General features: G+C 75.1%; 57 protein-coding genes and 1 pseudogene. 36 read left to right on the forward strand and 22 right to left on the reverse strand.

Translation table 11 applies throughout. From position 1 onward, the window contains the following. The 4 genes and pseudogenes from ACIQTO_RS29625 to ACIQTO_RS29640 form a co-directional block, all read right to left on the reverse strand. Positions 1–4,510, reverse strand: a 4,510-nt coding sequence (locus ACIQTO_RS29625; protein WP_402394505.1) for a type I polyketide synthase, incomplete at its 3' end; no start/stop codon positions are given. 27 nt (positions 4,511–4,537) lie between these two features. Continuing rightward, positions 4,538–7,279, reverse strand: a pseudogene (locus ACIQTO_RS29630) (type I polyketide synthase); the annotation flags it as partial. After that, complete coding sequence (locus tag ACIQTO_RS29635; RefSeq protein ID WP_402394300.1) at positions 7,188–33,134, reverse strand: SDR family NAD(P)-dependent oxidoreductase; 25,947 nt, start codon at positions 33,132–33,134, stop codon at positions 7,188–7,190. The pseudogene ACIQTO_RS29630 and the gene ACIQTO_RS29635, both read right to left, overlap by 92 nt. Before the next feature lie 626 nt (positions 33,135–33,760). Then, a complete protein-coding gene (locus tag ACIQTO_RS29640; RefSeq protein ID WP_402394302.1) occupies positions 33,761–35,401 on the reverse strand; it encodes an ATP-binding cassette domain-containing protein in 1,641 nt (546 codons plus the stop codon). A gap of 325 nt (positions 35,402–35,726) precedes the next feature. Here ACIQTO_RS29640 and ACIQTO_RS29645 point away from each other — a divergent pair, with 325 nt between their 5' ends. From ACIQTO_RS29645 to ACIQTO_RS29695, 11 genes are all read left to right on the forward strand, one after another. Beyond that, a complete protein-coding gene (locus ACIQTO_RS29645) occupies positions 35,727–36,983 on the forward strand; it encodes a hydroxymethylcytosylglucuronate/cytosylglucuronate synthase (RefSeq protein ID WP_402394304.1) in 1,257 nt (418 codons plus the stop codon). Between the two features lie 81 nt (positions 36,984–37,064). After that, positions 37,065–38,054: a cytosylglucuronate decarboxylase gene (gene blsE, locus ACIQTO_RS29650; protein ID WP_402394306.1), complete on the forward strand. Its 990-nt coding sequence runs from the start codon at positions 37,065–37,067 to the stop codon at positions 38,052–38,054. Between the two features lie 50 nt (positions 38,055–38,104). Beyond that, the gene (blsF, locus tag ACIQTO_RS29655; RefSeq protein ID WP_402394308.1) at positions 38,105–39,070 is read left to right on the forward strand and encodes a CGA synthase-related protein; all 966 of its coding nucleotides are present in this window, start codon (positions 38,105–38,107) and stop codon (positions 39,068–39,070) included. Between the two features lie 103 nt (positions 39,071–39,173). Next, positions 39,174–40,343 carry an arginine 2,3-aminomutase gene (blsG, locus tag ACIQTO_RS29660; protein WP_402394311.1) on the forward strand — a complete coding sequence of 390 codons (1,170 nt, stop codon included), beginning with the start codon at positions 39,174–39,176 and terminating at the stop codon, positions 40,341–40,343. Then, on the forward strand, positions 40,340–41,521 hold the full coding sequence (locus ACIQTO_RS29665; RefSeq protein WP_402394313.1) for a DegT/DnrJ/EryC1/StrS family aminotransferase: 1,182 nt from the start codon (positions 40,340–40,342) through the stop codon (positions 41,519–41,521). The genes blsG and ACIQTO_RS29665 overlap by 4 nt, the downstream gene beginning before the upstream one ends. Next, the gene (locus ACIQTO_RS29670) at positions 41,518–42,759 is read left to right on the forward strand and encodes an ATP-dependent carboxylate-amine ligase (RefSeq protein ID WP_402394316.1); all 1,242 of its coding nucleotides are present in this window, start codon (positions 41,518–41,520) and stop codon (positions 42,757–42,759) included. The genes ACIQTO_RS29665 and ACIQTO_RS29670 overlap by 4 nt, the downstream gene beginning before the upstream one ends. Positions 42,760–42,859: 100 nt before the next feature. Further along, complete coding sequence (locus tag ACIQTO_RS29675) at positions 42,860–44,191, forward strand: MFS transporter (protein WP_402394319.1); 1,332 nt, start codon at positions 42,860–42,862, stop codon at positions 44,189–44,191. A gap of 141 nt (positions 44,192–44,332) precedes the next feature. Next, positions 44,333–46,216, forward strand: a complete 1,884-nt coding sequence (locus ACIQTO_RS29680; protein ID WP_402394322.1) for a hypothetical protein — start codon at positions 44,333–44,335, stop codon at positions 46,214–46,216. Positions 46,217–46,241: 25 nt separating this feature from the next. After that, the gene (locus ACIQTO_RS29685) at positions 46,242–46,862 is read left to right on the forward strand and encodes a class I SAM-dependent methyltransferase (protein ID WP_402394325.1); all 621 of its coding nucleotides are present in this window, start codon (positions 46,242–46,244) and stop codon (positions 46,860–46,862) included. A 96-nt stretch (positions 46,863–46,958) separates the two neighbouring features. Further along, complete coding sequence (locus tag ACIQTO_RS29690) at positions 46,959–47,477, forward strand: nucleoside 2-deoxyribosyltransferase (RefSeq protein WP_402394328.1); 519 nt, start codon at positions 46,959–46,961, stop codon at positions 47,475–47,477. Between the two features lie 148 nt (positions 47,478–47,625). Continuing rightward, the gene (locus tag ACIQTO_RS29695) at positions 47,626–48,999 is read left to right on the forward strand and encodes a M1 family metallopeptidase (protein ID WP_402394331.1); all 1,374 of its coding nucleotides are present in this window, start codon (positions 47,626–47,628) and stop codon (positions 48,997–48,999) included. A 37-nt stretch (positions 49,000–49,036) separates the two neighbouring features. Here the strand turns inward: ACIQTO_RS29695 and ACIQTO_RS29700 are convergent, their stop codons facing one another. Beyond that, positions 49,037–50,665 (reverse strand): ADP-ribosyltransferase domain-containing protein, encoded by a 1,629-nt coding sequence (locus ACIQTO_RS29700; protein ID WP_402394334.1) that lies wholly within the window; start codon positions 50,663–50,665, stop codon positions 49,037–49,039. A 300-nt stretch (positions 50,666–50,965) separates the two neighbouring features. Between ACIQTO_RS29700 and ACIQTO_RS29705 the strand changes: the two genes are divergently transcribed. Then, entirely contained in the window at positions 50,966–51,640 is a 675-nt protein-coding gene (locus tag ACIQTO_RS29705) for a macro domain-containing protein (RefSeq protein WP_402394337.1), read from the forward strand. An 84-nt stretch (positions 51,641–51,724) separates the two neighbouring features. On the opposite strand, the gene ACIQTO_RS29710 is transcribed toward ACIQTO_RS29705, so the two are convergent. Beyond that, positions 51,725–52,963 carry a phosphatidylserine decarboxylase family protein gene (locus ACIQTO_RS29710; protein WP_402394340.1) on the reverse strand — a complete coding sequence of 413 codons (1,239 nt, stop codon included), beginning with the start codon at positions 52,961–52,963 and terminating at the stop codon, positions 51,725–51,727. A 112-nt stretch (positions 52,964–53,075) separates the two neighbouring features. Here ACIQTO_RS29710 and ACIQTO_RS29715 point away from each other — a divergent pair, with 112 nt between their 5' ends. Both ACIQTO_RS29715 and ACIQTO_RS29720 read left to right on the forward strand, forming a co-directional pair. Further along, a complete protein-coding gene (locus ACIQTO_RS29715) occupies positions 53,076–53,213 on the forward strand; it encodes a hypothetical protein (RefSeq protein ID WP_402394344.1) in 138 nt (45 codons plus the stop codon). 146 nt (positions 53,214–53,359) lie between these two features. Then, the gene (locus ACIQTO_RS29720) at positions 53,360–54,439 is read left to right on the forward strand and encodes a restriction endonuclease (protein WP_402394347.1); all 1,080 of its coding nucleotides are present in this window, start codon (positions 53,360–53,362) and stop codon (positions 54,437–54,439) included. Between the two features lie 425 nt (positions 54,440–54,864). Here the strand turns inward: ACIQTO_RS29720 and ACIQTO_RS29725 are convergent, their stop codons facing one another. Together ACIQTO_RS29725 and ACIQTO_RS29730 are read right to left on the reverse strand one after the other, a co-directional pair. Continuing rightward, a complete protein-coding gene (locus tag ACIQTO_RS29725; RefSeq protein WP_402394349.1) occupies positions 54,865–56,145 on the reverse strand; it encodes a cytochrome P450 in 1,281 nt (426 codons plus the stop codon). A gap of 110 nt (positions 56,146–56,255) precedes the next feature. Further along, a complete protein-coding gene (locus tag ACIQTO_RS29730; RefSeq protein ID WP_402394352.1) occupies positions 56,256–56,390 on the reverse strand; it encodes a hypothetical protein in 135 nt (44 codons plus the stop codon). Between the two features lie 248 nt (positions 56,391–56,638). Between ACIQTO_RS29730 and ACIQTO_RS29735 the strand changes: the two genes are divergently transcribed. The 5 genes from ACIQTO_RS29735 (at position 56,639) to ACIQTO_RS29755 (ending at position 60,910) form a co-directional block, all read left to right on the forward strand. Next, positions 56,639–56,767 carry a hypothetical protein gene (locus ACIQTO_RS29735; protein ID WP_360634607.1) on the forward strand — a complete coding sequence of 43 codons (129 nt, stop codon included), beginning with the start codon at positions 56,639–56,641 and terminating at the stop codon, positions 56,765–56,767. Positions 56,768–56,932: 165 nt separating this feature from the next. Then, a complete protein-coding gene (locus tag ACIQTO_RS29740; RefSeq protein WP_402394355.1) occupies positions 56,933–58,087 on the forward strand; it encodes a hypothetical protein in 1,155 nt (384 codons plus the stop codon). Beyond that, positions 58,084–58,932, forward strand: a complete 849-nt coding sequence (locus ACIQTO_RS29745) for a phytanoyl-CoA dioxygenase family protein (RefSeq protein ID WP_402394357.1) — start codon at positions 58,084–58,086, stop codon at positions 58,930–58,932. The genes ACIQTO_RS29740 and ACIQTO_RS29745 overlap by 4 nt, the downstream gene beginning before the upstream one ends. 13 nt (positions 58,933–58,945) lie before the next feature. Further along, a complete protein-coding gene (locus ACIQTO_RS29750) occupies positions 58,946–60,289 on the forward strand; it encodes an MFS transporter (RefSeq protein ID WP_402394360.1) in 1,344 nt (447 codons plus the stop codon). Between the two features lie 345 nt (positions 60,290–60,634). Then, the gene (locus ACIQTO_RS29755) at positions 60,635–60,910 is read left to right on the forward strand and encodes a hypothetical protein (RefSeq protein WP_402394362.1); all 276 of its coding nucleotides are present in this window, start codon (positions 60,635–60,637) and stop codon (positions 60,908–60,910) included. Positions 60,911–60,983: 73 nt separating this feature from the next. Here ACIQTO_RS29755 and ACIQTO_RS29760 read toward each other — a convergent pair whose 3' ends face one another. The 5 genes from ACIQTO_RS29760 to ACIQTO_RS29780 form a co-directional block, all read right to left on the reverse strand. Then, positions 60,984–61,985 carry a LuxR C-terminal-related transcriptional regulator gene (locus ACIQTO_RS29760; RefSeq protein WP_402394364.1) on the reverse strand — a complete coding sequence of 334 codons (1,002 nt, stop codon included), beginning with the start codon at positions 61,983–61,985 and terminating at the stop codon, positions 60,984–60,986. A 490-nt stretch (positions 61,986–62,475) separates the two neighbouring features. Then, the gene (locus ACIQTO_RS29765) at positions 62,476–63,285 is read right to left on the reverse strand and encodes a methyltransferase (protein WP_402394367.1); all 810 of its coding nucleotides are present in this window, start codon (positions 63,283–63,285) and stop codon (positions 62,476–62,478) included. 382 nt (positions 63,286–63,667) lie between these two features. Next, the gene (locus ACIQTO_RS29770) at positions 63,668–66,574 is read right to left on the reverse strand and encodes an AAA family ATPase (protein WP_402394369.1); all 2,907 of its coding nucleotides are present in this window, start codon (positions 66,572–66,574) and stop codon (positions 63,668–63,670) included. A 72-nt stretch (positions 66,575–66,646) separates the two neighbouring features. Next, entirely contained in the window at positions 66,647–66,850 is a 204-nt protein-coding gene (locus ACIQTO_RS29775; protein ID WP_402394372.1) for a hypothetical protein, read from the reverse strand. Between the two features lie 221 nt (positions 66,851–67,071). Beyond that, positions 67,072–70,269: a type 2 lanthipeptide synthetase LanM family protein gene (locus tag ACIQTO_RS29780; protein ID WP_402394375.1), complete on the reverse strand. Its 3,198-nt coding sequence runs from the start codon at positions 70,267–70,269 to the stop codon at positions 67,072–67,074. 372 nt (positions 70,270–70,641) lie between these two features. Between ACIQTO_RS29780 and ACIQTO_RS29785 the strand changes: the two genes are divergently transcribed. From ACIQTO_RS29785 to ACIQTO_RS29830, 10 genes are all read left to right on the forward strand, one after another. Next, entirely contained in the window at positions 70,642–71,265 is a 624-nt protein-coding gene (locus ACIQTO_RS29785; protein WP_402394377.1) for a LuxR C-terminal-related transcriptional regulator, read from the forward strand. Continuing rightward, positions 71,262–71,957, forward strand: coding sequence for a response regulator transcription factor (locus ACIQTO_RS29790; protein WP_402394380.1), 696 nt, complete (start codon positions 71,262–71,264; stop codon positions 71,955–71,957). The genes ACIQTO_RS29785 and ACIQTO_RS29790 overlap by 4 nt, the downstream gene beginning before the upstream one ends. Before the next feature lie 256 nt (positions 71,958–72,213). Next, complete coding sequence (locus ACIQTO_RS29795; protein ID WP_402394383.1) at positions 72,214–75,417, forward strand: amino acid adenylation domain-containing protein; 3,204 nt, start codon at positions 72,214–72,216, stop codon at positions 75,415–75,417. A 47-nt stretch (positions 75,418–75,464) separates the two neighbouring features. Continuing rightward, a complete protein-coding gene (locus ACIQTO_RS29800; protein ID WP_402394386.1) occupies positions 75,465–76,733 on the forward strand; it encodes an aspartate aminotransferase family protein in 1,269 nt (422 codons plus the stop codon). A 74-nt stretch (positions 76,734–76,807) separates the two neighbouring features. Then, positions 76,808–77,755, forward strand: a complete 948-nt coding sequence (locus ACIQTO_RS29805) for an ornithine carbamoyltransferase (protein WP_402394388.1) — start codon at positions 76,808–76,810, stop codon at positions 77,753–77,755. Between the two features lie 91 nt (positions 77,756–77,846). Next, entirely contained in the window at positions 77,847–80,180 is a 2,334-nt protein-coding gene (locus tag ACIQTO_RS29810) for a lantibiotic dehydratase (RefSeq protein WP_402394391.1), read from the forward strand. Then, on the forward strand, positions 80,177–81,703 hold the full coding sequence (locus tag ACIQTO_RS29815) for an amino acid adenylation domain-containing protein (RefSeq protein ID WP_402394393.1): 1,527 nt from the start codon (positions 80,177–80,179) through the stop codon (positions 81,701–81,703). The genes ACIQTO_RS29810 and ACIQTO_RS29815 overlap by 4 nt, the downstream gene beginning before the upstream one ends. Continuing rightward, positions 81,700–82,686 (forward strand): threonine/serine dehydratase, encoded by a 987-nt coding sequence (locus tag ACIQTO_RS29820; RefSeq protein ID WP_402394396.1) that lies wholly within the window; start codon positions 81,700–81,702, stop codon positions 82,684–82,686. The genes ACIQTO_RS29815 and ACIQTO_RS29820 overlap by 4 nt, the downstream gene beginning before the upstream one ends. A 60-nt stretch (positions 82,687–82,746) precedes the next feature. Then, complete coding sequence (locus ACIQTO_RS29825; protein WP_387879899.1) at positions 82,747–83,007, forward strand: phosphopantetheine-binding protein; 261 nt, start codon at positions 82,747–82,749, stop codon at positions 83,005–83,007. An 11-nt stretch (positions 83,008–83,018) separates the two neighbouring features. Next, on the forward strand, positions 83,019–85,316 hold the full coding sequence (locus tag ACIQTO_RS29830; protein ID WP_402394399.1) for a lantibiotic dehydratase: 2,298 nt from the start codon (positions 83,019–83,021) through the stop codon (positions 85,314–85,316). A 221-nt stretch (positions 85,317–85,537) separates the two neighbouring features. On the opposite strand, the gene ACIQTO_RS29835 is transcribed toward ACIQTO_RS29830, so the two are convergent. The 4 genes from ACIQTO_RS29835 to ACIQTO_RS29850 form a co-directional block, all read right to left on the reverse strand. Continuing rightward, positions 85,538–86,092 (reverse strand): GNAT family N-acetyltransferase, encoded by a 555-nt coding sequence (locus ACIQTO_RS29835; RefSeq protein ID WP_402394508.1) that lies wholly within the window; start codon positions 86,090–86,092, stop codon positions 85,538–85,540. 7 nt (positions 86,093–86,099) lie between these two features. Continuing rightward, on the reverse strand, positions 86,100–86,831 hold the full coding sequence (locus ACIQTO_RS29840; RefSeq protein ID WP_402394401.1) for a lasso peptide biosynthesis B2 protein: 732 nt from the start codon (positions 86,829–86,831) through the stop codon (positions 86,100–86,102). After that, positions 86,824–88,644 carry an albusnodin/ikarugamycin family macrolactam cyclase gene (locus ACIQTO_RS29845; RefSeq protein WP_402394403.1) on the reverse strand — a complete coding sequence of 607 codons (1,821 nt, stop codon included), beginning with the start codon at positions 88,642–88,644 and terminating at the stop codon, positions 86,824–86,826. Before ACIQTO_RS29845 ends, ACIQTO_RS29840 begins: the two co-directional genes overlap by 8 nt. A gap of 79 nt (positions 88,645–88,723) precedes the next feature. Further along, positions 88,724–88,855, reverse strand: coding sequence for an albusnodin family lasso peptide (locus tag ACIQTO_RS29850; RefSeq protein ID WP_402394405.1), 132 nt, complete (start codon positions 88,853–88,855; stop codon positions 88,724–88,726). A 190-nt stretch (positions 88,856–89,045) separates the two neighbouring features. On the opposite strand from ACIQTO_RS29850, the gene ACIQTO_RS29855 reads away from it, so the two are divergent. After that, positions 89,046–90,389, forward strand: a complete 1,344-nt coding sequence (locus ACIQTO_RS29855) for a tetratricopeptide repeat protein (protein WP_402394407.1) — start codon at positions 89,046–89,048, stop codon at positions 90,387–90,389. Between the two features lie 753 nt (positions 90,390–91,142). Here the strand turns inward: ACIQTO_RS29855 and ACIQTO_RS29860 are convergent. The 4 genes from ACIQTO_RS29860 to ACIQTO_RS29875 form a co-directional block, all read right to left on the reverse strand. Next, complete coding sequence (locus tag ACIQTO_RS29860; protein ID WP_402394409.1) at positions 91,143–91,490, reverse strand: hypothetical protein; 348 nt, start codon at positions 91,488–91,490, stop codon at positions 91,143–91,145. A 278-nt stretch (positions 91,491–91,768) separates the two neighbouring features. Then, complete coding sequence (locus tag ACIQTO_RS29865) at positions 91,769–98,989, reverse strand: amino acid adenylation domain-containing protein (protein WP_402394412.1); 7,221 nt, start codon at positions 98,987–98,989, stop codon at positions 91,769–91,771. Then, a complete protein-coding gene (locus tag ACIQTO_RS29870; protein WP_402394415.1) occupies positions 98,986–105,483 on the reverse strand; it encodes an amino acid adenylation domain-containing protein in 6,498 nt (2,165 codons plus the stop codon). The genes ACIQTO_RS29865 and ACIQTO_RS29870 overlap by 4 nt, the downstream gene beginning before the upstream one ends. Continuing rightward, entirely contained in the window at positions 105,470–106,501 is a 1,032-nt protein-coding gene (locus ACIQTO_RS29875; protein WP_402394418.1) for a TauD/TfdA family dioxygenase, read from the reverse strand. Before ACIQTO_RS29875 ends, ACIQTO_RS29870 begins: the two co-directional genes overlap by 14 nt. Positions 106,502–106,691: 190 nt before the next feature. On the opposite strand from ACIQTO_RS29875, the gene ACIQTO_RS29880 reads away from it, so the two are divergent. The 6 genes from ACIQTO_RS29880 to ACIQTO_RS29905 all read left to right on the forward strand — a co-directional run bounded on the left by ACIQTO_RS29880 (position 106,692) and on the right by ACIQTO_RS29905 (position 114,307). Then, positions 106,692–106,907 (forward strand): MbtH family protein, encoded by a 216-nt coding sequence (locus ACIQTO_RS29880; RefSeq protein ID WP_402394420.1) that lies wholly within the window; start codon positions 106,692–106,694, stop codon positions 106,905–106,907. Positions 106,908–106,939: 32 nt separating this feature from the next. Continuing rightward, positions 106,940–108,247 (forward strand): MFS transporter, encoded by a 1,308-nt coding sequence (locus tag ACIQTO_RS29885; protein WP_402394423.1) that lies wholly within the window; start codon positions 106,940–106,942, stop codon positions 108,245–108,247. 224 nt (positions 108,248–108,471) lie between these two features. Then, complete coding sequence (gene sbnA, locus ACIQTO_RS29890; RefSeq protein ID WP_402394425.1) at positions 108,472–109,491, forward strand: 2,3-diaminopropionate biosynthesis protein SbnA; 1,020 nt, start codon at positions 108,472–108,474, stop codon at positions 109,489–109,491. Continuing rightward, positions 109,485–110,498, forward strand: a complete 1,014-nt coding sequence (gene sbnB / locus ACIQTO_RS29895) for a 2,3-diaminopropionate biosynthesis protein SbnB (protein ID WP_402394427.1) — start codon at positions 109,485–109,487, stop codon at positions 110,496–110,498. Before sbnA ends, sbnB begins: the two co-directional genes overlap by 7 nt. Before the next feature lie 162 nt (positions 110,499–110,660). Further along, positions 110,661–112,931, forward strand: coding sequence for a helix-turn-helix domain-containing protein (locus tag ACIQTO_RS29900; RefSeq protein ID WP_402394429.1), 2,271 nt, complete (start codon positions 110,661–110,663; stop codon positions 112,929–112,931). 395 nt (positions 112,932–113,326) lie between these two features. Then, positions 113,327–114,307 carry an MMPL family transporter gene (locus ACIQTO_RS29905; protein WP_402394431.1) on the forward strand — a complete coding sequence of 327 codons (981 nt, stop codon included), beginning with the start codon at positions 113,327–113,329 and terminating at the stop codon, positions 114,305–114,307. Here the strand turns inward: ACIQTO_RS29905 and ACIQTO_RS29910 are convergent. After that, positions 114,223–115,233, reverse strand: a complete 1,011-nt coding sequence (locus tag ACIQTO_RS29910; protein ID WP_402394433.1) for a helix-turn-helix domain-containing protein — start codon at positions 115,231–115,233, stop codon at positions 114,223–114,225. The genes ACIQTO_RS29905 and ACIQTO_RS29910 overlap by 85 nt on opposite strands. Positions 115,234–115,343 lie beyond the last annotated feature (110 nt).

Below are 115,343 nucleotides of genomic sequence, written 5' to 3' on the forward strand. Positions count from 1 at the left end.
CCGCCGCGAACACCGGGAACGCCGCATACAACACACGACCGATCCCCCGCACCCGCCCACCCTGCCCCGCGAACACCACCGCGTACTTCACGGCGCCGCGCACCACCGCACCGGACACCGCGTCCGCCGGGTCCGGTCCGCCGTCCGCGACCGCCGCCAGGGCGGCCGTCAGCTCCGCGACGTCCCGGCCCAGCACCACCGCACGGTGCTCCATCGCCGCACGCCCCGAGGCCAGTTCGGCCACCGCGTCGGCCGGTCGGAGGTCCGGGTGGGCGAGGGCCCAGTCCCGCAGGCGGGCCGCCTGGGCCCGCAGCCCGGTCGCGGTGCGCGCCGAGACCACCCAGGGCAGCAGCCGGTCCTCGTCCGGTGCTGTCGGTGCCGTGTCCCCGCCGGTGGCGGCCGGCGCCTGTTCGAGGATGACGTGCGCGTTGGTGCCACTGATCCCGAACGAGGACACACCCGCCCGGCGCGGCCGGTCCAGCTCGGGCCAGGCCCGCGCCTCGGCGAGCAGCTCGACGGCTCCGCTCGCCCAGTCGACGTGCGGCGAGGGCGCGTCCACGTGCAGCGTCCTCGGCAGCACGCCGTGCCGCATGGCCATCACCATCTTGATGACGCCCGCGACACCCGCCGCGGCCTGGGTGTGACCGATGTTGGACTTCACCGACCCCAGCCACAACGGCCGGTCCTCGGCGCGGCCCTGCCCGTACGTCGCCAGCAGCGCCTGCGCCTCGATCGGGTCACCCAGCGTCGTCCCCGTCCCGTGCGCCTCGACCGCGTCCACCTCCGCCGGGACCAGGCCCGCGGTGGCCAGTGCCCGCCGGATCACCCGCTGCTGCGAGGGCCCGTTCGGGGCGGTGAGGCCGTTCGACGCGCCGTCCTGGTTGACGGCGGAGCCGCGCACCACGGCGAGCACCTGGTGTCCGTTGCGCACCGCGTCCGACAGCCGCTCGACCAGGACGAGGCCGACGCCCTCGCCCCACCCGGTGCCGTCGGCGGCGGCCGCGAACGACTTGCAGCGGCCGTCCGACGCCAGCCCGCGCTGACGCGAGAAGTCCACGAACACAGCCGGCGTCGACATCACGGTGACGCCGCCCGCGAGCGCGAGGTCGCACTCGCCGGCCCGCAGCGCCTGCACGGCGAGGTGCAGCGCGACCAGCGACGAGGAGCACGCCGTGTCGACGGTGACGGCCGGACCCTCCAGGCCCAGCGAGTACGCGACCCGGCCCGACGCGACGCTCCCCACGTTGCCGTTGCCGAGGTAGCCCTCCAACTCGTCCGGCACGTGGTTCAAACGGGTGGCGTAGTCGTAGTAGATCGCGCCCGCGAAGACCCCGGTCCGGCTGCCGCGCAGCGACTCCGGGTCGATGCCCGCGTGCTCGATCGTCTCCCAGGAGGTCTCCAGCAGCAGCCGCTGCTGCGGGTCCATCGCCAGCGCCTCACGCGGCGAGATCCCGAAGAACGCGGGGTCGAAGTCGGCCGCGTCGGGGACGAAGCCGCCGGTCCGCACATAGGTGCTGCCCGGCCGGGACGGGTCCAGGTCGAAGATCCGGTCGGTGTCCCAGCCGCGGTCGGTCGGGAAGTCGGTGAGCGCGTCGACACCGCCGGCCACCAGGTCCCACAGCTGCTGCGGGGAGGTGACGCCGCCCGGGAGGCGGCAGCCCATGCCGACGATCGCGATCGGCTCGTCGGTGGCCACCGGCACGGCCACGGCGGTGGTCCGGGCCGCCGGGGCTACGCCCGACACGGTCTCCGCGAGCCGCTCGTCCAGGTAGCCGGCGAGCAGCAGCGGGTTCGGGTAGTCGAAGACCAGCGTCGCGGGCAGGCGCAGGCCGGTGGCGGCGCTCAACCGGTTGCGCAGTTCGAGCCCGGTGAGCGAGTCGAAGCCGAGGTCCCGGAACGCACGGGTCTCCTCGATGCCGTCCGCTCCCGCGTGCCCGAGCACGGCGGCCGCGTGCGTGCACACCGTGCGCACGACCGTCAGCCGGCGCTCGGCGGCCGGGAGACCGGCCAACCGGCCGGCCAGTGCGCCCGGCCGCGTCCGCGCGTCGCCCGCCGCACCCCTGCGGCGCGGACCGCGGGCGAGGTCGCGCAGCAGCGCGGGCACCGTGTCGGCGCCGGCCCGGCGCAGCACGGCGAGGTCCATCCGCACGGCCGTGAGCATCGGCTCGGCCCGGTCGACCGCGGCGTCGAACAGGGCGCAGCCCTGCTCGGCCGAGAGCGGCAGGACGCCCAGCCGGGTCATCCGCTGCCGGTCGGCGGCGCCGAGCCCGGCGGTCATCTCGCTGCCCTCGGCCCACCAGCCCCAGGCGATCGAGGTCGCGGCCAGGCCGTGCGCCCGGCGGTGCCGGGCGAGCGCGTCGAGGAAGGCGTTGGCGGCGGCGTAGTTGCCCTGCCCGGGGTTGCCGATGACGCCGGCCGCCGACGAGAACAGCACGAACGCGTCCAGGTCGAGCCCGCGGGTGGCCTCGTGCAGGTTCCACGCGGCGTCGACCTTGGGGCGCAGCACGGCCGCCAGCCGGTCGGGGGTCAACGCCTGGACGACACCGTCGTCCAGGACACCGGCCGCGTGCACCACGGCGGTCAGCGGGTGCTCGGCGGGGATCGCGGCGAGCACCCGGGCGAGGGCCTCCCGGTCGGCGGCGTCGCAGGCCTCCACCCGCACCCGCGCACCGAGCACGGACAGCTCCGCGACCAGTTCGGCCGCCCCCGGGGCGGCCGCGCCGCGCCGGCTGAGCAGCACCAGCCGGCGGGCGCCGCGCGCGACGACCAGGTGGCGGGCCAGCAGGGCGCCGAGCGTCCCGGTGCCGCCGGTGATCAGTACCGTCCCGTCGGCGGCGGGCACGAGGCCGGTGCCGTCGGCGGGGCGGCCCGCCGCCGCGGCCCGCACCAGGCGCGGCAGCAGGGCGGCCCCGCGCCGGACGGCGAGCTGGGCGTCGCCCGAGACCGCGTGCGCGAGGATCGCGTGCTCGGACGACTCGGCGTCGGTGTCCACCAGCACGAAGCGGCCGGGGTGTTCGGCCTGCGCGGACCGCACCAGGCCCCAGACGGCGGCGGCCGCGAGGTCGTGGATCTCCTCGGTGTCGTCGGCCGCGACGGCGTGCGACGTCACGAGGACCAGCCGCGCGTCGGCGGTGCGCGGGTCGGCCAGCCAGCGCTGGACGAGGTCGAGGACGCGCGCCACGGTGTCGTGCACGCGGGTCTGCTCCGGCCCCTCGGCGGGCTCCACCCGGACGAGGACGGTGGCGGGGGGCGGGGTGGTGGTGTCGGTTTCCGCGTCAGCGGTGTGGGCGCCTTCGTCCAGGAGGGTGAGCGGGTCGGCCGCCTCGGGTGTCCCGAGGACGGCCCAGGCCGCCGTGGGTGTCACGGTCGCGTCCGGGTCCGCGCCCTGGTCCGGCTCGCCGGCGGTGTCCGCCGCGCCGTCCCGTTCCGCCCACCGCAGGTCGAACAGCGAGTCGCCGGACGAGGCCTCGGCCGACCGCAACTGATCGGCGGAGACCGGCCGGACCACCACCGAGCCGATGGACACGACCGGCCGACCGGCCTCGTCGTGGGCGCGCAGCGCGACCGCGCCGCCCTCGCCCGTCACCAGCCGCACGCGCAGGGCGCGGGCACCGCGGGTCTCCAGCCGCACGCCCGTCCAGCTGAACGGCAGACCGGCCGAGACCGGCCCGTCCGCGTCGTCCCGGATCAGCATCGGGTGCATCGCGGCGTCCAGCAGGGCCGGGTGCAGGCCGAAGCGGTCCGCGTCGGCGGCCGCCTCCTCGGGGAGCTCGACCTCGGCGAACAGCTCGGTGCCGCGCCGCCAGACCAGCCGCAGCCCCTGGAACAGCGGGCCGTAGTCGAAGCCGGCGGCCGCCGAGCGCTCGTAGACGTCGTCCGCGTCCACCGGCTCGGCGCCCGGCGGGGGCCACTGCTCGGTGCCGGCGGCCGGCGGCTCCACCGGCGCTCCGGCCTCATCGGCCGGGGTCGCCGTGAGCAGGCCCGAGGCGTGCCGGGTCCACGGCCGGTCGGCGGGGGCGTCCTCGGCACGCGAGTGGATGCCGATCACCCGGGCCCCGGTGTCGTCCGGGTCCTCGACGGTGACCTGGAGCCGGACCCCCTCGGTGTCGGACAGGACCAGCGGGGTGTGCAGGGTCAGTTCGTCCAGGACCGGGCAGTCGACCTCGCCGCCCGCCCGCAGGGCGAGTTCGAGGAACGCCGTGCCCGGGACGATCACCGTGCCGAGGACGGCGTGGTCGGCGAGCCACGGGTGGGTGGGCACGGAGAGGCGCCCGGTGAAGACCGTCCCGGACGCGCCGGCGAGGTCGACGGCGGCGCCCAGCACGGCGTGGTCCACCGCGGACTGGCCCCAGCCGACGCCCGCCCCGGCGGAGGGCTCGGCCTCGGCCCAGTAGCGCTGACGTTGGAAGGCGTAGGTGGGCAGGTCGAGGGGGCGGCCGGCACCGGCCGGCAGCAGCGCGGGCCAGTCCACGGGAAGCCCCTGGACGAAGGCGGCGGACAGCGCCGTCACCAGCCGCTCCGGGCCGCCCTCGCCGCGGCGCAGTGTCTCCAGGACCGTGCCGTGGTCCTCCACGAGGTCACCGACCGGGACGACCAGTCCGGGGTGCGGGCTGCACTCGACGAACACCGTGTGCCCGTCGGCCAGCGCCGCCCGCACCGCCGTGTCCAGCCGCACCGTGCCGCGCAGATTGTCGAACCAGTACGAACCCGCGAGCGTCCCATGGTCGTTGACCGCCTCGCCGGTCACCGTCGAGTACATCGCCACCCGGCCCGGCAGCGCCTCGACCGCCACCGACAACGCCTCCACCTCACCCCGCACCGCGTCCATGTGCGCCGAATGCGAGGCGTAGTCGACGGGGATCCAGCGCGCCCGCACCCCCTCCGCCTCGCACCCCGCGACGACCTCCGACAACGCCGCCACATCACCCGACAGCACCACACTCGACGGCCCGTTCACCGCCGCCAACGACAACCTGCCGTCCCCCGCGACGAGTTCGGCCGCCCGATCGGCGCCGACCCCCACCGACAGCATCCCGCCACCGACCGAGGACACCCGCCGCAACGCACGACTGCGCAACACCACCACCCGCGCCGCGTCCGCCAACGACACGAAGCCCGCCACATACGCCGCCGCGATCTCCCCCTGCGAATGCCCGATCACAGCCGCCGGACGCACCCCACACGACTCCCACCACCGCGCCAGACCCACCATCACCGCGAACAGCGCCGGCTGCACCACATCCACCCGGTCCAGCAACCCGCCCGACGGATCCCGCAACACCTCCTGGAGCGACCAATCCGTCAACGGATCCATCACCGCCGCACACTCGGCGATCGCGGCCGCGAACACCGGTACGGACTCCAGCAGTTCGGCCGCCATCCCCGCCCACTGCGACCCCTGCCCCGGGAACACGAACACCGGACCGACACCCGGAACCCGCACACCCGCCGAATCCGCGACCGCCACCTCGGCCAGACCGGCAGCGAGCTCACCCAGATCCCGCCCACGCACCACCGCACGGTGATCGAGCACCGCCCGGCCCACCGCCAACTCCCGCCCCACCGCCACCGGATCCGCGTCCGGACGCGCCAGCGCCCACGCCCCCAACCGCCCCGCCTGCGCCCGCAACGCCGCACCCGACCGCGCCGACACCACCCACGGCACCACACCACCCACACCCGCGAGCCCACCGACGACCACGCCGCCCGACTCGGGCTCGGACTCGGGCTCGGGCTCGGGCTCGGGTGCCTCCTCCAGCACGACATGCGCGTTGGTCCCGCTCGCGCCGAACGAGGAGACGCCGAAACGGCGCGGGCGCTCGGCGCGCGGCCACGCCACCGGCTCGGTCAGCAGCCGGACGTCCCCGGAGTCCCAGTCGATCTGTGACGAGGGCGCGTCGACGTGCAGGGTCCTGGGCAGCAGGTCGTGCCGCAGCGCCATGACCATCTTCATGATGCCCGCCACACCGGCCGCGGCCTGGGTGTGACCGATGTTCGACTTCACCGACCCCAACCACAACGGCCGGTCCGCCGAACGCCCCTGCCCATAGGTGGCCAGCAGCGCGTGCGCCTCGATCGGGTCACCCAGCGGCGTCCCGGTGCCGTGCGCCTCGACCGCGTCGACATCGGTCGTCGCCAGGCCGGCGCTCGCCAGTGCCTGCCGGATCACCCGCTCCTGGGAGGGCCCGTTCGGCGCGGTGATCCCGTTGGACGCGCCGTCCTGGTTGACCGCGCTGCCCCGGACCACGGCGAGCACGGGGTGACCGTTGCGCCGGGCGTCCGACAGCCGCTCGACCACGAACAGGCCCGCGCCGTCGGCCGGGCCGAAGCCGTCGGCCGCCGCGGCGAACGGCTTGCAGCGACCGTCCGGCGGGAGCCCGCGCTGGCGGCTGAAGTTAACGAACGTCTCCGGGGTGGACATCACGGTCGCCCCGCCCGCCAGCGCCAGGTCGCACTCACCCGACCGCAGCGCGTTGACCGCGAGGTGCAGCGCGACCAGCGCCGAGGAGCAGGCCGTGTCCACGGTCACCGCCGGCCCCTCCAGGCCGAGGGTGTAGGCGATGCGGCCGGCCAGCAGGCTGGCGGCGTTGGCCATCCCGAGCGTGCCGTCACGCCCCTTGGCCGTCCTGGCCAGGACGGTGGTGTAGTCGAGCCAGTTGATCCCGGTGTAGACGCCGGTGCGGGTGCCGCGCAGCGAGGTCGGGTCGATGCCGCCGTACTCGAACGCCTCCCACGAGGTCTCCAGCAGCAGTCGTTGCTGGGGGTCCATCGCGGTGGCCTCGCGGGGTGAGATCCCGAAGAACCCGGCGTCGAAGTCGGCGGCGTCGTAGAGGAATCCGCCCTCGCGGACGTACGCCGTGCCGGGGTTGTCGGGGTCCGGGTGGTAGAGCGCGTCGAGGTCCCAGCCGCGATCCGCCGGGAAGGGCCCGACCGCGTCGCCGCCGGCCTCGACGAAGCGCCACAGCTGCTCCGGTGTCGCCAGCCCGCCGGGGAAGCGGCAGGCCATGCCGACGATCGCGATGGGTTCGCGGCCCTTGTCCTCCAGCTCCCGTACGCGGCGATGCGCGTCGCGCGCGTCGGCGACCGCTCGCTTGAGATACGCCCGGAGCTTCTCTTCCGACTCGGCCACGTCTACTTCGACTCCTCGATCGAACGGTCGCTGTCGCTGGGCTGGCGGTGCTGTCTCATCACTCGAACCCCTGGTCGACGAGCGAGAACAGCTCGTCGTCGCTGGCGGAGTCGAGGTCGTCCGGGCTGTCCTCGTCGTCCGAGCGCGCATCGTCCGTCTCCTCGCACAACGCCAGGAGCGCGCGCAGGCGTTCGGCGATCCGGTCGCGGACACCGTCCTCGGCCAGGGCCGTGGGGAGGGTCTCGTGCAGGCGGTCCAGGTCCGCCAGCATCGGGGTTGCCGCCGAGGACGCCTGCGCGATGCGGTCCAGGACGTGACGGGCGAGGCTCAGCGGGTTCGGGTAGTCGAAGACGAGCGTCGAGCGAAGCTGCACGCCCGTTCCGCGCATCAGGCGGTTTCGCAGTTCGACCGCCATCAGGGAGTCGAACCCGACGTCCTTGAACGCCCGCTCGGGGCCGAGCTCGTCGGTCCCCGGGTGGCCGAGGACCGACGCCGCCTGGGTCCGCACGAGCGCGAGCAGTTCACGCTCGCGCTCCTCCTCGGACAGCGCGGCCAGTCGGCGCAGGAGCGCCTCGGCCCCCTGGGCGTCCGGGGCTTCGGCCCCGCTCGCGCCCGCGCCCGCGGCCCCTTCGCGGACCAGGTCGCGGAGCGGTCCGCGCGCCGCGTCCGGGTTCGCCCGCAGGGCCGCCCGGTCGATCCGGGCCAGGACGGGCGCCGGGGCGGTGAGGCCCAGCGCCGCGTCGAACAGCGCGAGCGCCTCCGACTCCGGCAACTCCACCAGGCCGGGCGGGAGTTCGCCGTCCGGGCCGGACCGGCCGACGGCCGGCCCCCAGCCGAGCGAGACGGCCGGGAGCCCGAGCGTGTGCCGGTGGGCGGCCAGGGCGTCGACGAACGCGTCGGCCGCGGCGGTACCGGCATGGCCGGCGGCACCCGGGAGGTCGCCCGCCGAGGAGAAGGTCACGAAGAACGCCAACTCATGCTCGGCGGTGAACTCGTGGAGCGCCCAGGCGGTGCCGGCCTTCACCTCCAGTGCGTGCCGGAGGAGTTCCCGGCTCGTCGGCGTCGGCGGTTCCGGACTCGCGGCCGGGCCATCACCGGCCCGGTCCTCGTCGTCGGCTTCGGCTTCGGCTTCGGGGCCGGCTCCGAGGGCGACCGCGTCGGCCGCGTCGGCCGCGTGCAGGACGCCGGCCAACGGGTGCTCGGCGGTGATCGCGTCGAGCAGCTCGCGCAGCCCCTCCCGGTCCCCCGCCGTCCATGCGGCCACCTCGACCTCGGCACCCGCTTCGGTCAGCCGGCCCGCCAGCTTCCCCGCGGCTCCGGTGTCCCGGCCGCCGCCGGGCAGCAGGACGAGCCGCCGGACTCCGTGGGCGGCGACCAGGTGCCCGGCCACCACCCCGGCGAGCGCCCCGTCGGCACCGGTGACCAGCACCGTGCCGTGGGCCGCCGACCGGAGACCGGCCGCGCCCGCCGCCGACCGGTCGGCCGGTCCCACCCTGACCAGGGTTGGGACGAGGGCCCGCCCGGCACGCACGGCCAGGCACGGCTCCCCGGCCGAGGACAGCGCCGGCAGGAGGGCCGCCGAGGCCCCGTCCTCGTCGAGGTCGGCATCCACCAGGACGACCCGGTTCGGGAGTTCGTTCTGGAAGGCGCGCACCGCGCCCCACACCGCGGCCCGGGCCGGATCAGGCGCGTGGTCGTCGCCGTCGACGGCCACCGACCGCCCGGTGATCACCACCAGTCGGGCCGAGGCGAGCCGGGGCTCCTCCACCCAGGCCGCGACCTGCGCCAGCACCTCGGCCGTCGCCCGGACCGTCCGGCGCAGCAGGTCCGCACCGAAGGGGTCCGCACCGGAGGGGTCGGGAGCGGCCGGGGCCGGATCGGTGTCGGCCGCGTAGAGCACGGCGAGGTCGGGCACCGGTTCACCCGCCGCGACGGCGGCCCCCAGCGCCTCCGCGCTCGCGTACCGGCCGGCGAACTCCAGCCCGGCCGGGGCCCGCTCGCCGAGCAGGACCAGGCGCCCGGCGCCCGTGGCGGGGGCGGAGACGGGGGCAGGGGGTTCGAAGGGGCTCCACCGCGTCCGGAAGAGCGAGTCGCGGTGCACCCCGCCGGCCGCGCGCAGCTGCTCCGCCGAGACCGGACGCACGGTGAGCGCGTCGACGACCGCCACCGTCCGGCCCGCGCCGTCCGCGACCCGCAGCGACACCGCGTCCTCGCCGGCCGGAGCGATGCGCACCCGCAGGCCGGTCGGGCCGGCGTCGGCCGAGAACCGGACGCCCTGCCACGCGAAGGCCACCCGCACGTCCTCGGCGCCCGCCGCGACCGCGTCCACCCGCAGGGTCTGGATCGCGGCGTCGAGCAGGGCCGGGTGCACGGCGAAGCGGGCCGCCGCGCGCTCGTGGCCGGCGTCGAGGGCCACCTCGGCGAACAGTTCGTCGCCGCGCCGCCACGCCGCGCGCATACCCCGGAAGGCCGGGCCGTAGTCGACACCGGAGGCGACCAGCCGCTCGTAGAAGCCGTCCACCTCCAGGGGCACCGCCCCTGCCGGCGGCCAGCTCGCCCACTCCGGATCGACCTCGCCCATCCGGGCGTCCAGGGCGTCCGGGGTGAGTGAGCCGGTGGCGTGCCGAGTCCACGGCTCGTCGGCGTCGGCCGCCTCGGGCCGCGAATGGACGCTCACCTCCCGGGCCCCGGCCGCGTCGGGGGCGCCCACCACGACCTGAAGGCGGACGGCGTCCGTGGCCGGCAGGACCAAGGGGGTGTGCAGGGTCAGTTCCCCGACCGTCGGCGTCCCGGCCTCGCCACCGGCCCACCCGACCAGCTCGGCGAAGACCGTCCCCGGCAGGATCACCGCGCCCAGCACGACGTGATCGGCGAGCCAGGTGTGCGTCGCGGCCGACAGCCGGCCCGTGAACAGCACGCTGCCGTCGTGCGCCGACGTCACCGCCGCGCCCAGCAGGGGGTGGCCGGCGGACGTCAGGCCGAGGCCGACCGGGTCGCCCGTCCGCACGCCCTGGTCGAGCCAGTACCGGCGGTGCTGGAAGGCGTAGGTGGGCAGGTCGAAGTGGCGGCGACCGCCGGCCTCGGGCAGCAGCGCGGGCCAGTCCACGGGAAGCCCCTGGACGAAGGCGGCGGACAGCGCCGTCACCAGCCGCTCCGGGCCGCCCTCGCCGCGACGCAGTGTCTCCAGGACCGTGCCGTGGTCCTCCACGAGGTCACCGACCGGGACGACCAGTCCGGGGTGCGGGCTGCACTCCACGAACACCGTGTGCCCGTCCGCGACCGCCGCCCGCACCGCCGTGTCCAGCCGCACCGTACCGCGCAGATTGTCGAACCAGTACGAACCGGCCAACACCCCATGGTCGTTGACCGCCCCACCGGTCACCGTCGAGTACATCGCCACCCGGCCCGGCAGCGCCTCGACCGCCGCCGACAGCGCCTCCACCTCACCCCGCACCGCGTCCATGTGCGCCGAATGCGAGGCGTAGTCGACGGGGATCCAGCGCGCCCGCACTCCCTCCGCCTCGCACCCGGCGACGACCTCCGACAACGCCGCCACATCACCCGACAGCACGACGCTGGTGGGCCCGTTCACCGCCGCCAGTGACAACCTGGCGTCCCCCGCGACGAGTTCGGCCGCCCGCTCGGCGCCGACCCCGACGGAGAGCATCCCGCCACCGACCGAGGACACCCGCCGCAACGCACGGCTGCGCAGCACCACCACCCGCGCCGCGTCCGCCAACGACACGAAGCCCGCCACATGCGCCGCCGCGATCTCCCCCTGCGAATGCCCGATCACAGCCGCCGGACGCACCCCACAGGACTCCCACCAGCGGGCCAGGCCCACCATCACCGCGAACAGCGCCGGCTGCACCACATCCACCCGGTCCAGCAACCCGCCCGACGGATCCCGCAACACCTCCAGGAGGGACCAATCCGTCAACGGATCCATCACCGCCGCGCACTCCGCCACCACCGCCGCGAACACCGGTACGGACTCCAGCAGTTCGGCCGCCATCCCCGCCCACTGCGACCCCTGCCCCGGGAACACGAACACCGGACCACCGACCGCACCGACGGGCACCGACTCCCCCGCCGCCACCTCGTCCAGCCCGGCCACCAGCTCACCGATGTCCCGCCCCCGCACCACCGCACGGTGGTCGAAGAGCGTCCGGCCGACCACCAACTCCCGGCCCACCTCGGCCGGTTCGATGCCGGGGTGGGCCAGCGCCCACGCCCGCAGCCGCCCGGCCTGCTCCCGCAGCGCCGGACCCGACCGCGCCGACAGCGGCCACGGCACCACCCCGCCCACACCATCGGGCGCGGGAACAGGCTCGGACGCGGACCCGGGCACGGGCGCCTCCTCCAGCACGACGTGCACATTGGTCCCGCTGATCCCGAACGACGACACACCCGCCCGCCGCACCCGGTCGCCCGCGGACCACGGCACATCGGTCGTCAGCAACTCGACCTGCCCCGTGGACCAGTCGACGTGCGGCGAGGGCGCGTCCACGTGCAGCGTCCTCGGCAGCACGCCCTTGCGCATGGCCATCACCATCTTGATCACGCCCGCGACACCCGCCGCCGCCTGGGCATGGCCGATGTTCGACTTCACCGACCCCAGCCACAACGGCCGGCCCTCGGAGCGCCCCTGCCCGTACGTCGCCAGCAACGCCTGCGCCTCGATCGGGTCACCCAGCGTCGTGCCCGTCCCGTGCGCCTCGACCGCGTCCACGTCGACCGCCGACACACCCGCGTTCGCCAGCGCCTGCCGGATCACCCGCTGCTGCGCCGGGCCGTTAGGGGCCGACAGGCCGTTCGACGCGCCGTCCTGGTTCATCGCGGAGCCGCGCACCATGGCGAGCACGTGGTGCCCGTTGCGGCGCGCGTCCGAGAGCCGCTCCAGCAGCAGCAGCCCGACGCCCTCGCCGGCGCCCATACCGTCGGCGGCGGCCGAGAACGCCTTGCAGCGGCCGTCGCGCGAGAGCCCGCGCTGGCGCGAGAACTCGACGAAGAACTCGGGTGTCGACATCACCGTCACCCCGCCGGCCAGCGCCAGGTCGCACTCCCCCGACCGCAGCGCGTTCGCCGCCAGGTGCAGCGCGACCAGCGAGGACGAGCACGCCGTGTCGATGCTGACCGCCGGCCCCTCCAGACCCAGCGCGTAGGCGACCCGACCGGACGCGATGCTGTTGGCACTGCCGTAGCCGACGTACCCCTCGACCTCGTCCGGCACGTGGTCGAGCCGGGATCCGTAGTCGTTGTCGATCACGCCGGCGAAGATCCCGGTCCGGCTGCCGCGCAGCGAGACCGGGTCGATCCCGGCGCGCTCGATCGCCTCCCAGGAGGTCTCCAGGAGCAGCCGCTGCTGCGGGTCCATCGCCAGCGCCTCGCGCGGCGAGATCCCGAAGAACTCCGCGTCGAACCCGGCCACCCCGGCCAGGAATCCGCCGGTGCGGGCGTAGCTCTTCCCGGGCCGGTCCGGATCGGGGTCGAACAGCGAGGCCACGTCCCAGCCCCGGTCCTGCGGGAACGCGCCGACGGCGTCGCCGCCGGCGGCCACCAGGTCCCAGAGTTCCTGCGGCGACCCGACCCCGCCGGGGAACCGGCAGCCCATCCCGACGATCACGACCGGGTCCTCGCCGGTGACCGCGGCGGACGCCCCGCGGGCGGCGGGCAGCGCCACCGCGTCGGCCGGCGGAGCGGCCCCGTCCACCAGCAGGCCCAGGAGGTGGCCCGCGAGCCGGACCGGGGTGGGGTAGTCGAAGACCAGGGTCGACGGCAGCCGCAGGCCCGTGACGGCGTTGAGCCGGTTGCGCAGTTCGACGCCGGTCAGCGAGTCGAAGCCGATCTCCTTGAACGCGCGGGTCGCGTGCACCGGGTCGGCGTTGCGGTGCCCGAGCGCTCCCGCGGCCTCGGCCCGGACGAGGTCGAGCACCGCCTGCTCGCGCTCGGCCGCCGGCATCGCGGTGAGCCGGCCGGCCAGGGAGGGCGGCCCCGGGACCGGACGGCGCGTCGTCGCGCCCAGCAGATCGCCGAACAGCGCGGGCAGCACGGCCGCCCGGGAGCGCAGCGCCGCGAGATCGAGGTGCGCGGGGACGAGCGTCGCGTCGGGCGCGCCGAGCGCGAGGTCGAACAGGCCCAGCGCCTCCTCCGGCGGCATCGCCACGGCGCCGGTCCGCGCCCAGCGGGCGAGGTCGGCCTCGCCCAGACGGCCGCCCATGCCCCGCGCGCCCGCCCACAGACCCCAGGCGAGCGAGATCGCCGGCAGCCCGTGGGCGCGGCGGTGCTGGGCGAGGCCGTCGAGGAAGGCGTTGGCGGCGGCGTAGTTGCCCTGCCCCGGCCCACCGAAGGTGGTGGCGCCCGAGGAGAAGAGCACGAAGGCGGCGAGACCGGCCTCCCGGGTGAGCTCGTGCAGGTGGAACGCTCCGTCGGCCTTCGGGCGCAGCGACCGGTCCAGTTGTCCGGCCGTCAGGGTCTCGATGACGCCGTCGTCGACGATCCCGGCGGTGTGGATCACGGCGGTCAGCGGGTGCGCCTGCGGAACGCGGGCCAGGGCGGCGGCCAGCGCCGCCCGGTCGGCGAGGTCGCAGGCCACCAGCGTGGCCTCGGCGCCCAGGTCGGCGAGTTCGCCGAGCAGCCCGGCCGCGTCGGGCGCGTCGCTTCCGCGACGTGAGAGCAGCAGGAGTCGGCGGACGCCGTGGGCCGTCACCAGGTGCCGCGCGACCAGGGCGCCCAGACCGCCGGTGGCCCCGGTGACCAGGACGGTGCCGGCCGGGTCGAGCGAGGTCGCGCCGACCGTCGGCGGGGTGGCCCGGACCAGCCTGGGCGCGAGCACCACCCCCTCCCGGACGGCCAGTTGAGCCTCGGACGAGGCCAGCACCGACACCCAGCGGGTGAGCGAGGAGTCCTGCCCGTCGATGTCGACGAGCGCGAAGCGGCCGGGGTGCTCCGACTGTGCCGAGCGCACCAGGCCCCAGACGGCGGCCGCCGCGAGGTCCGGGACGGGCTCACCGGGGTGGGCGGCCGTCGCACCGGTCGTGACCACCGTCAGCCGGGCCCCGTCGGACCGGTCGTCCCGGAGCCACCCCTGGAGCAGGGCGAGCACCGACTCCAGCACCCGGCGGGTCCGCGCGGGGACATCCTCCCCGTTCACCGGCTCCGCGTCGACGCACACCACGACCGTCCCCGGTGCGGGATCCGCGACCGTGTCGGACAGCTCCCCGTACCGGGCGGCCGGCCGGTGGGCCCGCGGCAGACGGTCTGCCAGCGCCGCGGCGCCCGCGCCGAGCGCGGCCCAGACCGGCGGCGGGCCGGACGCGGCCGCCACCTCCCGCCAGTCCACCCGGAACAGCGCGTCACGGTGCGGCGCGCCGGCCGGCCGCAGCTGCTGCGCCGTGACCGGGCGGACCGTCAGGGCGGCGACCGAGGCCACCCCGCTCCCGGTCTCGTCCGCCAGGTGCAGCGACACCGTGTCCTCGCCGACCGGTGCCAGCCGGACGCGCAGCCGGGAGGCCCCGGTGGCGGTCAGCCGGACCCCGCGCCAGGCGAACGCGACCCGGGCCTCGCCGGCCGTGCCGGTGGGCGTCTCCTCGATCCCGAGCGCGTGGACGGCGGCGTCGAGCAGGGCCGGGTGCAGGTCGAAGCGGTCGGCGTCGGTGAGCGCCCCGGCGGGGGGCTCGACCTCGGCGAACAGTTCGGTGCCGCGCCGCCAGACCTGCCGCAGGCCCTGGAACGCCGGACCGTAGTCGAACCCGGCCGCGCCCAGCCGCTGGTAGCCGCCGTCGATCGCGACCGGGGTGCTCCCGGGCGGCGGCCAGGCGGTGAGGTCCGGCGCGTCCGGGGCGGCGCCCGCGTCGGCATCGGCGCCCGGCACGGCGAGCGTGCCGGTGGCGTGCCGGGTCCACGGCTCGTCGGCGGGGGCGTCCTCGGGCCGCGAGTGCACGGCCACCGTCCGCGCCCCGGCGTCGTCGGGCGGGCCCGCCGTGACCTGGACCAGGACGCCGGCCGGGTCGGCCCCGTCCACGGTGTCGGCCCGGTCGGGCAGCAGGAGCGGGGCGTGCAGGGTCAGTTCCTCGATCTCGGTGTGCCCGAGCCGGGCGCCGGCCCGCAGGGCGAGATCGACGAACACCGTGCCCGGCACGATCACCGACCCGAGGACGGCATGGTCGGCGAGCCACGGGTGCGCGGATGCCGAGAGGCGCCCGGTGAAGACCGTCCCGGCCGCGCCGGCGAGGTCGACGGCGGCACCCAGCACGGGGTGATCGATCGCGGACTGGCCCCAGCCGGCCCCGGCCGAGGCGGTGTCGGCGGCCGTCACCCAGTAGCGCTGACGTTGGAAGGCGTAGGTGGGCAGGTCGAGCCGTCGGCCGGTACCGGCCGGCAGCAGCGCGGGCCAGTCCACGGGCAGGCCCTGGACGAAGGCGGCGGACAGCGCCGTCACCAGCCGTTCCGGGCCGCCCTCGCCGCGGCGCAGTGTCTCCAGGACGGCCCCGTCGGGCGCGTCGAGCGATTCGAGCAGGTCACCGACGGGGACGACCAGTCCGGGGTGCGGGCTGCACTCGACGAACACCGTGTGCCCGTCCGCCAGCGCCGCCCGCACCGCCGTGTCCAGCCGCACCGTACCGCGCAGATTGTCGAACCAGTACGAACCCGCGAGCGTCCCATGGTCGTTGACCGCCTCACCGGTCACCGTCGAGTACATCGCCACCCGACCCGGCAGCGCCTCGACCGCCGCCGACAACGCCTCCACCTCGCCGCGCACCGCGTCCATGTGCGCCGAATGCGAGGCGTAGTCGACGGGGATCAGGCGCGCCCGCACCCCCTCCGCCTCGCACCCCGCGACGACCTCCGACAACGCCGCCACATCACCCGACAGCACGACGCTGGTGGGGCCGTTCACCGCCGCCAGTGACAACCTGGCGTCCCCCGCGACGAGTTCGGCCGCCCGATCGGCGCCGACCCCGACGGAGAGCATCCCGCCACCGACCGAGGACACCCGCCGCAACGCACGGCTGCGCAGCACCACCACCCGCGCCGCGTCCGCCAACGACAGGAACCCCGCCACATACGCCGCCGCGATCTCCCCCTGCGAATGCCCGATCACAGCCGCCGGACGCACCCCACACGACTCCCACCACCGCGCCAGACCCACCATCACCGCGAACAGCGCCGGCTGCACCACATCCACCCGGTCCAGCGACGCACCCGACGGATCCCGCAACACCTCCTGGAGCGACCAATCCGTCAACGGATCCATCACCGCCGCACACTCCGCCACCACCGCCGCGAACACCGGCACGGAGTCCAGCAGTTCGGCCGCCATCCCCGCCCACTGCGACCCCTGCCCCGGGAACACGAACACCGGACCACCGACCGCACCGACGGGCACCGACTCCCCCACCGCCACCTCGGCCAGCCCGGCCACCAGCTCACCCAGATCCCGCCCCCGCACCACCGCACGGTGATCCAGCACCGCCCGGCCCACCGCCAACTCCCGCCCCAGGTCGGCCGGGTCGGTCTCGGGGTGCTCCGTCAGCCAGGCCCGCAGCCGGTCCGCCTGCGCGCGCAGCGCGCTCCCGGACCCGGCCGAGAGCACCCACGGCAGCACGCCGAGCGCGACCGGGGCATCGCCGTCGGTCACACCATCGGGATCGGGCTCCGGCTCCGGCGCCTCCTCCAGGATCACGTGCGCATTGGTGCCGCTGATCCCGAACGACGACACGCCCGCCCGCCGGGCCCGGTCGCCGGCCGGCCAGGGCACGTCACCGGTCAGCAGCTCGACGGCGCCGCTCGTCCAGTCGACGTGCCGGGTCGGCTCGTCGACGTGCAGCGTCCTCGGAAGCAGGCCGTGCCGCATGGCCATCACCATCTTGATGACGCCCGCGACACCCGCCGCCGCCTGGGTGTGACCGATGTTCGACTTCACCGACCCCAGCCACAACGGCCGGTCCTCGGAGCGCCCCTGCCCATAGGTGGCCAGCAGTGCCTGCGCCTCGATCGGGTCGCCGAGCGGCGTCCCGGTGCCGTGCGCCTCGACCGCGTCCACGTCGGTCGTCGCCAGGCCGGCGTTCACCAGCGCCTGCCGGATCACCCGCTGCTGCGCCGGCCCGTTCGGCGCGGTGAGCCCGTTGGACGCGCCGTCCTGGTTGACCGCGCTGCCCCGCACGACCGCCAGCACCCGGTGACCGTTGCGCCGGGCGTCCGACAGCCGCTCGACCAGCAGCAGCCCGACGCCCTCGGCCGCGCCCATACCGTCGGCGGCGGCGGCGAAGGCCTTGCTGCGGCCGTCGGGGGCGAGCCCGCGCTGGCGGGAGAACTCCACGAAGAAGTCCGGTGTCGACATCGCCGTCACCCCGCCGGCCAGCGCCAGGTCGCACTCCCCCGAGCGCAGCGCGTTCGCCGCCAGGTGCAGCGCGACCAGCGAGGACGAGCATGCCGTGTCGACCGTCAGGGCCGGCCCTTCCAGACCGAAGGTGTAGGCGACCCGGCCCGACGCGACGCTGGTCGCGTTACCGGTGAGGACATGCCCCTCCACGCTGGCCGGCATCCCGGCCGTCGCGTAGTCGTGCCCGGCCATGCCCGCGAACACGCCGGTCCGGCTGCCCTTGAGCGTCGCGGGGTCGATGCCCGCACGCTCGAAGACCTCCCACGCGGTCTCCAGCAGCAGGCGCTGCTGCGGGTCCATGGCCAGCGCCTCGCGCGGTGAGATCCCGAAGAACTCCGCGTCGAAGTCGGCGACGCCGGCCAGGAATCCGCCGGTGCTCGCGTAGCTCTTGCCCGACCGCTCGGGGTCGGGGTCGAACAGCGACCCGGTGTCCCACCCGCGGTCCCGGGGGAACTCGCCGATCGCGTCACCGCCGGCGGCGACCAGGCGCCACAGCTCCTCGGGTGAGGCCACGCCGCCGGGGAACCGGCAGCCCATCGCGACGATCACGATCGGGTCCTCGCCGGTGACCGCACGGGGGCCGGGAGCAGCGGCGGCGGGGGCCGCGTCCTCGCCCAGCGACGCGGCGACCAGGGAGCCCGCGAGCCGGACCGGGGTCGGGTGGTCGAAGACCAAGGTCGACGGCAGCCGCAGGCCGGTCGCGCCGCTGAGGCGGTTGCGCAGTTCGACGCCGGTCAGCGAGTCGAACCCGAGGTCACGGAAGGTCGACTCGGGGCGCACGCTCTCCACCGTGTCGTGGCCGAGCACGACGGCCGCCTCCGTCCGCACCAGGCGCAGCGCGATCTCGGCGCGCTCCTCCCCGGCGGCGTTCGCCAGCCGCCGGGACCATGCCACCGCCCCGGTGGCGTCCGTGCCCGCCGTCCGGCGCGGCGCCTCCGGGCCCGCCAGGTCGCGCAGCAGCGGCTGGACGGGGGCCGAGGGCGCCCGCAGCGCGGCGAGGTCGACCCGCGCCGGGACCAGCACCGCGTCCGGGCGCTCCCGGGCGGTGTCGAACAGGGCCAGCCCCTGCGGTGTGGAGAACGGCACGAGCCCGCCCCGGGCCAGCCGCTTCAGGTCGCCGCGGCCGAGGTGTTCGGTCATCGCGCTGCGCTCGGCCCACAGGCCCCAGGCCAGGGCCGAGGCCGGCAGGCCCCGGGCCCGGCGGTGGTGTGCCAGGGCGTCGAGGTAGGCGTTGGCGGCCGCGTAGCCGGCCTGGCCGGCGGTGCCGAGGGTGCCCGCGACCGAGGAGAACATCACGAACGCGGCCAGGTCGGCGTCCCGGGTGAGCGCGTGCAGGTTGGCCGCGATGTCGACCTTGGCGCGCAGGACGCGATCCACCTGCTCCGGCGTCAGCGCCTCGACCGGACCGTCGTCGAGCACGCCGGCCGCGTGGACGACGGCGGTGAGCGGGTGCCCGGCCGGCACGTCGGCCAGGACGCGGGCCAGCGCGGCCCGGTCCGCCGCGTCGCAGGCCGCGACGGTGACGGTCGTGCCCACCGCGGCCAGCTCGGCCACGAGGTCGGCCACACCCGGCGTGTCGGCTCCGGAGCGTCCGACCAGCAGCAGGTGCCGGACGCCGTGCCGGGTGGCCAGGTGGTGGGCGAGGCGGCGGCCGAGCGTCCCGGTGCCGCCGGTGACCAGCACGGTCCCGCCGTCCGCGAGCGGCTGCGGGAGGGTGAGGGCGACCTTGCCGGTGTGCCGGGCCCGGCTCACGAAGCGGAGCGCCTCACGGGCGTGGCGGATGTCGAAGGTGCGGACCGGCAGCGGGCGCAGCGCGCCGGACTCGAAGAGGCCGACGAGCTCGGCGAACAGCTCGGCGATCCGGTCCGGGCCGGCGTCGATCAGGTCGAACGCGCGGTAGCGCACGTCCGGCCGCCCGGCCGCGACGGCGTCCGCCTCCCGGACATCGGTCTTGCCCATCTCGACGAACCGGCCGCCGTCGGCCAGCAGGCGCAGTGACGCGTCCACGAACTCCCCGGCGAGCGAGTTGAGGACGACGTCGACGCCGCGGCCGCCGGTGGCCCCGGTGAAGCGCTGCTCGAAGCCGGTGTCGCGCGAGGACGCGATCCGCGTACCGGGGATGCCGAGGCCGCGCACGGTCCCCCACTTCCCGGGGCTCGCGGTGGCGAAGACCTCGGCGCCCCAGTGCGCGGCGAGCTGCGTCGCGGCCATCCCGACCCCGCCGGCCGCCGCGTGCACGAGCACCGACTCGCCGGAGCGCAGGCCGGCGAGGTCGCGCAGTCCGTACAGCGCGGTCAGGAACACCACCGGCACCGAGGCGGCCTGGGCGAACGACCAGCCCGCCGGGACGCGGGCCAGTAGGCGGTGGTCGGCGACGGCGAGCGGGCCGAAGGAGCCGTCGAACAGCCCCATCACCCGGTCGCCCGGAGCTGTCGTCGTGACACCCGGGCCGACCTCGACGACGACGCCCGCCGCCTCGGCGCCGACGACGGCCCGGCCCGGGTACATACCGAGCGTGATCAGCGCGTCCCGGAAGTTCACCCCGGCCGCGCGCACCGCGACCCGGACCTGTCCCTCGGTCAACGGCGCGGCCGCGTCCGGGTGTTCGACGATGTCGAGCGAGTCGAGGGTGTGTCGCGGGCCCGACTCGACGCGCCACGGCGCGGGCCCACCGGGCGGCACGAGCGCCGCGTCGGCGGCGGCCCGCACCAGGCGCGGCGTCAGGACGGCGCCGTCCCGGACGACCGCCTGGGCCTCTGCGGCGGCCACGACCGCGCGCAGCATCCCGATCGGCAGGTCGGCGTACTCCCGGGCCGGGCCGTCGGCGGGACGGTCACCGACCGGCGGGGCGGCCGGGTCGGCACCGTGCGGGTCGAGGTCGACCAGGACGAAGCGGCCCGGGTGCTCGGTCTGCGCGGACCGCACCAGGCCCCAGACCGCCGCGTGGGCCGGGCAGGGGACGTCCTCGGACGGGTCGGCGCCGATCGCGCCGCGGGTGACGACGACCAGGCGCGCCGCGGCGAGGCGCTCGTCGGCGAGCCAGCCGCGCACGGCCGCCAGGGCCGCGTGGACGGCCGCCGCGACCACGCCGGGCGCGACGCCGTCGGCGGGCGGGCAGGGCAGGACGGCGACGTCGACGCCCGCCCCGGCGGCCGAGGCCGGGTCCGCGAGGACCGGGAGGGCCGGCTCGGCCGCGTCGTCCGTCTCCGGTGCCGTTCCGGGGGCGCCGAGCAGCGCCCACCGGCCGGTGTCGGGCGCGGCCTCCGGCAGCGCCGCCGGGCTCCACTCCACCCGGTGCAGCCAGGCCGGGTCGGCGGCGACCGACCCCGCGAGTTGCTCGGCGGCCAGCGGCCGCAGCGCCAGCGCCCCGGCCCGGGCCACCGGCGCGCCCGCCCCGTCGGCGACCAGGACCGAGACGGTGTCGGTGCCGGTCCGCCGGAGCCGGACCCGCAGCGCGGTGACGGGCCCGGCGGCCTCCCGGGTCACCCGGGACCAGGCGAACGGCAGCAGGGTCGCGCCGGAGGTCTCCACCGCGTCCAGCGCGGCGAGGTGCAGCGCCGCGTCGAGGAGGGCGGGGTGCAGGTCGAAGCCGTGGTCGGCCTGCGCGGCCGGCTCCGGCAGGGCGACCTCGGCGAACAGCTCGTCGCCGCGCCGCCAGGCGTCCCGCAGACCTCGGAAGACCGGACCGTAGTGGTACCCGAACTCGGCGAGTCGCTCGTACGCCGCCGTGGTGTCGACGGCCTCGGCGTCCGCGGGCGGCCAGGCGAGGAGCGCGTCGGCCTCCGCCGGACCGGCGGTCGGCGCGGTGGCGGTCAACGTCCCGGTGGCGTGCCGCGTCCACGGCGCGTCCTCGGCGCCGTCCTCGGCCTGTGAGTGCACGGTGATCGCCCGTGCCCCGGTGGCGTCGGGCGCGGCGACGATGAGGTGCAGCCGGACGCCGGACCGCTCGGGCACCACCAGCGGGGTATGCAGGGCGAGTTCGTCCACCACCGGGCATCCGGCCTCGGCCCCGGCCCACGCCGCCAGGTCGAGCAGCGCGGTACCCGGGACGATCACCGTGCCGAGCACCGCGTGGTCGGCGAGCCACGGGTGCGACCCGAGGGACAGCCGACCGGTGAACAACAACCCGTCCTCACCCGGCGAGCGCACGGCCGCGCCCAGCAGCGGGTGACCGACCGCCGTCAGGCCCAGGTCACGCGCGGCACCGGGGATCGCCGGCGCGTCGAGCCAGTGGCGGCGGCGCTGGAAGGCGTAGGTGGGCAGGTCGAGGGGGCGGCCGGCACCCGCCGGCACCAGCGCGGGCCAGTCCACCGGCAGGCCCTGGACGAAGGCGGCGGACAGCGCCGTCACCAGCCGCTCCGGGCCGCCCTCGCCGCGGCGCAGTGTCTCCAGGACGGCCCCGTCGGGCGCGTCGAGCGATTCGAGCAGGTCACCGACCGGGACGACCAGTCCGGGGTGCGGGCTGCACTCCACGAACACCGTGTGCCCGTCCGCGACCGCCGCCCGCACCGCCGTGTCCAGCCGCACCGTACCGCGCAGATTGTCGAACCAGTACGAACCCGCGAGCGTCCCATGGTCGTTGACCGCCTCACCGGTCACCGTCGAGTACATCGCCACCCGACCCGGCAGCGCCTCGACCGCCGCCGACAACGCCTCCACCTCGCCGCGCACCGCGTCCATGTGCGCCGAATGCGAGGCGTAGTCGACGGGGATCAGGCGCGCCCGCACCCCCTCCGCCTCGCACCCCGCGACGACCTCCGACAACGCCGCCACATCACCCGACAACACGACGCTGGTGGGCCCGTTCACCGCCGCCAACGACAACCTGCCGTCCCCCGCCACCAGTTCAGCCGCCCGATCGGCGCCGACCCCGACGGAGAGCATCCCGCCACCGACCGAGGACACCCGCCGCAACGCACGACTGCGCAACACCACCACCCGCGCCGCGTCCGCCAACGACAGGAACCCCGCCACATGCGCCGCCGCGATCTCCCCCTGCGAATGCCCGATCACAGCCGCCGGACGCACCCCACACGACTCCCACCACCGCGCCAGACCCACCATCACCGCGAACAACGCCGGCTGCACCACATCCACCCGGTCCAGCAACCCGCCCGACGGATCCCGCAACACCTCCACCAGCGACCAATCCGTCAACGGATCCATCACCGCCGCACACTCCGCCACCACCGCCGCGAACACCGGTACGGACTCCAGCAGTTCGGCCGCCATCCCCGCCCACTGCGACCCCTGCCCCGGGAACACGAACACCGGACCGACACCCGGAACCCGCACACCCGCCGAATCCGCGACCGCCACCTCGGCCAGACCAGCGGCCAGCTCACCCAGATCCCGCCCACGCACCACCGCACGGTGATCCAGCACCGCCCGGCCCACCGCCAACTCCCGCCCCACCGCCACCGGATCCGCGTCCGGACGCGCCAGCGCCCACGCCCCCAACCGCCCCGCCTGCGCCCGCAACGCCGCACCCGACCGCGCCGACACCACCCACGGCACCACACCACCCACACCCGCGAGCCCACCGACGACCACGCCGCCCGACTCGGGCTCGGGTCGCTCGATGATCACGTGCGCGTTGGTCCCGCTGATGCCGAACGAGGACACCGCCGCGCGGCGCGGCCGGTCCAGCTCGGGCCACGGGGCGGAGCGGGCCAGCAGCTCGACGCCGCCACCCGTCCAGTCGACGTGCGGCGAGGGCGCGTCCACGTGCAGCGTCCTGGGCAGCACGCCGTGCCGCATCGCCATCACCATCTTGATCACGCCCGCGACACCCGCCGCCGCCTGGGTGTGACCGATGTTCGACTTCACCGAACCCAGCCACAACGGCCGGTCCGCCGAACGCCCCTGCCCGTAGGTGGCCAGCAATGCCTGCGCCTCGATCGGGTCACCCAGCGTCGTGCCCGTCCCGTGCGCCTCGACCGCGTCCACGTCCACGGGAGCCAGTGCGGCCCCGGCCAACGCCTGCCGGATCACCCGCTCCTGCGACGGACCGTTCGGCGCGGTGAGGCCGTTCGACGCGCCGTCCTGGTTGACCGCGCTGCCCCGCAGCACCGCCAGCACCCGGTGACCGTTGCGCCGGGCGTCCGACAGCCGCTCGACGACGAGCAGGCCGACGCCCTCGCCCCACCCGGTGCCGTCGGCGGCCGCCGCGAACGGCTTGCACCGCCCGTCGGCGGACAGGCCGCGCTGGCGGGAGAACTCCACGAACACCCGCGGTGTCGACATCACCGTCACCCCGCCGGCCAGCGCCAGGTCGCACTCCCCCGAGCGCAGCGCGTTCGCCGCCAGGTGCAGCGCGACCAGCGAGGACGAGCACGCCGTGTCGATGCTGACCGCCGGCCCCTCCAGACCCAGCGCATACGCGACGCGGCCGGAGACCACGCTCCCGACGCTGCCGGCCAGCAGCATCCCCTCGTAGCCGTCCGGTGCCCGGTGCAGGCGGGCGGCGTAGTCGTGGTGCATGACCCCCGCGAAGACGCCGGTCCGGCTGCCGCGCAGGGAGGCCGGGTCGATGCCCGCGTGTTCGAGCGCCTCCCACGAGGTCTCCAGCAGCAGCCGTTGCTGCGGGTCGATCGCGTTGGCCTCGCGCGGCGAGATGCCGAAGAACTCGGCGTCGAAGTCCCCGGCCTCGTGCAGGAAGGCGCCGTGGCGCGTGTACACCTTGCCCGTGCTGGACGGATCCGGGTCGTACAGGCCGTCCACGTCCCAGCCCCGGTCCTGCGGGAAGTCGCCGACGGCGTCGGTCTCCTCGGCCACCAGGCGCCACAGGTCGTCGGGGCCCGCGACGCCGCCCGGGTAGCGGCAGCCCATGCCGACGATGACGATCGGGTCCTCGTCGACCGGGGTCGTGCTCCCGGGCCGTCCGCCGGTCCGGTCCTGCGCCCCGGCGCCGTCGCCGGCCACCTCGCGGGCCAGTCGCGCCGCCAGCGCGGCGGCGCTGGGGTGGTCGAACACGACGGTGGCGGGCAGCCGCAGCCCGGTGGCGGCGTTGACCCGGTTGCGCAGTTCGAGCGCGGTGAGCGAGTCGAAGCCCAGCTCGCGGAACGCGCGCTCGACGTCGATGCCCGCCGCCTCGCCGTGCCCGAGGACGGCGGCCGTCTGGGTCCGGACGAGGTCGAGGACCGCGCGCGCCCGCCGGTCCTCGGGCAGTTCGGCCATCCGGGCGGACCAGGAGGAGCCGTCGGCCCCGGCCGCCGCGTTGGCGGCGCGCTGCAACGGCGCGCGGACCAGCCCCTTCAGCACGGCGGGCACCGTGCCGGCCGCGGCGAGGGCGCCCAGGGCCGCCCGGTCGAGCCGCGCGGTGACCGTGTACGGCAGGTCGCGCCGCAACGCGGCGTCGAACAGGGCCAGTCCGGCCTCGGTGGACAGCGTTCCGATGCCACCGCGGGCCATCCGGGCGAGGTCCGCCCGGTCCAGGTGGCGGGTCATGCCGCTGCCTTCGGCCCACAGGCCCCAGGCGAGCGCGTTGCCGGGGAGCCCGGCCGCGCGGCGGTGCTCGGCCAGGGCGTCGAGGAAGGCGTTCGCCGCCGTGTAGGCGCCCTGACCGGCGTTGCCGGTGACGGAGGTGACGGAGGAGAACAGCACGAACGCGTCGAGGTCCTGCTCGCGGGTCAGCTCGTGCAGGTGCCACGCCGCGTCGGTCTTGGGCCGCAGGACGGCGTCGAGGCGGTCCGGGGTGAGCGTCTGCAGCGTGCCGTCGTCCAGGACGCCGGCGGTGTGGACGACGACGCCCAGGGGACGGCCGGCCGGGATGTCGGCGAGCACCGCCGCCAGGTCCGCACGGCGGGAGACGTCGCACGCGGTGATCGTCACCTGCGCGCCGAGGCCGGTCAGTTCGGCCAGTAGCTGCTCGCTGCCCGCGGCCTCGCGGCCGGCCCGGCTGAGCAGGACGAGGTGGCGCACTCCGTAGCCGCTCACCAGACGGCGGGCGACCAGCGCGCCGAGCGTGCCGGTGCCGCCCGTGATCAGGGCCGTGCGCTCCGGGTCCAGCGGGCGGTGGGCGGCCGGGGCGAGCGTCGGGCTTCCGGCCGGGGCCGGGGTCGCGGCGGTCAGGCGCGGCCGGTACGCGACCCCGTCGCGCAGCGCCAGCTGGGGCTCGCCGGACTCCAAGGCCGCGCGCAGGGCCGGGCCGGAGCGCGCGGCGTCGTCGAGGTCCACCAGGGCGAAGCGGCCCGGGTGTTCGGACTGCGCGGTGCGCAGCAGACCCCAGACCGGAGCCGCGCGCAGGCCGTCGACGAGGTCGCCGGGCCGGGCCGCGACCGCGCCCCGGGTGAGGACGACGAGCCTCGACCCCTCCGGGCGGTCGGCGGCCAGCCAGGCGCGGACGGTGTCCAGGGCCCAGCGGGCGCTCGCGTGCGCGCCGTCGGCGACGGACCCGCCGTCGCCGGCCGGGGTAGCGGTGGGCACGGTGGCGAGCACGACGGCCGGAGCCGGGTCGCCCGCCTCGGTGCGGGCGTCGAGATCGGCGAGGCGGGCACAGGTCACCGGCCGCTCGCCGGCCGGACCCGCGATACCGAGGTCGACGGCACCCGGGTCGCCGACGACCGCGTAGCCGGCGGCCGACCCGCTCGGGGCGGACCCGACCGTGGCAGAGGGCAGTTCCGTCCAGCTGAGCTCGAACATCGCGTCGCGGGGCGTCGCCCCGGCCGGGGCGAGCCGGTCGGCGGCCAGCTCGCGCAGGGTGAGCCCGCCGACGGACAGCACCGGCGCGCCGGCGGCGTCCTCGGCCACGAGCGTCCGGGTGCCGTCGCCCGCGCCCGACAGCCGCACCCGCAGCACGGCGGCGCCGGTGGCGTGCAGCCGGACGTCGGTGAAGGAGAACGGGATCCGCGGCGCCGGCCCGGCGGCCGGGGCGAGCAGCAGCGGGTGCAGCGCGGCGTCCAGGAGCGCGGGGTGCACGCCGAAGGCGGTGTCGCCGTCGGCCGGTTCGCCGGGCAGGCGGACCTCCGCGTACAGGTCGTCGCCGGCGCGCCAGGCGGCCGTCAGGCCCCGGAACCAGGGGCCGTAGCCGTACCCCAGGCCGTCGAGGCGGTCGTAGGCGTCGGCCAGGTCGAGGGCCTCGGCACCCGGCGGCGGCCAGGCCCCGGAGCCGGCCGGCCGGGCGGTGACCGGCGGCGCGGTGTCCGGCAGGGCGGTGAGCGTCCCCGAGGCGTGCCTGGTCCACGGCCGCCCGTCGACGTCCCCGGCGCCTCCCGGGTCACCGCCGTTCCCGGCGCCGTCGGACTCGCCGGCGCCCCCGGCCTGGTACGCGGCGGGCCGGGAGTGCACGGTGACGGCCTGCCGCCCGGACGGGTCCGCCGGGGCGACGGCGACGCGGATGTGCACGTCACCGGAGTCGGGCAGGACGAGCGGGGTCTCCAGGGCGAGTTCCTCGACCCGGGCGCAGCCCGCGAGCCGGCCCGTCCGGAGGACCAGGTCGAGGAAGGCCGTGCCGGGCAGCACGACGGTCCCGACCACCGCGTGGTCGGCGAGCCACCGCCGGGTGTCCAGGGAGATCCGGCCGGTGGCCAGCGTGGTGCCGTCCGGGGCCGTGGTGACGGCGCCGAGGAGCGGGTGGTCGACGGCGTCCAGGCCGAGGTCGGCGGGGTGGGCGCGGTGCCCGGTCGTCCCGGTCAGCCAGTAACGGCTCTGCTGGAAGGCGTAGGTGGGCAGGTCGACGGGCCGGCCCCGGACCGGGCCGAACAGCGCGTCCGGATCGGGGGCGGCGCCGTGCACGATCGCCTCCGCGACGGAGGAGAGGAACTGCGCGCGGCCGCCGTGGTCCCGCCGCAGCGTGCCGATCGCCGTACCGCCGCTGCCGGTGCTGCCACTACCGGTGCCGGCGGTGCTGGTCGGACCGGCGAGGGTGCGGGCGTCGAGCGTCTCCTGCGTCCCGATCTTGAGCACGGGGTGCGGGCTCGCCTCGACGAAGAGCCGGTAGCCGTCCTCGTTCAGCGCGTGGACCGCGGGCTCGAACCGGACGGTCTGCCGCAGGTTCCGGTACCAGTACTCGGCGTCGAGGACCGAGGTGTCCGCCAGCAGCGCGCCGGTGACGGTCGAGTAAAACGGGATGCGCGCGGCGCGCGGGGTGAGGCCCGCGAGGGCCGCGAGCAGCGGCTCGCGGAGGGACTCCATGTGCGCCGAGTGCGAGGCGTAGTCGACGGGGATGCGCCGGGCCCGCAGGCCGTCCCGCTCGCAGCGGCCGAGGAAGGCGTCGAGCGCGTCGGTGTCCCCGGAGACGACGGTGCTGGCCGGGCCGTTGCGCGCGGCGATGCCGAGACGGCCGCCCCACGGCGCGAGGAGCGGGACGACCTCGTCGGCGGGCAGCGGGACGGAGGCCATTCCGCCGCTGCCCGCCGTGGCGAGCAGGGCGCGGCTGCGCAGGGCGACCACCTTCGCGGCGTCGTCGAGCGACAGCGCTCCCGCGACGCACGCGGCGGCGATCTCGCCCTGTGAATGGCCGACGACGGCCCCCGGTTCGATGCCGACGGACCGCCACAGCTCTGCCAGCGCGACCATGACCGCGAAGAGCACCGGCTGGACGACGTCCACCCGGGCCGGGTCGGGCGTGCCCGGCAGGCCGCGCAGGACATCGAGCGGCGACCAGTCGACGTGTGGGGCCAGCGCCTCGGCACACGCCTCCAGGGCGGCCGCGAACTCCGGTGAACTGTCGAGGAGTTCGAGGGCCATACCGGTCCACTGGGAGCCCTGGCCGGGGAAGACGAAGGCGGTCGCACCGGTGACCGTCGACTGGGCGCGGACCACGCTGTCGACGGTCTCGCCGGCGGCGAGGGCGGTCAGCCCGCGCAGGGCGTCGGCGGGCGTGCGGGAGAGCACGACGGCGGTGTGGGCGAACCTGGTGCGGGAGCGCAGCAACGCGTGGCCGACCGCGCGGCGATCGGCGGCGTCCCCGGCCGCGAGGTGCCGGGCCAGCCGGTCGGCCTGGGCGCGCAGCGCGGCCTCGGTGCGGCCGGAGACGGTCAGCGGCACGAGGTCGGCGGGTGCGGCCTCGGCGGGCCGGGCCTCGGCGTCGACGACCTGGGTGTCGGCGGGCCCGGCGTCGACGACCTGGGCGTCGACGGACCCGGCCGCCGCGGCCACCGTCTCGGCCGGCGCCTGCTCGACGACGAGGTGCGCGTTGGTGCCGCTGATGCCGAACGACGAGACGCCCGCGCGTCGTGGCCGCCCGGCCTCGGGCCACGGCGTCGCGGTGGTCGGCACGGTGATCGCGCCGTCCTCCCAGCGCACCCGCGGCGAGGGCTCCCGCAGGTGCAGGGTGCCCGGCACGACGCCGGTCCGCATCGCGAGGACGGTCTTGATGAGACCGGCGACCCCCGCCGCGGCCTGGGTGTGGCCGATGTTGGACTTGAGCGAGCCGAGCAGCAGCGGGCGCCCGGGATCGCGGTCGCGGCCGTAGACCGCGAGCAGGGCGTGCGCCTCGACGGGGTCGCCGAGGGCGGTGCCCGTGCCGTGCGCCTCGACCACGTCGATGTCGGCCGGGGTCAGCCCGGCGGAGCCGAGCGCCTGGCGGATCACCCGCTGCTGGGCCGTGCCGTTCGGCGCGCTGAGGCCGTTGCTGGCGCCGTCCTGGTTGACCGCCGAACCGACCACCAGGCCCAGTACGGGGTGGCCGTTGCGGCGGGCGTCCGAGAGCCGTTCGAGCAGCACGACGCCGACGCCCTCGGCCCACGCCGTGCCGTCGGCGTCGGCGGAGAACGGCTTGCAGCGGCCGTCCGGGGCCAGGCCGCGCTGGCGCGCGAACTCGACGAACATGCCGGGCTCGGCCATGACGGTCGCGCCGCCGGCGAGCGCCAGTGTGCAGTCCCCGCTGCGCAGGGCCTGGGCGGCCAGGTGCACGGCGACCAGCGAGGACGAGCACGCGGTGTCGACGGTGACGGCCGGCCCTTCGAGGCCCAGCGTGTAGGCGATCCGCCCGGAGGCCACGCTCGGGGTGTTCCCGGTGAGCAGGTATCCGTCGAAGCCCCCGGCCGGCCGGTGCATGCGCGGACCGTAGTCCTGCGCGGTCGCGCCGACGAACACGCCGACGCGGTCGCCGCGCAGCCCGGCCGGGTCCAGGCCGGCCCGTTCCAGGGTCTCCCAGGAGGTCGCGAGCAGGAGGCGCTGCTGCGGGTCCATGGCCAGCGCCTCGCGCGGGCTGATGCCGAAGAACTCGGCGTCGAACTCCCCGGCGCCGGACAGGAACCCGCCCTCGCGCACATAGGTGGTGCCGGGGTGGTCCGGGTCCGGGTGGTGCAGCCGGCCGAGGTCCCAGCCCCGGTCCTCGGGGAAGGGGCCGACGGCGTCCACACCCTCGGCGGCCAGGCGCCACAGCGCCTCGGGCGAGTCGGCCGCACCGGGGTAGCGGCAGCCCATCGCGACGATGGCGATCGGGTCGTCGTCGACCGGGGCGGCCGCCGGGGCGCCGGTCCCGGCGAGGTCCGCCGGGGGCAGGTCCAGGACCCGGGCGCGCAGGTGGCGCGCGAGGTCGGCGGGCGTCGGATGGTCGTAGACGACGGTCGCGGGCAGGTCGAGACCGGCCGCGGCGGCGAGGCGCTGAACCAGCTCGACGGCGGCGAGCGAGTCCAGACCCGACTCCCGGTAGGCGAGTTCGGCGTGGACGGCGTCCTTCGCGGCGTGGCCGAGCACGGCGGCCGCGTGCGAGCGGACCAGCTCCAGGAGTACCCGGTCCTGCTCGGTTCCGGGCAGGCCGGCGAGCCGGCCGGCGAGCGGCGAAGCGGCCCGGGGCGCCGCCCCGGCGGCGGACGCGGTGTCGTCGGACGCAGTGTCGTCGGCGGACACGGGGCGGTCAGCGGGCGCGACCCCACCCGGCGCGACCTCGTCGGGCGCGGCGGAGTGCAGCCAGTGGCGGGTGCGCCGGAAGGCGTAGGTGGGCAGGTCCAGGCGGCGGACCGCGCGGCCGGCGAACAGGGCGGACCAGTCGAGGTCGGCGCCCAGGGTGTGCAGCCGCGCGGCGGTGGCGTCGAGCGCGGCCGCCTCGGGCCGGCCGGCGCGCAGGGTGGCGACCGTCGCGACGGTGTCGCGGTCGGCCGGCGGCAGGCACTCGCGGGCGAGGGCGGAGAGGCTGGCGTCCGGGCCGAGTTCGACCAGCACGGTCGCGCCGGCCGCGCGCAGCCGGTCGACGCCGTCGCCGAAGCGGACGGCCTCGCGGACGTGGCGCACCCAGTAGTCCGGCGAGCACATCCGGTCGTCGGTCACCAGCTCACCGGTCAGGTTCGACACGACGGGCGTCGTCGGCGGCCGGTAGGACAGTCCGCGCGCGACCTCGCCGAACGCGTCGAGCATCGCGTCCATCCGCGGCGAGTGGAAGGCGTGCCCGACGCGCAGCCGGCGGACCTTGCGCCCCTGTGCGCGCCAGGTGTCCGCGAGGGCGAGGACGGCGTCCTCGTCGCCCGAGACCACGGTGGCCGTCGGACCGTTCACGGCCGCGATCGAGACCCGGTCGCGGACCGGGGCGAGTGCGGCGGCCACCTCGTCCTCGGTCGCGCGGACCGCCACCATCGCACCGCCCCGGGGCAGTTGCTGCATCAGCCGGCCCCGGGCGGCCACCAGCGCCGACGCGTCGGCCGACGAGAGGACGCCGGCCACGTGGGCGGCCGCCAGCTCGCCGACCGAGTGGCCGAGCAGCAGGTCGGGCGTGACGCCCCAGCTCGCCAGCAGGCGGTGGAGCGCGACCCCGACCGCGAACAGTGCGGGCTGGGTGAACTCGGTGCGGTGCACCAGCTCCGCCTCCGGGCTGCCCTCGGGGGCGAACAGCACCTCGCGCAGCGGCCGGGCGAGCCACGGGTCGAGGTGCTCGCAGACCTCGTCGAACGCCGACGCGAACACCGGGAAACGCCGGTGGAGTTCACGGCCCATCCCGGGGCGCTGGCTGCCCTGCCCGGTGAACAGGAAGGCGGTCCGGCCGGAGCGCGCCTCGCCGGTCACCAGACCGGGGGCGGCCCCCGCCTCGCTCAACGCCGCCAGACCGGTGAGGAGTTCACCGCGGTCCCGGGCGATCACGACGGCGCGCGAGGCCAGGTGACTGCGGGTGGTCGCGGCGGACCAGCCGACCTCCGACGCCGTCGCGTCGGGGCGCTCCCGCAGATACGCCCGCAGCCGGGCCGCCTGGGCGCGCACCGCCTCCGGTGTGGCGCCGGAGACCGGCACCAGGACCGGCGCCGGGGCCTCGCCCGCCTCGCCCTCCGCCGCAACCGCCTCGCCCGTCTGGCCTGCCCGGCCCACCGCCGCAGCCGCCTCGCCCGCCGGACGCGCGGTACCGGCCGGCGCGGGTGCCCACTCCGCCAGCACCACATGGCAGTTGGTGCCGCCCATGCCGAACGAGCTCACCCCCGCGACCAGCGGCCGGTCCGGGCGCGGCCAGGCGGTCGTCCCGTCCTGGACCCGCAGCCCCAGCCGGTCCAGCGGGATGCGCGGGTTGGGCGTCTCGTAGTTGAGGCTGCGCGGGAGCTCCCGGTGGCGGATGCCCAGCACGGTCTTGACCAGCCCGACGATCCCCGCCGCGCCCTCCAGGTGGCCGATGTTGGTCTTCACCGAACCGACCCGCAGCGGCTCGGCGGGCGGACGCTCCGCACCGAGCGCGGCGCCGAGGGCCGCCGCCTCGACCGGGTCCCCGACCGGTGTCCCGGTGCCGTGGAGTTCGACGTACTGCACGGCACCCGCCGGGAGCGCGGCCCGCCGGTGGGCCGCGCGGATCACCTGCTCCTGTGCCTCGGGGTCGGGCGAGGTCAGTGCCTCGCCGCCGCCGTCGTGGTTCATGGCGCTGCCGGCCACCACGCAGTACACGGTGTCGCCGTCGGCGAGCGCGCGGGACAGCGGCTTGAGCACCACGACCGCACCGCCCTCGCCCCGGACGTAGCCGTTGGCGCGCGCGTCGAAGGTGAAGCACCGGCCGTCCGGGGAGAGGCCGCCCAGCTTGGTCGCGTCGCCGGCCTCGTCGGGCACCAGGTCGAGGTTGACACCGCCGACCAGGGCAAGATCGGACTCGCCGCGGCGCAGGCTCTCGCACGCCGTGTGGACGGCGACGAGGGAGGAGGCCTGGGCGGCGTCGATCGTCATGCTGGGCCCGCGCAGGCCGAGGGTGTAGGAGACCCGGTTGGCGATCATGCTGCGGTGCAGGCCGGTCACCTGCCGGGCGCCGGAGGCGACTCCCGCGCGGCGCAGCAGTTCGGCGTAGTCGTCCCAGATCGCGCCCGCGAAGACTCCGGTGGCGCTGCCCCTCAGCCGCTGCGCGGGGATGCCCGCGTTCTCCAGGGCCTCCCAGCAGAGTTCGAGCATCAGGCGCTGCTGCGGGTCCATCAGCACGGCCTCGCGCGGTCCGATGCCGAAGAAGGCCGGATCGAAGCGGTCGACCTCGTCGAGGTAGCCGCCGCGTCGCGGGCGGTGCGGGCGGTGCGCCGGGACCGCGCCGGCCGGGCCGTCCTGCCGGGCCGCCTCACGCCGCCGCTCCGGGAGTTCCGTGACGGCGTCGACACCCGTGCGGAGGAGCTCCCAGAACTCGTCCGGGGTGCCGGCTCCCGGTACACGACAGGCGAGACCGATGATCGCGATCGCATCGTCACGGTCGGGTTCGACTGTGTGCGCAACAGTGTTCGACTCGGCCATACCGTTCCATCACGTCCATACGTCGATTGCACCGGGATCGAGCACCAGAACTCTGGACTGGGTCGCAATTGGCCGCAACCATCAGGTTTCGGCCCTGGTCAGCACCGAAATGACAGAAGAAAATCGCCCTAAATCACTAGATCATCAGATATACCAAGCCGCTGATCGATTGGATCAAGCCACCGCGCGGCACCATGAGATCCAGATCTCATCGACCGCCCGAATCCGCAAACGAACAGGTGGCACCGGAACGGTCCGGCAAGGTGACCGAATCCCGCGCCGCGGTGGCCGATTTCGCCATGCACAGGACGCCCGGACAAGGTCCGGGGCCCCTGACAGCGACACTGTCCACCCCGCGAATACCGGCGAAGGGGCCGCCGCCAGCGACTCCGTGGACGAATGATCTTGGCGATCACAAACCGGCGGACCGGAACGCGACGAAGTGGAATTCGGCCCACCGGAATGCGACGCACCGGAAATTCACCCGCCGGAAACGAACGCCGACAACGAACGCCGGGACGCCCGTCCGGGGGCGGCCACCCGGACCGGCCGGGCGGTGCGGCCGAGCAGTGCGGTCGAGCGGTGCGGCGGGCCATTCCCACCGACCGCCCCCGGGTGCGCGCTGGTCAGCTCCGCACGCGGCTGACCCGTCCCTCGTCCCAGACCGGCTCGTCCGCCTCCACCACCCGGCCGTCCGCCCGGAAGACCAGGAAGCGGCTGAACACCCGGGCGAACCAGCGGTCGTGGGTGACCGCCACCACCGTCCCGGTGAACGCCGCCAGGGCCTCCTCCAGGGCCTCGGCCGAGATGAGGTCGAGGTTGTCGGTCGGCTCGTCCAGCAACAGCAGGGTCGCCCCGGCCAGCTCCAGCAACAGGATCTGGAAGCGCGCCTGCTGACCGCCCGACAGCGTCCCGAAGTCCTGGCGGCCCGCGCCGGCCAGCCCGTAGCGGCTCAGCGCCGACATCGCGCGCTCCAGGTCCAGCCCGGCCCGGTCGCCCTCGCCGGCACCGAGGATCTCGGCCGGCGTCCGGCCCGCCCACTCCGGATGCCGGTGCGTCTGGGCGAACAACCCTGGCCGGACGCGGGCGCCCAGCCGGCACTCGCCGGTGTGTGCCACCGTCCCGGCCGCGTCGGCGCCGGCCTCGTCCAGCAGGCGCAGGAAGTGGCTCTTGCCGGACCCGTTCGAACCGAGCACGCAGACCCGGTCGCCGAAGAACACCTCCAGGTCGAACGGCCGCATCAACCCGCTGAGTTCGAGGTTCCGGCAGGTGACCGCCCGGACGCCCGTCCGGCCGCCGCGCAGATCCGGCGCGACCCGCTGGCGGCGCGGCGGCGCGGGCGGCGGCCCGACCTCCTCGAACTTCGCCAGCCGGGTCTGGGCCGCGTGGTAGCGGGACGCCATCTCGTCGCTGATGGAGGCCTGCTGACGCAGCGTCCGGACCAGTTCCTTGAGCTGCTCGTGCTTCTCGCTCCAGCGCTGCCGAACCTCCGCCGCCCGCTGCCAGCGGGCCTCACGGGCCTCGGCCCAGGTGGCGAACCCGCCGCCGTGGGTCCAGGTGGTGCCGCCCTCCAGCGTCACGACCTGGCCGGCCGTGCGGCTCAGCACCTCCCGGTCGTGGGTGATCAGCAGCACGCCCTGCCGGGTCTGGGCGAGCTGCTCCTCCAGCCAGCGCTTGCCGGGCACGTCGAGGTAGTTGTCCGGCTCGTCCAGCAGCAGCAGTTCGGCCGGGCCCCGGAGCAGCGCCTCCAGGACGAGCCGCTTCTGCTCGCCGCCGGACAGCGTCGCCACCTCCCGGTACTGAGCGACCTGGAACGGGGTGCCGAGCGCGGCGACCGTCACGGTGTCCCAGAGCACCTCGTAGTCGTAGCCGCCGGCCTCGCCCCAGTCCACCAGCGCCTGGGCGTAGCGGAGTTGGGTGGGCTCGTCGTCGACCTCCGTCATGGCGAGCTCGGCCGCGTCCAGGGCGGCGGCCGAGACCCGCAGCGGCGGCGGCGCGACGGTGAGCAGGAGGTCGCGGACCGTACGGTCGTCGCGCAGGCTGCCGATGAACTGCGGCATCACCGCGACGGCGCCCTGGCTGCGGAACACCCCCCGCTGCGCGGGCAGTTCGCCCGCGAGTATGCGCAGCAGCGTGGTCTTGCCGGCACCGTTGTCACCGATGAGCGCGACCGTCTCACCCGCCGGCACCCGGAAGGAGACGTCGCGGAAGAGCTCACGACCGTCGGCAAGCACATGACCGAGCCCGGTGGCTTCGAGGTAGCCCATGGACGCGGATTCTAGCGGCCGGATGATCGGTGGGCGATCGAGTTTCGACGGCGCATCCGGAGGAAATCCCGGCCGGCCGGTAGGGCATCAACTCTCGTTCATCAGATGATAGTTAGTCGCTCGATCGCGCTATTCACTCGCAAGTCGGAATGCCGGAGAAAAGCCTTGTGCCGCCCCGACATCTGCGGAACGGTTGTACCCGAAGGAAGCGTGGCCACAGGGGCAGCGGCGTGATCTCCGCTGCCGGAGGTCCCGCGTCCGTCCGCACGGCTGTGCCCGTCCGATCCCGACCCTGCCGGCCCGCCAGGAAGGCGAGAGATATCCGATGTCGTCCGATCTCACTGCGCACTCCGACCAGCGCACCTCGCGGTCCGGTCCCACCACTGTCGCCCTCGTCGGAGCGGAATTCGGCTGGGGCAGCTCGGGCAAGCTCAGTGCCGTGCTCTCCGCCCTGCGGGACCGGCCGGTCCCTCCCCTGCGGTTCGTCGGGCTGGCCTCGGGGCTGGGCCGGCCGTTGCTCGCCGAGCACGCGGTGGACGCCTGGCACGACCTGCCCGCCGATCCCGACCGGCTCGCCCCGGCCGTCCGGGAGCTCGTGCGCTCCCAGGGGGTGCGGGCCGCCGTGGTCGTCCTGGACGGCGCGGTCGCGACGGCCCTGCTGGCGGCCGGTGTACCCACGGTCTTCGTCGACAGCCTGCCCTTCCTCTGGTCCGAGGGGGACCGCGCCGCGCTGCCGCTGGACGCGACGGTGTACTGCGCCCAGCAGAGCGTCGAGCTGCCACCCGAGTGCCTGGCCCTCCTGGCCGACGCCCGGGCGCTGCGCTGGGTCGAGGCCGTCATCGCGAGGCCCCGCACCCCGGAGCCGACGCCCGACGGGGCCGGGCGGAGCACCCGACGCCCGTACCGTAGGGCGCTCATCAGCCTGGGTGGCCTGCGCGCGCCGAGGCTGGGCGATCCGGGGCACTACCCGCGCCTGGTCGTCCCGGCCGCCCTGGAGGCCCTCGTCGCCCACGGGGTCGACGAGGTGCACATCGCCGGCAATCTGCCCGCCGATCTGGCGGGCCGGCTGGTCGACGCGTCGATCGCCCCGCCCCGGACGACCACCGGCCCGCTCGGTCACGGGGCGTTCCTGGAACGCCTGGCCGACAGCGACGTCCTGCTCACCTCACCCGGTCTGACCACCCTGCTGGAGGCGGGCGGCCTGGGCGTCCCCACCGTCTGCCTGCCACCGCAGAACCTCAGCCAGATCTTCAACGGCCGCTATCACAGCCAGGCGCTCGGGGCCCCCGTCCGGGTGCGCTGGCCCAAGGACGTGCTCGTCGAGGACGACGCGCTGGCGCTCCGCGCCGAGGGCGAGGACCACGCACTCGCCCACATCTACGACTCGATCGGGCGGGCGGCGGTCGACGACGACCACCGAGGCGTCCGCCACGCCCTGCGCGACGAGGTCCTGGAGGCGCTGCGCCGGGCCACCGCGGTCGACGACTGGGGCGCGCTCACCACCGCGATCGGCACCGGCGGAGCGGCCCAGGTGGCCGACGCCCTGCTCGACGTCCTGAGCACACCGGGCCGGCCCGCCTGACCCGCCCGACCCGGCGCACCACCCCTCCCCCGCCCCTCCGCCCCCACCCGTCCCGTGAGTCGTCTGGAAGGTCTCCCCTCCGTGCGTGCACGTGATCGCTACCTCTTCATCCGCATCCTGGAAGCCTGCAACGCCGACTGCTTCATGTGCGAGTTCGCCCTCTCCCGCGACACCTTCCGCTTCTCCCGGGAGGACTTCGACGACCTGCTGCCCAAGGCCCGGGAGGCCGGCGTGGGCTATGTCCGGTTCACCGGCGGCGAGCCGCTGATGCACCCGGACGTGGTGGAGCTGGTGCGCTCGGGCACCGCCGGCGGGATGAAGATGTCCCTCATCACCAACGGCTCACTGCTGCCCCGGATGGCGGCCCCGTTGGCCGCGGCCGGCCTGGCCCAGGTGATCGTCAGCCTGGACGGCTCCTCGGGCGCCACCCACGACGTCTACCGGCGGTCCCCCGGCATGTTCGACAGCGGGCTGGCCGGCCTGCGCTCCGCCGCCGAACTCGGCGTCCTGCCCAGGGTGAACACCGTGGTCGGGCCGCACAACTACACCGAGATGCCGGAGCTGCAGGAGGTGCTGACCGCGGCGGGGGTACGCCAGTGGGAGCTGTCCGCCCTCAAGCTCGACCGCACGATCACCTACCCCGACGCCGACCACGTCCGCAGCGTCTGCGAGCCGATCTACGCCGCCGACCCGGCCGCGCTGCTGGTCCCGATGGGCAAGCGCTTCTACGGCGACACCCCGCAGGAGCAGGAGCGCTACTTCGCCGAGTCCGTCACCCCGCGCGCCGCCGAACCGCTCTGCCACGTCGCGGACGACGTCATCTACGTCGACGGCAAGTACGGGCGGATGTTCGCGTGCAGCTGCATCCCCCACCGCGAGGGGGACGACGGGCCCGGTGGGGCGCCGCTGCGGGAGCAGGGGGTGATCCAGCTGGACACCCCGGTCTTCCGGGCCCACGCCGACTGGTTCCGCGAGCGCGGCCCCGCGGTGTGCAACGGGTGTTCCACCACCGCCGCCGGATACAGCGACGACGTGGCCCGGCTCGGGGCGGTGGGTCCATGGCACTACTGAGCTCCGGTCGGCCGGCCTCGGCACCCGCACACACGGCGGCCCCCGAGTCTGTGACGGCCCCCGCATACGTGACGGCCCCCGGCCGGCCGGGGGCCGCGGGCGGCGCCGCGCACGGCCCGCGGGTCCTGCTGACCGCCCGGGCGGACCAGTTGGACTCGACACTCGCCCTGCGCCGAGTGGCCGCCCACCTCGATGACCTCCGTCCGGTCGGCCCCGCCGAGCTCGACCCGCCGCCGGTCGCCGCGCTCGTCTGCGACGACGTGGCGGCCACCGAGCGGCTGCTGGGCCTGGGCGTGCCGGTGGTACACCTTGGTTCGGGCCACCCGGGGCCCCCGCCCGGAGCCGACACCCCGCCGGAGCGGGCGCTCGGACGGGCCCACCGGCCCGGGTGGCTGCCGCGGTCCGGGCCCGCCGCCCGGGGCTCCCGTCCCACCGGGGTCCTCGCACCACAGCGCACCGGCCGGAGCCGGCGGCACTCCGGCACCCTCCTGCTGCTCTCCCTCTGGCGGGTGCCCGACGCCGAGGCGGAGGCCTTCGCCACCGGCGCGCTGCCGGCGCTGGCCGACGCCGCCCTGCACCGCACCGGGAGCTGCGCCGTGGTCGCCGATACCGGGCTCGAACTCCTGCGGTCCGCCCTGGGCGGCCTCGCCGCGCACCCGGGCCTGCGGGTGCTCCGGGCCGCCGAGGCCGATCCGGACGCGCTCCATGCCGATGCCGCCGTGTTCCTCGCCTCGCCGGTGCTCGGGGCGCTCGCCCTCGCCCAGGCGCGGCGGGCACCGCTGGCCCTGCTGCCACCGCTCGGGCCCGCCCAGCGGGACTTGGCCGTCCGGGTCGCCGAGGTCCTGCCGCTGCCCTCGGCGGAGGACCCGGGTGATCCGGCCCTGTGGGCGCCGCCCGGAGCCGACGGGACGGCCGCGGCCGGTCCCTGGCACCTGCTCGACCCGGCCCTGGACGACCTGCGCGGCGCGCAGCGGGTCGCCCGCACCCTTCGCCAACTCGCGCTCGCCCCGCTGTGAGCCGGGTACCCCGGTCCCTTCCCCCACCCCGTCAGCCCGCCGGTCCGGCCCTGCCCGTTCCGGCCCACCCCACCCCTGTCGACCGCGTCGTGCTGGAGCCGCCATGTCCGACACCCTCCGCGAACCCACGGCTGTCACCCGCCCCGAACTGATCCGTCCCAGGGTCCCGGAGACCGACTGGGACGACTGGCGCTGGCACATGCGTCGGCGCATCACCACCGTCGACAAGGCCCGGCAGTGGCTCAACCTCAGTACCGACGAGGAGCAGGCCATCGCCGGGGTGGCGGGCAAGTACCGCTGGAGCGTCACCCCGTACTACGCCTCGCTGATGGACCCGGACGACCCCGGCTGTCCGGTCCGGCAGCAGGCGGTGCCGGCCCTCGGCGAACTGATGGAGTTCCCCGGGGCCGAGGTCGACCCGGTCGGGGACACCTACTACCGCAAGACCAACCGGGTGGTGCACAAGTACCCGGACCGGGTGATCATGCTGGTCACCGAGGCCTGCCCGGTCTACTGCCGCCACTGCACGCGCAAGTTCCACACCACCGACGTCGACGGCACCTACTTCCGCGACGACGAGGGCGGCTCCTACGACGAGGACCTGCGCTACATCGCCGACCACCCCGAGATCCGGGACGTCCTGCTGACCGGCGGCGACCCGCTGTCCTACCAGGACGGCAAGCTGGAGGAGATCATCGCCGGGCTCCGGGCGATCCCCAGTGTGGAGATCATCCGGATCGGCAGCCGGTTCCCCGTGCTGCTGCCGCAGCGCATCACCGACGACCTCTGCTCGATGCTCTCCCGCTACCACCCGGTCTGGCTGAACACCCACTTCAACCACCCGAAGGAGATCACCCCGGAGGCCGCGGCGGCCGTCGACCGCCTGCTGCGGCACGGGATCCCGGTCGGGAACCAGACGGTGCTGCTGCGCGGGATCAACGACGACGTCGCCACCATGCGCACCCTGATGACCGAGCTGCTGCGGATCCGGGTCCGGCCGTACTACCTCTACCACTGCGACAACGTCACCGGGGTCTCGCACTTCATGACGTCCGTGGAGAAGGGCTGGGAGATCATGGCCGGCCTGCAGGGCCACATCACCGGGTTCGGCGTCCCCCAGTACGTCCTGACCACGAAGATCGGCAAGATCCCCATCGCGCAGCCCTCCTACACCCAGATCCCCGAAGGCCTGCTGCTCCGCAACCACCGAGGCCAGGAGATGGTCGTCAACGGTTCCGCGCAGCCGATCACGGAGCCGGACACCACCGCATGAGCTCACTCGACAAGCGGCTCGGGCAGCGCTTCCTGCCCTACGGAGCGAACTACCTCGACTGGTCCGACATGTCGGAGCTGCGCAAGGTGATCGAGCACCAGGTCCTCTTCCGCTACCAGACCGAGACCGAGAGCATGGCCTCCCGGCTGGAGCGGACGGTGGCCGAACGGCTGGGCGCGCACCACGCGCTGGCCGTCCACAACTGCACCGAGGCGCTGCGGCTCGCGCTGATCTCCACCCGCCCGTCGATCGGCGATCTGGTGTACATCCCGGCGGTCACGTTCGTCGCGGTGGCCGGCGCGGTGCTGTCCAGCGGCCTGATCCCGGTGCTGGTCGACGCCGACGACTCACTCTCGATGGACCCGACGCTGGTGCCGCCCGACGCGCAGCGGGTGATCGTGGCCCACATGGAGGGCACCGTGGCCCCGCTGCCGACCGGCGTGCCGTACCTGATCGAGGACTGCGCGCAGTCCCTCGGCGCCCGGTTCCCCGACGGCCGGCGGGTCGGGACGGCCGGGTACGCCGGGACGTTCAGCTTCCACCACAACAAGGTGCTCACCTCGGGCGAGGGCGGGCTGCTCGTCACCAACGACGAGAGCGCCTGGTCCACCATGCGCTGCTACCACGACCACGGCTCGGCGCGCGTGCCGGGCCACTACCCGACGTGGAACCAGGACGCCCACTTCGGGGAGAACTTCGTCACCAGCGAGCAGGTCGCGGCCGTCCAGTGCCAGCAGTTCCGGCACCTCGACGAGCTGCTCGCCGGCCTGGAGCGGATGTACGCCATCGCGATGGGCGAGCTGCCGGACCGGCCCGATCTGGAGGTCCGGCCCCGGGCCGCCGGCGATGTGAAGGTCAGCCTGCGGTTCCGCTGCGAGAGCAGGCAGCTGCGGGACGCGGCGGTGGCCGCGCTCACCGCGGCCGGCATCGCCAACTGGACGCTCGGGAAGTACCTGCTGCCCGACCACCCGGTGCTCACCGGCCGCCGTTCGCTCTACCGCGACGGCTTCCCGTGGAACCACGCCCCCGACGCCCCGTCGGCCCTCAGCCACGACGGCTTCGCCCGGACCAGGGACCTCCTGGACCGCACCCTGTGCGTGCCGCTCTCCCCGGAACTGCCCGAGGAGGAGCAGGTCGTCGCGGCCAAGGCCGTCCGCCAGGTGCTGGAGGCGGTGTGAGCGACGCCGAGGTGCTGTTGATGGTGGACGACCGGCCGTCGTCCTTCAGCCGCTACGCGGCCCGGGAGCTGCCCGACCGGCTGGTCCTGCTGCGGTTCGCGGAGGCGCGCGCGGACCTGCCGGAGGACTATCTCCTCGCCACCGCGCACCTGCCCGCCTTCTGGGTGCGCGAGGGCGCGCCGACCGCCCAGGAGGCGCGGCGGTACCGCGCCTGGGCGGCCGGGCTGCCGGTCCCGCCGACCCGGTTCTGCAACCCGTCGGAGCCCCGGCAGGCCGTCGCCCAGCGGTTCGCGGCGCTCGCCGGCCTGCCGCACCTGACCGAGCAGCAGGTCACCCTGGTGCGGGACAAGGCCGCCATGAAGGCCCGGTTCCGCGAACTGGGCCTGCGGACGGCGGAGTTCGCCCGGGTGCGGTCGGCCTCCGAGATCGAGCGGTTCGCCGGCCGGCACGGCTGGCCGGTGGTGCTCAAACCGGTGGACTCGTTCGCCTGCGTGGACACCTACCGGCTCGCCGGGCCGGGCGACCTCGCCGGGATCGACCTCGCCGCGCGGCGCTGGATGGTGGAGGAGCACCTCGGCGGCACCGAGTGGGAGGTGTGCGCGGTCATCCTCGGCGGCGAGGTCCTGGACGCGTGGCCGAGCGCGATGCCCTGCCGTCCGCTGGACATCGTCGACGGCGCGATGAACGCCAACATCAGTGTCGGCACCGGCGACGGGCCGCCGGTCGACGTGCGGGCCCTGGTCCAGCTCATCGTCACCGGGATGGGCATCGACCACGGGTACGCCCACATGGAGTTCTTCCTGATCGACGGCGAGGTGTACGCGGGCGAGATCGGCGTCCGGCTGGCGGGCTGCGAGATCCCCGCCAACCACGGCCACGCGTACGGCTTCGACGTGTTCGGCGCCACCCTGGCGGTCTACCTCGGCCGCCGCCCGGAGCTGGACTACCGCGAGCGCCGCTGCGCGGGCGACCTGCTGCTGCCGCTGCCCGGCTCCGGGACGATCCGGCGGATCACCTCCCGGGAGGAGCTGCTGGGGATGCCCGGGGTCGTCGACGCCGTCCTCAAGGTCGGCACCGGTGACCGGGTGACGGCCCGCCGGGCCTCGCACAACGCCTCGGGGTACGCCCATGTCGTGGGAGGTTCGGTGGAGGAGGTGGAGATCCGTATGCGCGAGGTGCTCGACCGGTTCACGATCGAGGTGGTACCGGCGCGGGAGGCCGACGCCGTGCCCAGCTGATCCCGCCGTGCCGGCCGCGCGCACAGCGGCCGGCACCCGACCGTGCCGCCCCGTGCGGCCCCGTGCCGCCCGGCGCGGCCACCGAACGGAGACCGACCACGTGACCAGCGGCCTGCCCCGTCGCTTCCTCGATCTGCTCACACGCCCCCGGGTGGCCGGGGCGGCCTGGTGGAGCGTCGTCTCCAGGCTGCCGGTCTATCTGATGTCGCTGGCACTCGTTCTGACGGTCCGTGAGCAGGGCGGCAGCTACGCCCAGGCCGGTCTGGTCGCCGCGCTGTACACCCTGGGGATGGCCCTCGGCAGCCCGCTGATCGCCCGTCGGCTCGACCGGCGGGGCCGGGCGGCGGTCCTGACGGCGACCGCCGTCGCCTACCCGGCGGCGCTCGCCGTCCTCGTGTGGTTCACCCGCCCCGGCGGCTGGGCGCAGCCCGGGGCGGCGGTCCTGGCCGGGGCGGTGCTGCCGCCCGCGAACGCCTGCATGCGCTCGCTCTGGGCGCGGCTGCCGCTCCGGGAGGAGGAGCGCGAGACGGCCTACCTCTGGGAGGCCCTGCTCACGGAGGTCCTGGTGATCGGTGCGCCGCTGATGCTGGCGGCGCTGATGCTGGTCGGCTCGGCCGGCCTGGCGCTCACCACGATCGCGGTGGTGGGCGGCCTGGGCACGCTGGGGCTCGCGCACACCCGGCTGCCGGCCGGTACCGCCGGCACCGACCGCTCCGACGACACTGGCAACACCGGCCAACCCGACGGTCCCGGCCACACCGACCACAGCGCCGACCACAGCGCCGACTCCAGCGGTGCGGACGGCGTCGGGCTCCCGGCCCGGCCGGAATCCCGTCATCCGCTGGGCCCCCTGCGGGAGCCGGCCCTGCTGGCGCTGACCGGCATCATGGCCCTCTCCGCGGTCCCCATCGGCCTGCTGACCCTGGCCATCCCGGCGTTCGTCGACCGGCACGGCGCTCCGGGTGGCGCCGGCCCGGTCTACGCCTGCTGGGGCGTCGGCAGCGCCCTGGGCGCGCTCTGGCTCGGCCGCTCGCAGTCCCGGGTGGCCCCCCAGGTGCGCTTCCCCCGGCTGCTGCTGGCCTACGCCCTCGGGACGGCGCTGACGCTGCTCGCCGGCTCCCCGCTGGGCCTCGCGCTGGCCCTCGCGGTGGGCAGCGCGCCGATCGCCCTGGTCTCCGCCAGCGAGATGACCCTGGTGAGCGGCATCGCCGACGGCCGGTCGCTGGCCGAGGCGTTCACCTGGGCCTCCCTGGCCACCGTCCTGGGTGACGCGCTCGGCCAGCAGGCCGGCGGGCTGCTGATGGACCCGCTCGGGCCGCGCGCGGTGTTCGCCGTGGCGACCGGCACCGCCCTGGCGGCCGCCGGACTCGCCTTCGCCTGCCGGGGGCTGCTGACCCGGCGGGCGGCGCCGCTGGTGGAGTACGCGGTATGACGGCCCGGCCCGCCACCCGGGACCCTCCGGCCCCGCCGACCCGCCGACCCGCCGACCGTCATCGGCGCGCACCGACCCGCCCGCTGCCCTGTTCCCCCCTTCCGCCGCCCTCCCGGCCCGGACACCCCGAGGTGGTCCCCCGTGAACGCTGCCCCCACCGATCAGCGGCCCGACCTGCCGTCCGATCGGGCCCCACTGTTCCGCCCGGTCACCCGCCACCAGTTACCGCAGGCCGTGGCGGAGTTCCTGGCCTCCCCCCATCTCCTGCCGGTACCGGTCCCGACCGAGGACCGCGCCGACCTGGCGCAGAGCGTCGAACTCGCGGGCCGGCTCTACGGCGGCCTGCGGCCCCCGCACCCGCTGGACGTCGGGATCGTCCTCGGCGCCGCCCAGCTGCCCGAGGGGCTCGCGGAGCTGGCCCGGCCGCTCGCCCGGACGTGGGTGCCCGAGGAGGAGCTGGCGGACCTCCCGGCGTTCCAGAACCGGCACAGCGGCTCGCTGCTGCTCGTCGGCCGCTACGACCGGCTCACCCTGGACCCCGTCCGGGCCCTGCTGCTGGCCACCTACCGCGGCCGGCGGCACGGGCTGACGCTGCTGAGCGGCCGGGACGACGCCTCGGTCGGCTGGAACGTGGCCAAGCAGTACGCGGAGCCGGCCCTCGACATCGACGCGCTGGGCCTGTTCACCGACACCGACCGCCCGCCCCGGCTGCCCGGCGTCCAGGTCTTCGACGACCGCGACTTCGAGCGCGAGGACATCCAGGCCCGGATCCTGGGCACCCGCTGGCGGCGGGTGGCCTTCCAGGGGCACGGCAAGGACGACAGCGTCAACCTCGGCGAGTTCACCATCTGCGGCCTCAACGGCTCGGCGCCGGCCGTGCCCGGGCTGCTCGGCCCGCGCTGCGCCTACGGGCTGCCCTGCTACAAGCCCGAGGACAAGCTGGTCCCGCTCAACCGGGTGGAGGCCGTGGAGCTGGTGCTCAGCGCGTGCAACAGCGGACCGCTCGCGGACCTCGCCCTGTACGACCCGAAGTACCAACTGCTGCTCAACGCGCTCGACGGCCCGGCCCGCACGGTGGTCTCGGCCGTGTCGGTGCACGACTCCGACCGGCCGGAGAACGTCGCCTGGATGCACGGCGCCCTGGTCGGCGCGGACTCCGTCGACACGCTCAACAGCAGTCTGGCCGGCTCGCACCCCTACCCGGCGTTCATGCGCTTCGGGCTGCCGGGCGCACCGGAGGACACCCCCCCGCCCCCGGCCCCGGCGGACCACCGGCCCGACCCGTTGCTGCTCACCGTGGGCGCCCGGCTCACCGCCTACCTCGCCTCGGAGCTGCTGCCGCACAACCACCCGCTGCGGCCCCGGCTGACCAAGCTGGCCCGGAAGGTCGACCTCTGGGTCGCCAGGCCGACCCATCTCGCCGACCAGTCGCCCGACCAGATCCGGGCCTCGCTGACGGCGGACCTGCAGTCCCTCGACCACGTGATCACCGAACAGGTCGCGGCCAACCCCGAGCACGAGCTGATGAACTACCCGGCGCACTTCGGCGACCGCAGCAGCCTGGACCCGCGGGTCCGCGAGGTGACCTGCCACTGCGGCCGCCCCGCGCAGGAGTTCACCCGGCGGGGCCTGCTCCCGCACATCCTGGACACCACCTGCGCCGTCTGCATGCGCTGCGGCGACGTCACCTTCCAGCTCCCGGACGCCCCCGCACTGCTCGCCCACGCCGCGGACGAGGTCGGCCAGGGCGGGGTGCTGGAGGTCCGGGCCCTGGTCACCGCGGTCCGGACCGGTCCGGTCCGGCTGGGTCTCTTCGTCCCGAGCTACCTGCGCGAGGACACCGCGGTGGAGCCGGCCACCACGAGGCTCCGACTCACCGGCGGGCAGCAGGAGGAGGTCGCGTTCCGCGTGCGGTTCGACCCCGAGACCGCCCCGCAGGCCTACTACTTCACGGTGTTCGCCGTGCAGGACCTCGCCGTCTCGACGGCCCGGCGCCACTTCGGGGTCGTCCCCCGGAGCGCCTGACCCACCCGCAACCCTAGGGAGAACCATGGAGAGCCAGACCAAACCGGCGATCGAACTGATCGAGCAGAACGGCGAGGTGACCCTCAGCATCGGCGGCGAGCAGGCCATGCAGGCCTGGGAGCGGGACTTGATGTGGGCCAGCGCCGACATGCTCTGCGAGTACGGCCAGGACTTCTACGAGGTGGGGCTCGGCCTCGGCCTGTCCGCGCTGCGGATCGCCGGCAACCCGGCGACCCGCCGGCACACCGTGCTGGAGCTCTTCGACGAGGTCGAGGAGCTCTTCCGGGCCCGGCACCCGCAGCTGCCCGACAACCTCGCCATCGAGCGCGGCGACTTCTTCCAGCGGATCTTCGAGCTGCCGTCCGAGAGCATCGACGGGATGTTCTTCGACCCGGCCCTCGACATGGAGGTCTGGACGGACGCCGAGCTGTGGGCCCGGACCATGCCCGAGGTGGTCCGGGTGCTGCGCCCCGGCGGGGTGTTCCTCCCGTTCTTCAGCACCAAGCCGGAGCTGCGCTGGCAGTACCTGCCGCACTTCCGCTCGATCCGGGTCGAGCGGCACCCGTTCGTCGCCTACGACACCACCGAGTACACCCACGGCGGGACCACCGGCGACGCCTTCATCCAGTGCTTCCGCAAGGACTGACCCGGCGCACCGCTCCACCGGCCGGCCCGGCCCACGACCGTGCCGGCCCACCCCCACCCGACACCGCGCACCGGCGCCGTTTCCGGAGGTATCCCGATGACCGTCACCCTGACCAACGGCTCCCGCCCCGACCTGGGGATCCGCTCGGTCTTCCTCGCCGGCCCGTTCATCCAGCTCCTGGACCCGGAGACCGGCGAGATGCCGGCCGAGGCCCGGGCCCCGTTCGACGTCCTGATCAAGCACTTCGAGTCGCAGGGGCTCTCCGTGCACAACGCCCACCGCCGCGAGGCGTGGGGGGCGGAGCTGATGCGGCCGGAGCAGTGCACCAAGCTCGACCAGGACGAGATCCGCAAGGCCGACGTCTTCGTCGCCCTGCCGGGCCACCCGGCCTCCCCGGGCACCCACATCGAGATCGGGTGGGCGAGCGCCTTCGACAAGCCGATCGTGCTGCTGCTGGAGCGCGACCGGGAGTACACCTTCCTCGTCCAGGGTCTGCACACGGTGGCCTCGGTGGAGTACGTGGTCCACACGGACCTCGCCGCCTGCCTGCCGGCCGTCGACCGCGCGGTGGACGCGGCGGTGCAGCGGCAGCGGGAGGGCCACGGCACCCGGTGACCGACGAGCACCCCGTCACCGACCGGCGCCCGGTCACCGACGAGCGCGGGGCCGCCCGCCCCGGCCCCGCGCACCACCGGGCCGGGGCCCGGCCCGCCCGGCCGTCCCGGTCCGCGGCCCGACCGCCGACCACTCCCGGGGAACGCCCATGAGCAGCCCACCACCCGCCCGGCTCGTGGCGGCCCTCCTCGCCTGCCTGGCGCTGATCGCCACCGCGACGGGCTTCACACCGCCGGGCAGCGGGCGGCGCGCCGGGCCGGCCGCCACGCCGGCGGCGGCCTCCTACACGGTCGAGCTGACCGGTGACTCCTCGGGAGGGCGGTGGACCGGGCACGAGCGGGTCAGCTTCACCAACGTCTCGGCGCAGCCGCTCCCCGAGATCCACCTGCGGCTGTGGGGCAACGCCCGCGGGGGCTGTACGGCGCCGCCCGTCACCGTGACGCACCTGGTCGGGGCGGCCGCGGCCACCCTGTCGGCCGGGTGCACCGTGCTGCGGATCGCTCTGCCGGCCCCGCTGCGCCCCGGCGGGCGCCACACGATCGGCTTCGACCTCGACCTGAGGGCACCCGAACTCCCCGACCGTGCCGGGCGGTTCGGCCGGCACGGGACAGCCGCCCACTTCGGCAACGCGCTGCCGGTACTCGCGGTACGGGACGCCGCCGGCTGGCACCTCGACCCGTTCACCGACACCGGGGAGTCCTTCTACACCCTGGCCGCCGACTTCACCGTGCGGCTCGACCATCCGGCGGGCCTGGAGGTGCCGGCCACCGGTGACCCGGTCGACACCCCGGGCGCCGCCGGGCGGACCGTGACCACGACGACGGCCCGGCAGGTCCGCGACTTCGCCTGGTCCGCGGGCCCGTTCGAGCGTCTCTCCGGAGTCTCCGCCGGCGGGGTCACGGTCACCGTGCACACCGTCGCCGGTGTCCGTGCCGCCGATGCCGCGGCCATACTGGCCACCGCCGAGTCCGCGCTGGACGCGCAGGCGCGCGCCTTCGGCGCCTACCCGTACACCGAGCTGGACGTCGTGCTGGACAACGAGCTCTGGTTCAGCGGCATGGAGTACCCGGGGTTCGTGCTGGACCGGGTCAGCACGAGCGCGCTCGTCCACGAGATCGCGCACCAGTGGTGGTACGGCATCGTCGGCGACGACCAGTACCACCAGCCCTGGCTGGACGAGTCCTTCGCCGAGTACGCCACCGACCTCGCCCTCGGCCGGGACGGCGCCGGCTGCTGGTCCGCCGTCACCTGGTCGGCTCCGCAGGAGATGATCACCAACGGCATGGCGTACTGGGACGACCATCCCGGCCGCTACGGGGTCGTCGTGTACGACTACGGCGCCTGCGCGCTGCACGACCTGCGGCGGTTGATCGGCCCGGACGCGATGGCCCGGCTGCTCCGCGGCTACGCCCGCACGCACTGGTACGGCGTGAGCAGCACCGCCGCGTTCCTGGCCGCGGCCCGGGCCGCCACCACCGAGGACCTGAGCCCGTTCTGGGCCGACCACCGGATCAGCGCCTGACCGGTCCGGGCCGGCCCCGCCCGGCGGCCCGCTCCGGTCAGGAGACCAGACCCTGCTCCGCCAGCTCGGTCAGCGTCACCGTGCACAGCCCGCCGCGCTCGGTCTTCACGTCCGTCACCTTCAGCTGGGTGCCCGGCAGCAGGATGAACTCCTCCTCGCCGGTGAACGCGGAGTAGCGCTGGATGCCCGCGGCCCGGACCGGGATCACCTCGAAGAGAGTGCGCTTGCCGCGGCTGCCGAGGAACCCCCGGGCGACGCCCAGCTCGGAGGTGCAGGAGGACACGCCCCACCAGGTCACCGTCCGCCCGAGCGGGTACTGCGCGCGCAGGTCCAGCGACACCCCGCGCCAGAGCGGCTCCGTGCGGGCGGGCAGCTGCGACACCGCCGAGAACAGCAGCCGCAGATACGGGAGGTACGGCACGATCCGGCTGCGGTCGGGCGAGCGCAGGATGGCGTTGATCTCCCGGTAGAACGCGGACTCGCAGGTGTAGAGGTAGAGGGCGGCGATCGCCTCGGCGGACAGCCCGCCGGCCGCTTCGTCCGCCCGCTGCCGGCCGAACGCGTGCGACCGCTCGACATGCCGCTCCAGGCCGGCCAGCAGCCCGGCCACCGGGGCGACGGCGTCGCGGAACTCCATCAGCGGGGTGTCGAACACCCCGGTGATCGCGGGGAGGACGAGCCCCTCGTCCTTGACGCTCGCGAGCCGTTCGAGGTACAGCTGGTGCAGCTCCATGGTGGAGGCGATGAACGCGCCCATGCGTTCGGCGGTGTCGCCGCCCGCCCCACCGCTCGCCGCGGCACGCTCGTTCCACCCCTTGGCCGGGAGCCAGTCGATCGTGTCGGCGCCCAGCGACGCGAGGGCCGCGTTCACCAGGGCGAAGTGGTCGCCGTCGCAGAAGATGTCGCCCTGCGCCGCGGGGTTGGCGTGGTCGATGTGCCGGACCTCGACCTCGGGGTACTTCTCCTGGAGCTGGAGGACGACCTTCTTCAGGCTGCGCGCGTGCGCTCCCCACCACGCGAAGACGACGCCGCGGTCCTCCTCGTCGGCGTTCTGCTTGGCCCGGAGGATCTCCTCGACGATCCGCTCGGCGACCGGCCGCCAGAACGCCGTGTGCCGGTCGGTCGCCGTCGACCCGTCGCTGCTCGCGGTGAGCGCGGCGTTCAGCAGCAGCACACCCTGGGTGAGCATCGCCTGGAACCACTCCGGCGGCTGGACGGTGTCCCGCTCCTTCAGCAGCGCGCGTATGTCGGCGATCGGGGTCTTCTTCGGGATGCCGTGCTTCCACATCGCCGCCGCCTTGATGATGCAGCGGATGCTGACCACCCGGCCGAACTGGCTGTCCTTCCAGTCGTGGAAGGTGTTGTCGAACATGGCGATGCCGGTGGCGCTCTCCGGCCTCGGGTAGGGGTTCTGGCCGAAGACGACGACCTTCCACTTGTGCGGCGCGTTGGGCTTGAGCGCCTGGAAGGTCAGCTCGCGGACGGGGACGACCTCGGGGCCGCGGCCTGGTCCGATGAACGCGGCGGCGCCCGGCTGGGCCTCGATGACCGGCTTCAGCAGCGGGAGCCACGGTTCTCCGCCGCCCTGGAAGAGTTCGGCGAGCGCCAGCGGGTCGTTCGGGTCGGACGGGGCCGGGGTGGTGGCGGGGGTGGTGGCATCGCTCATGGTGGTGCGGCTCCGATTCACCGGTGTTTCGACGGACATGACGGGACGGCGGCGCACGGGCCCGCGACGCGCGGGGCCTGCCGTGCGCGGGGCCGTGCGCGGACCCCGGCTCCCTCCGGGAGTTCCTGAGGGCCCGTCACCTCCGCGGCGGACTCCACTGTTGTACCGGCCGGGTGTGACAGCCGACGGCCCGGCCGGCACCGGTCCGGACACCGGCCGCCGGCGTCGTGACCGGCCTGTCAGTGGCGAGCGCTAGCGTCGTGACCAGTAGAGGAACCGTGTCCCGAAGGGGAGTGGACCATGACCACAGACCGCGTGCAGTCGCCGCTCAAGGTGGTGCTGACCGACACCAACGCGCCGGTGGTGGCGGCCTGGCGGGCGGCGTTCGCCGACCTGCCGGAGATCGAGATCCGGCAGGGATCGATCCTCGACCAGACGGTCGACGCCTGGGTCAGCCCCACCAACTCCCGCGGCCGGATGGACGGCGGGGTCGACGCGGTCGTCAAGCGGCACCTGGGCGCGGGCATCCAGCTGCGCGTGCAGCGCGCGATACGCGACCGCTTCGCGGGGACGCTCCCGGTGGGGAGCGCGGTCTGCGTGCCGTCCGGGGCAACCAACCCGAGGTTCCTGATCTCGGCTCCGACGATGCAGGAGTCCGCACAGAACGTGAGCGCGACCTTGAACGTGGCGCTGGCGTGCGCCGCCGCGTTCCAGGCGGTCCACCGGCAGAACAGGGAGGCCCCGGGCAGCATCGGCTCGGTGGCCCTGGTCGGTATGGGCGCCCGGACCGGCCGGGTCCCGGCCCGGGTCTGCGCCAACCTGATGTGGACGGGCTACACGCTGTTCAACGACCACGTCTTCGAGGACGACGACGACCTGCGCGGCACCATCCTCGCGCAGCTCGACGACCTGGAGAGCGCCCCCGTCACCGAGCGGGTCCGCATCGCCCCGCCCGCCCGCCGCACGCGCCGCTGACCGGGGGCCACTCCCACGCGTCCGCCCGGCCGGTCTCCCGACACCCCCGCCGCGGGCCGGGCTCCGCGAGCCCGGCCCGCCCGGTCAGTGACCGACGGTCGCGATCCTCGCGCTCACCCGGATCTTGCGGTCCGGCTTCAGGTCGTCGAGGAACCGCACCTTCCCCGGCTCGAACACCAGGCACATGCTGGACCCCCCGTAGCTGAACCAGCCCAGCTCGTCGCCCTTCTTGACCGGCTGGCCGGGCTTCACCCCGATGGTCACCGAGGAGATCTCGGTGATCCCGATGGGAATGACGCAGACCATGCCGATCCTCGCGTCCGGGCTCTCGATGAACAGCAGTCCCCGGGTGTTGACCGAGGCCTGGTACCCCTGCGAGTAGGTCCCGGCCGTCGGGTCCTCGCCGGCGGACTCGGCGTTGCTGAACATCAGGCCGTCGACGACCTCGGCACTGCGTACGACACCGTCGATCGGCGAGCGCCAGCGATGGTAGTCCGAGCCCGCGAGGAACGACTGGAAGACGTCCCCGTTGAGGAACCTGCTGGTGTACGGGCTGCCGTTCAGCATGTCGACCAGCGAGTAGGGCTGCCCCTTGAGCCAGAAGTCGTCCGTCTCCCGGACGTCGCGCGCGATCCTGAACACGGCACCGTCGTTGGCCGAGACGACGGCCGCCGGATCCGTGTCGACCGGCCGCTTCCCCGGGAGGAGTTCCCGGTGGAAGAACGCGTTGAACGACGTGTAGCCCCAGTGCGGCTTCTTCTTGTCCGCTTCGGTGACGTACTCGTCGAGGTCGAACTCGTTGACGGCGGGGGCGGACAGCCAGCCGTCCTCCCCCTCCGTGAGGACGCCGGCGCTCCGGTCGCTGTCCAGGTAGTCGCACCACTCCTTCAGGATCTTCTGGATCGCCCGGTTGAACTTCTCGTTGCGGAACAGCGCTTCCCCCGCCGGTGTCATCATCATGTAGACGAAGAGCGCCGACATCGGGAAGAACACCCGCTTCTCGCGGTCCGGGTTGTACTGCGGCGCGGTCGTCCTGATGAGGTCGAGGGCCGCGAGCAACTCGTCGACGCCCTTGATGTGCTGGTGCGGCGGCGGGACCTCCTGGATCATCTGGGACACATACATCCGGACGATCCCGTCCCGCTTGATCAGCGCTTCCAGCTCCCGCACTCCGGGGCTGAACTCGCCTCCCCCGTCGCCCAGTCGCAGCACGAAGTCCGCCTGCCACTCGTCGATGGCCGCCCGGCTGTCCGGCAGATAGCCGGCCGCGCGCGCGAACAGGTTGTCGTACTGCCCATCGAGAACAGCCTCTTGGTCACCCATGGATCTCTCCATCCCGAAGTGTCCGAATCACACGTCCTCGACCAGTGGTACCACCGGAAATGTCAATCGTGTACGAAGACATGCGAAGGGGCCGGAAAGCTCGCCCGTCGCAATGCGCGACCACACCCGGAGCCGGCCGCGCGCCGACGCGCGGCTACCGGCCACGGAGGCCGGCGCCGATACCGATACCGATACCGGCATCGAGGCCGACAACGCCGAGGCCTTTGCAATTCTCCATACACACCAGTGAATTGACGGGGCGACAGTCATGCTCATGCCCGCCGGAACTGTCCGGCGCAGGGCCTACTATCAGTTGCGACACACGACTGACGCCGCATCGGCGGGTCGTCTACCGTGGCGCCTGCCCAACCAGTCACCCCTGCAAGGGAGCACCGTATGGCCCGGAGCCGGAAGCTCCATCGCCTCAGCAACCCCGACACCAGCGAGCGCCACGCGCAGCGCATGCTGTTCCGCCACCTCCGCGACGACACCAACGCGAATCGCGGCCGGATGGCGAAGCGGGTGCGTGAACTCCAGCTCCTGTTGGCGATGGACCCGGTCGAGTTCGAGCAGCTCATAGCCCGGTTGATGGAGGCCATGGGCATGAAGGTCGAGCTCACGGCCCGCTCGCGGGACGGCGGGGTGGACGTGCGCGGAATCGACACCGACCCCTTCCGCGGCGGGAACGTGATCGTGCAGGTGAAACGGTATCGGGACACGGTGACACCGTCCGCCGTGCGGGACCTCTTCGGCACCCTGCAGCACGATCGGGCCGCGACCAAGGCCGTCCTCGTCACGACCAGCCGGTTCGGCCCGAGCTCGCACCAGTTCGTGGCGGGTAAGCCCATCACCCTGATCAACGGCTCCGAACTGGTCGGCCTGCTCAAGCACCACGGCTTCCACGAGGTGTTCGCCGCCGCGCACCACGTCGCCGCCGAGGCCGGCGACCAGGGCGGCGACGGCCTGCCCGGAATCGAGCTGGCCGCCGAGCCCGCCCGGCTCCTCCTCCACTGGACCGGCGAGGAGGAGTACGACATCGCCGCCCTGGTGTGCCAAGCGAACAAGGCGCTGTCGGACGAGCACCTGGTGTTCTACAACAACGCTTCCACGCCCGACGGTTCGGTCCGGCTGGTGACCGGCTACGGCGACGCGAACGCCTGCCTGATGGTGGACTTCGACGCGCTCCCCGCCGACGCGGACCGGCTCGTCATCGTCGCCGCGGCCGACACCGAGAACCGGCCGGCGGCCACCATGGCCGGGTTCGCCGGACCGGCACTGATCCTCGAAGCCGGCGCCGACCAGGCCCCGGCCGTGGTGCACCTGGCCGACGGCGCCGCCACCAACACCGCGATGCGTCTCGGCCGCTTCGATCGCGACGCCGCCGGGGACTGGGACTTCACCCCCGCCCTGGCCGGCTACCCGGGGGGACTGCACCAGGCCGTCATCGCCTACGGCCTGGAGGTCGAGGACACGTAGGCCGGTCGTCGCGCTCACTGACGGCACTTCACTCCCCTCCGTGGGTGCCACGGAGGGGAGTGGCACTCTGCGGGCGCCGGAGGTGGACGACCGGTTCCACCGGCCCGGTGACGTCGAAGCCGAAGTCCGCGACTTCGTCCCACGCTCGACGACTGACACCGACTCCCACAGCTCCGTGCTCGGGAGTCCGGCCGGGCGGGATCATGGACGGATCTCCCGGGAGGGGGCAGACGGGGGCGGGCATCATTTCCCTGCGCTCAACGGTCATGCGGATACCCGCCCCCGCACCGAGGCGCGTTCGCATCCTCGGCGTCATCGCCCGGTTCGTCAGTCTGATGAGCTTCGGCCGGCAGGCCTCGACCGCCGAACCCCCGCCGCCCGCCCTCACGTCGGGGTCGGCACCACAGGAGGCGGGCGGGCGGGGGTCAGGGCCGGATCGCGGACCAGGTCGCGGGCAGCGGGTCGAACCAGCCGATGACGCGGCCCTCGCCGTCATGGGCCGAGCCGGCGACGGCGGCGGGCGCGACGTGCAGGTCGTCGACCCGGCGGGCCAGCGCGGCGATGGCCACGTGGAGCTGCATCCGGGCCAGGGCCGCGCCCGGGCAGTGGTGGGCGCCCATACCGAAGCCGAGGTGGGCGTTGTCGCCGCGCCCGATGTCGAAGGTGTCCGGCCGGGCGAACGCGCGCTCGTCCCGGTTGGCCGCGCAGAGCGCTCCCACCGTGACCTCGCCGCGCCGGATCAGCGTGCCGCCGATCTCGACGTCCTCCGAGGCGTAGCGGGGGAAGGTCGAGGTGCTGTGGAACGGGGTGAAGCGGATCAGCTCCTCGACGGCGGAGGGCACGAAGTCCGGGTTCCGGCGCAGCCGTTCCAGCTCCGACCGGTGATGCATCAGGGCCCGCACGAAGTTGGCCAGCATCAGTACGGTGTTCTGGAGCCCGGGCAGGAGCAGCCGGAGCGCGGCGGTCACGAGTTGACGATCCGTCAGGGACGCCAGGGTCAGGTCGTCACCGGCTTCGGCGCGGGCCCGGATCATGGTGCTCAGCAGGTCGTCGGCGGGGGCGCCGGCGGCGGTGCGTGCCGCGATGAGCCCGCCCAGGTGGTGGGCGAGGGCGCGCCGGTCCTGCTTCTCGGCCTCGGACGGGGGTGACGCGGTGGAGGCTCCCCCGAGCAGACGGGCCCGCACCTCGGGCCGGTCGTCGGCGGGCACGTCGAGCAGCTCGCAGAGGACTTCGGCGGCGAGCGGTTTGACGAATCCGGCCATCAGATCGGTCTCCGTCCGGTCACCCGACGGACGCCCGCCGAGGTCCAGCCGGCCGAGCCGGTCCAGCAGGTCGTCGGCGATCGTCGCCGTGACCCCGCGCAGCCGCTCGATCCGCCGGGGCTTGAGCCCGCCCCTGGTGAGCCGGTTGACCTGGTCGGAGGTCAACGCCGGTGCGCCGCCCGGCTTTTCGGGCGCGGACTCCTCCGACGACGCGCACGCGGCCGGGGCCGGGGCCGGCGGGGTCAGCCCGAACCGGCTGTCGGTCAGGAGCCGGCGGACGTCCGCGTACCGGGAGCACAGCCACGCCTCGCCGAGTCCCCCGACCTCGACCCGGCGCAGGCCCGCGGTGTCGCGCAGGCCGGCGTAGCGGTGGTCGAGGTCGAGGAGGTGGGGCTCCCCGAAGGGGTAGCGCAGCACATCCGGTGCGGGCTCGGGGTGAGTCACCGTGCGTTCCTCTCTGCGACTGCGACTGCGACGACGGCTGCGACGACGACGGCTGCGGCTACAGCTACGGCTACGGCTACGGCGTGCGACGCGGGTGGGACCGGAGACGCTCAGGAGCGCGGCGCGAGCTGCCAGCCGAAGCCGTCGTCGTCGCCCGAGGCGCGTACCGTCACGGCCACGGCGGCGCGGCGGACGAGCGAGCGGCGCGGGTCCGAACCAACCGTGGTACCGGGGAAGTTGCTCATGGTCCTGCCTCCGGGGGGCTGCGGGGTGGTTGTCAGGAAACCTGTATACAGCGGGGATCCGGGCAGGTCAGCAGATTGCACCGGCCTCGGGCCGACATGGCAGGGACAGTCCGTTCCGGTGCCGGGAGGCCGGTTCAGGCCACGCCCGCCGGGGTGCAGGAAGTGACCACTACCGCCCGCTCCGCCCCGGGCCACAGCATGGGACCAGTCAGCAGCCCGCTGACGACCACCAGCCGAAGGAGACTGCGATGTCTGCGTTCGAGGAGCTCGAGGAACTGGTCAACACGATGGCTGCCGCCGAGCCGGCCGAGGTCGACGAGGACGGCATCGGCGACGTGGCGTGGAAGGTCTCGTACTCGACCTTCTACAACAACTAGTCGTTGCCGGCAGGGGCACCCGCCGTACCGCGCCGCAGGGGCCTCCCCTCCGGCCGGGCGACGGGTGCCCCTGCCGCGTCCGCCGCGCCGTTCCCCTACCGTCCGGGCGCGTTGCGCGCCTGCGGATCCGCCCGGCGGGTCCCCGTCGATCCGAGGAGCTCGACCATGAACTTCGTCATTCCGGACAAGAAGGTCCAGCAGGGCATCAAGGTCCTGCTGGACGACTACGTCCTCATCGAGAGCACCGACACCTTCGTCATCACCTACACCCCGGACAGCCGCGACCCGGCGGCCTGGCTGGCGCTCGCGCTGCGGCACCGGGGCTTCGCGACGCCGATCGTCCCGATGCGCAAGCTGGAGGACCCGGAGTTCGCCGGGCGCCTGGAGGCGGTGCTCCCCGATCCGGAGACCCTGCCCGGCCGCCTGGTCGTCCTCACCCTCGAACGCGACACCATGTCGCACTTCAACGTGTTCGAGAACGCGCTGAAGAGGTTCGGCGGTGACCGCACGATGATCCTGCGGATCATCAGCGCCTCCACCGCGTTCTTCACCAAGTCCCTCAACCTGGCCCCCGCGCAGCTGACCCGCTTCAACGCGACGCTGCTGGAGCGGGTGAAGCCGGCCCGCAAGGTGCGGGTCACCAGCCGCGGCGGCACCGACCTGACGATCGAGCTCGACGCGGACAAGTACCACTGGATCAGCAACCGGGGCGTCTGGCGGCCCGGCGGTTTCACCATCCTGCCGGCCGGCGAGGTCGCGACCTACCCGGTCTCGGTCGACGGCGTGCTGGTGGCGGACGGGGCGTTCAACGCCAACATCATCACGCCGCTGAACGCCAGCCTGGCCGCCAACCCGGTCCGGGTGGAGATCGAGAACGGCAAGGCGGTCTCCCTCAGCTGTGCCGACCCGCAGCTCGACGCGATGTTCCAGCTCTGCCTGAACAGCCCGTTCGGCCGCAACGTCGGGGAGTTCGGCCTGGGCACCAACCGCGGCATCGACGAGTTCATCACCGCCAACTCGCACATCAACGAGCGGCGTTGCGGTGTCCACCTCGGGTTCGGCCAGCACAACCAGCGGGTGAGCAAGGTCCCGTACATCGCCGACGTCCACCTCGACCTGATCACCGCCGGCGCGCTGGTCTGGGTCGACGACGACCCGGAGCCGATCGATCTGGAGACCTTCGCCGCCACCGACGCGGAGCACCCGGCGGACGCCCTGGACGAGGACATCACCGGCGACTGCTGCGGCCTGGGATACGGCCAACTCGAAGGCCTGGCCGCCTGCGTCGTCCCCGGCAGCCCGGTGCAGGTCCAGCGATGACGGCGGCGGCGAACGGCACCGTGACGGCCGCTCCCGCGGCCCAGGTCTCGGCCGAGGAGTTCGCCCGGCGCGGCTATGTGATCCTGCGCGGGATCCTGGACGCCGAGGAGGTGGAGCGGGCCCGGGCCCTGTGCTCCGGCTACCTCACCGGCACCGGCTCGCAGGAGATGCTCACCAGCGACTTCCTGGCCGACGACTTCCTGGCCGGCATCGTGCTGCGCGAGCGCGTGGTGCGCGCCGTCAAGGAGTTGCTGGGCGAGGACCACCCCGTGCTGTACCCGAACTCCACCGCGCGCAAGAACGTGTACGTCCCCTGGCACGTCGACGCCACGTTCGTCGGACCGACCGCCGCGTACGTCTGGGAGCCCGGGTTCGCACACGTCCAATGCGGGCTGTACCTCCAGGACAACGACCCGGTCGGCGGGGGCGGCATCGACGTGGTGCGCGCCTCGCACCTGATGTCCTTCGACGGATACGGCACGATGGAACCGGAGTTCGACATCCCGGCGCGGACGGTGGGCGAATCCGACCTCCGCGAACGGGTCGATACCCGGGCGGGCGACGTCGTGGTGTGGAACGCTCGTCTGATGCACACCAGCACGACGGTCCTGGAGGATCCGGGCCGGGAGAAGTTCGGCGTCTTCTTCAGCTACGCCCGCCCGCACGTGCGCGACAACCACCGGTTCCTGAGCCAGATCGCCGTGGACTCGATGCGCACGATGAACGGCGTCTCCCGGCTGATCCCCCGGCTGGCCGAGATCGCCCGGATGCGGTACCCGGAGAGCTTCCCGGCCTGGTTCGCCCAGGAGGCCGCCGACTCGGGCATCCGCATCGTCACCCTGTGAAAGGACGAGCGACGTGACAACGACGGCACTGACCGGCGGGGGTGAGCAGACCTCGGAGTCGCCGGTGTTCCCCGACCACCGGTTCCGGGCCCTGTGGGCCGCGACCGGCCTCTCCCAGGTCGGTTCGGCGGTCAGCAACGTCACGATCCCGATGTGCGCGGCGGTCACACTGGGCGCCTCGGCCCTGGAGATGACCGCGCTGGCGGTGGTCGAGGTGGTGCCGTCCCTGCTGATCCGGCTCCCGGCGGCCGCGTGGTCCGACGGGCTGCGTCGCCCGCGCGCACCGATGATGGCGGCCTGCAACCTGGTGCAGGCCGCCATCATGGGGGCCGTCCCGTTGCTCTGGTGGTTCGGGGCGCTGCACATCGTGCTGCTGATGGTGCTGGCCGCGGTCGCCTCGGCGGCGCTCGGGGTGTACTCCGCGCTGTCCAGCCCGCTGCTGGTGCAGATCGTCCCGAAGGCGCACCTGGTGGAGGCCAACGGGAAGATCTCGGCGACCCGCAGCATCGCGGACATCAGCGGGCCGGCGCTCGGCGGGGCACTGCTCGCCCGGATCGCGGCGCCCTACGTGGTCCTGGTCGACGCGCTGTCGTTCCTGGCGTCCGCCGCGCTGCTCACCCGGGTCCGGACCGGGACGACCGAGGCGGCGGCCGACCGGGAGACGGCCGGGCAGGAGACGGCCGGGCGGGACGCCGAGGGCACCGCCGGCGCCGCCTCGAAGCCCGCGAAGCAGCGGCTCGGTGCCGCCGCCAACCTCCGGCTGGCCCGCGCGATGGCGCGGCAGTCCGGCGTCCGGGCCGTGGTCACGGTGGCCTTCGTCAACGGCGTCACCCAGCCCGTCCTGGTGCTCTTCCTCGTGCACGCGGTGGACATGCGGCCCTCGCTGATCGGCACGCTGCTCGCGCTCGGCGCGGTCGGCGGCGTGACCGGGGGCATGCTGGTCGGCCGGGCGCAGAAGCGGCTCGGGTCGGGCCGCACGCTCGCCCTGGGCACCGGTGTCAGCCTGCTGTCGCTGGCACTGCTGCCGTTCGCGTCGGCCGGGCCGAGCGCGATGGCCGGGCTGGTGCTGCTGGAACTCGCGGGCAGCTTCGGGGGAACCCTGCTGGTCGCCACCGTCTTCGGGAGCCTGCAGGCCGCGGCGCCGAAGGACCGGATCGCGCAGGTGATGGCGATGGCCTTCGTGCTGTTGCAGGCCGCCAGCCTGATCGGGGTACCGGTCGGCGGAGCGCTGGCCGTCGCGTTCGGGACGCGGTGGGCGCTGGTCGCCGCGTTCGCGGTGATGGCCGCCGCGCTGGGCCCGCAACTCGTCCGCTGGGCCCTGACCCGGTGGGCCCCGGACCCGCCGATCACCGTCTGACCGGCCTCCCGGGCGCCGGGCCCTGATCACCGGCACCCGGACACACCGGCACCCGGACACCGGCTTCGGACACCGGTGCCCGGACATCAGCTCCCGACAGCTCCCGGCACCGGCCCCTGCGTGCCGGTCGGGCCGTCCGCGCACCGCGGCTCCCGCACCCGTCGGAGCCGCGGCGGCCGGGCGGCGGCCCCGGCCCGGGACCGGCTCGGAACGATGCGAGCGAAAGGTTCAGCGTGAATGCGCCACCGGTGAAGCCGGACCAGCCGGCCGGGCCGGGAGGCGGGCGCGACGGCGCCCGCGCCCGCCGGACCGGACCGCACGCCCCGGCCGGGAGCGGGTCGACCCATGTACCTGACCAAGACCACGGTTGACACCCCCGGCGGCGCGCCGCAGTCCGCGCGGGAGCTGCACCGCCACCTGCTGTGCAGCCGGGCGGGCACCGACAGCCTCCAGCACGCGCGGATCGAGGTCCACGAAGGGTTCGTGGTGTTCAACCTCTACGTGCAGGCCCGCGACCTGCTGGACGCCGCGCGGGTGGCCGTCCAGCTCTGCCGCCGCACCATGGCGGGTGCCGGCACCTGCCCCGGCTGGGCCGTCCGCTCCACCGAGGTGGGGCCCTGAGGCGGCGGCCCGAACGCGGGGGCCCTGAGGCGGCGGGCCCGGCAGGGCCCCGGGGGGCGGCGGCCCGAACGTCCTACTCCAGGTCGTCCGGGGTGATCCAGGCCCGCGAGACGGCCTGGGCCCCGGCCTGGAACCTGCTACGCGCGCCGAGCCTGGTGTGCAGGTCGGAGGCGACCCGGCGGGCGGTGCGGACCGAGACACCCAGCTGACGGGCGATGGCCTCGTCGGTCAGACCCGCCGCCAGCAGCCTGAGCACCTGCCGTTCCTGGCCCGACAGTCCGTCGTCGTCGCGCCGGCGGGCGGCGCCGAGCACCGTCGCGGACCGCCAGACCGAGTTGAACAGCGCGGTCAGGGCCGTGATGATGCCGACGCTGGAGATCACCACCGCCGCGGTGCCCTGCTCGTCGGCCGTGTCCAGCGGCACCACGGCCACCCGCCGGTCGACGATCAGCATCCGCAGCGGCAGCGACGCGGTGGTGCGCACCTCGCTGCCGAGCCCGCTGAGCCACTGCGCGTACTCCAGGGTCGGCCGGTGGTTGCGGACACTGTCCTGGTAGACCGTGCGCAGCCGCACCCCGCGGTCGATGGCCTCGGCGTCCAGCTCCCGGCTCGCGTTGATGTTCTCCTCCGACTGGGCACCGCCCGGCATGAAGGAGCTGGCCTCCCACTCGCAGCCGCGCGCGAGTTCGCTCAACCGGTCGCGGATCGCTTCGATGCCGGAGAGCCGCTCGATGCCCTGCTCGGTCTCGGCCGGCCGGCTCTCGGCACGCTCGGCCAACAGGGTGGACAGCGCGGCGGTGCCCTCCTCGATCTGCTGGTGCCGGCGGGCCATCTCGGCCTGCTGACGGGCCACCAGCGCCGACAGTCCGACCTCCGGCCGGACGGCTCTCGGCGCGGGGCGGCCCGGGAACACCTGGAGCAGCGAGATACCGGTGAGCTCGTCGAGCGCGACCCGGATCTGGGCGTGGTCCACGTCGAGCCGGCGGGCGAGGACGTCGAGGCTCTCGTCCGGGTGCTGGAGCATCGCGAGATAGACGGACTCGGCGAGGCTGCTCAGCCCAAGCCCTTCGAACATTGACCACTCCCCCTGACTCTGTCCGGCGACCGGCGTCGGCGCACATCTCCTGCCCGTTTTCGCCATGCCCTCAGTGGATCCGGCAACTGAGTTTCACAGATTGGCACTTGACGTGCCCACCCACAAGCGGGCCTACCGGGGCAGGGTGACGGCAATGGGGGTGCCGGGATTCGGGCGGCGGCGGTCCCTTCCCCGGCCCCGGCGGCCCCGGAACGGCCCGGCCACCGTGGTCACACGGCATCCCCGCGGACCCCGGCGGCGTCCGGGCCCGCCCCCGGCACGCACGCGGACGGGCTCGCGGGGGCCGCCGGACGCCCGGTGGCAGGTTCCGGCCGGACGGCGGCGCACCGGGACGGTCACGGCGCGTTCGCCCGGGCTGGGGCGCACAACAGTGCTACCGGCGCACATCCGCGCGCCGCCCGGCGCGGCCTCCGGTACCCGTCGGCGGGCGGCGGCACCGACGCCGGGCGGGCGTCAACGGCAGCCGGTCCTACCGGGGCTCGTCCCCGCGCCGGGCGAGGAGGTGGAAGAGCCGGGCGAGCCCTCGGTAGGGGTCGCGCAGTCCGGCCTGCCACTCCAGCTCGCACAGGTCCGCGAACTCCTCCGGCGACGGCTCGCCGGAGCGGTGGTCGGAGAAGACCCGCACCCCGAACCAGTCCACGGTCGCCGCCCCGAGCCCGGCCAGCCGCCGGCCCAGGTCCTGCGGGGTGTCCGGCCGGGTCGGCAGGTACTGGTCGCCCTGCTCCGCGGCCTCCAGCAGGGTCGCCAGCGCGCCGCGCCAGTCGCCCTGCAACCCGTCACGCATGGCCTGGGAGTCACGGTTGACGGTGAGCAGCGAGAGCAGCCCGCCGGGCGCGGCCAGCCGCACCAGCGCGTCCAGCATGGGGCCGGGGTCGGCGAGGTACAGCAGGACGCTGTGGCAGCACACCAGGTCGAACCCCGTCCCGACCAGTTCGGGGGCGTCCTCGCCGAGCCCCCGGACCAGGCGTACCCGGCGGCCGACCTCGGGGGGCTCGGCGGCGACGAGGTCGGCGGCGGCCCGCAGCAGCGTGGCGTCGCCGTCCACCACGGTCACCTCGTGCCCGGCCCGCGCCAGGAGGACCGCCTGGCGGCCGAAGCCGCCGCCGATGTCGACGACCCGGCAGGGGCGCGGCGGCAGGTGCCGGGCCAGCGCGCGGGTGACGAGTTCGAACCGGACCTCGCCGCGGATGCCCCGGGCGTGGTCGAGGTAGGCCTGGGCCCGCGCCGGCGCGGAGTCCGTCCACAGGTTCCGCTCCGGCCATGCGGCGGGTTTCGTCATCTGCGTCGGTCCCTTCCTGAAGGCCGTCGTGGTGCGGGCGCCGCGGGACCTCGGCGGGCGGGCCCCGGTGGGCGGGTCCCGGTGGGCGGGTCCCGGTGGGAGTCGCCCCGCGGCCAGTGTCCCGCTCCGGAGGGGCCGCTGTCCCGGGCGGCCGGTGGCCGAAAGCTGCACCGGCATGAACCGGCCCCCGCCGGCCGGTCCGGCCGCTTCCGCCCCGGCGGGAGCCGCCGGGACCCGCCGAATCCGGTGGCAGCAACCGACCGCTTGCGGCCCGCGGCCCCGTCGGGGTAGCCGGGACGTACGGGCGCGCGGCCGACCGGTGGCGCGGGGCACCCGCACCCGCCCGTCCCGTCCCCCGTCGCCGTCCCCCGTCGCCGGACCGTCAGGACTGCTGCGCCGCCAGCGCGCAGAGCTGCGCCCGGTTCGGCAGGCCCGTCTTGGCGATCAGACTGGCCACGTGCTTCTCGACGGTGCGCGGCGAGATGTAGAGCCGGGCGGCGATGTCCTTGTTGCTGAGCCGGTCGGCCAGGAGCTGGAATATCTCGTACTCGCGGACCGTCATGCCCTTGAGCCGCAGCTGCGCCGGGATCCGGTTGGTACCGGTCCGGTGCTGGCGGACGGGTGCGCCGATCGCGCGGAGCAGGGTGCGGCAGGCGCCGACGACGGCGGTGGCGGAGGTCGCGCGGAAGTGGTGCTCGGCCTCCCGCAGCCACCCCTCCGGGTCGCCCCAGCCCAGGGCGTGGGCCTCGTCGGCGATCAGCCGCTGCCCGAGGTGCCGGGCGGTGGGGTAGGGCGCGCCGACCTCCTGGGCGAGCAGCGCCGCCCGGCCGGCCGCCTCGGGCTCCCCCTCCCGGCCGAGCAGCACGGCCTCGGCGAGCAGCACGAAGTGGCGGTTCCAGCGCATCCGGCCGGCCGAGCTGGCGGCCACCCGGTCGAGGCGCTCGCGGTCGGCCCGGCCGTCCAGCAGGTCGAGCAGCAGGCCGAGGCCGTGCCGGCCGCCGAGGTGGAAGGTGCTCGGGTTCTCGGCCTCCAGGGCCTGGAGGCCGGCCATGTCCCGGGCGGCCCGGTCCCGGTCCTCCTCCAGGAGGGCGCAGAACACCCGGGCCAGGCCGAGCGCCAGCGGCTCCTCGGGCGAGCCGCTGCCGCCCCAGCGGCCGAACTCGGTCAGCGCCTCCTCCATGGCGGCCCGGTCGCCCTGATGGGCCGCCAGCACCGAGCGGGTCATCAGCAGGTAGCGGGCCACCGGTGTCAGCCGCAGCCGGGCCGCCATGGTCAGGGCCTCGTCGCCCAGTACGCGGGCCTCGGCGAAGCGGCCGCACAGGACGTCGTGCAGGGCGAGGATCCCGTCGAGGGTGTAGACGACGGTGACGGCGCCCAGGCGGCGGGCCTCGGTGCGGGCCTCCTCCAGGGTGGCGGTGCCGCCGTCGGCCAGCCAGCGGCTGCCGCCGAGGCGGGTGAGCGCGTACATCCGCTGGAGCGGCAGGCTGTGCCGCTCGGCGGTGCTCATCGCCCGCTCCAGGTAGGTGATCGCCTCCGCCAGGTCGCGTTCGCGGGCGACGATGCCCAGCAACTCCCAGGCCTGGCAGGCGGCCAGGGGCTGGTCGTGCCGTTCGGCGGTGTCGATCGCGGCGCGGGCCAGCCGCTCGGCCCGCTGGGTGCGGTCCTGGCCGGGGGTGTCGAGGCACAGGTAGGCCTCGACCACGTCGGTGAGGGCGGTGTGGGCCTCGTCCGGGTCCGGTCCGAGCAGGGCGCGGGCCCGCTCGATCTGGTTGTTGCCGTCGGCCCAGCGCCCCGCCATGTAGGCCACCTGGGCGAGACGGGTGTGCAGGGCCGCCAGCCGGGGCGCGCCCAGGCCCGCGCCGACGAGCTCGCGCAGGCTGCCGGCCAGGCTGAGCGCGCGGGTCAGCTCGCCGGTCTCGGCGAGGGCGGACAGCAGGGCCTCCAGCGCCTCGGCGCGGGCGGCGGAGTCGGTGCCCGCCGCCAGCAGGCGCTCGGCCCGGTCGAGCAGGGCGACCGCGGAGCCGACCGTGCCGTTGGCGAGGGCGCGGCGGCCGGCCTCGGTGAACAGCCGGCCGGCCCGGACCTGGTCGCCCGCGTCGGCGCGCAGGGTCGCGGCCAACGGGCACCAGTCGCCCTGGAGGTCGGGGTGGAGCGCCTCGATCGCGTCGGCGGCCTGGTGGGAGAGGGCGGCCCGGGCCGTCGGGGTGAGCTGGGCGAGCAGGGCCTCGGCGGTCAGCGGGTGCTGGAAGGCGTACCAGTCGGGGGCGGGCTCGTCGGCCGCGACCAGGCGGGCCGTCACGCTCGCGTGCAGGTGGCTCAGCAGGCTCCGGTCGTCGGCACCGGTCATCAGCTGGAGCACCGACAGGGGGAAGCGCCGGCCGAGCACGGCGGCGGCGGAGAGCAGCGTCTGCCCCTGCGGGCCGAGTTCGTCGATGCGGTGGATGGCGCCTTCGAGGAGCGCCCTCGGCACATTGCGGCGGAGGTTGCCGGCCACCCGCCAGACGTTGTTCTCGCGGACCAGCGCGCCGCCGGTGACCGCGCCCTGGAGGAGTTCCTCGACCAGGAACGGGATGCCCGCGCTGTCCTCCCGGATCTGCGTCAGCACCTCGGCGGGCACCAGGCCGGGTTCGGTGTCCAGGCAGGAGGCGATCAGGCGGTCCACCTCGCCGCCGTCCAGCGGGGCCAGCCGGAAGACCGTGCCGCTGCGGCGGCGCCCGGCGGACTCGGCGAGCAGGAGGGCCTCGCCCGGCTCCGACCGGACGGTCGCCACCAGCATGGCCGGCTGCTGTTCGAGGTTGTCGACCAGGTACTCCACGACGGCCAGCGTCTCGGTGTCGGCGTCGTGCAGGTCCTCCAGCACCAGCAGGCAGCCCTGTTCGCGGCCGGCGGAGGCGAGCAGCCGCAGCACGGCCTCGGCGAGCACCACCGTCGATCCCTGCTCCGGGGTGCCGGTGCCCCAGTCCGGGATGAGCCGGCCGAGCACCGGGCGGTACGGGCCGAGGCTCGCCTCGTCCGGTGTCTCCCCGCCGCGCGAGAGCGGCATCAGCGCCTCGGTGAGCGGCCGGAGCGGCACCATCGGTCCGATGGTGCTGCTCCGGCCGCGCAGGACGCGGACCCCGGCGTCGACGGCCGCGCCGATCACCTCGGCGACCAGCCGCGACTTGCCGATGCCGCCCTCGCCGACCAGGAACGTGGTACAGCCGTAGGAGCTGCGGAGATCCCGCAGTGAGTCGCCCAGTTTGGCGACTTCGGCATCACGGCCGATGAGATGGGCTGCCCGCACACGCATAGCCCCGGATAGTAGTCGCTCGGGCCACGGAGCGTCGCGCTCCTGTTCGGGCGGGCTCTATGTGAGCGCAGGTCAGAAGGGCACCGAGACACTGGTGGTGATGGAGCCGAGGCCCACCACCACGCCACTGCCGAGGTTCATTCCGGCCAGTGCGCGGGTCCGGGCGCAGGCGCCGTTCCAGCGCACCAGCCGGATCTCGCCGGCCGGATCCGGGACGGTCGCGGCCTGGTTCGTGGCCTCGCTGCGGACAGCACCGTTGTACAGGGAGTGGGACATGGGGCTTTCCTTTCCATTCGGGAAGCGATGCGTGGTGATAAGTCGCGCTGTTCTCTGCTGTTCTCTGGTGTTCTGGTGCTTTTCAGGTGGTTCTGTTCTCGGCGGTTCTGTATCTCTTCGGTGCTGTATCTCTTCGGTGCTGTTCGGGGGGGTCTGAGGGGGGTGGACGTCCAGGGGCCCAGTGGCGCTGGGCCCCGCGGGTCCGGGCGGCCGGGGGGCCGTCAGGACCGGCCCGCACTGCGGGCATCGGGCCGGACGGCCGCCGCGCGGTTCGCGGGCTCCGCCCGCCCGCCGCCCGGGGCCGGGTCCAGCAGCAGGACGGAGGGCACGGTGTCGGCGAAGCCCAGCCGGAGCAGGGCGTAGCCGATCCCGGAGAGCCCGGTGAGCAGGCCGGGCGTCGGCACCTGGCCGGGTGTCCCGCAGCGCGGACCCCAGTCGTGGAGCTGCCCGAGGACCATCCCGGCCCGGCCGGTCAGGCTGTTCCGCGCGCCGCCGTGGCCGCGCTCGGCGAGCGCCGCCAGGGCCTCCACGGTGCCCAACTCGCCGTGGCAGAGGCTGAGGTCCGCCAGCGGCGGCTGCCCGGTGAGCCGGCGGACGGCGTCCCGCAGCGGGCTGTCGGCCGGCTCGGCGGGCAGGCCCGCGTCAGCCGCCGCCAGCACGGTGCCGGCCATTCCCGAGCACCAGCCGGCGGTGGGCCGGTCCGCCGCCGCGGCGGTCAGCCGGGCCCGGCCGGCGGCGGCGAACCGCGCGCCCTCCGGGCCGCCGGTGAACCGGGCGTGCCGGGCGAGCGCCCAGCCGATGCCGGCCTCCCCGAAGGCGAAGCCGGCCCGCTCCGGGGCCGCGCCGCCGAGCGGACCGGGCGGCGGCAGCCGGAGCAGCCGTTCGGCGATCCGGTCCGCGAGTTCGGCGGCCTGCGGCAGGCCGCGCTCGCGGTGCACCGCGTGCAGGGCCGCGAGCGCACCGGCCAGGCCGGCCGACACGCCGGCCGGGACGTCGTCGTCGAGCGCCGCCAGGGCCAGCGCGTCCAACGCGGCCGGCAGGCAGTCGGCGAGGCCGTCGTCGACCAGGCCGGCCAGCCGGGCGAGGGCGTAACAGAGGCCGCCGAGGCCGTCGAAGCCGCCCGGGCCCACGGCCCGGCTCAGCGCCGGGTCGGCGGCCATCGCGGCGACGAGTTCGGGCAGCGGGGCGATCGCCGACCGGGCCAGCCCGGTGTGCCGGGCGGAGCCGGTGAGGGCCCCGAGCTGGGCCAGGAACAGGGCCACTCCGCAGTAGCCCTGAGCCAGCCCGGCGCCCATCGGGAGCACCGTCCAGTGCTCGTCGACCGCCTCCAGGCCGATCCAGTTGGCCCGGCCGTGCCCCCGGACGGAGCGGCCGGCGATCTCGTCGGCGATCCCGGAGGCGGCGGCGAGCAGCGCGGACGGCTCCGGGACGGCGGCGGGCGAGGGGCGGGTGCGGCCGCCGGACCGGTGCCGGGGGCCCGCGGCGTCCGGTCCGACGGAGGCCAGCGTGGCCGAGATGACCCACTCCTGGTCGAGGCGGTCGACGGTGTTCATCCCGTCGAGCTTCGCCCGGGCGGAGGCCAGGCCGGAGGTCTCCAGGACACCGGGCACCGGGCTCCCGTCCGAGGCGAACACCTCGGGGGTTCCCGGCCGGTGGAAGAAGACGGGGATGTCGCCGTCCCACAGGTCGGCGATCTCGAACTCGATCAGGGCCTGCCGGGCCGGGTCGCTCTGGGATTCGGCCCAGAGCACCGCGAACATGGCGTCCCGGTCGAGCCCGTCGCCGAGCAGCTGCGGGTGGGTCGCCTCCTCCAGCAGGGTGGCGTAGAGCATCGTCGGGCGGATCACCAGCCGGCCGACGGCCTGCGCCCCGGCGGCCAGCAGCCCGGCCGGGCCGGACAGTTCCGCCCGGTGCCGGACGACGGCGTCGTACCCGGCGCGGAACCCGGCCAGGGTCGCGGACAGCCGGTCCGCGCTCGCGGCCCCCGGCACGGTGCCGTACGGCCGGTTCCGGGCGCCGGTGAACGGCACCGGGCGGCGCACCAGGCGCATCTCGTCCGTCCCGGCGTCCTCCCAGACCATCCGGGTGTTGGGGAAGTCCCCGCCCGGCGCGGCGCCGAGGGCGGAGACGTCGACCGCGCCGAGCTCGCCGACCAGCAGCTGCGGCAGCAGGCAGGTGCGGTGCACCGAGGCGGCGTGCGCGGCGGCCGCCGGGTCCGGCAGGGTGGTGGCGCCCTCGCCCAGGACGGGGTGCAGCAGCGTCTCGACGTCGACCAGCACCGGCTGGTCGCCGTGCGCGAGGAGGTTCTCGCAGTGCAGGTCGACCCCTTCGAGGGTGTACGCCAGGGCGAGCAGCGCGCCCTGGCGCCGGTGGAACCGGTCGATCTCGGTCAGCGAGCGGCAGGCCCGGTGGTCGATGTACTCCAGCCAGCCGTAGCCGTCCCCGGCCACCCAGCGCGGGGTGCGCAGCCCCAGGCCCGGCGCCTTGGCGTCCAGCCAGCCGGCCATGTCGTCCAGGAGCGCGTGCTGGCCGATCGGCCTCGGCTTGTAGACCACGCCGACGCCGCCCGCGAACCGCAGCACCGCCACCGCCCGGCCCTGCTGGTGAAGGTCGCCGTGGCCCAGTTCGACGGCGGCCAGCGGGCCCTGGTCCCGCCCGTCGAACAGCCCGGCGGTCAGCGCGGACCGGTCGGCGGCGAGCCGGGTCAGCAGCTCCGCGCCGGACCGGGCGGTGTGCCGGCACATCCGGGCCAGCAGCCGGGCGAGCACCGGGTACCGGGTGAACAGCCGGGCCAGCCCGGCCCGGGTGCCCGTCCGGGCGGCGAAGTCGGCGAACCGGGCCACGCCGGTGGCGCCGGCCAGACCGCCCGCGGCCCGGGCGGCGGCGAGTTCCACGACCAGGGTCCGGGCCGCCTCGCCGGCGAGGCGCTCCGCCAGCCAGCGGGCGTAGGCCGGGGCGAACACCGCCAGGTCGTCCGGTGCGGCGCCGCCCGACCGGGCCAGCTCCGTCAGCTCGCCGACGGCGGCCGCCACCAGCGGGCGCAGCAGCGGCGCGAACACCGCCGCCCCCTCGGCCCCCTCAGCCGCTTCGACCCCGACCTCGCCGGTCCGCTCCGGCGCCGCCTCGACGGCCCGCTCCGCGAACTCCGCCCAGGACGGCTTGGCCAGCCGGCCGGCCAGCCGCTCCGGCGGCTCGGCGGCGAGCGCCGCGGCCTGCCCGGCGGCGACGCCCAGCCGGGTCAGCCGGACGGACTCGCAGGCCCGCTCGACCGCCGAACGGGTGCGCGCCCCGGTGGTCGGGCCCGCCGCCGGCGCCGGCGGCGGGTGCGGGGCCGACAGCCGTTCGCGCAGCGTCGCGGCGGGCGCCCACCAGGAGGGCGACGGCCCTGAGGCGTGGGGGGCGGTGTCGGTTGTGGTCACGTCCGCCACCCTTCCAGCGGCACGACCCGTCCGTACAGGGGAGCACCACCCGTAGATTTCCTCGCGGACTACCCAGACGCCGTACCCGCCGTGCCCCACCTTTGCCCGACCGGGCGGTCCGACGGGCGGCGGGGGTCGGCGCCCGGTCGGCTCCGGGGGCCCGCGCAGCGGCGCGGAGCTGCGGCGGAGCCGGTCCAGGGCCCCCGGGACCGGTGTCCGGATCCGGTCACGCCGCAAACGGGGACGGGCGCAGGACCCGGTACCCCCCGCCGCGGCGGGGAAAGCGGGTGATCGCGCCCCATGCGGCGCGGCGCACCGGAAGCGAAGACTCCTCACCGAGAGGTTCACCCCCACGTTGACCGAGGAGTGCACATGGGCAACCCCCTGCCGCTTTGCGTCGTGGCCCTGGACCCGGTGCTCGAAGCCGGCGCCGTCAGCGCGCTGTCCGGCAACCCGGACATCGCCCTGGTCCAGCCCGAGGAGAAGGCCGACGTCGCCGTCGTGCTGGTCGACCGGGTGGACCGCCAGGAGCTCGACCTGGTGAACGCGACGCGGACCGGCCCGCACCGGCCCGCCATCGTCGTGATCGCCGCCGACCTGTCCCCGGCCGAGGCCGCGGACGCCATCAACGCCGGGGCCCGCGGCCTGCTGCGGCGGCGCGAGGTGAACGCCGACCGGCTGGCCCGCACCGTGCTCACCGTGGCCGGCGGCGACTGCACGGTGCCGCCCGACCTGATCGACGGTCTCCTCGACCACGGCACGGACCTCGACCCGCACCCCGGCGCCCGGGGCCACGGGCCCGGCTGGGGCCTGGACGAACGGGAGCGCGCCGTGCTGCGGCTGGTGGCCGACGGCCACGAGACGGACGAGATCGCCCGGGAGCTGTGCTACTCCGCACGGACCGTCACCACCGTGGTCCGCGACATCACCCAGCGGTTCCGGCTGCGCAACCGCGCCCACGCGGTGGCCTACGCCCTGCGGGCGGGTCTGCTGTGAGCGCCCTCGCCCTCGACACCAGGCCCGGCACCACCGCCCCCGACACCTGGGCCGGGACCACGGCCCCCGACAGCTGGCCCGGGACGGCGCGACGGCCGGCCGGACTGCGCGTGCACCTGGGCCCGGCGGGCGGGCCGGCCCGCGAGGCGGTGGCCGCCAACCTGCGCCGGGCCGGCATCGAACTGGCCACCGCGCGCTCCGGGGCCACCGTGCGGGTCGCCGCCGGGCCGACGCCCGGCGCCGCGCTCGACGGCTGGCCGGACCCCGACGGCGCCCCGCTGCTGCTGGTCGCCGACACCTTCACGGCCGCCGGGGTCCGACGGGCCGTCCGGGCCGGGGCGGTGGCCATGCTGCAGTCCACCGAGGCCACCCCGGAACGCCTGCTCACCGCCGTCCGCGGGGCCCGGCACGGGGAGGGCCGGATGCCCTACGGCGTCCTGGTCGGCCTGCTCGGGCCGGTGCGGGACGGCGCCGCGGCGCCGCGCCGGCCCGCCCCCGACTCGCCGTTGACGGCCCGGCAGACGGCGGTGCTCGGTCTGGTCGCCGAGGGGCACGGCAACGCGGCCATCGCCCGCGAGCTGTCCTGCTCCGAGCACACCGTGAAGAACGTCATCTACGACCTGATGGCCCGGCTCCAGGTCCGCAACCGGGCGCACGCGGTGGCCCACGCCGTCCGCACCGGACTGATCTGACCCGGCGCGGCGGCCGGCCCCCACCGGCCCCCACCGGCCACGGCCGAGGCCCTCGCCGACCGCTGCCGGCCCGCCGCCGACCTGTCGCCGGCCCGCTGCCGTCCCGGCCGCCGACCAGAGACATTGACGCAGCAAAAGCGGCGTCCCGCGCTGCCGCTCCTTCCCTACTGCCCCGCCGCACCCGACCGGCAAGCTCCGGTTGTGCCCCGACCACCCGGGGCGCGCGACGGATCGACTACCCCTTGGAGGTGAGCCGGTGGACCGCGGTGACGTCCGGACGACATCCTTCTCGCAGCAGCGGCTGTGGTTCCTCGACCAGCTGCGGCCCGGCACGGCGGATCATCTGCTGCCGCTGGCCCTGCGCCTGCGCGGCGGCGTCGACGCCGCCGCCCTCGGCGCCGCGCTGACCGCCGTGGTCGCGCGGCACGAGGTGCTGCGCACCCGGTACACGGCCGCCGACGGCGAGCCGGTGGCCCGGGCGGCGCGGGCCGTCGAGGTCCCGCTGGAGACCGTCGAGGCGCCCGCCCCCGGCGAGGCCGGCATCACCGCGGTCCTCGACCGGGTGCTGGGCCGGCCGATCGAGCTGGCGAGCGCGCCGCCGCTGCACGCCACCCTGGCGCGGCTGGCGGCCGACGACCACCTGCTGGTCGTCGTGGTGCACCACATCGCCTTCGACTTCTCCTCGTGGAACATCTTCACCCGCGACCTGGCGGCGGCCTACCGGGCGGCGGCCGCCGGCGACCCCGTGGAGCTGGCGGAACTCCCCGAGCAGTACGCCGACTTCGCGGCCCGCCAGCAGGAGCGGACCGCCGGCCCCCGGCTGGCCCGCCAGCTCGGCTACTGGGGCTCCCGGCTGACCGGCCTGCCGCCCCTGGAGCTGCCCACCGACCGCGCCCGGCCCGCCGAGTGGGACGGCGCCGCCGCGGTGGCCCGGTTCACCCTCCCGGCGGACGTGGTGGCGCGGGCCGACCGGCTGGCCCGGTCCCGGCGCGCCACCCGGTTCATGGTGCTGCTGGCGGCCTTCCAGGCCCAGCTGGGCCGGTACAGCGGGCAGCGCGACTTCGCCGTCGGCACCCCGGTCGCCGGCCGCGGCCAGGCGGTGACCCGGGAGCTCATCGGCCCGTTCGTCAACACCGTGGTGCTGCGCGCCGACCTGTCGGGCCGGCCGAGCTTCACCGAGCTGGTGGACCGGGTCCGGGGCACCTCCCTCGCCGACCTCTCGCACGCCGAGACGCCGTTCGAACGGGTGGTCACCGAGCTGGCCCCGGCCCGCGACCTCAGCCGCAACCCGCTCTTCCAGGTCTCCTTCCTGACCCTCGACGCGCAGGCCGAACCGCCCGCGCTGGCCGGGCTGGAGGTGGAGCTGGTGCCCACCCCCGTCGCCGGGACGCCGTTCGACCTGGCGCTGGACCTGCTCGGACGCCCCGACGGCAGCCTGGGCCTGCGCCTGCAGTACGCCACCGCGCTGTTCGCCCCGGAGACGGCGGCCCGCCTCACCGAGGACTACGTCCGGCTGCTGCGCGCCGTCCTCGCGGCGCCCGACGAGCCGCTGGCGCTCGCCACCGCGCGGCTGGCGCCGCTGCCCGCCGGAGAGCGCCGCCGCCGGCTGGCACTGGGCCTCGGCGCCGCCCGCTCCGTGCCCTCCCCCACCGTCACCGACCTGTTCGAGCGGCAGGCGCGCGCCACCCCGGACGCCCCCGCCGTCCGCTCCACGGACGGCGAGCTGAGCTACGCCGAACTCGACGCCCGGGCCGACCGGCTGGCGCACCGGCTGCGCGGCCTCGGCGTGGCGCGCGGCGTCCGGGTCGGCGTGCTGCTGGAGCGCGGCACCGGCCTGCTCACCGCCCTGCTCGCCGTGCTCAAGGCGGACGGCGTCTACGTCCCGCTCGACCCGATGCACCCGGTGAAGCGGGTCGGCTACCTGGTCGAGGACACCGGCGCCGCGGTGGTGGTCACCACCGGCCCACTGGCCGACCGGGTCACCGGGACGGCCGCGACGACCCTGCTGCTCGACGGCGGCGAACCGGCCGGCGCCCCGGCCGGCCCGGCGGACCGGCTCGACCGGACCACCGGGCAGGACGACCTCGCCTACGTCTTCCACACCTCCGGCTCGACCGGCATGCCCAAGGGCGTGCAGATCCCGCACCGGGCGCTGACCAACTTCCTCCACGCGATGGCCGCCCGGCTGGAGCTGCCGCCGGCCGCCACCGTCCTCGGGCTGACCACCGCCTCCTTCGACCCCTCGATGCTGGAGCTGTGCCTGCCGCTGCTGACCGGCGCCCGCCTGGTGCTGGCCGACACCGAGCAGGCCCGCGACCCGGAGCGGCTGATCCGGCTGATGGACGAGGCCCGCCCGCACGTCGTCCAGGCCACCCCCTCGATGCTGCGGATGCTGACCGACACCGGCTGGACGCCCGGCCCCGGCCTCACCGTGCTCTCCGGCGGCGAGAAGCTGCACACCGAGCTGGCCGCGACGCTCGCCGCCGGCGGCGCCCCGGTGTGGGACCTCTACGGGCCCACCGAGGCCACCATCTGGACCAGCGGCGCCCGCCACGGCGCCGACGGGCAGGTACTGGCCTGGGCCGCGGTGGACAACACCACCGTGCGGGTGCTCGACGACCGGCTGGAGCCGGTGGCCGAGGGCGGCACCGGGCAGGTCTGCATCGGCGGCGACGGCCTCGCCTGGGGCTACCGCGGCCGGCCCGGCCAGACCGCCGGCGCCTTCCTCCCCGACCCGCACGCCACCGTCCCGGGCGGCCGGCTCTACACCACCGGCGACCTCGGCCGGCTCCGCCCGGACGGCTCGCTGGAGATCCTCGGCCGCGGCGACCACCAGGTGAAGATCCGCGGCCACCGGATCGAACCCGGCGAGATCGAGGCCGCGCTGCTCGCCCTGGACGGCGTGCGCTCCGCCGTCGTCCACCCGACCCCGGACGGCTCCGGCGGCCGGCAGCTCACCGCGTACCTGGTCGCGGAGGACGCCGAAGCGCCGCCCACGGCCGAGGGCCTGCGCGCCGCGCTGCTCGACTCGCTGCCGCAGCACCTCGTCCCGGCCGCGTTCGTCCTGCTGGACGCGATCCCGACCGCGGTCAGCGGGAAGGTCGACCGGCACGCGCTGCCGGTGCCGGAACCCCGGACGGCCGCCCCCGCCTCCGCCGCCCCGCGCACCCCGCGGGAGCGGGCGGTGGCCGCGGTCTGGGAGGAGGTCCTCGGCACCGCCGGGATCGGCGCCCACGACGACTTCTTCCGGCTCGGCGGGCACTCGCTGCTCGCCACCCGGGTGTCGGTACGGCTGCGGGCCGCCCTCGGGGTGGACGTGCCGGTGCGGGCGCTCTTCGACCACCCCACCGTCGCCGCCCTCGCCGCGGCCCTGGACGACTACCCCCGGCAGGCCGCCGCCGGCCCGCTGCCCCGGCTGACCGCCCGCCCGCGCGGCGACCGCGCGACCGCCGGCCGCTGACCGGCCCGAACCCGACCTCCTTGCCCTCCTCGCCCCAAGGAAGCGCCATGACCACCGCCATCACCACCGACACCTCCGTCTTCGAGAAGCTCGAATCCGAGGTGCGGATGTACTGCCGCACCTTCCCCGTGGTGTTCGAGCGTGCCAAGGGCGCGCTGCTGCACACCGACGACGGCCGCGCCTTCATCGACTTCTTCTGCGGCGCCGGCAGCCTCAACTACGGGCACAACAACGACGCGGTCAAGCAGCGCGTGCTGGACTACCTCGCCGCCGACGGCGTCATGCACGGCCTGGACATGCACACCGTCGCGAAGCGGGAGTTCCTCACCCGGTTCAACGAGGTCGTCCTGCAGCCGCGCGGGCTCGACTTCAAGGTGCAGTTCACCGGCCCGACCGGCACCGACGCGGTGGAGGCCGCCCTCAAGCTGGCCCGCCGGGCCACCGGCCGCACCGGGCTGACCGCCTTCACCGGCGGCTACCACGGCATGTCGCGGGGCTCGCTGGAGATCACCGGCAGCCGTCGCGCCCGCCGGGCCGGCGGGGTCGCCGGCGGCGACGTGACCTTCGTGCCCTTCGAGGACGGCCCGCTCGGCCCGTTCGACTCGATCGACCTGATCGAGCGGCTCTGGGCCGACCCGTCCTCGGGCACCGAGCCGCCGGCCGCCGTCGTCGTCGAGCCGGTCCAGATGGAGGGCGGCGTCTACCCGGCCGGCCCGGAGTGGCTGCGCCGCCTGCGCGCGGTCACCGAGCGGTACGGCGTGCTGCTGGTCCTGGACGAGATCCAGTCCGGCTGCGGCCGCACCGGCACCTTCTTCGGCTTCGAGGAGGCCGGGATCGTGCCGGACATCGTCACCGTCTCCAAGTCGCTGAGCGGCTACGGGCTGCCGCTCTCGCTCACGCTGTTCCGCCGCGAGCTCGACCTGTGGCAGCCCGGCGAGCACACCGGCACCTTCCGCGGCAACCAGCTGGCCTTCGTCGCGGCCACCGCCGCGTGCGAACTCTGGCAGCAGGAGGCGTTCCTGACCGGCCTGCGGCGGAACTCGGCCCGGCTCGACCGGTTCCGGGCGGAGCTCACCACGCTCGACCCGGAGCTGGCGCTGCGCGGCCGGGGCATGGTGCTCGGCATCGACACCGCCCGGGCCGGCGGCCCCGACCGGGCCGAGCGCGTCCAGCGGCACGCCTTCGACCACGGCCTGATCGTCGAGCGCTGCGGGCGGCACGACGAGGTCCTCAAGGTGATGCCCCCGCTGACCATCGTGCCGGAACTGCTCGACGAGGGCCTCGGCGTCCTGCACGACGCCCTGCGCGCCGGCTGACGGCCCGCCGCCCACCGCCCGTCACCCGCCCCCGCCTGCCGCCCCGCCACCCCATCGCCCGAGGAGGACCCCTGATGCCCCGCCCGCCCCGCCGCCACCTGGTCTCGATCGACGACCTCACCGACCGCGACCTGCGCTGGATCGCGCACCGCGGCGCCCAGTACGCCGCCGGGGAGTGCGAGAGCGCCCGCCCGCTCAACGACGCCGTGGTCGGCGTCCTGTTCCGCAAGACGTCCACCCGCACCCGGACGGCGTTCTCCGCGGGTGCGCTGCGGCTCGGCGCGCGGCTGATCACCTACGGTCCCGACGACCTCCAGGAGAACACCGGCGAGACCGCCGAGGACACCGGCGACGTGCTGTCCCGGATGCTCGACGTCCTGGTGGCGCGCACCGCCGGCAGCACCGAGGAGCTGCGCGCCTACGCCGCCCAGCAGCGGATGTCCGTCGTCAACGCGATGAGCGCCGCCGAGCACCCCACCCAGGCGCTCACCGACCTCACCACCATGCTGGGCCACTTCGGGCGGATCGAGGGCCTGCAGGTGCTCTACACCGGCGAGGGCAACAACACCGCCTCGGCACTCGCCCTGGCCCTCGCCCGGTTCCCCGGCACCGAGCTGCACCTGCGCACCCCGGCCGGCTACGGGCTCGACCCGGTCTACCTCGACCGCGCCCGCACCCTCGCCAAGGAGTCCGGCGCCCTGGTCGAGGAGCGGCACGACATGGCCGACCTGCCGGAGGCCGACATCGTCTACACCACGCGCTGGCAGACCACCGGCACGGCCAAGGCCGACCCCGGCTGGCGCCGCGACTTCGAACCGTTCCGGGTGGACGCCTCGGTGCTCGCGGCCTGCCCCGGCGCCGTCTTCATGCACGACCTGCCGGCCCACCGCGGCGACGAGGTGACCGCCGAGGTGCTGGACGGCCCGACGAGCATCGCGTTCCAGCAGGCCGAGAACAAGTACCACAGCGCCCGCGCGGTCCTGGAGTGGTGCCTCGGCGGCATCCCGGCCGTACAGGCCTGACGACCGCAGGCCCGACGGCCGAACGGGCCCGACGGCCGGCCGGCCGTCGGCGGACGACCCGGCGCACATTTCCCAGGGAGGTAGTTCAGCAATGACCGACACCATACGAATGCCCGGCGGTGGGTGGCGCCTGTGGCCGCACTTCGCGCTCCGCGGGCCGGGCTTCCCCGCCGCCGGGGTGCTCCGGCTGGCGCCGGAGGGCCTGGCCGCGGCCGCCGACAAGTTCACCGCCGGGGAGGTACCGGCGGGGCCCGACTGGGAGGCCTTCGAGGAGGCCTTCACCGCCGCCGCCGTGCAGACCGCGCGGGACCTCCAGGAGATCGCCGCCTCGGCACCGTTCCGGGCCGCGGTGGCCTGGCAGAACCGCGCGGTGCTCGGCACCGGCATCAAGTCCTTCCTCGACTGGACCCCGTCCGCCGAGGGCCGCACCAGCATGCCGCGCCAGCGCGAGGAGCTGGTCGCCCACTACTGGCAGCGGTTCTGCGTCAAGAACGACACCATCGGCTTCTTCGGCCCGGTCGGCTGGGGCACCTTCGACACCGCCCGGCGCGGCGTCGAGGTCCACCCCGGCACCGGCCTGGTCGCCGACTCCCGGGTGTACTTCTCCAGTTGGTCCATGGACGCGCTGGCCAAGGCCCTCGACCGGGACCCCCGGGTCCGCGACTGGACGCCGCCGCGCCCGGTGCCGTTCGTCCGGGCCGGCGAGGGGACGGTGCACCTGCCCGGCCGCCCGCCGCAGCCGGCCCCCGAGCCCGCGCTCACCGTCTTCCGGTTCTGCGACGGCCGCCGGACCCCGGCCGAGGTCGCCGAGCTGGCCGGCCGGGAGCTCGGCCGGGAGCTGCCCGCCGCGGAGGTCACCGCCGCCCTGGAGTGGCTGGTCGCCCGCCGGCTGGTGCTGTGGCGGCTCGACGTGCCCGCCGGCACCTACCCCGAGCGGGAACTGCGGGCCATGCTCGACCGGATCGGCGACGCCGAGGTGCGCGAACCGGCGCTGGCCCGGCTGGCGGTGCTCGACCAGGGCCGCGACCGGGTGCAGCGGGCCGGCACCGACCCCGAGGAGCTGACCGCCGCGCTCGCCGCGCTGGAGGCCGACTTCGCCGCGATCACCGAGGTCGCGGCGGTCCGGGAGAAGGGCGCGCGGACGGCGCCCAACCGGGCCCTGGTCTACTCCGACACCCGCCGGTCCGCCACCGCGACCGTGGGCACCGCCGTCCTGGAGCAGCTCGCCCCGCTGGAGCTGTGCATGACCGCCGCCCGCTGGCTGACCAACCGGTACGCGGAAGCGGTCGGCGCGCGCATCCGCACCGCCTACCTGGCCCTGCGCGAGAAGAGCGGCGGCCCGGTCGACCTCGGCTCGCTCTGGTTCGCCTGCCTGCCCGCCCCGCACCCGGAGTCGATCGCCGACGCCGACCGGATCCAGGCCGAGCTGCGCGCACGCTGGCGGCGGATCATCGACGCGCCGGCCGGCGCCCGGCGGGTCCACCTCGCCTCCGCCGACATCGCCGAGCAGGTCCACGAGGCCTTCCCGGAGGAGGGCCGGGGCTGGTCGCTCAGCCGGTACATCAGCCCCGACCTGATGATCATCGCCGAGGACCTCGGCGCCGTCGAACGCGGCGAGTTCGAGCTCGTCATCGGCGAACTGCACATCGCGATGAACACCCTCGGCCAGTCCCTCTTCGTCCACCAGCACCCCGACCGCGCCCAGCTGATCGACGAGACCACCCGCGACTTCCCCGGTCCGCGCCTGCTCCCGATGCTGCCCAAGGAGCTGCCGCTCAAGTGGTCCGCCCGCAGCCGGCAGGCGCTCGAACGGCCGCAGGACCACTACGTCGCGCTGACCGACCACACCGCCGACCCGCACCGCCCGCGCACCGTCCGCTCCGGCGACGTCCTGGTCGAGGAGCGCGACGGCGTCCTGTCCGCCGTACTGCCCGACGGCTCGGTCTTCGACCTGCTCGACGTGTTCTGCCACGCGCTCACCAACCGCGTGATGGACCGCTTCAGCCTACGCTCGGACGGCGAGCACTCGCCGCGGATCACCATCGACTCCACCGTGGTGGCCCGGGAGACCTGGCGGTTCGCCGGCGCCGCCCTGGACTTCGCGGACGAGAAGACCGAGGCCCGGCGGTTCGTCCGGGCCCGGCAGTGGCGGGACGAGCACGAGCTGCCCCGCTTCGTCTTCGTGGTCTCCCCCACCGAGCCCCGGCCGTTCTTCGTCGACTTCGACAGCCCCGTCTACGTCACCATCCTCGCCAAGGCCGCCCGCCGGCTGGCCCGCAAGGACCCGGACGCCCGCCTGACCGTCAGCGAGATGCTCCCCACGCCCGAGCAGGCCTGGCTCACCGACGACCAGGGCCGGCGCTACACCTCGGAACTGCGCCTCGTCGCCGTCGACCGGACGACCGTGACGGAGGAGCCGGCATGAGCGTCCCCGCCGGGGTCACCTTCGTCGACGCCATCCGCGTCCACGCCGACCGCGCGCCGCACGCCCCCGCCCTGCTGACCGCCGACGGCCCGGTCGGCTACGGCGAACTCGCCACCCGGATCGACCGGTTGGCCGCTCACCTCGCCGCCCGCGGCCTCGGACCGGAGCGGGTCTGCGCGCTGGCGCTGCCCCCCGGCCCCGACGCCGTGGTCGCGACCGCCGCGGTCGTCCGCACCGGCGCGGCGTTCCTCGCCCTGGACACCGACCTGCCCGACGGCCGGCTCGCCGCGCTGGCCGCCGGCGGCCGGGCCGCGCACCTGCTCACCACCGCCGCCCTGGCCGACCGCCTCGGCCCGCTCGTCGACGCGCCCGCCGTCCTGCTCGGCCGGCTGCCGGAGGCGACACCGCCCGCCCCCGCGTTCCCCGCCCCGCACCCGCGCTCGCTCGCCTACGTCAGCCACACCTCCGGCTCGACCGGCGCGCCCAACCCCGTCCTGATCGAACACGGCGGCCTGGACACCTACCTGCGCGCCGTCGCCCGCGACAACGGTCTCGGCCCCGGCACCGTGACCCTCCAGCTCGCCCCGCCCGGCTACGACGCGTCCATCCGGGACACCTTCGCACCGCTCGCCGCCGGCGGGGCCGTCGTCCTCGTCGAGCGCTCGCGACTGATGCGCGCCGACGCCTTCGCCGACACCGTCGCCGCGTACGGCGTCGACACCGTCCTCAGCACCACCCCCTCCTTCCTCACCTTCCTCTCCCAGCACCCGCGCGCGGCCGAACGGCTGCGCACCCTGCGCCTGCTCTGCTCCAGCGGCGAGTCGCTGCGCCCCTTCCTCGCCGCCGGCGGCCGCGCCCTGATCGGCGGCCGGCTGGTCAACCAGTACGGCCCCACCGAGTGCACCATGACCTCCACCCGGTACGAGGTGCCGGCCGATCCTGACACCGCCACCGACACCGTCGGCACCCCGATCGACGGCACCGCCGTACGGCTGCTCGACCCGCGGGGGCGCCCCGTCCCGGACGGGCAGGTCGGCGAGGTGCACATCGGCGGCGCCGGCCTGGCCCGCGGCTACGGCGGCCTGCCCGCGCTGACCGCCGACCGCTTCCCGCCCGACCCCTACGGTCCGCCCGGCAGCCGGCTCTACCGGACCGGCGACCTCGCGCGGCGCGGCCCCGACGGGACCCTCGACTACCTCGGCCGGGCGGACCGGCAGATCAAGATCCGCGGTCACCGGGTGGACCCGGCCGAGATCGAGGGCGCCCTGCTCACCCACCCCGGCATCACCGGCGCCGTCGTCACCGCCGAGACCGACGACCGGGGCCGCACCTGGCTCGACGCCCACGTCACCGGCCCGCTCGACGGCACCACCGACGCCGGGCTGCGCGGGCACCTCGCGCGCACCCTGCCGCCGCACATGATGCCCCGGCGCTTCACCCGGCTGGAGCGGCTGCCCGTGACGCACAGCGGCAAGACCGACCGCCGCGCCCTGCGCGCGCCCGTACCGGAGGCCGTCGCGTGACGGCCGCCGACACCCGCCTCGCGACGACCACGGACACCCCGGTCGGACCGGCCGACGTCCTGGCCGCCGCCGAGCGGATCGCCCCGCACGTGCGGCACACCCCGCTGCTGCGCCCCGAGTCCCTGTCCGGGCTGCCCGGCCTGCCGGGCCTGCTCGTCAAGGCCGAACACCTCCAGCACAGCGGTTCGTTCAAGCTGCGCGGCGCCGCCAACGCGATGCTCGCGCTCGGCGCCGACGAGGTCGTCGCCGGCTCCTCCGGCAACCACGGCATCGCGGTGGCCACCCTCGGCCGCGCCCTCGGCGTCCGGGTCACCGTGGTGATGGCCGCCGGTGCCGCCGAGGCCAAGGAACTGGCGATCCGGGCGCTCGGCGGCACGGTCCTGCGGGTGCCCGGCGGAGTGGCCGAACGCGACCGGTACGCCAAGAAGTTCGCCGCCGGCACCGGGGCCGCGCTGGTGCCCTCCTCCGACCACGAGCTCGTGATCGCCGGACAGGGCACCGTCGGCCTGGAGGTGTTCGCGGACGCCCCCGACCTCGACGCGATCTTCGTCCCGGTCGGCGGCGGCGGCCTGCTGGCCGGCGTCTGCCTCGCGGCCGCCCGTCTCCCCCGGCCGGTCCGCGTCATCGGGGTGGAGCCCGAACAGGCCCGCCGCTACGCCCGCTCGGTCGCCGCCGGCCGACCGGTCGAGCTGCCGCCCAGCGACACGGTCGCGGACGGCCTGCGCGGTCAACGGCCCGGCGAGCTGATCTTCCCCGTCGTCCGGGACCGGGTCGACGAGCTGATCGGCGTCGACGACGCGGCGGTGCTGCGCGCGATGGACCTGCTGCACCGCGCCGGCATCGCGGCCGAACCCAGCGGCGCCGCCGCCCTCGCCGGCGCGCTGCGCTCCGGCGCCCTGCGGCCCGGCGGCCACGGCCGCACCGCGGTCGTCGTCTCCGGCGGCAACTCCGCCGCCGCGCTGGCCGCCGCCGCGAAGCGCTGAGCGCCCCTCGACTCCCTCCCCTTTCTCTGCCGCCCATCCACCCCTTCGGAAGGACCGACCATGACCACCATCGACACCGCCGAACTCACCGCGCGGATCACCGGGTTCTACCGCGAGACGCTCGGCGACGACGGCCTCGACACCGACAGCGACTTCTTCGAGGCCGGCGGCGACTCGCTCGCCGCCTTCCAGATCGTCGACCGGCTCCAGGAGCTGCTCGGCGCCGAGATCGCCGTCGCCCTGGTCTTCACCTACCCGTCCCCCGCGGAGCTCGCGGAGGTCGTCGTCGACGACCTGTCCCTCGCCTCCGCGTCGGCCTAGGGGGCACCGGAATGCACGAGGAATCCGTCTCCCTGAGCGGCCGGTGGCGGCTGTGGGACCAGGTCGCGGTGCGCGGCCCGGGGTTCCCGGCCGATGGGGTGCTCCGGCTGGCGCCGGAGGGCCTGGGCGCGGCCGCGGACAAGTTCGGGGCCCGGGACAAGCTCTCCGGAGCCGCCTGGCAGGCCTTCGAGGAGGAGTTCGCGCAGGCCGCCGCGCAGGCGGCCGGGAACGCGCAGGAGATCGCCGCCTCCGGGCCGTTCCGGGCCGCCGTCGCCTGGCAGAACCGCGGGGTGCTCGACTCGGCGATCCGGCCGTTCCTCAACTGGTCGCCCGCGACCGAGGGCCGGACCTTCAAGCAGCGCCAGCGCGAGGAGTTCGTCGCCCACTACTGGCAACGGTTCTGCGTCAAGAACGACACCATCGGCTTCTTCGGCCCGGTCGGCTGGGGCACCTTCGACACCACCCGGTCCGGCATCACCGTGGACCCGGGCACCGGGCTGACCTCCTCCTCGGAGGTCTTCTGGTCCAGTTGGTCGATGGACGCGCTGGCCCGCGAGATCGGCGCCGATCCGGCGGTGCGCGCCTGGACGGCCCCCCGCCGGGTGCCGTTCGTCCGACTGGAGGAGGACGCCGTCCGCCTCCCCGGCCGCCCGGCGCGCCCGGTACCGGCGCACACCCTGCGGGTGCTGCGGCTCTGCGACGGCACCCGCTCGGCGCACGCGATCCAGCAGGAGACCGGCCCGGACACCGACGTTCCCGCGCTGCTCGACGAACTCGTCCGGCTGCGCTGGATCACCTGGCAGTTCGACGTCCCCGCCGACATCCGGCCCCACCACCGGCTCCGGGCCGGCCTAGAGCGGATCGGCGAGCCGGCCGTGCGCGCCGCCGCCCTGGCCCGGCTCGACGAGCTGGAGCAAGCCCGCGACGCCGTCCGGGCCGCGGCCGACGACCCCGAACGCCTGGTGGCCGCCCTCACCGAGGTCGAGCAGACCTTCCAGCGGGTGACCGACGCGGCCGCCAAGCGGGAGAAGAGCGGCAGCACGGCCCCCGGCCGCGCCGTGGTCTACCAGGACTGCCGCCGCTCGGCCCGGGTGACGCTCGGCAGCGACGTCCTGGCGGCCCTCGCCCCGCTCGACCTGCTGATGGACGGCGCCGCCTGGCTCGCCTCCGCGCTGGCCGCCCGGGTGGCCGACCGCGTCGCCGCGGTGTACACCAAGCTGCGCGCCGAGACCGACCCCGGCCGCCCGGTGGACCTCGCCACCTTCTGGTTCGCCTGCATGCCCGTCCTGCACGGCGCCGCGGGCGCCGACGCCGCCGAGCTCCAGGCCGAGTTCGAGGGCCACTGGCAGCGGATCCTGCCCTCCGCGGACGGGGTGCGCCGGGTCAACGTCGCGGCCGCGGACCTCGCCGACCGGGTCGCCGAGGCCTTCGGTCCCGCCGCCGCCGCGGGCTGGACGGCGGCGCGGTACATCAGCCCGGACATGATGATCGCGGCGGAGGACACCGCGGCGATCGACCGCGGCGAGTTCGAACTCGCGCTGGGCGAGCTGCACCTGGCCTCGAACACGCTCGGCAACGAACTCTTCGTCAACCAGCACCCCGCCCCCGGCGAGCTGTTCGACCGGACCGACCGCGACCACCCGGAGCCGCGGCTGATGCCGCTGCTGCCGAAGGAGCACAAGGCCCGGCTCTCGGCCCGGATCCGGCACGCCCTGGTCCGCCCGCAGGACTACCAGGTCGCCCTGCTCGACAACACGGCCGACCCGCACCGCGACCGGACGACGCCGAGCGCCGACACCGTGGTGGAGCAGCGGGACGGCCGGCTGGTCGTGGTGCTGCCCGACGGCGCCGTGTTCCCGGCCATCGAGGTCTTCTCGCACGTGCTGACCACCCTGGTGATGGACCGCTTCCGGCTGCTGCCGGAGGCCGACCACTCCCCCCGGATCACCATCGACCGCATGGTGGTGGCCCGGGAGACCTGGCGGTTCACCGGCCCCGCGCTGGCCTTCGCGGACGAGAAGACCGAGCCCCGGCGCTTCGTCCGGGCCCGCCACTGGCGGGACGAGCACGAGCTGCCCCGCTTCGTCTTCGTGGTCTCGCCGACCGAACCGCGGCCGTTCTTCGTCGACTTCGACAGCCCGGTCTACGTCAACATCCTCGCCAAGGCCGCCCGCCGGCTGGCCCGCAAGGACCCGGACGCCCGCCTGACCGTCACCGAGATGTTCCCCACCCCCGAACAGGCCTGGCTCACCGACGACCAGGGCCGGCGCTACACCTCGGAACTGCGCCTGGTCGCGGTGACCGACTGACCCCACCCGCACCACCCCGACGCACCACCGACCCCGGGCCGGGCTCCCCCAGGAGCCCGGCCCGGTCGCGTGCGTGTCCCGCCCGGCGTGGCCCGACCACACCGGGCGGGGCGATTCAGCTGGCGGTCAAGGAGCGCCCTGGGGGCCGCGTTCGCTTTGGCAGGCTGGAAGCGCACCTGGTCGTCGCTGCTCGGGGGGGCGTGATCACGCCCCCCGAGTGATCAGTCCGGCAGCAGGGGCGTGATCACCGAGGGGCCGGTGAACTCAGAGGCCAGTGCGTCCATGATCAGTTCGTCACAGATCCTGCCGAGCCAGTAGCCGGCCTCGCGCAGGGCGCCAACGGCGCGGAATCCGGCCTTTTCGTAGGCGCGGATGCCGGCTTTGTTGGGGACCAGCACCTTGAGCCAGACCATCCGCAGGTTGGTGATGTGGAAGGCGTAGTCGAGGGTGAGGCGGGTGGCTGCGGTCCCGAGGCCCTTGCCGCGGGCTTCGGGGGCGAGCATCACGACGTACTCGGCGGTGCGGACGGACGGATCGGGCAGCAGGGTGGTGACTCCGGCCGGGACCGGCTGAGCGCCGGTGAGGTCGTAGACGGTGAAACGGATGTTGTCGCCGCGGAGCTGGTGGGCGATGCCCTCGGTGCGGGCCTCCAGCGACTCGGGCTGCTGGCGGCCGTAGCCGACGAGCAAGGCGGGGTCCTGTTCCCAGTGCCAGTAGGTCTCCACCAGGTCGGCACGGTAGGGGCCGAGGCCACAGGTGTCGTCGCGGACCCAGATGGTCGGCTCAGGGCTGGCGGTGATGGCGGGCTCCGAGGGTGAGGACGGGCGTATAGGCCCCGGTGGACGCCGGCTCGGCGACCGGGGCGCCGTCCTCAGTCTGCACCCAGGCGTGCAGCCGTACGGGGTCGGCGGCGATTCCGTGACACCAGGTGACGGCGAGGCGGCGGGAGGCCAGCAGCAATACGGTGGCGGCGGACTCCTCCAGGCAGGCAGTTCGGGCCGGGGAGTGCCATCCAGCCGCTCGGACGGCGAGGACGGCGGCCGCTGCCTGTTCGGGGGTGGCCGGGCGGCGGCAGCTTGACGCGGCCCGGTGGACGGCATTGATCACCCGGAACATCGCGGTGCGACGGTCGCCGGCGGCCTCGACGGCGGTGATCGCGGTGAGGGCTGCCGCGGCGCCGAGCAGGGCCCGGGCCGGGACGGGGGCGGGGCGGGTGATGCCGGCGGGGTGTTCGGTGCTGCCCCAGCTCGCGGTGGCGGTGGTGGCACGGATCACCGGCCACTGGGTGGCGGTTGGTGCGGGGGTGAGGAGCCCGGCGGTCAGGAGCTGGGTGGCAAGCCGTTCGTTCAGGTAGCCGGTGTGGCCGGTGCGGGCAGCGTCGCGGAAGCGCTCGGCGGTAGCGGGAAGCAGGCCCTGGACGTGGCCGCTGCGGTAGTCGATGAGGACCAGGACGTGGCCGAAGTCGGCGGCGCGGACGTGCGGCGGCGGGGCGGCGAAGTCGGGCAGGTCAGCCACGGGGGTCACTCCCTGTGGGGACGGTCCACGTGGGGGCGGGGTCACGGTGGTGGGCGGCCAGCCACGCTTCGACGGTGAGGGCCTGTTCGAGGGTGGCGAGCGGCATCGGCAGCCCGGCGGCCGCCTGGGCCAGGTGCCGACGGAACGGACCGGGTCGGAGCAGGCCGAGTGCGGCGAGGTAGCTGTCGGCCAAGGCGGACAGGTCTCTCTGGTTGGCCCGCAGCCCGGTGTAGTGGTCGGCGTCGAAGCTGCCCTTGGTGGCGCGGGCGGCGGTCTCCGGCGGCAGAAGACCGGACATCGCGCGGGCCAGGACGGGCTTGTAGACGTGCGGCGGCGGGCGGCGCCCCAGCGGGGTGGTCAGCACCGCGTCCACCACCAGCGGGTCGAGGAAGGGGCTGTGCAGGTCGACACCCGAGGCGGCGGCGAGTTGGACGTCGGCGGCGGCGGTGCGGGCGACCTCGCGGATCTCGTCCACCAGCACCCGCACCGCGAAGTCCAGGCCCGGGAGCTGATCAGGCACGGCGGCGGCCTGCCGGGCTGCCTCGGCCAGCAGCCCGGCGGCTGGGTCGCCGGCCCAGGCGGGGTGCGGCAGCAGTGGAAACCAGGCGACCTTGCCGTGGTCGTTGCGCCCGGGTGTCCCAACCGCGTGGGCGAGGGCGACCAGGGCCTGGTCGCGGGTGGTGCGGGCGGTGCGGGCGGCGTCCCGCAGGAGCGGGCCGACCTGGATGTGGCGGAGCCTCGCCCAGCCGAACGCCTCGCCCGTCGCGCGGCCAAGGCGGTGGTGGCGGATCAGGTCGGCGAGGTGGATCGGGGGCTGGAACAGGATGCTGTCGCCGCCGTCGCCGGTCAGGTGGGTGCGGGTGCCCAGCTCGTCGCGCATCCACTCCAGCTGGCCCGTCAGCCGGGCCCGGGTGAGCGTGGAGGGCGCCGGTTCGTCGGTCACCGGAACGTCGGTGATGGCGGTGTACGGCAGGTGCTTGTCGGTGAGCGGCAGCAGATGGTGGGCGATCCGGTAAGGGTGGCTGGCTGCGGCCAGGCGGGCGTGGTGCAGGTCAGCCCCGCCGATATCGCCATCAGGGTGGACGGTGACGGCGTTCAGCCGGTGCCCGGCAGGCAGGGCGGTGGCGGCGAGCACCGTGACGCTGGTGGAATCCAGCCCACCGGAGAGGTCGCTCGACACAGCCGGGTCGGCGACCGTCCGCAGGGTGACCGCGGCGGCCAGGGCGTCGCGAAGCCGAACGTCGGCCGGCCGGCCGCGTACCGGCTCGGGCCGCCAGCTCGTGGTGACGCGCCAGGCGGTGCCGTCGGAGGGCAGTTCGGTCCGGGCGCCGGGCGCAAGCTGGTCCACGTCGGCGAAGAACGAGCGGCCGGCCGCCAGGGCGGGCACCGAGGGCAGGAACACCGCGCACGCCAGACGCTGGGTATCGATGACGGCCCCGATCAGGGAGGCCAGCAGCCGGGAGGAGGTCGACCAGGCCCAGCCGCCCCTCCAGCGGGTGGCGTAGACGGGCTGGGCAGAAGCCGGATCGGTGTGCACCACCGCCCCGGCCGGGGTCTCCTCGACCACGGTGTAGGTGCCGGGCCAGCGCCACGTCACGTCCGGGGGCGGGGCAGCCTCGGCCAGCAAAGACAGCTCGAAGTCTCCGGCCCCACAGTGGCCGAGCACCAGGACCCGGCGATACCCGCCAGCGGTCGCCAGCGCGGTGGCCGGGCCGTCGCCGAGCCGCCAGGCCGCCGATCCGGGCGCCAGCAGAACCGCACCGACGGGCAGGGGTTGCTCGGTGGAGGTGGTGCTGAATCCTCCGAAGATCACGGCGTACTCCCGGGTGGGTGAGGACGGGGGCCGCAGGTGGTACGGCCCCAGCGATCTGGGGCCGCGCCACCGCGAAGGGTCAGCTGTTGTAGGCGCGGCGCTTGTCCTCGCTGCTGCCCTGGCCCTGGCCCTCGGTCAGGGCGGCCACGTCGCCGACCTCGACCATCAGCTCGTCGTCGCCGACCGCCTCGGAGGTGTGCTGCTCGACCATCGTGTTCTTCCTCTCGGTGGGAACGAAATTGTGCCGCCCGGCCCGCCGCAGCGGGCCGGGGCACGGCCACCGCAGGGAGCGGAGGCCCCTCAGTGACCTGACTACAAGTCAACAGGTGTGCGCGGGGCGTGAACACGGTAGAAACATCAGTGATCTCTGAAACCCTTGAAACCTGGCACTCGGGGGGCTGATGGCACGCGAACGGACACCGAACCGCAGGCTCGCCGCACTGATCGCCGAATGCCGATGGGCAAGCAACGGCGAGTTCGCCCGCGCGGTCAACCGGGCCGGCACCGAGGCCGGGTTCAAGCTGAAGTACGACGAGTCGGCCGTCTCCCACTGGCTCTCGGGCACCCGTCCGATGGCGAAGTATCAGCGGGTGGTACTTGAGACGCTGACCCGCCGCCTGGCGCGTCCGGTCACCGTGTTCGAGGCCGGTTTCGCCGATCAGCCCGACGTGCGGCCCACCTCCATGGATACGGTGGCGGGACTGATCGACCTGGGGAGCATGGACATGGACCCATCGCGCAGGGGTGTGCTCGGGGCGGGCCTGTACTCGGTTGCCCTCACCATCCCCGGCTGGCCGGACCACATCGGGCGGTTCGAGAGGCTGAAGGCCGACCCGCACACCCGGATCGGCATGGCAGAGGTCGAAGGCGTGACCGCCATGACCGAGCGGATCAGCGAGATCGACGACCAGTTCGGTGGCCGGACGGCCCGTCCGATGGCCGCGGCCTTCATGGTCAACAACATCGCCCCCTACCTCCGTGCCACCGCCACCACCGAGGTCCGAAAGGCGATGCTGTCCGCTGCTGCGGACCACCTCTACCTGACCGGCTACATGGCGGTGGACGAACGCCTGGACAGGCTCGGCCAGAACTACTACACCAAGGCGCTCGAACTGGCGCTGGCTGCCGGCGACCACCTCACCTACTGCACGACCCTGCGCGGCATGAGCGTCCAGGCCGTCGAACTCGGCCACAGCGCCGCCGCCCTGCGGTACGCCGCCGCCGCGGCGGCCGCTTCGCCCGAGGCCGGTCCCAGGATGCGGGCGTTCCTCGCCGGCCAGCAGGCCCACGCCCTCGCACAGACCGGCGACCGCTCCGGAGCGCTGGCCATGCTCCACGCCGCCGAGATCGCCATGGAGCAGGCCGAGTCCAAGGCCAAGGCCCATGGCTCCTACGACCCCGCCTCGCTCTCGTACCACGTCGGCCAGGTCACCTACGAGCTCGGCGACCGCGAAGGCGCGATCCGCGCACTCCAGCACTCCGAGAAAGTCCGGCCGCCGGTCTACCGCCGGGCCCGCGTCCGTCATCGCGCGATGATCGCCGAGTGGCAGCTCGAAGCCGGACGGCTGGAGGAGGCCGTCCAGAGCTGGGGCCTCGCCCTGGACGACTTCCCGCACGTCCAGTCCGGCCGGGCCGACGACCGCTTCCGCGCGATGCTCTCGGCTACCCTGCCGCACCGGCGAAACCCCCACGTCCGTGAGCTGCTGGACCGAGCCCGGCTCATCAGAGCAGGCCGCCCGATCTGAGAGAGGGCATTGTGAGGCATGATGGCGGTTTCACTCCGCACCGACAGCGCGCCAAGGTGATGGTCTGGTGGTCGATGTCCGTGGTCATGAGTCGTCGCCTTGCCCGGCGGCGACGCTGAGCGTCCCCGGCCCTCCTCGGTCAGCCCTCGGTCTTCGCACCGGGAGCTCTTCGTCGATTCGAGGCCGCTCGTTCGACCCACGACCTAAGCTGACGGTATGTCGGAGTTGGAGACCCAGCACCCAATAGCTGGCGGTGCATCGCTGAACGCTCGCATGGAGAAGTGGCGAGCCTGGCAAACGAGGCAGCGAATCCGACCGCGCTCGGCGCCTCCGGCCACTCTGGGCCTGCCTCGGCGCGCGCCCAGGAGCAACGTGGCCCCGTGCACCGCTGATGCCTCGGCGATGGCAGGCCCGCAGGCCCTTCGGCGGCCCGAGGAGGTCCGCGGACGGTTGAGCAGCATGCGTCGCGGCATCTTGCAGGGGCGCGTCGCGGATAGCGGACCTCTGGCTCACGAGCAACCAGCCTTTCAATCCCCCTCTGCATCCTTGAAGAGGCAGGCTGAGCCCGAGGTTTGGAGCGAACTCCTCGCTACCGGAGCCATCGGGACGGCGGCAACGACGTTCGGCGTCGTAGCAAAGGCGCACATGGACAACAAGACCGAGCGAGAGCGCATCGCCTCAGACGAGCGCAAGGCGGCAGTGCACGAGAAGCACGAGACGATGCGCGCGCGGATCTCGGCCAAGCGGCCCGCCTCATCCAACCCCGGACCGGAAGCCAGAGAGGATGATATATGAGCCTTCGCCTGATTCTTCTCCGGATGCCGTGGGACGGTGGCTACGTCGTCTCTTCGGGCGGGGCAGGGTGAACGGGCCAGGCTCGGGTTCGGTCAGGATGCTTCGGGCGACGAGGCGCTTAAGCTTGGCGCGCATGCCTTCGATCTGCTTCGGTTCCAGCGCGGCATCAAGGGCCTGGCAGAGGTCCTTGGCGCGAACTCCGTGCGCGGTGCGCTCGAAGGCGGCCAGGATCCGGCGGTAGGCCGGTGAGGTCAGGACCGCGTCGGCGGCGGGTTCCGCTTCGTCCTCTGCCGCCAGCGCGAGCACGGTCTCACGGGTGATCTCCAGGCGTGACAGCTCGTTCCGGCCTCGGCCAACGGCTGACCACCACTGCGCGGCCAGCCCTTCCGGTGGGCCCGACGATCGGACGGCCGCTTCCCGGGATCCGGGGATCCCCCGCCGTCGGCGGCCTGCCGACGGCGGGGTTTCGTCAGCCGGAACTGCCGAGCGGGTTGTCGATCTCGGCGGAATTCGCTGCCCGCTCGCCGACCCGACATCGGAAGGGCGGGGCGCACACTGCGCCCCGCCCTTCCGATGAGCTGTCGTCAGCCGGTGGCCTCCCCGTTCCCGGCGAGGATGGTGGTGATGGTCTCGGCCAGGCGGCCGAGGTGGGGTGGCTTCATGACGCCGAAGTGGTCACCGGGGATCCGGTGCAGGGCGACGTCGCCGGTGAGCTCCTGCCAGCGGGCCAGGTACTCCTCGAAGTCCTGGCCGGAGGCCACCTCGTGCTCGCCGTCGGCGAGTTCGTCGCTGGCGATCAGGTGCAGGCGCCCTCCGTACGTGCGGTGACGGTACGTCAGGCACATCTCCATGACCTCGCGCCACATCTTCGCGGACGGCAGCCACACCTCGCCGGCGCCGTGTTCCGGCAGCACGATCCCGACCTCCGGGTCGACGTCGTCCACCAGGTGTTCGAGCAGCGCCAGGGTCTCCTTCCGGAGCACGGAGGTGTCCTGCCCGGGCGGCGCGGCGGCCAGCTCGGTCAGCTTCGCCACGCAGCTCTCGATCAGCCGGTACTCCTTCCACAGCTCGGGCCGCTCGTGGTTGTCCAGCCCCGGGTCGAGCAGGAGGAAGGTGACCTCCTCGCCCTCGGCGGTCAGCCGGTGGGCCAGTTCGCTGGTGATGCCGCTGCCGCCGCACCAGCCGAACAGCCGGTACGGGCCGTGCGGCGCCGCGGCCCGCAGTTCGGCCAGGTAGCGCTCCGCCATCTGCTCGGTGGAGGGGACGGGGCCGCCGTGCTCGGCCTGGAGGCCGGGCCAGGCGAAGGCCGCGACCGGCTGGTCCGGGTCGAGGTGGGGCACCAGCGGGCGGTACCAGTGGGCGCTGCCGCCGCCGGGGTGGACGAGGAACAGCGGCGGCCTGCCGCCCTCCCGGCGGAGCCAGAGCAGCGACTCCACCGGTTCGCCGGCCTCCGCCGCGTCGACGGCCGCCGCCAGTCCGGCGACGGTGGGGTCCGCGACGAAGGAGCGTACGGTCAGCTCGATGCCGTGCCGTTCGCGCAGCAGGGCGGTGATCCGCAGGATGGCCAGCGAGTGCCCGCCGAGCAGGTAGAAGTCGTCGTCGACCCCGACCTGTTCGATGCCGAGCACCTCGGCCCAGACCTCGGCGACGGCCCGCTCGGCGGGGGTGCGCGGGGCGGTGGAGGCCGTGGCCGGGGCTGCCCCGGTGGGCGCGGGCAGCGCGGCCCGGTCGATCTTCCCGTGGGCGGTGAGCGGGAGGGCGGGCAGTTCCACCCAGGCCCCGGGCACCAGGTAGTCGGGCACCCGCCGGCGGAGCTGCTCGCGCAGCACGGCGACGTCCAGCGGGCCGGTCCCGGGTTCGAGGACGACGTAGCCGACCAGGCGCTTGTGGCCGTCCGGTCCGGGGTGGACGGCGGCCGCGGCGGACCGGACCGGCGCGAGTCCGCCGATCATGGCCTCCACCTCGGCGAGCTCCACCCGGTGGCCCCGGATCTTCACCTGGTTGTCGCGCCGGCCGACGAAGGACAGCGTCCCGTCGGGGTCGCGGCGGACGATGTCCCCGGTGCGGTAGAACCGTGCCCCGGGGTCGGTGCCGGACGGGTCCGGCACGAAGCGGTCCGCGGTGAGGTCGGGGCGGCCGAGGTAGCCGCGGGCGAGCCCGGCGCCGCCGACCAGCAGTTCGCCGGCCACGCCGAACGGCACCGGGTCGAGGTCGTCGTCGACGACCAGGACGCGGGTGTCGGTGATCGGCACGCCGATCGGCACCCCGCGGTCGGCGTCGGCCGCGGTGACCCCGCGCAGCGCCGTGCTGAAGGTGGTGCACTCGGTGGGGCCGTACCCGTTGGTCAGCGCCACGCCGTGCCCGACGGCGGTCCGCACGTGCGCGGGTGAGAGCGCGTCGCCGCCGGCGAGCACCTGCCGCACCTCGGCCAGCACCTCCGGTTCGGTCTCCACCATGTGCTGGAAGAGGCCGGCGGTGAGCCAGAGCAGCGTCACCCGGTGCCGGCGGATCACCTCGGCCAGTTCGGCGGCGGTGGTCGCCCCGGGCGGGCAGACGGCGAGCCGGGCGCCGTTGCCCAGCGCCCCCCACACCTCCAGGGTGGAGGCGTCGAAGGCGAGCGGCGCGTGCAGCAGGAGCACCTGGCCGGGGTCGAGGTCGGCGTAGTTGGGGTCGTGCACCAGCCGGACCACGGCCCGGTGGGTGACCTGGACGCCCTTGGGCCGGCCGGTGGAGCCGGAGGTGTAGGTGACGTAGGCCAGGTTGTCGGGGTGGGTGCCCGCCTCGACCGGGGTCTCGGGGAGGACGGCGAGACCGGACCACCGCGCGTCCAGGGGGACGCAACGCAGGTCGGCGATCCGCGCGAAGCGCTCGGTGTCCCGCGGGTGGCAGATCACCACCTCGGCGCGGACGTCGTCCAGGACGTAGCCGATCCGCGCGTCCGGGTAGGCGGGGTCGAGCGGGACGTAGTAGCCGCCCGCCTTGAGGACGCCGAGCATGGCCAGCACCGCTTCGATGCCGCGGTCCAGGCAGATCGCGACCGGGGTCTCGGGGCCGACGCCGAGGCCGCGCAGCAGGTGGGCCAGCTGGTTGCTGCCGGTGTCCACCTCCCGGTAGGTCAGCCGCCGTTCGGCGTCCTCCAGGGCGATCGCCCCGGGGTCGGCCCGGGCCGCGAGCAGCTCGGGCACGCAGACCTCGGGCAGCGGGCGGGTGGCGGGGGCCTCGGCGGTCAGCCGGTCCAGGGCGGGCGCCCGGAACGCCCGCGGGTCCGCGTCGGCGTCCTCGGCCATCGCGGTGAGCACGGCCAGGAAGGTCTCGCCGATCGCCGCCAGCCGCTCGCGGCCGACCCAGCCGGGGCGGCAGGTCATCCGCAGCTCGCCGGGGAAGGTCCAGACGTCGAAGGTGAACTCGTTCGGGCTGTGGTCGGTGACGGTGCCGATGTCCGCCCGGTGCTCGTCGAGGACGTGGAAGTCCAGGTAGGCGAAGACCACCTCGACCAGCGGCTCGCCGCCGCCCCACTCGCGCTGCATCGCGGGCAGCGGGTAGCGGCGGTGCGGCCACAGGGCGAGTTCCTCGGCGAACACCGAGCGCACCAGCTCGCGCCAGCTCGGTGCCCGCAGGTCGACGGCGAACGGCACGGTGTTGAGGTACATGCCGCGCACCCGGTCGCCGCCCGGCAGCTCGGGCCGGCCGTTGGTCACCGCGCCGGCGAAGAACCGGCGCTGGCCGCTGAGCAGACCGAGCACCGTGAGGTGGGCGGTGTAGAGGACGGTCTTGAGCGAGCTCTGGGTGTCGGCGGCGAGCCGGCGCAGCCTCGGCTCCAGCGCGGCCCAGGGCAGCCGTACCTCGGTGGCGGGCAGGTGCGCCTCGGCCGGGGCGCTGTCGGCGGGCAGCCGGAGCCGGTCGCGGCCGGTGATCCGCCCGCGCCAGAACTCGCGGTCGGCCGCGGAGGCCAGGGCCTGCTTCTCCAGCTGGATGAAGTCGGCGTAGCGGACCTCCGGCGGCGCGGCGGCGGGGGCGCCGGTGCCGGCGGCCAGCTCCCGGTAGCCGGCCCGCAGCTCGCCGATGACGGAGTGGTGGCTCCAGCCGTCCAGGATGGCGTGGCACTCGACGTGGGTGAGCAGCCACTCCCGGTCGCCGACCAGGTGGGCGTGGTAGCGCAGCAGCGGGGCGCGCCCGATGTCGAACGGGGTGCGCTGGGCCTCGGCGCGGAAGCGCCGGACGACCGCCTGCTGCTCCTCGGCCGGCAGGCCGCGCAGGTCGTCCACGCCGATCTCCAGGTGGAGGCCGTCGGCGGCGTGCACGAGTTGGAGCGGTTCGGAGTACCCGGAGAGGTCGAAGGAGGTGCGCAGGATCTCGTGCCGCTCCAGCAGCAGGCGTACCGCGCCGTTGAGCGCCTCGGCGGAGAACGGGCCGTCGTCGACGATCTGGAAGGTGCTGACGTTCTGGTAGGTGTTGCGCTCGGGATCGGCCAGAAGCTCGTAGACCATGCCGACCTGGACCTGGCCCATCGGGTAGGCGTCGACCAGGCCCTCGGGGAGGCGTGCGCGGTCGCCCGGGGCGAGCAGCTCGAACCGGCCGACCAGGGCGGTCTCCACCGGTGCGGCGGCCGGCCGGCCGGCCGCCAGCGGGGCCAGTTCGGCGACGGTCTGCCGGGCGAAGACGTCCTGGACGGAGAGGGCCAGCCCCTGGTCGCGCAGCGCGCCGACGGCCCGGATGGCCCGCATCGAGTCGCCGCCGAGCTGGAAGAAGCCGTCGTGCACGCCGACCTGGTCGACGCCGAGGGCGGCGGCGAAGGCGTCCGCGAGGGTCTGTTCGATCGCGTCGCGCGGGGCGACGAACGCGCCGACCAGCTCGGAGCGGGTCCGGTCGGGTGCGGGCAGCGCCTTGCGGTCGGTCTTGCCGCTGGGGGTCAGCGGCAGGGTCTCCAGCGTCGTCCAGTGCACCGGCCGCATGTGCTCCGGCAGCCGCCCGCGCAGGTGCTCGCGGGCCGCCTCGACGTCGGCCGCGGCCGGCACCAGGTAGCCGACGAGCTGCTCGTCGTGGACGGCGACGGCCGCGGCCGTGACGCCGGGGGCCTGTGCCAGCACCGCCTCGATCTCGCCGAGTTCGACCCGCTGGCCGCGGATCTTCACCTGGTGGTCGAGCCGGCCGAGGTACTCGATCTCGCCGTCCGCCCGGTACCGGGCGAGGTCGCCGGTGCGGTAGAGCCGCCCGCCGGGGGCGGTGGCGAAGGGGTCGGGCACGAAGCGGTCGGCGGTGAGGCCGGGCCGGTCGAGGTAGCCGCGGGCCAGTTGGACGCCGCCGAGCAGGAGTTCGCCGGGCACCCCGATCGGCAGCGGGCGCAGCGCGGCGTCCAGGATGTAGGCGCGGGTGTTGGAGATCGGACGGCCGATGGTGACGGGCCGGCCGGGCTCGCAGCGGACCGCGGTGACGTCGACCGCGGCCTCGGTGGGTCCGTACAGGTTGTGCAGCTCGCAGCCGATCCGCTCGTGGACGGCGGTGACCAGGTCGCCGGGCAGGGCCTCGCCGCTGCACACCATGCGGCGCACCGAGGGCAGCGGCCGCAGCGGCTCGGCGAGGAAGGCCCGCAGCATCGACGGGACGAAGTGCAGGGTGGTGATCGCCTCGTCGTCGATCAGGTCGGCGAGGTAGGCGGGGTCGCGGTGGCCGCCGGGGCGGGCCATCACCAGGGTGGCGCCGGTGATCAGCGGCCAGAAGAACTCCCACACCGAGACGTCGAAGCTGTACGGGGTCTTCTGCAGCACCCGGTCGGTGGCGTCGAGTCCGTAGGCCTCCTGCATCCAGTGCAGCCGGTTGACGATGGCCCGGTGCTCGACCAGGACGCCCTTGGGGCGGCCGGTCGAGCCCGAGGTGTAGATCAGGTAGGCCGGGTGTTCGGGGGCCGCCGCGAAGACCGGGTCGTGGCTCCAGCCGCCGGGCAGTTCGGCGGTGATGTCCACCAGGTGCGGGGTGCGGCCGGCGACCAGCGGTGTGAGCCCCGGGTCGGTGACCACGGCGCGGGCGCCGGAGTCGGCGAGCATGAAGGCGAGCCGGTCCGCCGGGTAGTCCGGGTCGAGCGGCAGGTACGCGCCGCCGGCCTTGAGCACCGCGAGCAGCGCCACCACGAGGTCGGCGCCGCGGTGCAGGCAGACGCCGACCACGGACTCCGGGCCGACGCCGAGGGTGCGCAGGTGGTGGGCGAGCAGGTTGGCCCGGACGTCGAGTTCGCGGTAGGTGAGGTCGACGCCCTCGAACCGCACCGCGGCCGCGTTCGGGGTCCGGGCGGCCTGGGCCTCGAACAGCAGCGGCAGGGTGCCGGTGGGGTAGCCGCGGCCGGTGGCGTTCCAGGTGAGGAGCTGGCGCTCGCGCTCCTCCCGGGGGAGGATCTCCAGCTCGTCGAGCGGGGCGTCGGGCGTGGTGACGGCGCTCTCCAGCAGGCGGGCGAACTGGGCGGCGAACCGCTCGGCGGTCGCCCGGTCGAACAGCGCGGTGGCGTAGTTGACGCTGCCCGCGAGCGAGCCGTCCGGCTGTTCGGCCAGGCCCACGGTGAGGTCGAACTTGGCGGTGCTCTCGCCGACCGGCAGCCGCTCCGGCGTCAGGCCGCCCATGGCCGCGGGCGCCGGGGCGCCGGCCGCGTCCTGCCACAGCAGCATCGAGGAGAAGAGCGGGGTGCGGGCCGGGTCGCGCTCGGGCGCCAGCTCCTCGACCAGCCGCTCGAAGGGCACCTCCTGGTGCCCGTAGGCGTCCAGGGCGCTCTCCCGGACCTGCCGCAGCAGCTCGGCGAAGGTGGGCCGGCCGGTGAGGTCGACCCGGAGCACCAGGGTGTTGAGGAACAGGCCGACGAGGTCCTGCACCTCGGCGCGGTCGCGCCCGGCCACCGGGGAGCCCACGGCGACGTCGCGCTGCCCGCTCCAGCGGCCGAGCAGGACGGCGTGGGCGGCCAGCAGGGCCATGAACGGGGTGGCGCCGTGTTCCCGGGCGAGTGCCGTCAGCCGCCCGGCGGTGTCGGCCGGGACGGCCAGCGGCACCAGGGCGCCGGCCGCGTCGCGCACCGGCGGGCGGGGCCGGTCGGTGGGCAGTTCCAGCGGCGCCAGTCCGGCCAGCCGCTCGGTCCAGTGGTCGAGCCGGCGCCGCAGCGCCCCGTCGGAGAGCCGCTCGCGCTGCCAGACGGCGTAGTCGGCGTACTGCACCGGGAGTTCCGGGGTGCGGGCCGGGCGCCCGGCGACGGCGTCGTCGTAGCGCTCGGCGAGTTCGCGCACCAGCAGGTCCTCGGACCAGCCGTCGCACGCGATGTGGTGCACGGTCAGCAGGAGGACGTGCTCCCGCGGGGCGAGCCGGGCGAGCACCGCGGCGAACACGGGGCCCTCGGCGAGGTCCACCGGGCGGCGCGCGCCGGTGGCCAGGTCGGCCAGCCGGGCGTTCGCGGCCGCCCGGTCGACGGCGGTGAGGTCCTCCTCGGCGAGCGGGACGGCGCCCGGCGCGTCGATGACCTGGACGGGTTCGCCGTCCACCACCGGGTACCTGGTCCGCAGGACTTCGTGCCGGTGCTGGATCCCGTCGAGCGCGGTGTGCAGCGCGGCCCGGTCGAGCGGGCCGCGCAGCCGCAGCGAGGCCGTCACCAGGTACTCGGTGCTGCCGGGCTGGAGCCGGTCGAGGATCCAGAGCCGGCGCTGGGCGGAGGAGAGCGGAAGCGGTCCGCCGCGCGGTGCCCGGCCGATGCCCTCGGCCGGGGCGACGGCCCGGCCGGCGAGTCGCCGGCGGAGCAGCTCCTGCCGCAGCCGGGCGCGGTCCTTGGTGTCGGTCATCGGTGCCCCTCCTCGGCGAGCAGGCCCGCCACTTCCTCGTCGGTGAGCGCGGTGATCTCGGCCTCGACGGCGTCGGTCACCGCCTCGGTGAGCCGGGCCACCGTGGTGGCTTCGAACAGCAGGCGCAGCGGCAGCTCGACGGCGAACGCCTCGCGGAGCCGGGCCAGGACCCGGGTGGCGAGCAGCGAGTGCCCGCCCAGGGCGAAGAAGTCGTCCTGGACGCCGATCCGCTCCACGCCCAGCACCTCGCTCCAGATCGCGGCGACCGCCTCCTCGGCGGGGTCGCGCGGGGCCAGGTGCTCGCGGGCGCCGCCGGCCAGGGCGGCGGAGGCGTCGGGCAGCGCCTTGCGGTCGACCTTCTTGCTGGCGGTCAGCGGGAGCGCGTCGAGCGGCACCCAGACCGCGGGGATCATGTACTCGGGGAGCAGCGCCCGCAGGTGGCCGCGCAGTTCGGCGACGTCGGGCATCGGGCTGCCGGGCCGGGCCACCAGGTAGGCGGCCAGCCGGCGTTCGCCCGGGGCGGTCTCCGGCGCGGTCACCACCGCCTCCTGGAGGGCGGGGTGGCGGGCCAGGGCCGCCTCGATCTCGCCGAGTTCGATGCGCAGGCCGCGGACCTTGACCTGCTGGTCGATCCGGCCGAGGAACTCGATGGTGCCGTCCGGCCGGTGGCGGGCGAGGTCGCCGGTCCGGTACAGGCGCCGGCCGGGCTCCTCGGCGAAGGGGTCGGGCACGAACCGCTCCGCGGTCAGCTCCGGGCGCCGGTGGTAGCCGCGCGCCAGCCGGACGCCGCCCAGGTACAGCTCGCCGGGCACGCCCACCGGCACGGGCCGCTGGTCGGCGTCCAGGATGTGGGCGCGGGTGCCGGGGACGGGCCGTCCGAGCGGCAGGGCCGAGGCCTCGTCCCCCTCGGCCGGCACCTCGGAGACCGGGTGCAGCAGGCAGGTGACGGTGGCCTCGGTCGGACCGTAGTTGCACAGGAAGCGGGCCGGCAGGCCGGTCTGCGCCCAGCGCCGCGCGTCGAGGCCGGTGACCACGTCGCTGCCGACGTTCATCAGCTTCAGCCCGCTCAGCAGGGGCAGGTCGGGGGACTCCAGGACGGCCCGGTAGTAGGAGGGGGTGATCTCGACGATGGTGACGCCGTGCTCGGCGAGCTTGGCGGGCAGCTCGGCGGGGGTCCAGAACACCGGGTCGGCCACCACGACGGTGGCGCCCGCGACCAGGGTCGCGGCGATCTGGTCCATCGCCACGTCGAAGGTGAGCGCGGAGAGCAGCACCACCCGCTCGCCGGGCGCGATGCCGTACTGGTCGGCGATCACCCGGCAGTGGTGGGCGTACGAGCGGTGCTCGATCATCACGCCCTTGGGGCGGCCGGTCGAGCCGGAGGTGTAGATGACGTAGGCGAGGTTCTCCGGGTGGATCCGGACGGGCTCCGGCCCGGCCGTGACGTCGGCCGGGGCGTCGGTCCCGTCCGCGAGCACCACGCGGTGGGGCCCGGTCAGCCGCTCGGCGAACGCGCCGGTGGTGACCACCAGCTCCGGGCCGGCGTCGGCGAGCATGAAGTCCAGCCGATCCGCCGGGTGCTGCGGGTCGAACGGCACGTACAGGCCGCCGGCCTTGAGCACCGCGAGCAGCACCACCACCGCTTCGACCCCGCGCTCCAGCAGCGAGCCGACGACGGTCTCCGCGGTGACCCCGAGGGAGCGCAGACGGGCGGCGAACCGGTCGGCCCGCGCGTCGAGTTCGGCGTAGCTCAGCCGCTGCTCGCCGAAGACCACGGCGATCGCGTCCGGGGTCCGCCGGGCCTGCCGGGCGAAGAGCTCCGGCACGGTGAGCCCGTGCTCCGCCACCGGGTCGAGCGCGGCGGTCCGGTCGCCCGCCGGATCGGCCCAGCGGGTGAGGGCGGTGTGCCGCTCGGCGTCGGTGAGCATGCCGAGGTCGCCGATCCGCGCGCCGGGGGTGGCGGCGACGCTGCCGATCAGGGTCAGGTAGTGGCCCGCCATCCGTTCAACGGTGGACCGGTCGAAGAGCGCGGTCGCGTACTCGAACCAGCAGTACATCCGGCCGCCGCGCTCCTTGACGGTCACGGTGAGGTCGAACTTGGCGATCTCCAGGCCGGCCCGGACGGGCTCCACGGCGGCCGCGCCGAGCCGGGCGGGGACGCCTGCCAGGTGCTGGTGCTCGAACATGACCTGGAACAGCGGATTGCGGGAGAGGTCCCGGTCCGGCCGCAGCGCGTCGACCAGGTGCTCGAACGGCACGTCCTGGTGGGCGAAGGCGTCGAGCACCGAGCCGCGGACGTGGTCCAGCAGGTCGGTGAAGGCCGGGTTGCCGCCCAGGTCGTTGCGGATCACCAGGTTGTTGGTGAAGAACCCGACCAGCTCCTCGGTCTCCTGGCGGGTCCGCCCGGCGACCGGGGTGCCCACCGCGAGGTCGTCGAGACCGGTGTAGCGCCGCAGCATCACCTGGAACACCGCGAGCAGCACCATGAACGGGGTGGCGCCGTGCCGGCCGGCCAGTTCGGTGACCGCCCGGCCGACCTCCGGCGCGACCTCGACGACCACATTGCCGCCGCGGGAGTCGCGGACCGCGGCGCGGACCCGGTCGGTGGGCAGCTCGACGGGTGTCAGACCGCCCAGGCGGTCGCGCCAGTAGGCGAGTTGGTGGTCCAGCCGGCCGGCGTCCCGCTGCTCGCGCTGCCAGTGGGCGAAGTCCGCGTACTGGACCGGCTCAGGGGCCGGCAGGGCCGGCGCGCCCTCGGTGAAGGACCGGTAGGCGAGGTCCAGTTCGCGCAGGTAGACGTTGGTCGACCAGGCGTCGAAAGCGATGTGGTGCAGGGTCAGGACGAGCAGGTGGTCCTCGGGGGCGGTGCGGATCAGGGTGGCCCGCAGCGGGTGGTCCAGGGCCAGGTCGAACGGCGAGCGGGCCAGCTCGTCGACCAGGGCGCGGGCCCGCGCCTCGGCGTCGGTGCCGCCCGCCGAGCCGGTCAGGTCCGCCGAGCCGGTCAGGTCGGTCAGGTCGGTCAGGTCGGTCAGGTCGGTCAGGTCGGTCAGGGTGAAGTCGACCGGACCGGCGGGGTCGATGATCTGGACCGGATCGCCGCCCTCGTCCCGGTACCGGGTGCGCAGCACCTCGTGCCGGGCGGAGAGCGCGTCCAGCGCGCCGCGCAGCGCCCCGGTGTCGAGCGGACCGGTCAGCCGCAGCGCCAGCGGGACGACGTACTCGTGGCTCCCGGGCTCCAGTTGGTCGAGGAACCACATCCGCTGCTGGCCGAAGGAGAGCGGCAGCGGGCGGTCGCGGCCCACCGGGCGGACGGCGTCCTCGGTGCTCGGCGCCCCGGTGCCGGCGACGCCGGCGATCCGGGCGGCCAGCCCGGCGACGGTCGGCGCGTGGAACAGCTCGCCGACGGTCAGCTCGATGCCGAAGGCGCGCCGCAGCCGCAGCACCAGCTTGATCGCGAGCAGCGAGTACCCGCCGAGCAGGAAGAAGTCGTCCTGCGCGCCGACCCGTTCGACGTCCAGCACCTCGGCCATCAGCGCGGCGACGGTCCGCTCGGCGTCGGTGCGCGGGGCCTCCCAGGCCGTCTCGGCCGGCCGCTCCGCCTCGGTGGCGGCGGGCAGCCGGCGGCGGTCCACCTTGCCGTTGGGCGTGAGCGGCAGTTCGTCGAGCGTGACGACGGCGGACGGCACCATGGCCTCCGGCAGCCCGGCCGCCAGGTGGGCGCGGAGCACCTCCGGTTCGGTCCGGGCGCCGGCGGCGGCCACCACGTAGGCGGTCAGCCGGGTGTCGCCGGTGCCGGAGCGCTGGGCGACGACCACGGCGGCGGCCACCGAGGGGTGGGTCCCCAGCAGGGCCTCGATCTCGCCGGGCTCGATCCGCACGCCGCCGATCTTGACCTGGTCGTCGACGCGTCCGACGTACTCCAGGGCGCCGTCCGCGCGGCGGCGCACCAGGTCTCCGGTGCGGTAGCGGCGGGCGCCGGGGACGGTGGCGAAGGGATCGGGGACGAACCGGTCGGCCGTGAGGTCGCCGCGGCCGGCGTAGCCGCGGGCGAGCCCGATGCCGCCGACGCACAGCTCGCCGACCACGCCGACGGGCACCAGCCGGTCCTCGGCGTCCACCACATAGGTGCGCACATTGGGCAGCGGCAGGCCGATCGGCACCTGCTCCCCGGACTCGGCCGGGTCGTAGGGCCAGGCGGTGGAGTCGATGGCGCACTCGGTGGGGCCGTAGGTGTTGACCACCTCGACGTCGACGATCCGGCGCAGCCGGGCGCAGAGCTCGGCGGGCAGCGGCTCGCCCGCCGAGCAGACCACGCGCAGCGCGTCGCAGTCGGCCAGCGCCGGCTCGTCCAGCAGCAGGCGCAGCATCGAGGGCACGCCCTGGAGCACGGTGACCCGGTGCTCGGCGACGGCGCGGGCCATCACCGCCGGGTCGCGGTGGGCGTCCCGCGGGCCGGTCACCACGGTGGCCCCGCAGACCAGCGGGGAGAGGAACTCCCAGACGGCGGCGTCGAAGCCGATGGTGGTCTTCTGCAGCACCCGGTCACCGGGGCCCAGACCGTAGCGCTCCACCGACCAGAGCACGCGGTTGCGGATCGCGGCCTCCGGGACGACCACGCCCTTGGGCAGGCCGGTGGAGCCGGAGGTGTACATCACGTAGGCGGCCTCGGTGCCGACCGCGCCGACGGGGTCGAGGCCCGGGGCGTCCGCCGCCTCGAAGGAGCGGGCGGGGTCGAGCACGAGCGTGTTCGGGTGCTCGGGCAGCTGTCCGAGCAGGGCGGCCTCGGTGACCAGCAGGCTCACCCCGGCGTCGGCGACCAGGTGGGCCAGCCGGTCGGCCGGCTGTTCCGGGGCCAGCGGCACGTAGACCCCGCCCGCGGTCAGCACCGCGAGGAGGGTGGTGACCAGGTCGGTGCCGCGGTGCAGCGCGACGCCGACGGCGCTCTCCAGGCCGACGCCGCGCGAGCGCAGCAGGCCGGCGAGCCGGCGGACCCGGTCGGCGAGGCCGGCGTAGTCGGTCTCCCGCGCGCCGGACACCACGGCGACCGCGTCCGGGGTGGCCAGGGCCTGCGCGAAGAACAGTTCGGCCAGCGACCGCCCCGGGCGTTCGGTCTCGGTGCGGTTCCAGCGGGCCAGGGCCGCCAGCTCCGCGTCGGGCACGGTCTCCAGCGCGTACGCGGGGGCGGCCGGACGGTCGGCGATGCCCGCGAGCAGCCGCAGCAGGCTCGCCGCCATCCGCTCGACGCGGGCCCGGTCGAACAGCGCGGTGGGGTAGATGAGCCGGGCCGCGAACGAGCCGTCGGGGAGTTCGGACAGGTGCAGCGAGAGGTCGAAGGCGGAGTGCTCGGTGGCCGTCCCGACCTTCGTGACGTCCAGCCCGGGCAGCCGCAGCGGGCGGCGCTCGGCGTTGTGCAGCGCGAACCCGACCTGGAACACCGGGTTGCGGGAGAGGTCCCGCTCGGGGGCGAGGTCGGCCACCACCCAGCCGAACGGCACGTCCTGGTGCTCGTAGGCGTCCAGGGTGGTCTCGCGGACCCGCGCCAGCAGGTCCAGGAAGGACCCGCGGCCGGACAGGTCGGTCCGCAGCACCACGGTGTTGAGGAACATGCCGACCAGCGGCTCCAGGGCGACTTCGTTGCGGTCGGAGACCGACACGCCGACCGCCACGTCGGGCCGGCCGGACCAGCGCGCGAGCAGCAGCTGGAACGCGGCCAGGTGCACCATGAACGGGGTCGCGCCGCCCTCCTGGCCGAGCGCGGCCAGCCGCCGCGCCAGCTCCGCCGGCACGGTGAACGGGACGCTGTCCCCGGCCGGGTCCCAACGGGCCGGGCGCCGGCGGTCGGTGGGCAGCTCCAGCGGCTCCAGCCCCGCCAGCCGCTCCCGCCAGTAGCCGCGCCGCCGCTCCTCCCGCTCGGGGTCGGCGGCCCAGGTGTCGCGCTGCCACTGCGCGAAGTCGGCGTACTGCACCGGGACCGGCTCCAGCGGCGAGGGCCGGCCGGCCGCGAAGGCGGTGCAGAGCTCGTGCAGCTCGCGCGCCAGCAGGCCCCAGGACCAGCCGTCGAAGGCGATGTGATGGACCGTCACCAGCAGGACGGCCTCCTCCTCGGCGAGCCGGGCCAGGGTCAGCCGCCAGGGCGCCCGGGTGCGCAGGTCGATCGGGGTGCGCAGCTCGGCGGCGTGCAGCTCGGCCAGCCGCGCCTCGCGGTCGGCCGCCGCCGGTGCGGTCAGGTCGACCTGGGCGAGCGGCACGGGGCCGGGCTCGTCGACGTACTGCACCCCGGTGCCGCCCTCGGTGCCGTAGCGCGTGCGCAGCACCTCGTGCCGCGCGGCGATCTCGCCGAACGCCGCCTCCAGCACCGGCAGGTCGAGCGGGCCGCGGATCCGGAACGCCTCGCACATCAGGTACTCGGTGGAGGCGCCGGAGCGGAGCTGGTCCAGGAACCAGAGCTGTTCCTGGGCGAACGAGAGCGGCAGGCCGCTGTCACCGGTGGGCATCGGAGGTCTCCAGGCGCGAGTCGGGGTTCACGACGGCCGAGTACGGCTCGGCCATGGCCACGGCGATCCGGCGCGGGCCGGTGAACGGCTCGCGGGCGTGCGCCGACAGCATGTTGTCCACGAGCAGGACGTCGTCCCGCTGCCAGTCGAAGCGCCGCCACTCGGCGCGGTAGCAGGCACGCAGGTGCGCCACGACGTCGTCCGGGACCGGCCGGCCGTCGCCGTAGTAGGTGTTGGTCGGCAGCTGCTCCTCGTCGTACATCTCCCGCAGCGCGGCGCTCACCTCCTCGCCGAGCGTGGTCACGTGGAAGAAGGCGAGGTGGTTGAACCACACCGTCTCCCCGGTCACCGGGTGGCGGTGGACCGCCTCGCGGCGGGCGCGGGTGCGCAGGCCGTCCGCGGTCCACTCGGTGGCGACGCCGTTGCGGGCGCAGTACGCGTCCACCTCGGCGCGGTCGGAGGTGTTGAAGGCCTGCTGCCACGGCACGCCGAAGCCGTCCGAGAAGTTGCGCACCACCATCCAGCCGCGGGCGGCGAACTCCTCCCGGACGGCGGGGTCGATCGCCCGGTAGACCCGGCGGGTGTCGGCGAGCGGGGTGGCGCCGAGCGTCTCCGGCGGCTCGACGCAGTGGAAGAAGAGGGTCAGCGGCCAGTCCGCCTGGTAGGAGTTCTCGTTGTGGAGGAAGATCTCCTCGTTCGGCGGGTAGTCGGTCGAGGTGTACACCTGCCCCTTGATGGTGCTGCGCGGCGAGGACCGCTCGGCGTAGGCGAGGGGGGAGCCGGACACCGCCCGCACCGCCGCCTCGAACCCGTCCACGCCGCCGACGTCGAACCCGCGCAGCAGGACCGCGCCGTGTTCGAGCAGCCGGCCGCGGACGAACGGTCGGGCGGCCGAGAGGTACGCGGCCAGGGGCGTGCCGGGAGTGTCGGCCGGCACCGTCAGGGGGAGGACGGAGCCCGCGCCGTTCTCCCGGGCTCGGTCCGCCGGCACGGGCCGGATGGAGGGGTTCGCAGTCATGCGCCTCAGCGTCGTCGCCCGGGCCACGACCCTTCGAGAGAACAACCGGCAGTCACACCGGCAGCCTTGGCGTCACGGTGACTGCGCCTCCTTCTCTGCAGCCGGGCCCGGCGGGTGCGGCAGGCTCGCTGGCGCCGCCACCGGTCACGTGAGGTTCGTGACGCGGCAGTTCACCCGAGGGAGGCCCGCCGTGGCCGAGGAAGACACCGACGACCGCACCTACCGCGTCGTCCTCAACGACGAGGAGCAGTACTCCGTCTGGGCCGCCGACCGGGACCTCCCGCTCGGCTGGTACGCGGAGGGCACCGAGGGCACCAGGGCCGACTGCCTGGCCCACATCGGCACGGTCTGGACCGACATGCGGCCGCTCAGTCTGCGCCGCCAGATGGAGCGGGCGGCCGGCTGACGGCCGGTCCGGCCCCGCGAGGTGTGCGAGAGATGACCAGCCCCGACACGCGGGCACCGGCGGGCCCCGAGGAGCGTCCGCCGGACCCGCCCGACCCGCCGAACCCGCCCGAGGCGGCCGCCGCCGAGCCGGTGGTCCCGCTGCACCGCAACCGCGACTTCCTGCTGCTGTGGGGCGGCTCGGCCGTCTCGCTGCTCGGCTCGACGGCGACCACCATCGCCTACCCCCTGCTGGTCCTGGCCCTCACCGGCTCGCCCTTCGACGCCGGCCTGGCCGGCTTCGTCGCCCTGCTGCCCGCCCTGCTCCTGCAACTGCCGGCCGGCGCGCTGGTGGACCGCTGGCCGCGGCGGCGGCTGATGATCTGGTGCGACGCGCTGCGCGCGCTCGGCGCGGCGGTCATCGCCGTCTCGTCGGCGCTCGACCTGCTCAGCCTGCCGCTGGTGCTGGCGGTGGGCTTCGCGGAGGGCGCGCTCACCGTCTTCCACGGGCTCGCCGCGCACGCGGCCGTCCCGAACGTGGTGGCGCCGGGCCAGCTCTCACTGGCCCTGTCCCGCAACGAGGCCCGCGGGCGGGGCGCCGTGATGCTCGGCACGCCGCTCGGCGGCATCCTGTTCGGACTCGGCCGGGCCGTGCCCTTCGTGGCCGACGCGCTGACCTACCTGGTCTCGCTGACGGGCCTGCTGTTCATCCGCAAGGAGTTCGAGAGCGACCGCCCGGCCCGCACCGGCACCCTGGGCGAGCAGGTCCGCGAGGGGCTGCGGTGGCTCTGGCAGCACCCGTTCCTGCGCACCACCACCCTGCTGGTGGCCGGCAGCAACCTGATGTTCCGGGCCCTGTTCCTGGTCGCCATCGTGCTGGCCACCGACGTCGGCGCCTCCTCGGCCGGGGTCGGCCTGATGGTCGGGGTCGCGGGCGCCGGCGGCCTCCTCGGCTCACTGGCCGCACCGTGGTTCGCCCGACGCCTGGGCCTGCCCGCCCTGGTGATCGCGGCGAACTGGGCCTGGGCCGTCCTGATGGTCGTGATCGCCCTCAGCCGCGACCCGTTCACGCTCACCGCCGCCTACGCGGCGATGTGGTTCGTCGGACCGCTGTGGAACGTGGCGCTCGGCAGCTACCAGCTGGGCATCACCCCCGACCGGCTGCGCGGCCGGGTGCTCGCGGCGATGAGCACGCTGTCCAACGGGGCCCTGCCGATCGGCTCGCTGCTCGGCGGCCTGCTGCTCGACTCGGCCGGCGCGCGGACCGCCGCGGTGGTCCTGGCGGTCTGGATGGTGCTGCTCGCCGTCGCCGCCTCGGCCGCCCGTACGGTGCGCAGCGTGCCCGGCCCGGCGGCGCCGTGAGGCCGGGCGGCTCCACCCCGTCACCCTGCCGACCGGCCACCGCTCCCCCGGTGGCCCCTCCCCCGGCCGCCACCGCCACCAGGCGGCGGCTGCCGACCGACGACCGCTCCCCCGACCGGGGCGACGGGCCGCCGGACAACCCCTCGATCCAGAGCTGACAGGAGGAACTAGCGTGTTCCGCACCATGCTCGGGCCGCGCCCCGATCCGACGGGGCGAGGCCACCATGCCGGAACCTGACGACCGGCCGGCCGGCGTACTCGGCACGATCGGCGGCACCCCGCTGGTCGAACTCGCCAAGCTCGCGCCGGGCCGGCACTTCACCACCTACGCCAAGCTGGAGGCCTTCAACCCCGGCGGCAGCATGAAGGACCGGTCGGCGCTGGAGATGCTCCGCGAGCGGATCCGCACCGGCGCGCTGGTGCCCGGCCGCTCGGTGGTCGTCGAGTCCAGCTCCGGCAACCTCGGGATCGGGCTCGCCCAGGTCTGCTCCTACTACGGCCTCCGGTTCATCTGCGTGGTGGACCCGCGCACCAACCGCCAGAACATCGCCATCATGCGGGCGCTCGGCGCCGAGGTCGAGGTGGTCCGCGACACCGACCCGGTGACCGGCGAGTACCTGCCCGTCCGGATCCGCCGGATCAGCGAGCTCACCGCCCGCATCCCCGGGGCGTACTGGCCCAACCAGTACGCCAACCCGCTGAACCCCCAGGCGCACCGGCGGACGATGCGCGAGATCCTGGCGGCCGTCCCCGGCGGGATCGACTACCTGTTCTGCGCGACGAGTTCGTGCGGCACCCTGCGCGGGTGCGCGGAACACGTCCGCGACCTCGGGCTGCCGGTGACGGTCGTCGCGGTGGACGCCCGGGGCAGCGCCATCTTCGGCGGCGTCCCGGCCTCCCGGCTGATCCCCGGCCACGGCGCGGCCGTGCGGCCCGCGCTCTACCGCGACGGCCTCGCCGACGAGGTCGTCCACGTGACGGACCTCGACTGCGTGGTCGGCTGCCGGCGGCTCGCCGGCCGGGAGGCGATCCTGGCGGGCGGCTCGTCCGGCGCGCTGGTGGCGGCGGTCGACCTGATGGCCGACCGCATCCCCGCGGGCTCGCGCTGCGCGGTCGTCCTGCCCGACCGCGGCGAGCGCTACCTCGACACGATCTACGACGACGAATGGGTCGCCCGCCACTTCGGCGACGTGTCCCACCTGTGGAAGGAGAAGGAGTACGCGATGAAGGTGGCACCATGCTGATCCTGGGAGCCGGGGAGGTCCGGCAGGTCCTCGACGGTGCCGAGAGCGAGGTCGTCGCGGCCGTCCGCCGCGCCTACGTCCTGCACGACCGGGGCCGCACGGCCCTGCCGCACTCGGTGTTCCTCCGCTTTCCCGACGAGCCACGCAACCGGATCATCGGACTTCCCGCCTACCTCGGCGAGGACGTCCCGGTGGCGGGCATCAAGTGGATCTCCTCCTTCCCCGGCAACACCGCCGCCGGGCTGGAACGCGCCTCCGCCGCGGTGATCCTCAACTCGATGGCCACCGGGCACCCGGAGGCCCTGCTGGAGGGCTCGCTGATCTCGGCGCGGCGCACGGCGGCCAGTGCCGCGCTCGCCGCGTCCGTCCTCACCTCGGAGACCCCCGAGACCGGCGTCAGCCTGATCGGCTGCGGCGTGATCGGCTTCGAGATCCTGAACTACCTGCGGGCCGTCCTGCCGGACCTCGGCACCGTCACCGTGTTCGACCTCGACCGGTCCCGCGCGGAGGCGTTCGCCGCCCGCTGCGCGGCCCGCTGGCCGGAGTTGAAGACCGCCGTGGCCGAGACCGCCGAGGACGCGCTGGCCGCCCACCGGCTGGTCTGCCTCGCCACCACCGCCGCCACCCCGCACCTGACCACCGAGGCCTGCCGGCCCGGCACCCTGGTGCTGCACGTGTCGCTGCGCGACCTGACCCCCGGCAGCATCCTGGGCGCCGTCAACGTCGTCGACGACGCCGACCACGTGTGCCGTGAGGGGACGTCCCTGCACCTCGCCGAACAGCAGGTCGGCAACCGGGACTTCATCAGCACCTCGATCGGCTCCGTACTCCGCGCCGACCAGCCGTTCCGGCGCCCCGAGGACGGCGTCACCGTCTTCTCGCCGTTCGGCCTCGGCGCGCTCGACCTCGCGCTCGCCGGCCTCGTCCACCGGCAGGCGCTGGAGCGGCGGCTGGGCACCCGCGTGCCGGGCTTCCTGCCGGAGACCGCCGGAGCCGCCATCGGCTGACCGCACCGGCACCACCGGGGCCCCGGGCCCGCCGTCCACCGGCGGCGCCCGGGGCCCGGCGGCATGGGGCCCGGCGCATGGGGCCCGGCGGCCGGAGGGAACAGGTCGTCGCAGGTCAAGGCCACTGCCAGTATGATGATCCCTCACCAATCGGGGGGTCAGATGAGCCAGCCGGAGCCGCCGGCCCTGGGACCACTGCTACGCGCGCACCGCCACGACGCCGGGTTGACCCTGGAGGAGCTGGCGGAGGGGTCGGGGGTCAGCGGCCGCGCCATCGGCGACATGGAGCGCGGCCACAGTCTCGGCCCGCAGGCCCGTACCGTCCAGGCCCTCGCCACCGCCCTCGGGCTCGGCCCGGCCGACACCGAGGCGCTGCTGGCCGCCGCCCGCGCGGGCCGGCGACGACAGCCGGCCACCGCGCGGCCCGGCCTCTGCGACCTGCCGCCCGCGGTGCCCGACTTCACCGGCCGCGAGACCGAGGCCGCCTGGCTCGCCCGAACCCTGGACTCCCCCGCCGGCCCACCGGTGTCGGTCGTCTCCGGCGCGCCCGGCCTCGGCAAGACCGCGCTCGTGCTGCACGCCGGGACGCGGCTGGCCGACCGGTTCGCGGACGGCTGCTTCTTCGTCGACCTGCGCGGCCTGGACACCGAACCCGTCACCCCGCACGACGCCCTGAGCCGCCTGCTCCGGGCCCTGGGTGTCCGCGAGCGCGACGTGCCGGGCGAGACCGACGAGCGCCGCGGGCTCTACCGCCGGCTGATGCGCGAGCGGCAGGCGCTCGTCGTCCTCGACAACGCCGCGCACGAGGCCCAGGTGCGCGCCCTGCTGCCCGGACCGGGCGCGGGCCGGCTCTGGGTGACCAGCCGCCGTACGCTCGCCGGGATCGAGCACGCGCGACGGCTCGTCCTGACCCCGCTGCCCGTCGCCGACGCCACCGCACTGCTCGGCGCGATCCTCGCGCAGCGCGAGGACGAGGGGGCGAACGGCGGCCCGGTCGGGTCGGACTCGTCCTCCTTCACGCGGATCTCCGAGCTCTGCGGGCACCTGCCGCTGGCGCTGCGGATCGCGGGGAACCGCCTGCTGAGCCGGCCCTCCTGGAGCGCGCGAGCCCTCGCCGAGCGGCTCGGTGACGAGGACCTCCGCCTCCAGCGCCTGACCGCCGGAGACCTGCGCATCCGCTCCGCGTTCCGGCTCTCCTACGAACAGCTCTCCGAGCCGGTGCGGCGCCTCTTCCGCCGGCTGGCACTCGTCCCGGGCGCGGACTTCGACACGGGGGCGGGCGCCGCCCTCACCGGGCTGCGGCCGGACCTGGTCGAGGAGATGCTCGACGAACTCCTCGACCTGGGCCTGCTCGGCCACACCGCCACCGACCGGCTGCTCTTCCACGACCTGCTGCGGCTCTACGCGCGCGAACGGCTCCAGGAGGAGGAGACCCCGCAGGAGACCGCCGCCGCCGAGGCGGCGCTGCACCGCTGGCTGCTCGACACGGCGGCGGCGGCCGGTCAGTGGTTCCAGCCCGGGGCGACGCCGGCCGACGGGTTCGGCTCGGCGCGCGCCGCGCAGGCCTGGCTGGAGGCCGAGAGCGCCAACTGGCTGGCCGCGCTGCGCGTGGCGGCCGCGGCCGGCCGCCACGACGAGGTGGTGCGGACGGCCGAGTCCATGCACTGGTTCTCCGACCGCTGGACCAACTGGGGCCACTGGCCCACCGTCTTCGGGCTGTCCCGCACGGCGGCCCACGCCCTGGGCGACGACGTCCTCGCGGCCACCCACGCCAACTACCTGGCCTGGGCCGTCCACTACTGCTCGCACCAGCCCCGCGAGTCCTCGGCGATCGCCGAGCAGGCGGCCGAACTCGCCCGCCGGGGCGGCGATGTCACCCAGGAGGCGTGGGCGCACTTCTACGCGGCCGCCGCCGCCATCCGGCTGGGCGAGCCGGACTCGGCGGTGCCCCGGGCCCGCCGGGCGGCCGAGCTGTTCGCACAGGCGGGCGACCGCGAAGGCCGGCCGCAGGCCCTGCTGGCCCTGGCCTCCGCCGAGGCGGCCGGCGCCGACCACGCCGCCGCGGTGGCCACCACCGACACCATCCTCGCCCTGCTCACCGACCCGGCGACCGCACCCGCCGCCCACATCAGCGACTTCACCCGGACCAACGCGCTCAACCAGAAGGGCCGGGCCCTGCTGGCCCTCGGCCGCCCCCGGGAGGCCGAGCACAGCTACGCCGAAGCGCGCACGGTGGGCGCCCGGGTCGCCGTCCCCCTGCTGCAGGCCATCGCCGCCCTCGGCCAGGCGAAGGCCCTGGCGGAACTCGGCGAGCGGGAGCGCGCCCTCGGAGCCGCCCGGGAGGCCAGGACCTTCGCCGAGACCGCCGGCGACCCGGCCCGGCTGAAGGACGCGACGGCCCTGCAGGCCACCTTGGAGGCCTCCGCGGGCTGATCCGCGCCCCGGCGGCCCCGGTTCTCGTCCCCGTCGAGGACCGATCGTTCGCGACACCTTCCCGCACCCGCCGCTCGACCTCCAAACCCCGCCCGGTCTTCGCGCAGTGCCGGGCTTCCCCCGCACGGGCCCCCGCAGCTGAGTGCCGTAGCCGCTTGTAACCGGTCGGGTACGATCCTCGGGGGTCTGCGGTGGGGGACAGCGGGCTCCGGGCCGACACCCGACTTGACCAGTACCGCAGCCGCACAGAGGACCGACCACGGCGCGCCCCGTCCCCGGTCGGGTGCGGGGCGCGCGTACCGGGAGGGCCGGCCTCGGGCGCACGGAACTCGCACGTCCGGTGGGACAGCCTCTCCCGTGTCAGGACGGCCGGGCCGGGAGGCCGGGTCAGCTCGATGGGGTACGCGGGGATCTCCGTGGTCACCCTCGCCGTGATCGGCTCGCTCACCGTGCTGCCCGCACTGCTCAGGATCGCCGGCCCCCGGATCGACTCCTGGCGGGTACCGATGCCCTGGGACCGCCGGCGGAGCGCGCCGCGCCCGGAGACGGCGGGCCGGTGGTACCGGACGGCCCGTCTGGTGATGCGCCGTCCGCTGGCCACCACGCTCGCGGTGGTGGGGCTGCTGGTCGGCCTCGGCCTGCCCTTCCTCAGCGCCAACTGGGCCCGGCCCGCCGAGTGGGTGCTTCCGAGCGGCTCGGACGCCCGGGTGGTCACGCAGCGGCTCGACACCGAGTTCGACCGGGACCCCACCAGGGTGATCACCGCGGTGGTCACCCTGGCCGGACCGGCCGACGCCGCCGGACCGCTCGGCGCCTACGCGGAGCGGCTCGCCTCGGTCCCCGGGACGAACGGCGCCACCGTCACCCGGACCGAGGGCAACCTGGCCCGCATCACCGCGCACTACTCGATGGACCCGATGTCCCGCGACGCCCGCACCATGGTCGACCGGCTGCGCGCGCAGCCCCGGCCGGAGGGGTCGACCACGCGGTTCACCGGGATGCCCTTCTCACGGGTCGACATCGTCGACATGATCGGCTCCCGGGTGCCGTGGATGGCCCTGTTCATCGCGGTGGTCTCCTCGGTGGTCCTGTTCCTGGCCTTCGGCTCGGTGACCGTCCCGCTCAAGTCCGTGCTGCTCAACCTGCTCTCGCTCTCGGCGGCCTTCGGCGCGATCAAGCTGGTCTTCCAGGACGGACACCTGCACGGCCTGCTCGGCTACACCCCGATCGGCGCGATCGACGCCGACTTCCCGGTGCTGATCGTGGCCATCGCCTTCGGTCTGGCGATGGACTACGAGGTCCTGCTGCTCTCGCGGATCAAGGAGGCGTCCGGCTCGCGGGCGCCGGCCTGCCACGCGCGCGGGGTGACCCCGTAGGTGGCCCGGAACACCCGGCTGAAGTGGCTGGTGCTGACGAACCCCCAGCGGCCGGCGACGGCCGCCACGGTGGCCGGGCGGGCCGACGGGCGGGCCAGGTCGCGGCGGCACATCTCCAGGCGGCGGCGCTGGATCCACCGCCCCACGGTCACGCCCTCGTACTGGAAGAGCTTGTGGAGGTAGCGCACCGAGAAGTGATGGGCGGCCGCGATCCCCTCCGGGGTGAGACCGGGATCGCCCAGCCGCCGCAGGATGTACTCCTTCGTCCGGGCGATCGTGGCCCGGACCTCCTCGGGAGCCGGCCGGGCCGCCCGCCGGCGGTGTTCGTGGGCGAGGACGGCGAGCAGGTCCTGGGCCGTGCCGGCGAGCCGGGCGGCCGTCTGCGGGTCCAGCGAGTCCACCGGCCGGGCCAGCCGCCCCAGGTAGGCGGCCACCAGCGCGGCCGTCCCGGTGTCCGTCCGGAAGGCCGTCCCGGACAGCTCCCGCAGATCGTCCTCGGTCAGCCCGGCGGCCTCCCCCGGCCAGTGGAACGCGGTGCCGGAGAAGTCCTCCGAGACCTCCAGGACGACCGGGCGGCCGGCCCTGGCGACGGCGAACGCACCCGGACGCAGCGGCAGCCGGTGGCCGTCCAGGAGCAGCGCGGCCGTGCCGTGGTGCGGCAGGACCAGGGTCACGTGCTCCTCCCGGCCGCAGAGGACCACGCTGCGGCCGTGCGCGGCCGGCCAGGGACCGGCCACGATCGAGGAGATCCGCAGCGGCCCGAGCCGGTGGCCGGCGATGCTCGCGGCGTACGGGACGCCCCGGGACGGTGCCGACGGCGGCACGGCGGCCGGGTTGCCCGCCCGGTGCGGGCGGCGGGCGGCGGGCACCGCGCCGGGCGAGGACGGGGCGGGGACGGGAGAGGGGGCGAGGGTGAGGACGGACATCGGTACTCCTGCGGCGGCCGCCGGGTGGTGTCCGGGTGGGCCGCGTGCTGACGCGGGGTGAGGATGGAGGCGCGGGGCCGCGAGGGCCGGGCACCCGGGCCGTCGCCCGG

The organism is Kitasatospora sp. NPDC091207 (assembly GCF_044768625.1).
In the GTDB taxonomy this organism is placed as follows: domain Bacteria; phylum Actinomycetota; class Actinomycetes; order Streptomycetales; family Streptomycetaceae; genus Kitasatospora.

Excerpts from the sequence above, each read along its gene's own strand:
- ACIQTO_RS29635 (WP_402394300.1), bottom strand. The coding sequence starts at position 33,134 with ATGGCCGAGTCGAACACTGTTGCGCACACAGTCGAACCCGACCGTGAC.
- ACIQTO_RS29640 (WP_402394302.1), bottom strand. The coding sequence starts at position 35,401 with ATGGGCTACCTCGAAGCCACCGGGCTCGGTCATGTGCTTGCCGACGGT.
- ACIQTO_RS29645 (WP_402394304.1), top strand. The coding sequence starts at position 35,727 with ATGTCGTCCGATCTCACTGCGCACTCCGACCAGCGCACCTCGCGGTCC.
- blsG (WP_402394311.1), top strand. The coding sequence starts at position 39,174 with ATGTCCGACACCCTCCGCGAACCCACGGCTGTCACCCGCCCCGAACTG.
- ACIQTO_RS29665 (WP_402394313.1), top strand. The coding sequence starts at position 40,340 with ATGAGCTCACTCGACAAGCGGCTCGGGCAGCGCTTCCTGCCCTACGGA.
- ACIQTO_RS29685 (WP_402394325.1), top strand. The coding sequence starts at position 46,242 with ATGGAGAGCCAGACCAAACCGGCGATCGAACTGATCGAGCAGAACGGC.
- ACIQTO_RS29690 (WP_402394328.1), top strand. The coding sequence starts at position 46,959 with ATGACCGTCACCCTGACCAACGGCTCCCGCCCCGACCTGGGGATCCGC.
- ACIQTO_RS29695 (WP_402394331.1), top strand. The coding sequence starts at position 47,626 with ATGAGCAGCCCACCACCCGCCCGGCTCGTGGCGGCCCTCCTCGCCTGC.
- ACIQTO_RS29700 (WP_402394334.1), bottom strand. The coding sequence starts at position 50,665 with ATGAGCGATGCCACCACCCCCGCCACCACCCCGGCCCCGTCCGACCCG.
- ACIQTO_RS29705 (WP_402394337.1), top strand. The coding sequence starts at position 50,966 with ATGACCACAGACCGCGTGCAGTCGCCGCTCAAGGTGGTGCTGACCGAC.
- ACIQTO_RS29710 (WP_402394340.1), bottom strand. The coding sequence starts at position 52,963 with ATGGGTGACCAAGAGGCTGTTCTCGATGGGCAGTACGACAACCTGTTC.
- ACIQTO_RS29715 (WP_402394344.1), top strand. The coding sequence starts at position 53,076 with ATGCGCGACCACACCCGGAGCCGGCCGCGCGCCGACGCGCGGCTACCG.
- ACIQTO_RS29720 (WP_402394347.1), top strand. The coding sequence starts at position 53,360 with ATGGCCCGGAGCCGGAAGCTCCATCGCCTCAGCAACCCCGACACCAGC.
- ACIQTO_RS29730 (WP_402394352.1), bottom strand. The coding sequence starts at position 56,390 with ATGAGCAACTTCCCCGGTACCACGGTTGGTTCGGACCCGCGCCGCTCG.
- ACIQTO_RS29735 (WP_360634607.1), top strand. The coding sequence starts at position 56,639 with ATGTCTGCGTTCGAGGAGCTCGAGGAACTGGTCAACACGATGGCTGCC.
- ACIQTO_RS29740 (WP_402394355.1), top strand. The coding sequence starts at position 56,933 with ATGAACTTCGTCATTCCGGACAAGAAGGTCCAGCAGGGCATCAAGGTC.
- ACIQTO_RS29745 (WP_402394357.1), top strand. The coding sequence starts at position 58,084 with ATGACGGCGGCGGCGAACGGCACCGTGACGGCCGCTCCCGCGGCCCAG.
- ACIQTO_RS29755 (WP_402394362.1), top strand. The coding sequence starts at position 60,635 with ATGTACCTGACCAAGACCACGGTTGACACCCCCGGCGGCGCGCCGCAG.
- ACIQTO_RS29760 (WP_402394364.1), bottom strand. The coding sequence starts at position 61,985 with ATGTTCGAAGGGCTTGGGCTGAGCAGCCTCGCCGAGTCCGTCTATCTC.
- ACIQTO_RS29765 (WP_402394367.1), bottom strand. The coding sequence starts at position 63,285 with ATGACGAAACCCGCCGCATGGCCGGAGCGGAACCTGTGGACGGACTCC.
- ACIQTO_RS29770 (WP_402394369.1), bottom strand. The coding sequence starts at position 66,574 with ATGCGTGTGCGGGCAGCCCATCTCATCGGCCGTGATGCCGAAGTCGCC.
- ACIQTO_RS29775 (WP_402394372.1), bottom strand. The coding sequence starts at position 66,850 with ATGTCCCACTCCCTGTACAACGGTGCTGTCCGCAGCGAGGCCACGAAC.
- ACIQTO_RS29785 (WP_402394377.1), top strand. The coding sequence starts at position 70,642 with ATGGGCAACCCCCTGCCGCTTTGCGTCGTGGCCCTGGACCCGGTGCTC.
- ACIQTO_RS29800 (WP_402394386.1), top strand. The coding sequence starts at position 75,465 with ATGACCACCGCCATCACCACCGACACCTCCGTCTTCGAGAAGCTCGAA.
- ACIQTO_RS29805 (WP_402394388.1), top strand. The coding sequence starts at position 76,808 with ATGCCCCGCCCGCCCCGCCGCCACCTGGTCTCGATCGACGACCTCACC.
- ACIQTO_RS29810 (WP_402394391.1), top strand. The coding sequence starts at position 77,847 with ATGACCGACACCATACGAATGCCCGGCGGTGGGTGGCGCCTGTGGCCG.
- ACIQTO_RS29815 (WP_402394393.1), top strand. The coding sequence starts at position 80,177 with ATGAGCGTCCCCGCCGGGGTCACCTTCGTCGACGCCATCCGCGTCCAC.
- ACIQTO_RS29825 (WP_387879899.1), top strand. The coding sequence starts at position 82,747 with ATGACCACCATCGACACCGCCGAACTCACCGCGCGGATCACCGGGTTC.
- ACIQTO_RS29830 (WP_402394399.1), top strand. The coding sequence starts at position 83,019 with ATGCACGAGGAATCCGTCTCCCTGAGCGGCCGGTGGCGGCTGTGGGAC.
- ACIQTO_RS29850 (WP_402394405.1), bottom strand. The coding sequence starts at position 88,855 with ATGGTCGAGCAGCACACCTCCGAGGCGGTCGGCGACGACGAGCTGATG.
- ACIQTO_RS29855 (WP_402394407.1), top strand. The coding sequence starts at position 89,046 with ATGGCACGCGAACGGACACCGAACCGCAGGCTCGCCGCACTGATCGCC.
- ACIQTO_RS29865 (WP_402394412.1), bottom strand. The coding sequence starts at position 98,989 with ATGACCGACACCAAGGACCGCGCCCGGCTGCGGCAGGAGCTGCTCCGC.
- ACIQTO_RS29870 (WP_402394415.1), bottom strand. The coding sequence starts at position 105,483 with ATGCCCACCGGTGACAGCGGCCTGCCGCTCTCGTTCGCCCAGGAACAG.
- ACIQTO_RS29875 (WP_402394418.1), bottom strand. The coding sequence starts at position 106,501 with ATGACTGCGAACCCCTCCATCCGGCCCGTGCCGGCGGACCGAGCCCGG.
- ACIQTO_RS29885 (WP_402394423.1), top strand. The coding sequence starts at position 106,940 with ATGACCAGCCCCGACACGCGGGCACCGGCGGGCCCCGAGGAGCGTCCG.
- sbnA (WP_402394425.1), top strand. The coding sequence starts at position 108,472 with ATGCCGGAACCTGACGACCGGCCGGCCGGCGTACTCGGCACGATCGGC.
- sbnB (WP_402394427.1), top strand. The coding sequence starts at position 109,485 with ATGCTGATCCTGGGAGCCGGGGAGGTCCGGCAGGTCCTCGACGGTGCC.
- ACIQTO_RS29900 (WP_402394429.1), top strand. The coding sequence starts at position 110,661 with ATGAGCCAGCCGGAGCCGCCGGCCCTGGGACCACTGCTACGCGCGCAC.
- ACIQTO_RS29905 (WP_402394431.1), top strand. The coding sequence starts at position 113,327 with ATGGGGTACGCGGGGATCTCCGTGGTCACCCTCGCCGTGATCGGCTCG.
- ACIQTO_RS29910 (WP_402394433.1), bottom strand. The coding sequence starts at position 115,233 with ATGTCCGTCCTCACCCTCGCCCCCTCTCCCGTCCCCGCCCCGTCCTCG.